Source organism: Devosia sp. ZB163 (assembly GCF_028613635.1).
Classification (GTDB): Bacteria; Pseudomonadota; Alphaproteobacteria; order Rhizobiales; family Devosiaceae; genus Devosia_A.
In genome coordinates, this window is sequence record NZ_JAQRMY010000001.1 from 831034 (window position 1) to 943723 (window position 112690).

Genomic DNA, 112690 nt, shown 5'->3' on the forward strand with positions numbered 1-112690 from the left:
TTCCCCGGTGGCATCGACCGCTTTGCAGCTGGAATTTCTCTGTCGCACCAATGCTCATCGCTGGGGTCGAAACCGCCAACGCTTCCAAGTCTCCGCTGCAATTCTGGGGTTAGCGCACCCGCGGACCATGCCGTCTTCAACGTGTCATACGAGACACTCGCAAGCTTCGCCAACGCCGGTCGGGTGGGCTTCTCTATTCGACCAGCCTCGAACAGGAGCTCGGCCAAGACTGAGAGCTTGCGCTCCAGCGCGTGGATGTACTCGGCGAGTTCGTTCTTTGACGCTAGCATCTGTCGCTCCGAGCCTCGGACTAGCAAAGGCTGCGGCGATCCTCACCACCTGAACGCCACCTTTTCGCAGCCGTACAATCCTCCGTGGGAGTAAAAGGGGGTGAGCGTTGGGTGGTGCGATCGTCCCGACGTCGTGAGATCACTTCGCTGTACCCCAGCTTTGGAGTGACCAGATGAACTGGCTCGAATTTGTGTGTCTTGCGACGATAGCGATCATTGCCCTGCTAAAGGCCCTCGGCTACTAGCCAAAATCCCCTAATGCGCCCCGTCCCAATCCTTCGCCGCGTGCGCATCCACCTTGATCGGCACCGTCAGCCTCACGGCCGGCTCTGACGCCGTTTCCATCGTCTTCACGATCACCGGCATCACCTCGTCTTCCTTGCCCTCGTCCACCTCGAAGATCAGTTCGTCGTGGACCTGCAATAGCATCTGCGCGTCCGCGCCGGCGGCCTGCAGCGCCGGCTCCATGCGGATCATGGCGCGGCGGATGATGTCGGCGGCGCTGCCCTGGATGGGGGCGTTGATCGAGGCGCGTTCGACGAAGCTGCGCTCGGCCGGGTGGGACGAGTTGGCGTTGGGGAAGTTCACCTTGCGCCCGAAGATGGTCTCGACATAGCCGTCGGCCTTCACCTTGCGGCGCTGCTCGGCCATGTAGTCCTGGATGCCGGGGAAGCGGGCGAAATAGGTCTTGATGTACTCGCCGGCTTCGCTGCGCTCGATGCCGAGCTGGTTGGCGAGCCCGAAGGCCGAGATGCCGTAGATGATGCCGAAATTGATCGCCTTGGCGCGGCGGCGGATTTCGCTCGGCATGCCCTCGACCGGCACGCCGAACATTTCGGACGCCGTCATGGCGTGAATGTCGAGGCCCTCCTCGAACGCATCCTTCAGCGCCTGGATATCGGCGATATGGGCGAGGACGCGCAGCTCGATCTGCGAATAGTCGGCACTGATCAGGATCTTGCCCGGCGAGGCGACGAAGGCGGTGCGGATCTTGCGCCCATCCTCGGTGCGGACCGGGATGTTCTGCAGGTTCGGATCGTTCGAGCTCAGCCGCCCGGTCAGCACCGAGTGCTGCGAATAGGTGGTGTGGACGCGGCCCGTGCGCGGGTTGATGTACTGGGGCAGGGCATCGGTATAGGTGCCCATGAGCTTGGTCAGCTGGCGCCAGTCGACGATCTTGCGCGCCAGCGGCACGCCCTGCGTCGCGAGGTCCTCGAGGACGTCCGCGCCGGTCGACCACTGACCGGTCTTGGTCTTGGTGCCGCCGGGCAGGCCCATGCGGCCGAAGAGGATTTCGCCCAGCTGCTTGGGGCTGCCGAGGTTGAAGGTCGACCCCGCAAGCTCGTAGCACTCGGCCTCGAGCGCCGCGGCGCGCTGGGCGAAATCGCCTGAGAGGCGCGAGAGGATCTGCCGGTCGACGGTGATGCCGCGGCCTTCCATGCGGGCAAGCACGGGAGCAAGGGGCCGCTCGATGGTCTCGTAGAGCGTCGTCATGTTCTCGGCGACGAGGCGCGGCTTCAAGACGTGCCAGAGCCGCATCGTGAGGTCGCTGTCCTCGGCGGCGTAGCGGGCGGCGTCGGCGATCGGCACTTCGGCGAAGGTCTTCTGCGCCTTGCCGGTGCCGAGCAGGTCCTTGATGGCGATGCCCTTGTGGCCGAGCCAGTGATCGCTGAGCTCGCCCATCGTGTTGAACTGCGGGCCGTCGAGCGAATAGCTCAGGAGCAGGTTGTCGTCGAACGAGCGGACCTCGACGCCGTAACGGGCGAGGATGCCGAGGTCGTACTTCACGTTGTGGAAGATCTTGAGGATCGAGCGGTCGGCGAGGACCGGCTTGATCATCTCGAGCGCCTGGCGGATATCCATCTGCCCTTCGGCCGCCCCGCCGCCGAGGAGGTCATGCGCCCCCTCGGTGTGGCCGAGCGGCAGGTAGGCGCCATTTCCCGGCGCGGTCGAGAAGCTGATGCCGACAAGGTCGGCCGTCTGGTTGTCGAGCCCGGTGGTCTCGGTGTCGGTGGCGACGATGCCCGCGGCATAGATCTGCTCGATCCAGCGCGTCAGCGCGTCGGCGTTGCGGATGATCTCGTATTTGGTGTGGTCGAGCGGGATCGCCTTGATCCGCTCATGCTCGAGCCTCGCATGCACCACCGGGGCGGAATCGGCGCGGCCCTTGGCCTCCTGCCGCGCGGCGCGGGCCTCGGCCCGGGCGGAGTTGTCGAAGCCTACCGGCTCCGGGGGCTTGGCCGCCAGCTCCGGGTCAGCCGGCCAGGCCGCCGGATCGGCGTCGAGGAGCGTCCCGAGGCGCTTTGCCACCGAGACGAACTCCATGGCGTTGAGGAACGGGAAGAGCTTGCCCGGCTCGATCGGCTGGCGCACGAGATCGTCGAGCGGCAGCTCGACCGGCGCCTCGGTCGAGAGCGTCACCAGCTTTTTCGAGATGCGCGCCAGCTCGGCATTCTCCTCGAGCGCCTGCCGGCGCTTGGGCTGCTTGATCGAGGCGGTGTTGGCGAGGAGCGTCTCGACATCGCCCCAGGTGTTGATCAGCTCGGCCGCCGTCTTCACCCCGATCCCCGGCACGCCCGGCACGTTATCCACGGCGTCGCCACACAGGGCCTGAACTTCGATGACCTTGTCGGGCCCGACGCCGAACTTTTCCTGCACTTCATCCGACCCAATCCAGCGAAGTGCAGGCTGGCCCGGTCGCGCAATCGTATCGAGCAGCCGCACCGAACCATCGGGTTCCACCAGCTGCATCAGGTCCTTGTCCGACGAGACGATCGTCACCCGGCCGCCCCGCGCCCTCGCCTGCGCGGTGTAGGTGGCGATGATGTCGTCGGCCTCGTAGCCCTCCATCTCGATCGAAGGCAGGCCGTAAGCCCTTGTCGCAGCACGCGTCAATGGAAACTGCGGGACAAGCTCCTCCGGCGCCGGCGGCCGGTGCTGCTTGTATTCGGCATAGATCTCGTCGCGGAACGTCTTGCTCGAATAGTCGAAGATCACCGCCATATGCGTCGGCGCATCCTCGCCCTTCAGGTCCTCCCCCAGCTTCCAGATCATGTTGCAGAACCCGATCACGCTCCCCACCGGCAACCGGTCGGTTTTGCGCGTCAGCTGCGGCAGGGCGTGGAACGCCCTGAAAATGAAGCCAGAGCCGTCGACGAGAACGAGATGCATGGGAGGCGATTCCGGATGGTCGGGCCGGGACCTTAGCCGATGTGCGCCGGTGGATGAACCCTGACGAAGCCTGACAGGCCCTTGCACGCGCCCCCGCTCACATGCATTTGTCGCGACCCAGTCTTGGGGGACGAAATGACTAGAGAAGCGCTGGAGCAGCACGGCTTTGCCGGCCCGATTGCAGTATTCGACGAGGAAGAGTGCGCGCGGCTGCTGTCGGGCTTTCGCGCCGAGGGCGGACGGGCGAAGACCTGGGGTAAGGGCTGGGTCGCCGCCAGCCCGGCTTTCCACCGTGTAGCGACCGACCCGCGCATCCTCGACCTCGTGCGCCCCGTACTCGGCGACGACATCGTCGTCTGGGGTGCCTCGCTGATCGTCAAGGCCGAGAGCGCCATCCACCCCTTCCACACCGACGTTGAGTCGATGGATCCCGCAGGGGGCTTTGCGACGGTGTGGATCGGCCTTGAGAATACCGACCGGTCGTCCGGCCTCAAGTTCGTGCCGGGTTCGCACCGCTATGGCGTGACCATTCAGGAACTGAACCATCGAACCGGACTGGGCCGCGGGGAGAGCACGGACGAGACGACGCTCGAAGCGGCGCGTCGGCACGACGGAGCGGCCGAGATCGTCCAGCCCGAAGTCGCCGACGGCGAGGCGCTGGTGTTCGACGGGCGCGTCTGGCACGGCTCGCACAACCTCACCACCAATGTGCGCACGGCGCTGCTGGTGCAGTATGCCCGGGCCGACCGGCCGGTGAGGATTCCGCGCACCTTCGACTGGCCCATCGCCTTCCGCCGCTTCAAGCGGCCGCCGGTGGTGGTCGTGAGCGGCAAGTCCCCGGCGGGCGTCAACCGCGTCGTTCGCGCACCGCGGCGATCCCGGAGGGTTGGCAACGGCATCCACCTGCTGCCGGGCGTGCCCGAGCAGATGGCCAAGGACCATGCGGCCTATCCCCACCTCAGGGGACGGACGCCCTCGATCACCGAGGTCGGGAGCCACAGCTCCATCCTCGCCCCCGGCGCGAGCCCGCATCGGCTGCATCAGCACATCGAGGAGGAAGTGCTCGTCGTCGTCTCCGGGACTGCGAGGGTTCAGGCTGCCGACAATGCCGCGGGAACCGTCAACGCCGAGACGGCCGTGATGGAACCGGGAGACTTCGCCTACTACCCGGCCGGGACCTGGCACACGATCACAAATGTCGGCGATGAACCGCTGCGCTACACGATGCTCAAGTGGGTCAACTACGGTCGCCCGCGCGACAGGCGAGCAGCGCCCCGCGCCTTCGTCCGGGCCGGCGAGGCAATCCGGACGCAGCCGACAGGCATCGGCGGAACGCTCTGGCGCGTGCGGACGCGCTGGCTGAGGCGCCTTGCGGCTCACGTGAGCGTTCTGGAACCGGGCGGAGGCTATGACCCGCATGCCGACCGCTACGATGTCGCGATCCTGCTCCTCGAAGGGACAGTCGAGACACTGGACCGCAAGGTAGCGGCTCCGGCGCTTCTCTATCATCCGGCGGGGGCGCAGCACGGCATCCGCAACGTCGGGACGGGGCCGGTGCGCTATCTCGTGTTCGAACTGAGCGGACGTCCGAGTCCGTTCGCGGGCCTCGCGCGTATGAGTCACCGTAGCGACCGTCGCTACAGGATTGTCGATGACTTGCAATAGTCCCGGGCTATCCCAACCTCTCTGATGAGCAATGGGAGCTTGGGGATGAGAGCAGCTGTGAATCACCGCTTCGGCGGGCCTGAGGTGGTTGCCGTCGAGGATGTGCCCAAGCCCGAGCCGAGGGCGGGCGAGGTGCTGGTGCGCGTTGCCGCGTCGACCGTCTCGGTGGGCGACCATCGCCTCCGGGCGCGCGACCTGCCGAGGGGCATGGGCATCCTCGCCATGGCCGTCGTCGGTATCTTCGCGCCGCGCCGGAAGATTCTCGGCATGGATTTCGCCGGCACCGTCGAGGCCGTGGGCGACGGGGTGACGCGGTTCAAGCCGGGCGACGAGGTCGTCGGGCTCACCGGCAGCGCCTTTGGCGGGCACGCCGAATATGTGTGCCTCAAGCAGACCGATGCGATGGTGCTCAAGCCTGCGGGCATGAGCTTTGAACATGCCGTGGCGCTGGTCTTCGGCGGGCACACGGTGGCGGAGTGCATCCGGCAATGCCCGATCAAGCCGGGCGACGAGGTACTGGTCAACGGTGCCTCCGGCGCGGTCGGCATCGCCGCCGTGCAGGCGGCAAAGCACTTCGGCGCGGTGGTGACGGCGGTGTGCAGTGCCGGCAACGCCGAACTCGTCCGCTCGCTCGGCGCCGATCATGTGGTCGACTACAACAAGGACGATTTCGCCCGCAGCGGCAAGCAGTACGACGTCATCTTCGAATGCGTCGGCAACGCCCCCTTCGCGCGCGTGGAGGGCGCATTGAAGCCGGGCGGCGCGCTTCTCCTCGTCATCGTCGACCTCAAGGGCATGCTCAGCGCCAAAGGGCAAAGCAGGCGCAGCGGCAAGCGCGTCATCCCCATCAGCTTCACGCCCAAGCCGGAGGATGTGAGCTTCGAACTGGCGCTTGCCGAGGCCGGTGCGATGCGTCCGGTGATCGACAAGACGTTAACGCTCGACGAGGTCGTCGAGGCCCATCGTTATGTCGATACGGGGCGCAAGCGTGGCAGTGTGGTGCTGCGGATTGGCACTCAGTAAGGGGCCCGGCAAGGATTCGCGCTGCCCGTGCAAGGCGATGGCCCAAGGGACGCGAAGGGCGGCGCAGATCGTGGCATTGCCGAGTCCGTCAAGTCCTTGCCCCATTTGAGTCCGATTCAGGTCAGACTTTCCACAAGCTTCCTAATCATAGTCCTCCGCCATGAACGGGGCATCCATAAGGAGGCGCGTGATGGGCGGCCCTCCACGCTTGAACATCTCACTGAGTCACTTTGGCGGTATTGCTATACCGGCCATGGCCGTCAGCGGTCTGGTCGGGATCATTGCAGTACTGCTGGGCCTGCAGTGCGGCGGATTGGACCGATGCTTCGCCGGTCCCACGCCGAGCACGGCGGCGGCTGTCCAGCCGGCGCCCGCAGCGCCGAAGCCGGCCGAGCCGCGCCTGACGCCGGATACCGTGGTGGCCGTCAACAAGGCGGTGGCCGATCCGGCAGTCGCCAAGGCGCACAAGACCGACGCGCTGATCGGCGCGACATTTGCAGTCATCAGGGCAGACGACGCAGGCTGGCTCGCCGGTGCGCGCGCCGCTGCTGCGAGGGATGTTGCGGAGGTCGAGGAGGGCGACGGGGCCGGGCCGCCGCGGGTTGCACCTGACGTTCAGGTCGCGGCGACACCGGTGCCGACTCCCACTGAGGCCACCGACGGCGAGACGGCTGCCGACGCGGCTACTGCAGTTGCTGCTGTCGGCGATGCCGTGGTGCCGCTCAACCGGCCCCGGCCGCTCGAGGTTGCTGCCTTCGTCGAAGATCCTCGGACGGCCACTCCCGACGTGCGAGCCGCGGCGGAAAAGAAGCTGGCCGACGTCGAGGCTGCCGCTCCCGAAAAGCAGCCTGAAGTCGTGGCAGAGCCCGAAAATAAGCCAACCAAGGCCAGAAAGGTCGCCAAGGCTCCCGAGCCCAAGGCCGAAGCCGTACCCGAGCCGGTTGTCGTGCTCGCTCCGGGGGCCACCCTGACGGTGGCCGGCGATGGCGTCAACGTACGGTCCGGTCCTGGCAAATCGACCGAGAAGCTCTTTGCCCTCGCTGGCGGCGAGAAGGTCACCGTGAGCGAAGACAACAAGGGCTGGTTCAAGATCACCGACGACGAAGGACGCGTCGGCTGGGTCTACAAGACGTTCCTGACCGAGTAGTAGTGCGTGAATGTAGATGCCGTTCCCGTTTCACCGCGGGGACGGCATTTGCTTTTCAGTGCGCCGTGGTGGTGGCCCGGACGCTGCGGGCAAGGATGCGCGCGAGGTCGGCCTGGGAAAACGGCTTGGGTAGCCGCGGCAGGTGGTTGGCGGCCCCCGGCGGCAGGTCGGCATAGCCCGTGGCGAGCACGATCGGCACATCCGGCCAGCGTTCGGCAATGACCTTGGCGAGCTCCGATCCGCTCATTTGCGGCATGGACTGGTCGGTGATGACCAGGTCCACCGCTTCCTGTTCGAGCTTCTCGATGGCCTCGCGCCCGGAAACGGCGTCGATGACCCGGTGCCCCATGTCCTCCAGCATTGCCTGGGTGTTCATGAGCACGAGCGCGTCATCGTCCACGGCGAGCACGACGAGCGGCCGCTCAGCCGCTTCGTCGTAGGTGGGCTCCGCAGCCGGAGCCGGCACGACGGCGGCGTCTTCCGCCACCGGCAGCCAGATGCTTGCGGTCGTGCCTTCTCCGCACTTGCTCTCCAGCGTCAGCCGGCCTCCCGATTGCTCGGCGAGGCCGTGCACCATGGAGAGGCCGAGGCCGGTCCCCTTGCCCACCCCTTTGGTGGTGAAGAAGGGCTCGGTCGCCTTGGCCAGCGTCTCGGCGTCCATGCCCTCGCCGCTGTCGACGACGAGCAGCCGCACGTAGCGGCCGGGTGGCAGCACGTCGTCCTCGCGCCCGCTGAGCGTCTCCTCCCTGGCCGACATGATGAGCGTGCCGCCATTGGGCATGGCGTCGCGCGCGTTGACGGCGAGATTGACGATGGCCGTCTCGAGCTGCAACGGATCGGTGAGCACCGGCGGCAGCCCCGGCGGGAACTCGCTGCGGATGCTGACTTGCGAGCCGAGCGTACGCTGCAGCAGTTCGGTGAGGTTGATGGCGAGCTTGTCGACCTCGGTCGGGCCCATGTTGAGGTCCTGTCGCCGCGCGTAGGAGAGCAGCCGCGAGGTCAGCGCGGCGCCGCGCTTGGCGCCATCGACGGCGTTGCCGATGAGCTTTTCGAGCTGCCGGTCGGGCGGGAGCCGTTTCTTGGCCAGCTCGAGGCTGCCGAGGATCGCGGTCAGCAGGTTGTTGAAATCATGCGCTATGCCGCCGGTCAGCTGGCCGATGGCCTCGAGCTTCTGGGCCTGGAACAGCTGCTCGCGGGTGCGCTCGAGCTGGTCCTGAGCCTTGGCCCGCTCGGTGACGTCGCGCGTGATCTTGGCGAAGCCGAGCAACTCGCCCCTCTCGTCACGGATGGCGTCGATAACGACATGGGCGAGGAATCTCGTGCCGTCCTTGCGGACGCGCCAGGCCTCTTTCTCGAACCGCCCCTCGCGGCGGGCGATTTCGAGCGCCTGCTGCGGCGCGCCGGCTGCGCGGTCCTCGGGGGTGTAGAACTGCGAGAACGAATGGCCGACGATCTCGTCGTGGGTGTAGCCCTTGATGCGTTCGGCGCCCGGGTTCCAGTTGGTGACGAGGCCCTCGGGCGACAGCATGTAGAGGGCATAGTCGGTGACGCCGTTGACGAGCCGGCGGAACTGCTCCTCGCTGTCGCCGAGCGCCTGCTGGGCCGCCCGCCGCTCGGTCAGGTCGCGCGTGACCTTGGCGAAGCCGACAAGCTGTCCGTCCGACGCGAGGACCGCATCGACGACCGCATTGGCCCAGAACTGCGTGCCGTCCTTGCGGACGCGCCAGCCCTCGCTCTCATAGCGCCCGGTTGCCGCGGCCGCCGCGAGCGCCCGTTCCGGCAGGCCGGCGGCGCGATCCTCGGGCGTGTAGAAGTCGGCAAAGCTCCGCCCCAACGCCTCGGCCTCGGTATAGCCCTTGAGGCGCTGGGCGCCGGCGTTCCAGCTGGTGATCCGTCCATCGGGCGCCAGCATGTAGATGGCGTAGTCGGTGATGGCATCGAGCAACAGCCGCAACCGTCCCTCTTCAGACAGGGACGCTTCCAGACGATCCATGCTTTACCCCCAAGTGCGCGCGATTGTGCGCAACCTGACGCAAACGTCGATTCTGCCGGTTGGTTCCAGCGGTTTCCGCGATTCAGCCGAGCATCTCCAGCACCTGCTCGTCGCCGAGCTGGCCGAAATGCTGGTAGTGGAGGCTGACGGCGATGAAGGGCTCGGGTGTCCGGAGGCAGATGAACTGGTCGGCCTCCTGCGACAGGCTCTCGACGACATCCGCCGGGGCGACGGGAACGGCGAGGATGACCTGACGCGCGCCCCGCTGGCGCGCGGCCCGGATGGCGACGCGCGCCGTGTTGCCGGTCGCGACGCCATCATCGACGATGATGCAGTCGCGCCCCGCAAGGGGGATTGGCTCCCGGCCGCCGCGCCACAGCAGCCGGCGTCGCTCGATCTCCTCGATCTGGCGCGCCTGTTCGGCCTCGAGATAGCCCTCCGGCGGGTGGACGAGACTCAGCACCTCCTCGCTCACCACCATCTGGGGATGCTCGCTGCACTCAGCCACGGCACCGAGGCCATACTCGGCATGGCCCGGCGCGCCGATCTTGCGCACCAGCAGCAGGTCGAGCTCGGCGCCGAGCGCCGTCGCCACTTCCCGCGCCACCGGCACGCCGCCACGCGGCAGCGCGAGGACAAGGGGATTTTCGAGCTTGAGCGAGGCGAGGGGTTCGACGAGCGCGCGGCCGGCCTCGCGCCGGTCGAGAAAGCTCGGTCCATGCTGGGCAAGAGGGGACATCGGAAGGCCTCCCTTGGGCGGCGCGGCTGCGGGCCGCGCGCCTCTCCGATGAACGTTCCCGCCCGCGCAAGGTTTCATCGGGCAGGCTGAAGGATCAGGCGGGGCCGATCGCCGGGATGCGGAGGAGCTGGCCGACGAAGACCTTGTCCGGGTCGTGCAGGACGTCGCGGTTGGCATCGAAGATGTGCGTCCAGTTCGCGGCATCCTGGTAGTACTTGACCGCCAGCGCCCCCAGGGTCTCGTCGCGCTCCACCGTGTGCCAGGCGATGAGGTTGACCGGCGGCGTCACGCCGATACCCAGTTCGGCCGCGTCCAGGCGGTCGAGGACATCCGCGACGAGCGTAAGCGTCTTCGGACGATACGCCGCCTTCTCCGGCAGCTCACTGGCCGGGCGATGCCAGCGGCGCCGGGCGGAGAGGCTGACCTGGTGCAACTGGTCGGGTCCGGGCGAGCGGTCTGCCACCGGCAGGCGGCCGATGATGAAGTTGACCGGGTCGTACCACTTGGCCTTGCTCGTCGAGTTGACCAATGGCTCCTTGTCGTCCGGCTTGAGGCTGTAGAGCATCGAGCCCGGCGCCGTGTCGAAGCGCAGCCCCGCCGCGCGCGCTCCCTCCCAGATCCACTCCAGTGCCTGGTCGGCGAGGCCGCGGACGTCGCCGCCGCCGCCGGTCGAGCCGTGGTTGCCGGGGAACCAGACCTGCTGGTAGGGCGCATCGAGGGCATCGGGCTCGAAGCCTCGCGCCCGGTTGAGCTCGGGCAGGTTCTCCCACAGGGTCGGGCTGAAGTCCTTCTTGCGCTCGTCGATCGAGACGGCGTGGCGCGCGCTCTGGATGAAGGGGCTGAGGTCGCAATCGTGGAACTGGTATTCCCGGTTGGCGAGTGAGGCGCCCAGGACATAGCCCGGCACGCCCAGCGCACCCACCGTGTCCCAGATGCCGACATAGCGTATGCTGAGCAGCGGGCTCTGGCCCTTGCGGTACTTGCCGTCGGGCTGGGCCGCCCGCCATTCGTCCTCCGCCTCCGAGATGCAGACATCGGGGCAGTTTTCCGCCCGGTAGTGCATCATGGCGAGCCGGAACTCGTCGGTGACCGGCTTGGGGCGCGAGCGGTAGCTCTGCATCATCTGGTTGACGAGGCCGACGCGGCTCCGCGCCAGGATCCCGCAATTGGCGATGAGCCCGGCAAACGACCGCGCTGTGAACGCGCCGCGCGAGAAGCCGAAGATGTAGATCTCGTCGCCCGGCGTGTGGTTGAACACGAGGAAGCGATACGCGTCGTTCAGGTTCTTCTCGATGCCCCGCCCGAACATGCCGCCGCGGAACTTCTCGCCCTTCTCGGTGCCGACGCCCTCGTCGTAGTAGATCAGCTGCGCCGTTTCGCCGGCGAGCGGCAGCACGCTCTCGGCCGTGAACAGCACGTTGGTCGGATGTGGCGCATCGATCCGGTTCCAGCTGCCGTCGAAGCAGAAGACCAGCCGCTTCATCATCGCCTCCTCCTTGTGGGAAATGCGAAGGTGAAGCCGCGGAGCTCCGAGCGAAATCCGGGACAGTACGATAGGGAACGACCCGGATGCTCCAAAAGGAAAGGGCCGGTTCCCCGGCCCTTCCTCACGCGACGTCTTGGGCGGATGTGCTTACTCGACCTGCCCGATATTGGCGGGCGTCTCGCTCGGGGAAAGCACGAACTTCCAGATCGCGGCACCGATCGCGGCGCCGACCAGCGGCGCGACGATGAACAGCCAGACCTGCCCGAGCGCCCCGTTCTGCGCAAAGATCGCAGCGGCGATCGAGCGGGCCGGGTTGACCGAGGTATTGGTCACCGGGATCGAGATCAGGTGGATAAGCGTAAGCGCCAGCCCGATGGGGATCGGCGCGAACCCGGCCGGCACCACGCGGGCCGTCGAGCCGAGGATGACGATGACGAAGAACGCGGTCAGCACGATTTCGGCCACGAGGCAGGCAAGCAGGCCATAGCCACCCGGCGACAGCGCGTCATAGCCGTTCGAGGCGAAACCTCCGGCCTGGAAGCCCGCAGTACCCGAGGCGATGACGTACAGCACGGCTGCGCCGGCAATGCCGCCCACCAGCTGCGCAGCCCAGTAGGGCACCAGGTCCTTGTACTCGAACCGTCCGGCCACCGCGAGGCCGAGCGAGACGGCCGGATTGAAGTGACCGCCCGAAATCCCGCCCACGGCGTAGGCCATGGTGAGCACGGTGAGGCCGAAGGCAAGGGAGACGCCCATAAAGCCAATTCCCACCTCGGGGAAGCCGGCGGCGAGGACCGCGCTGCCGCAGCCGCCGAATACAAGCCAGAAAGTGCCGAATGCTTCGGCGGATAAACGTCTGAACATAACGCTAGCCCCTATCAAAGGATGTTCCCACGCTCAGAGCGTTAGGCGCACTCGCGGCCTGCGTGAATCGCACCTTCGGTGTTTTGCACCGTTGTTGTTGGGTTCGGAGCGAATTCGAGAGCACCTCGCGCCATGCCTCGCCGACAGGCAAAAGCGGTCAATATGTGCGTTTGAGGACAGAATGCGGCGTGCCGGAAGTCAAATTCACCATAGGCTCGATCCGAATAGTTCTATTTCGTACACAATAATAGTGCCATTTCGTACGGAAGTAATACCAATGTATCTGTATCGGTACGACAGTTTTAACGGGGAAACATCGTAACCAGCCGCTTACCATGCATTGTCAGTCTGATGTTGGTCGTGGTCTTATACTTATGTAGACGCGATTCGAGGGTAGGGGGATGAGCCCCGCTACCTACTGACGCCGGCGGCAATCGGCCTCAGCTTTGGTTTGCTGTCATCAGGTGGCAAAGTGGATAGGCTTGCGGACTCCATCCCCTATCGTCCCTACCTCAACCGGGACCGATTGATTTACATCACCCATCCCGACCCCAAGGTGGGCAAGGGCCTCTGCGACGAGTTCATCGCCCAGGGCTTCCAGGTCTCGATGGTGCCCGATACGACCGGGCTGACCCGCCTGATGACCCTCAGGCGCCCCGACCTCGTGCTGCTTCCGCTCTGCGACGATGCGGGCGAGCTCACCAGGACGCTCGAGGCTCTCGACGCGATACGCGCCCAGCACCTGGGCATTCACGCCTTCCTCCTCGCGCCGCCGAACGTGCGCGCCGAAATGGTGGTGGCGGCGATGAAGCGCGGCGCCACCTCGGTCTTTTCTCCGCCATACGCTCCGGTGGAACTGGCGGTGGCGGCGCAGGACGTGTTCCGCGGCGACATCCATGTCGAGCAATCCAAGGACGGTCCCTCGACAGTCACGGTCCGCGGCTTCGGCACGCTCACCTACCGGGAGCGGCAGATCCTGCAATATGTCGTCAGCGGCCGCACCAACAAGGAGATCGCCGTCGATCTGGGGCTCTCCTACCGCACGGTGGAGGTCCATCGCCGGCACATCATGGAAAAGATCGGCGCCCGCAACACCGCCGAACTGGTCCGCCTCGCCATCGAAAGCTGATCGCACGGAAACGCCCCGGTGGGTTGCACGACCGGGGACCACGTGGCGCCAGTCCTGGCGCCGCCTGCACCACCGGCTCATCCTGCGTCATGCCGTCCGGCTCCGGACGGCTCGGGATGATGCCGGTGGTTCGCGTTTCGGCCGGCGGGTTGACATCAGACACCGCGCGCCGCGACCCTGCCGCCCGCAGTGGGAGCGGAGGGGCCGGAGTGAGCGAGGAAATCGACCTGCCCGGCGGGCAAATCAACACGGTCGTGCGGGTTGGGGACACGGTGCGCCGCACCCTGCGCTGGGATCGCGCCCAGCAGCATGATCTGCTCCGGCATCTCGAAGGCGTCGGCTTCGAAGGCGCCCCGCGCTTCCTCGGTCTCGATGCCGAGGGGCGCGAAACGCTGACCTTTCTGCCCGGCCACGTCCCCTACGATACCGGCGGCTTCACGGACGCCCAGCTCGCCGCGGCCGCGCGCCTGCTGCGCCGCTACCACGATGCGACGACGGGCTTTGCCCCGGTCAGGGAGGCCGGGGCCGAGGTCATGTGTCACAACGACTGGACGCCGGCCAACACGGTCTTCGCCGATGGCATGCCCTACGGCATGATCGATTTCGACACCGCCGCACCGGGCACGCGGCTCTGGGACCTCGCCTACAGTGTGTGGACCTGGCTGGACCTCGGCGATCCGGACTACACCGGGGCCGAGCAGCGCCGCCGCATCGGTCTCTTCCTTGCGGCCTACGGCCATCCCGACTGCACGCTGCAGCATGTCGCCGGATACCTGCCCACGCGCCAGGCGGGCGTCGTGCGCTGGGCGCGCCAGTGGGGCATGGCGGCAGGGGCCGAATGGGCAATGAACGCGATGGAATGGACGCTCGAGCACGTCACCGAGCAGGTCCACCTCAACGGGCGCCCGCCCATCGACCGGCCCTAGCGCAGGCCGGCTTCCTCGAGCAGACCCATGCGCTTGGCGTCGTAATAATAGCCGCGCGCGTAGAAGCGGACGGCGCTGTCCGAATTGTAGCCGCCCACCACATAGGCGCCGCGCAGGTACCTCACGGCGTACTTGAGGTTGGTGTCGGGATCGAGCAGGCCGGAGGCCTCGCCGCGATAGCCCATCGAACGGGCGGTATCGTGCCGGATCTGCATCAGCCCGTAATAGGGACCGTTGCGGGCACCGGCATTGTAGCCGCTTTCGCGCTTCACCAGACGGTGGATCAGCGAGGCCGGCACGCCGTAGACCATCGCGTACTTGGCGATGAGGCCGTCGACATTGCTCGGGGTGCGCGAGGGCGTCTCGACGAAGGCCAGCGGCACGAAGGGCTCGCCAGCCGCTTCTGCTTCCGGCGCACTCTCGGGCTCCGCCTCGACCGGGGCCACGGCCGCAACCTGCTGAACCGGCGCCGGCTTGAAGGTCGGCAGCCCGGCCATCGAGCAGCCGGAAACCAGCACGGCAAGAGCCGGCACGGCAAGGGTCGCGCGCAACGCGCTGGTGTAAGAGAAGGCCCTCTGCATGGACCTCCTCTTAACAGAGAGTTTTGGCGGGGGGAACCCGGGTGCCTCGCGCCAGTGCCTGGCGCGTGGATGGTGTCTCCCCGGGACTTCGCCCGGGGATCACAGTGTCGTTGGATTGGTCAGCTCGCCGCTGCCCGCGCGATCACCGACTGGCTGAGCGGCGCCGGCCGCTCGACCGGCGTCGTGATCTCGACGGACTGTCCGGTCTTTGCCGCCGTCTCGAAGGCCTCCATGACCTCGAGCACATGCAGCGCCAGGTCGCCCGAGGCGCGATGCGGCCGGTTCTCGAGGATGGCGTGGGCCATGTCGGCCAGCCCGAGCGAGCGGTAGCTGGTATCTGCATAGGGCAGCTTGGACGTCACCACCGTCCAGTCCTTCTCCGTCGCCGGGCGCGTCTTAAGTTCGCCCCCGAAATTGTTCGGGTCGGGCACGAGGACGCTGAGCGTCGAGCCATAGAGTTCGAACGGCAGGTGCGCGTGCGCGGGCACGTCGAAGCTCAGCGTCGCCTGGATGATGGCTCCGGACTTGAACTGCAGCAGCCCCGCAACGTGGGTGAAGACCTTGACCGGCATGGTCTGGCCCTTCCTGGGCTCGGAGTAGATCGGCCGCTCGAGTTGCGGCGTCGCCGCCATGGCCTGGACACGGGCCACCGGCCCGAGCAGGTTCACGAGGTCGGTGATGTAGTAGGGGCCCATGTCGAGCACCGGCCCGCCGCCGACGTCGTAGTAGAAGGCCGGATCGGGGTGCCAGCGTTCGTGCCCCGGGCAGGCGAAGAAGGCGGTGCCGCCCACCACGTCGCCCACCGCGCCGCTGTCGACCAGCGCCCGGGCCTCCTGGTGCGCGCCGCCCAGGAACGTATCGGGCGCCGAGCCGAGCCGCAGCCCGGCTGCCTTGGCCGCATCCGCAAGCTTCTTGCCTTCCGCAAAGGTGATGCCCAGCGGCTTTTCGGCATAGACGTGCTTGCCGGCGGCGATCGTCCTGAGCCCGACTTCGACATGGGCGCGCGGGATGGTGAGGTTGAGGATGATCTCGACCTTGGGGTCGGCGAGCAACGCATCGACCGGCACGGCCTTGAGGCCGAACTCGGCGGCCTTCTTGTCGGCGATCTCGGGTCGCATGTCGGCGACGGCGATGATCTCGAGCACGGGGAAGTTGCGGATCGCCTTCAGATACTGGCTCGAGATGTTCCCGCAGCCGATGATCCCGACGCCGACGCGGCGCTCTACGCTCATGAATCTCTCCATCCCTTGCGGCGGTTCGTTACCCCGATCCGCCAATTGCGGCACAGCATGGCGTGGTTCGGGGCCAAACTCCATAGCATTGAGGTACGTAACGCATCGGTTTCTTCCGTGTCGCGGGGCTGGTAAGAGCGGGGCCTCATGCTCAACCCCATGCCCGCCACATTCGACTACCACCCGCCGACCGACCCGTGGCTGACGGTGGTCCATGCCGACGAAGACCTCGTCGTCCTGGACAAGCCCTCGGGGCTGCTCACGGTTCCCGGCAAGGACCCGGCGCTGGCCGATTGCCTTGAGGCGCGGGTGCGCGGCCGCTGGCCGACCGCCGCCGTCGCGCACCGGCTCGACAAGGATACTTCGGGCATCCTCGTCATGTGCCTCAACAAGAAGGCGCTCGGCCACGTGGGCCAGGAGTTCGAGCAGCGCCGCGCGAAAAAATCATACGTCGCAAGGGTGTGGGGCGAGATCGAAGGCGACGAGGGCCGCATCGACCTGCCGCTCGCCACCGACTGGGAGCACAAGCCGCGCCAGCGCGTCGACTACGAGCGGGGCCGCCCCAGCGTCACCGATTGGGTGGTGGAGGGCCGCGAGAACGGCGTCACGCGCGTCCGGCTCTACCCCCTGACCGGCCGCACCCACCAACTGCGCGTCCACCTGATGGAGCTCGGCCACCCCATCCTCGGCGACCCCTTCTATTCGACCGGCGAGGCACTCGCTGCGGCTGACCGGTTGCAGCTCCACGCCGAGGAACTGGGTTTCAACCATCCGGCCGGGGGGTGGGTCACCTACCGGGTGCCGGCACCGTTCTAGGTGCGGTTTCGCACCGTTATCCCCGTCACGAAAACGTCACGGCTCCGCCGGAATCCCGTCTGAAACGGGCCATCTGTCGTCTCTAGCGTCACGCCTGCGTGATCGGCGCTGCCGCCGCGCCCCGTCGCAATCGACCCGGAGATGACGATGAGCGAGACCAAGGACCGGCCTGACGCCGACCCCGCTATCGAGGCCACCGCCATTGACGCCGCATTCATCGAGGAGGCGGACGGARCTGCCAGCCTCGAGGCTGAAGCGTTCGTAGTCGCAGAGCCTGCTGCCGGGCCCGCCGAGGCGGAGCCCGAGGCTGCGCCGGAACCGGCGCCTGAAGACGTCGTCGCGACCGCGGTGCTGGTCGTCGAGGAAACCATCGAGGTCCCCGCCGAGGTCGCCGAGGAACTTGCGGCCGCCGTGGCGCTCGAAATTGGTGCCGAACTCGCGGCCCTGCCTCACATCATCGACGATCGTGGCGACCCCGACGCTTCCGAGGATCTCGATCCTCCCCTGCTCGACGACGAGATCGAGCATGGCATCGCAGAGGTCTTCGCCGCCCTCCAGGCTGCCGCCGAACGTGGCGAGATCACCGGTGCCGATGAGGACGACGAGTCGCTCGATACTGTCGAGGGCGACCAGGCCATCGACGGCATCACCTTCCGCCTGCTCGGCGAACTCGACCGCCTCTGGCACCGCGCCGCCTGACCTCCGTCGAGCTTCGATTGCCGCGGGAAGCGCCCACCTTGCGCTCCCCGCGCCAATCGCCTATTGCCTTGTCCCACTGCACCCGTAGCTCAGCTGGATAGAGCGCTGCCCTCCGAAGGCAGAGGTCGTGAGTTCGAATCTCGCCGGGTGCGCCATGATTTCCGGGCCTCTACGCTAGTTGGTAGGGCCCCGATTTCTTCCCATTGTACAGTTTCCGTACAACTTCGCAAATTTCAGGCCTCCGCGGCGCGCTTCTGGAAGTGCGGACTCCGATGCCAATAGACGTCCTCAACCATCTGCGTAGTCATGCCTGCAGCGTCGGCTACCTCCTCGAGGGATAGCCCCGCTTCCACCCACCAGGTGACACGCGTGTGCCGCAGGATGTGGGGGGTGTAGCGCAGCGGGAGACCGGCATAGTCGAGCGCTGTGGCAAAGCTCTTGCCGATGTCCCTGATCGGCTCGCCACCCCAGTGGACGACGCACAGGAAGGACGTCACCGTCTCATTGGTGCGCTTGGCGAACTCCTCGCGGGCGCGATCGTCGATTGCCTTCCATCGCCGGAAGTGTGCCAGGGCCACCTGGCCGAGTCGGACTGAGGGCTGGCGCTTCTTCGTCTCCGCGACCTCGCTGCCCTTGCGGTACAGGCGCCCCCGCTTGAAGTCGGGCCAGCCGCCCACGGTGTTCGGCATCCACCGCAGCTTCATCGTGGCGCCGGGACGATTCGCGGTGTACCGGCCGATGACGATGAATCGGGCAGTATGGCGGTTGATGGCGCTATGGTCGCGCTTGATCTGGCGATGCAGCTTGCGGGTGGCGATGTCAGACCATTCGAGGATGTAGAAGCCGAGGGCGCCGCCGAGCAGGCGCGCCGGGTTTCGGATCCGCTTTCGCAGGCAGGCTCACCACTGGCACAGACTCAAGCGGACCGTGTTCCTTGTGCCAATAGCCGATCGCGGCGGACAGGACGCCGAGTTCCTTGCGCGCGGTGGCGACCGCGACGGTCCGGGTGCGTTTCGCCTCAGTGCGGGCGTTGGTGTGGTTGCTTCTGGCCATCGAGGTTCGCCACTCGACGTATCCGCGGCACGTGGTGCCACGCACGTCCATCAGCGTCCTGTCTTGGAAATAGTCCAGCAGCGGGACCAAGGCGTACCCAATGCGCGCCGGATCCGCGGTGGTAGGGGCATACTCGTCGGCGTAGGCCGTCAGGACTTCGGCGACCGCGAGCCGAGCGGGACTACTTTCGCGGACGGCCGGTTTGAATTTGCGGGCAATGTAGGCTTGGAGAGCCGCTTCAGCTTCTCCGCGCTGGTCCTCGCTGCATCCTGTGCGTTCTGTGTGCGCGCCGTCTCGGATGACCCAGACGCGCTCAGCGGGGTTGAGGTAGAGGCGGGCTGGTTTCCTTCGCTGAGGCATTTCTTGCTCATCATCCCCCTGATGCCGGCCGGCGTCACGAAGTCCCTCTTGCCGATCCGCATGATCGGCAGATTGCCCCGTGCCCGCTCGGCCCGCAACGAGTCCGGAGTAAGTGTGTTGCGGAAGAACACCTCGCAGGCCTCCTTGAGGGTGATCGGCGTATCATCTTCGAGGTCGGCCAGGGTCATACCTTCACGACCCCCATCGTCTCGGCGGCGATACCGACGCGGGTCGAGGCGTCAGCCTCGTACGGCCACATAGCAGTCTCGATCGGTGAAGCGGTCTGCATCGGCGGCTACTCGTTGAACACGTCGCTCATGGTGATGCCGGCGCTAGCAAGGATCCAGTGCCAACTACTTTTGGTCGCGTTGGTGCGGATGGCTACGCCGCACCGCCTCCGGGCCGACGTCCGGAGTCGAGCCGCCGAACAATCTCGATGTCGACGGCCTGCCAGAACCGGTGGACTTCGGCGGCGTGCAGCTCTGCCGCCACACGCTTGCTGCGCAGGTGCACGATCAGCCCCTCAGTGACAAGGGCTCGATACGACTCTGCGTGCGGGACGGATTTGGTGGCAATCAGCTTGGTGGCCACGTCCCGGATATTTCCGATGCGGGCCTTCATTGGGAACGGAAGGATCACGAGTGTCGGTGTGGCGGGCGAGCCAACGGGAAGTGACGGTGGGGCGCTGAGGCGCCCCTCTGCTATCCTTGTCGCATTGCAGAACAGGTCGAGCTGGTCGCTCAAAGCGCATCCCCCCGAAATCTAGTAGGATGTTCCAGATGTGGCACCGACAATGTGCAGGATGTGGAACCGGTAAGGCCCTTTAGTGTGTCCGATGTGGAACCGGTGGAGTGCAGGATGTGGAACTGGGAGTGCGTTTTCATGCGATCACTTCCTGCACCACATGAGCCTCGTCTCCAGCGCGACGACTCTTTTTCTCGGTCTTCCGAAACCTCGCCACGAGCGACTTGGCGCGATCACTCGAGATCGCGCGCCAATCGTCGGTGGGAGCCTTCTTCCCTCGCTCGGGGACATAGGTCAGCCGGTAGGCATTCGGTGGCCGAATCCTGCCATTTGATGCTTCGGGGTCCTGCCGGACTTCGACCAAGCCCAATCCTTGCCCAAGCTCGGCCAGGGCTCGGATTTGTCGCTTCGAGATCCCGCACATCTGGAACTGCCTGTACGAGACGAAGAGGCCGCCGTTCTCCTTACCGCCATGGCTGAGATGTTCTATCTCGATGCGGTCCAGCATTCTGTGGAGCTGTGCTGGCGCCTCAGTCCAAGCGGGACTACGCAGCATTTCGAGGCGGTGCGGGACGTAGTTCGTCAGCCAGTTCGATCGGCTCGGGTTCCGGGCCGTCATGCTGTGGGTGTTCCGATATCTGCCGACCAATAGATCGCGGAACACTGCCTGTGCAACTCGTCGGACAGCACCTGCATGGCCTCGCCTACCTCATCCTCGGTGGCATCTGAGACAACTCTTGTGGCGGCCTCCATGACGTCGACCAAGTTCCAGTTGGCCACAAACTGATACGGTTCGATGGCAGGGATGATGAGCGCAACGCGACCATCGGGATGACGGGTCGTCATGAACAAGTCTCCATCAGCCGATGGTCCTTGCGGCAAGATCGCGATCGCTATCTGGCCCCCGGCGGCCGGCGCGAAGGATGTGAGACCTGGCTTCCGCTACAGTAGGCGCGGTGCCGATGGGACGATCGTCGGCGTCGAAGCAGGCGAACACGTCGCCCTTGGCGACCAGCCGGCCTATGTGCCTCTTGCCGTCAGTCACGGTGATCTCGGTGTGCTGGTGAGATGCTCGAACCATGTTGGGCCTCATCCGATCATCCTGGGCAGAGTCCCGAGCATGCACATCGCTTCGGGGCCTACAGGCCCGCAGCGGCGTGTGACGGCCTCGATGAGAGTGTCCCGGCGACGGTGGTAGGCGATAGACATCCATCGCGCTCCGTCACGCTCCTGAGCGGATCGGCGGCGCTGGAGAATCCACTGGATACCGCCTTTGCACTCGATCAGCCGCCAGCCCTCGTTGAGGCGGACGACCTGGCGACGATAGTCGTCGGCCTCTTCAGCGCCGCTGCCGGGTGACGTCGCAATGGCATCCCCCTGTTTCCCCATGGTCATGCAGACTGGCCTCCGCGAGTGGGTCTGTCGGGAGCCGTCGTCTCGGCGGGTAGCGCCTGCTCGAGGAGAACGATGATTTGAGAGTTGATGGATCGACGTTCGGCGGCTGCCGCAGCGCGTATGCGATCGCTCAGTGACGCCGGTAGTCGCAGAGGGTAGTGGCCTGTCTTCTCGTTGACTGCGGGCAAAGTTTCGTTCTCCATGCAGTATGGCCTAAGGCCAATATTGTTGCAAGATCATTTATGGCCTATGGCCATATCTGATATTTGCGAGGTGTGGAGTTGCCGCAGGATTCCGAAAGTAGGTCGCTCGACAAGGTAATCGTCCGCTTGCCCGACGGCATGCGGGATCGGTTGAAGTCTGAGGCGGACCGTAACAAGCGCAGCATGAACGCCGAGATCGTAGCGCGCCTCGAGACATCGTTCGATCTGCCGGGGGTGCCCGGCAAGCTGGACACTCTTGGCGAGATCACGAGGTCGCGGACGAGTGACCTGTACCGCTTCCTCTCGGAGAGCATCGAGCGCAGCCACGCCGACCTTCAGGCGCAACTCGATGAGATTCGGAGACTGCTGGCCCGTAAGTATGACCCGACACTCGACGAGGTCCAGGATGTCGCCGATAAGGTTAGGCAGATGGCGGGAGAGATTGGCACTTCACCCGCGAAGCGACCGACCAAGGTACCGACAAAGTAGCCGGCCCTGCCGCCCTGTCTTGGCGCCGTAGCACAGCGCCTATGGTTCGCATGGAAGTCGCGGGCCCAGGGGCCGACGCAGATGGCCTTTGGCGTGACAGCGTCCGCACCCTGAACCCTGAACACCCCCGTTACTCCCTCTGGATGCTGTCACAGGGTCTCAGCGTCGGGATGAAGTCCGGGGAGAGGTGTCCCGGCCGGCGGCGAAGGGCAGTCTTGAGCGCGGCCAAGCTGGCTTCGCGATCATACCCCTGCCGATCCACCAGGATCGCTTCGACAGTCTTGCCGAACATGACGAGGAACGCATGCACCTCCGCGTGGCGCGTTCCAGTCTCGCGCGATTTCTGGATCGCGAAGCTCATGGCTTCGACGACTGCGCGCTCAATAGCGTGGGTCTGGGGGACATTCTCATTGCGCAGTCGGTCGCGCCGACGCTGCTGACGTGTGCGGTCTCGTTCCTTGCGGCGTGCGGTGGCTGTGGAGTGGTGCATAGCTGGTACCTCCTTCCCTACGATGCAATCCACCCAGGCAAGGCACCAGAACTGTGAGCTTCGACGGTCCGCTCAATCGGAGCGAGCTCCCTTCGTGGTATCAATGCCTACATGGAGGGGGAGCAAGGGGGATTCCATGGTCCTGTTGACGCCTGACGATGTGGCTGACGATATGCGGCATCAAAGGTTCTCGAAGGTTGATCCATCCCACGGTTATGTCGCAAAACGAACCTGATCCGCTTGATCGCCTGAAGCGTGAGGAACGCGCGCTTCGCATACTGGTGGCGCTCGCCTCGAATGTCTGCGGCGGCCGCGGCAACGATCAATGGCTGGCACGCTATTTGGACGAGTTGGCCCTGGGCGGTAGCACCGACCAAGTGAGGGCGTCCATTCGGCATCTTGAGGGGGCCGGCACCCTGCATACTGTGATAGTCGACGGTATCATGGTCATGACGCTTACCGAGCTTGGGCACCGAGTGGCTTGTGGACGAGAGCGTGTGGAGGGCGTCTCGTGGCCAATGCCGAAGTAGTCACGCGGATACGCAACCCAAGGGCACCCTGGCGAATAGCCCGTAGACGAGAGGCCTCGACTCGATGTCCGATCGCCTTGGAGGTGAGCCGATGCCCGACGTCACGACCTACTACATCGTCGACCAGGACCAGCTTGGCTTCTGGTGCGAACATTGCCGGCGAGTTCACTTACACGGTGCGGCCACCGCCGGTAATCGCGGGCCCCACTGTGCAAAGCCTGGCAGCCCCTACCGAGACAGCGGCTACAACCTGAACGTGGTCGGCGAGGTCACGTCGGTGCGTTGGCTGCGGAACGCTGAGACCACAGGGCGGTGGCGCCCTCTACGCGACGAGCTCGCGGTTCGCTTCGGCCTGAGGGAACTCTAGGACTAGAAGGATGGTGGCGCCCGTATCCGCTGGATCACCATCCAGAAGAGGTCGATCTCGGGAACCGGTCGGTCGAGCGCCAGCATTGCCGTGCATCAGGGCGCTTACGCCCTGACATCTCCCTTGAGCTCGTAGCGACCGGCCGTCCCGGCGATTGCGGCGCGATGTCGGTCCTCGAGCTCACCGCCGCCAGCGACCCATTCGGACAAGTAGGCGACCTTGGCGTCGCCGTCGGCGCGACACCAGGGCACGTAGCCGCAAACCTTCATCAACCTCGCTTCCGCCCGACTGATCGCATCCGCCGTCGGTTCACCGCCGAGCGAACTCACTGCGGCCCGATGCCTCCCCGCTACGATCTCGAACCGTGCCCGAGCCAGTCGGCCCATTTCGCCCGAAGGCTTCGTGGGGGGCTCATATGAGTAGACGGTCTGGAACCGTGCCTCGGCTGGCTGTGGGAGCGCTGCCGCGACGGCAAGTGGAGCGGCGCCGGCGATGAAGGTGCGACGCTTGACCATGGGGGACATCCGTTTTCTCCGGGCTGGATAGTTCGCAGTGAGTTGTGGGATCTCGCTTGATAGGACCGTGTGGGAGGCGCGCGGGGCGGTATCCGTCCGGGGGAGGGAAGCGTCTCCCACACGGTCCCTTGGGTCCCTGTGGCGGGACTCATGCCGTGGCCCTCGGGGCAACATCTGCGCCTCCGGCAAGCATCGCCAGCTCGGCGCCGAGGTCATGCCGGCGCCGCGAGGTACGAATTCCGAGCGGGGCGTAGTCGAGAAGCTGAAGCTGGAACCGGATCTCGACGATGCGCGCCGAGCGGGTCATCGAGTCCATTGCAGCAACACGGACAGCTTGAGCGTTGCGCTGGGCCTCGATAAAGGCCGCCGCGGTAGTCTCGATCGCACGCGCCGCCTTCTTCGCGTCCGCCCAGGCATGGCGGAGCATCTTGGCGAAAAGGATGGGAAGGAACGTGCGCTTGAGACCGATGTCGCCGGCGGCGTAGATGGCCGGGCGGGCAGTCCAATACCGGAGCCAGGCATCCTTCAGGATGGCGGCCAGGTCGAAAGACGTGGTATGGGCATGAACAGCCATTCGATGACCCTCCAACGGTCGTCGTCTCGGTTAGGGCCGCCGGGGGAGTACCAGTCCCCTTGCGGCCCGACGTGTTTTAGTCTAGACATAATTCATGGCCAGTCAAGAATTAAATCTAGAAAAAAAGAAGCGGGGACGGCCTGCAATAGGTCGAGGTGAGCAGGTGAATGCGATGCTTCGACCGGAAGTGACCGCAGCCCTCGATCGAGCGTCATCCGACATCGAGGGCAAGCCCTCGCGGTCAGAGCTGATCCGGCGGATCGTCGTCGACTGGCTGACAGGCAAGGGCTATTTGCCGAAATAAGCTGGTCTCACCACCAGCCGAGTCCGGTCCGAGTCATACCAAATCCCCTCGACTCCGCTTCGTGAGCGCGCTCTACTCGTCGCGTACTTGGAGGGGCACATGAGAATTATTGCAGTACTTGCGCTGCTGGCGACAATGAACTCGCCCGCGGCAGCGATGACGTATTTTCTGCGGTCGGACCAAGGCGTGCAGGGGCTGGAGAGGTTCTGCGAGTACTCGAACGGTCAGACGTACACGGTCAACTCGATCGACCTTTGCCCTATGTCGATCGAGGATAACCCAGTCGCATCGGGTACCGGCTTTCTTCAGGGCGAGTATCAGGACGGGATGACGAAGGTATGTGTGTACGATGTGTTGGGGTCTGAAAAGGGTTTGCGAGTGAACGCTGCTGAGCTCTGTCCTCTGACGGCGAAATTCTAGTCCGAGGATCCATGGCGAGGGCATGTGATGCGATCCTTGATCGCCTACCTGATCCTTTCGGTCTCTGCGATGGCAGGGGGCCTCGTGGTGCCGGAGCACCTGCTTGGCCGTTGGGAGACGGATCCTGCAAACTGCAGATCGATCATGCCGGGCCTAGGTCAGCAGGCGTGGTTCAGTTCGGACATGGGCGGGGGCGTAGTCCTCACCCAGGTCAACCACGAGACAGAAGGCGGGAGTTGCTCGATCACGGCAATCTCCAGCGTAGGGGGCGAGTATCTGCTCACAGCAAGCTGTTGGATGGAGGATGCCAAGGAGCACCGGCCCGCACACCTCATCGCGAGTATCCGACCTGGTGGTGCCGAACTGGTGCTGCAGTCGGATTGGGTGAAAACTGAGCCCATCGCCTTCCAGCGGTGCCCGCCTGACGACCGAGTTGACCCCACGCCGGCCGAGGACCCATCCAACAACACTCCGATGGATATCGGGATGGGCAACTAGCCGGGGCGATGTGGCCCAGGTGGGTCACGCCGTCTGTTGGCCCATCAGCGATCCAGCGGGCAAGCGGCCAGTCGGGTTGGGAAGTCGCCTCCCCGACGACCACGTGCCACGAGGAAGATTCAGGCTAGACCGCACGATGTCCTGGACGCCTCATTGCCGATCGCCGCCCCGCGATATCTTCGGTTCGGCGGGTGTGGCCGCGGGCCTCGAGCCGCGCTGGCGATCGAGAGTCGACTCCGTGGACCAATATCGTATCGTGTGCCGCGGCTTGGGCTGAGGGGCGCGCCGATGAACGAACAAATGCTGGTTCTCACTATCGTCGGCGCCGTAGCAGCGTTGATGGTGGTGCTACTGGTGGCGTTAGTACTGCTCGTTCGTAGTCGAGGTCGCTGGAAGAAAGCCCTCGCTGACAGTGAGGATGAGCTTGCCGCTCTGCAAGAGCGTTTCGCGCCGGTTCTGCATGTTGAGGCCGAAGCACTACGCATCCTCGAGAGCGCCCGCGAACCTGTTCGGGCATTGGTTCGGGAGAAGGCCAATCTCGAGGAGCAGGTCACGGCCCTCCGGGCCTCCTATGCCGAGAAGCGGCAGGTCTTCGATCGCATGACGGCCGAACTGGCGGTCTACGACGACCGGATCGCCTGGGCAGAGATGGGCATCTACCAGCCGCACTTCGATTTCGACAGCAGCGAAGACTACAAGGCGGCGATCGAGCGTGTTCGTGAAAAGCAGAAGCGAATGATCAGCGACAAATCCGCCGTGATCTGCCGCACAAATTGGCACGTCGAGGGCAGTCTGACGAAGGGGCGCACCATGACGGATCGCAACATTCGTCTGACCTTGAGAGCGTTCAACGGCGAGTGTGACGCGGCGATCGCCAACACCCGCTGGAACAATGCCAATGCCATGGAAAAGCGCATCGCAAACGCTCGGGCACAAATCGACAAGCACAATGCCTCCAACACCATCGAAATCACGGACGGGTACTTCCGCCTGAAGCTGGAGGAGCTGCAACTGACGCACGAGTTCCGCGAGAAGGTGAAAGCCGAACGAGAAGAGCGCGCGGAGGCCGCGAGAGCGACGAAGGAAGAGCAGAAGTTGCTCCGGGAAATGGAGCGCGCCGAGGAGGAGGAGGCCCGATACCAGCGCCTGCTGCAGAAGGCCAAGGCCGAAGCGGCAAGCGTCGTCGGTCCGAAGCTCGCGGCGTACACCGAGCAGATTGCCATGCTCGAGCGAGATTTGGCTGAGGCGCACGCCAAGGTCGAGCGAGCTCATGCGATGGCCGAGATGACCAAGACGGGGTACGTCTATGTGATCTCGAACGTCGGATCCTTTGGGCCGGACTTCGTAAAGATCGGCCTGACCCGCCGACTGGATCCCGTCGACCGCATCAGGGAGCTTGGCGACGCCAGCGTCCCCTTCCTCTTCGATACCCACGCCATGATCTACAGCGACGATGCCCCCAGGCTCGAGCGCGCACTGCACGTCGAATTCGCCGAGCAGCGGGTGAACGCGACCAACATGCGCAAGGAGTTCTTCAGGGTCTCCATCGAAGACGTTGAAGCCGCGGTGAAGCGCCTTGCCCCCGGCGCCCCGTTCTTCCGCGATGTCGAGGCGCAGGAGTACCAGGAGACGCTGGCGCTTCGAAACGCGCACTTGTCCCGGCAGACGGCTTCCGAAGCGCTGGTCTTCCCCGCAACGCTCTAGAGGCGATGATTGCGACGGGACGCCTAATCCTCCCATTCGGCATACAGCTCGCCGCCGAGGAGTTCGACAGCGGCAACGATGCGGGTGGGTGATGGCGTTTGCCGCCTGCTTGAAGACGGAGTCAGCAGCTTCGGAGAACCCACATGCACACCCAAGGAATGTAGCGACACTGCTACCTGCTGGCAGTGACGGCGGATATCGGCGACCACGGCAGGGACCACAGCGGACGGGTCTTGCGGCAAGGGCTTGTGCAACCCATGCTCGAGCCTGATACGTTGGACGACCCTTCTGCTAGTGCCATATATCCCCGCCAACTCGGCATCAGCGCGGGTCTCAGCGTCCTTCACCAGAGCCGCTCGTACCGCCATGGTCCACGGCTTGCGGCTACGCAACCCCAGATGGATGGCTCGCGTATAAAGAGCGTTCTTGGTGCGATGGGGCAGTACTGTCTCTAGGGCGGAGAAGTCGGGGTGATTCCGAACTACGAGATCATCTTCGGCATCAGACCAACGTGGATACCGCGCTCGGGCAGCAGCAATGCCAAGGGCCTGACGACGTCCCGCGATTGCGCCCACGGTCCGATGAGGCAACTCGATCGCAGCCTCTTTCACCGAGATTCCTGATCGACGAAGAACATTGTCCTCCCAGGGCAACCACCTCTTGGTAACTCTCAACGAGGTTGCTCCTGGGGGAACCGAACTCTCAGTCGCCCACCGAGCACAGAGATAGCGCGGGCGTGAATTGCGTGGTTCCACCCCGCGCCACGCCACTTCTGCCGGCGAAAGTATCCCCCGCCTCGTACCGCCGCATCGAGATCCTTGGCCGACCAGTTCAACTCACGAGCTCGTTGTCGGATTTGGTCTAGCAAGGCATTCCCGGTGCGCTTCAGCGGGGCACGCTGTCGCCTGTAGCCATCCTTCTTTGCGCGAGCGCATATTGCGCCCCAAGTCCTTCCGGGCAACGCCACGAGCAACGCTGTCTTTGTCGTCCGAGGGAACAGACGGTGCAGCCTCAAAATCTCGTTGTCGGTCCACGGCCGGCCCCGCGGTGAGGTAATCCCCATGCGTTGGGCTTTGCCGTGATGCGCACAGCGGATAACCATTGGGCGTGTAGCCCCGCAGCATGATCAAGCGGCGGGCATTTTCGGCGGAGATTGCTCCTCGAGCCAGTCGACCAATCGGCACGTGACGCTCCATGCTCAGTCACCGTCTGCGTGATCGTGGATCGATTCCCATCGGACTACGCGACGGTGTCGTCAGGTTTCCACCGCGATTGGTCGAAGTGGGCCTGAATAGGACCGTGTGGGAGACGCGCGACCGTTTCGACGGTAAAATTCACGTCGGAAGCGCATACCGCCATCCCACACGCCTCAGAATGGCTGAATGGGTTATTCCGCGTCGACAAGTCCCCGCGATGCTCGGAAGGCGGCACTGTGCCGGTCCCCGCCCCAAGCACACTTCGGCGATACAGGACTCTCATCGACCACGGCATCAAACAGGTCGTCGCGAATGGCCGCGGATGCTACCCGCCGAACCCATTCCTCAGGATCGAGACCGCGAGCCTCGGCAGCTTGTCCGAGTGCCTTCAGTTCATAGGAAGATAGTCTTACCCGGATGTCTACGCCGTCACGGCGACGGTCGACGATCCCCTGCCGGCGCCACTGGCCTCGGATACTCTCCGGTGTGGTTCCGTCGGCGAGTTCCTCGGCAATTGCCCTGGCGGTTCTGCCCAGACCGGTCAGGTACCCGATGCGCAATGCCTTCGAGTTCGACCATTTGGGTTTGAACGGAGAGAAGGGCATGCCAAGGCAATAAACGTGTTCGGCGTCAAACGGAAGGAAACCTGGTCCGGCTGCGCGCCACCGCCGCCCGTGGCCCTGGGACGATCCCAGAAAAGACGGATTGCTGCAGCGTCATCGCGCCTGCCTCGACGGCTTTTGCGATCTCCGGCTCGCCCTTGCGCACAATCGCTTTCACGACCTTGACCGACCGTTCCGAGACGTTCAGCAGCTTCACTGCGACGCATTCGACACCCTTCCCGAGGCAACCAACCAGTAGGTCGCACATAGAGGGCGGTGGGAGCCGCGAACTCGCCTCGACCTACTGGCTGACCCTCCGAACGGCAGAACCGCCTCCCACACGCCAGAATTCGACGGATGACCTATTTCAACTTCCCCCCGCCTACCTGACGGGTGGGTCTCTATGGGTTGCCCCAACGGGCGCGGCGCTCCTCGGCGCTCTCCTCCTCGGCGCTCTCCTCCTCGGCGCGGTCGTAGTCCTCGTTGGAGGGCCACGCGGTAGCGTTGAAGTGTCTGAGCGCATCATTGATTGCCGCTTGGGCTTCGCGGAGCTGCTGGGCCAGGCTCGAGGGATCGGCATAGACCCCAGCGCCGTTGAACACACGCCATTGGAAGCGCTCCAGATGCTCATTGGCGCACTCGACCAACGGGTGGATCTTGTCGGTCGCCGCAGCTGCGGCCTGGATATTCTCACATGCAGTCGTCATCGGTAACCTCCCAAGGTGGAACATGGCCGGAGGCTACGAGGGCCGCCAGCAAGGAACAAACGTCTCGGACGTCCCACGGGCAGGTTGTGTGAGAACCTGTATTCGGCCTGAAGCGGCGGCCGGTCTCTAGTCTGCTTGAGGGGGAGGAACACTGTCGTGCTGGATCGCTTGCACTGGAGCCGCAGCGGGGACAGTTTCGTTTCGTACCCAGAAGGCGAACGGTTCCCCCATCGTGTCGCGAGGGTGTCGCCCGAAAGCTCGATCGCCGGAGCATGGAACTGGTCAGTGACGTACGACCAGGCGCGCACTGGCGGCGTGGCAGAGGCCCTGCAGAAGGCGTCGGAGTCGGCCGAGGTGGCGTGGCCATTGGTGAAAGCACAGGCCGCTCGCTTTGGGGAGCGCGTCGAGTGGGAGCGCCGAATGCATGCGCTGCTCGACAAGGCTCAGGCCGGGAAGATCGAGCCTGAGGCCTTTCCCATCAAGGCCGCGAGCCCCGAAGAATTGGACTGGATTCTGGCGAGGGCTTTCAAACGACCAGACTCACCTGGCCTCGAACGCTTGATCGAAGCCATCTCCCAGGTACGGTCGCTGCGCCGCACCAGATAGGCCGAAAGGTGTTCTCGCACGAAGATGACAGAAAAACGCCGTCGGGGCATAGATGTCACCTTCCAAGCGTCAGCACTGTAGTGCGGCGGCAAGACTTGTGGCCAGTTGTCGAGCGTCATATGCTGCCGTACCACTGGAACGGGGCACGCGATGCGAGTTCGCAACGCAATACGTCGGCTCGCACCGCTTGCTTCGACGTTAGTTCTATTCATTTTTCTGATATGCCCTCAAGTCGCCCAGGGAGAAAGCCTTAGGTGCTCGGACGAAACCTTGCCAACCGAGAGCCTAACGTCGGCCGAGCTAACGACCGTTGGCGCGATCTGGCGTCAGCTCGGCCCTGGTAGCTCGAGCTCTGGTCCGCTGGGCTGTCCGGTCGAAGCCAGGGTCTGGACAGACTTCCCGTTTGCCGGCGTCAGGTTTCAGCGTGGATGGATACTGCTGGGAAGGCTGGGCCTTGTAGGCAGCGAAGTGGCGGTCGTCCGCGGCCTTTCCACTGTCACCGTGTGGTCGAATGGCATCGCTGGACCACTATTTGTGAATAGTCCGCTAGCTCAATTCATGGGGCAAACACTCCACACTGGTGGGCCGTCGCCAGCGGAACCGGCCGTCTGGAGCCGAGGCGGAGTGACGATAACAGCTATACCGGGCAACGAGACGACACTCTTCCGTTGCCAATCTACTCAGTGCCAGCAGGTCTTACCGATGCTGCCAACGACAAGGTATGTCTTCGACCTGGCAGGTTCGCTTGAAAAGGAGTTCCTCGCGAAACCCGACTCCGGTCAGTTTGCATCAAGGGTTAGTGCAGCCTTGGCGCCATGGCTGGCCTGTTACGCCGGGCGTCCTTCCACGTCGGTCGAGGTATGGGACGAGAACCCGATCGTTGGCGTTCACTTGCTGATGAGATCGACCGATCCATGTCCTTTGACCGGGAAGCCTCCTCGATCGCTCGCCATCGAATGGCTGCAGACCGCCACGCTGCCACCCGGCCAGCTGCCCGGCACGACGACGAAGGACCAGCCTTGGCTTGAACGGGAAATTGGTGGATGCGAGCGTTTTGGTGATCTGGACGTCGCGGTCCTCCAGATTACCCACCTTCTGCTCGAGTTCAAATCACAGCTTACCCCAGAGATTCTCGACCGCTGGCGTCTGATGCTGAAGCCATATGGCGGGCTGCCGCGGCTCCACCCCTACGTGGATCCGCACGGGGAGTGCTTCGCCTTCAAGGTGATCGAGACCGAAAATCACATCCTCCTGCAGGAAGTCGGGCGGATCCTCGTCAACCAGCTCATGGCTGAAATAGACCCGAGTGACGCGTACTCGAACACCCTGAACGAACCATGGCTGCGTAGCTTTCTTCTCCAGCTCGTGCGGCGGGATTTCTACGAGTTCAATTCGCTTCCCTACAGCCGGTACCAGCTGAAGGCTCTCCTGGCGCTGAATAACTTCGCCCAGAGCCCAGTACTCAAGAAGAGCGCCGAGGGAGTGCTCAACTGGCTGGTTGCAAAGCATGCGCTGTCCGCGAACCTCGATCGAGATCATCGAACATATAGGCGGCAACCAACGCCCCAGCGCTATGGGAAAGCATCCTGGTGGGGTTCTGGGAACGTTGCGACCGTTCCAATGCTATCGCTGCTCGTCGGGCCCTTGCAGCACGCCCATCAGGACGTCGATCTCGAAAGTCGGTTGGCAGGCGGGGAGGAAGGCTTCTCGGCGATCCCGAACGTCAAGGACTTCCCTGACCTCGGAACTATGCACGAGAACAATCTCGTCGCGATCATCGATGTCGCAACCACCAGCTACAGGGTCCCGCCCGCCCTGGTGGGTTGGCTGGAACATCGGTTCACCTCAGATGAGGCCAATCGGGTCACCTACCTTCAGGCGTTCTCGCACACCTCGCCGCTCCAGGACGACCCGAACCTGTTTCGGCAAGCGAATGGCGGGGTTGAGCTGTCGTCGGGCAACCGGAATTGGTCGATCGTCGCCGGCGGCGTTCCGGTGCCACCCGGAGACCCGGGCAAACTGCCTGGCGGCATCAGTTGGGGTGCCCATGGAGTATGGTCAGGGGGCGTGGCTGGGAGCGTTGCAGGGGTGGCTCTGGCCGGGACGCCTGCATTTGCCCCCGTTGCAGCCGTTGTCGCCGCCGTTGGAGTGTTATCCGAGGCATTGTCCGACAATCGGGCCCGGGAAGCGCAATCCGATATCCTGTGGCGCGAGCAGCCCGCAATAATGCGGGAGACAATCCTGATCCCGACACCCAATGGCCTGAGCCGTTCCCAAACCATTAGGTTCGGCAACACTCTGGTCACTCCGTTCTCGTCCCCAGTGTCGCCCAAAGTGATCGGCAACCGGCTTTGTGTGACGCACGGCTTCGCCTGCGGGTTCGACCTTCGAATGCCCACGAGGCCATTTCCGGACGCCCCATTGGAGGGATGCCCATTCCAGACAACCTTGCCTCCTCAACTGGAAGTGGCGTCGCTTGAGGTGGTTGCCGACGGAAGGCAGCTGAAGGACTGGCTCGGATGCCTCGTCTATGGTGCCCAGCCCGACGACGTCGGCGGTTGGCGGATTTGGCAGTACGAAAGCGGGGCGCTTGCCATTTCCGACGGAAAGACCACCGCTGTCTGGGTCGAAAGGGACGCTCTGGGCAAGGCTACGAGAGTTCGGTACCGCTTCAGGGACCCAGGGACGCCGGATGACCTGTTCTTTATGGTGGCGACCTTGAATCGAACGCAGCTGCCGCTGGGCGCCGTCCCAGGTGGGTCCCCCTGGAAGTTCATCGCAGATCCGGGAGAAGCGGAGTTTGGTCGCGGAGATCTCGAGATTGAGGGCGACCACTCGGCGCCGGTCGAGGTCGTGCTCGCGAGATGCGGATTCTACAATTTCCACACCACGGGTAGGTTTTGCGCAGGCGACGTCCCGCCCCTGTATGTCGACGTTTCGGACTGGCCGAAACAGCCGTTCAGCTGTGCGGTGGAAAACTTCCGCGGCCAACTGCTCGTCATGGAGGTCGGAAGCTGCCCTGGTACCAACAGTCCCTACGGCTTCTATGTTGCAGTCAAGCGGTACGACTGCACTCGAGGGCTGTGCCCGCCGTTCGCCCAGAGCTATGGCTTCGTGGTGGTTGCGCCATCGCGGGGCTGGTCGCGTCAGGAGTTCATCGACCTGGTGTTGCCGTCTATCGACGCCCAAGAACTCCTGGGCGGAGGCCAGTTCAGGACAGGACAACTCGTGAGCGTCGCCGTCCCCGTCAGTCCGCCGGTATCTTCAACGCCCGACGGGTGGCGGCCCAGCGGTCCTGCATCGGCCCACGGCGTCACCTTTCAGTGGACAATTAGCGGTGACGCTCAGGTGCTGATGGACGTCCTAGACAGCGAGACCGCCGGCATCCTTGCACAGCCTCATCCAGCGTGGCCAACGGCCCACGGGGCCGTGTTCGCGCCAGATGTCGACTCCACGCGCTCCTTCCCCCTGTTCCAGAGCGGGGGCAACGGCTGCTTCACGGTCGCTGGGCTTCCCACGGTGAGTGAAAGTGATCCGCCCGGGCTATTGGTTGATATGCGAGGGACAGGGGTGCCATTCATCGACAATACCATGCCGTCATCTGCGCTCGGAGGTCGGTGCTCCTGAATGGATCGGGGCGCTCGCCGTTACCTGGCTGTGAGAATGTGGGCTAGATTGCGCTAATCCCGCCAGCGGTTTACTTCACCAAATCAGCGATCTCCCTCGCGGACTCCTCGTCCAGCGAGTGCACGACGTCGTTGGTGATCGGGGATCCAGGTTTGCCGGCAACCTCGGCTCTACCGCCAGGAAGCGCCGGCGATGCATCCGAATCCGGATCCGAACGAGGCGCTCACGACGTTCGAAGACAATAGGGAGGCCGTCTCCTTGTCGGCCGCCGACATTCGCACCTCACCAGTGCCCGCATCGAAGCGCTCCGTCGCCCCGGACCACGACCACGCATCAACCTCCTGGTTGTTCAGGCCGGCGTAGATGCCGCAGCCGCCCCGTTTGATGCTGGATAGCGTGACACTCCGCGAGCCCGAGGCGGATGCATCACCATCAGTCAGGTCGGTACTTGTCGGCGTCGTGGACCGGTAATTCTCGATCAGCCACAGGTCCGCTCCTGCCCGATTGAGGGCGGAGGCGCAGACTGCTGCTACCGCATGCGTCCCCGCTGAGACCTCCCGTGAGAAGATCGCGATGGGGTTGCGTCCGTTCGAAGTGAAGGCATGCCTGGTGGCGCTCCCGCCACCGATCGTGGACGAGGACCAACTATTGCCCACCCCCGTGCCGCGGCCGTAGACGATGTAGGCCAGCAGCCCGGCCCGTGGCACCGAGACATTCCCTAGGGAGTAGTTTGTGGTGTCGCTGTTGTTGGTCAGGTGCGTGAGGTAGGTCAGCGTCACCGGCGCGAAGGAACGGAAGAAGGGCGTCGCGGCCAGCAGCATCAGGCCACCTTCAGGATAGACATCGCCTTGATGTCGGAGTTCAGCCAGGCTGGCTCGGTCATTGGTCGTCTCCATGTTGAAGGGGTTAGGAGGTCACCAGTTGGCCGCCCAGCTCGTGCCGTCGCTGGCGGTCTTGGACTGACCCCACGAGGTGGACTTGCTCTGCGACCTAGTCGGCGCCGTGACTGCCGGCCTCTGGACAGGCTTCGGCGGGGCGACCTGCTTGTAGGTCACCACCTCCACGGTCTTGGGCGGGGCGGGCGGCGCCTTCACGATCGGCTTCTGAACGGCATTGGTGACGTTCTGGATGGCCGCCAGCTGGTCCTTGGTGACCATCCCGCCTGTGGCAGCGGTCTGCACCTGGGACCCGTCCCCGTACTTCTTGACCCACGCGTCGTAGTCCGGGTTCCGGATGGTCGTTTTCACCGGGACGACCGGGGCCGTGCTGGGCATCGCCACGTTCGGGCGGACGCCGGCCGGGAGTTCGCCCGTGCCGGCGAGCCCCTGCCCCGTCGAGTAGATGCTCTTGGGCGGAGCGGCCGCGGTGCCCTTGAGCGAGGACATCGCGAAGCGCTGATCGGCCGTAAGCGCCGGAGCGGTCCGGGCGGCTGGCCCCAGAGGGGCATCAGGCCGCCCAACGACCACCGGCGCGACAGTGCTGGGCGGCGGTGCGGTGGGCGTTCCTGGTTCCGCTGCCACTGGGGCCACAGTCGCAACCTTCGACACATCTCGGATCGCCTGCATCTGGGATGCGCTCGGCGGAGCCGCCAGCGGATGGACGCCGATGAGTTCTGCGAGGCTGGGCGGTCTCGGGTTCGGCGCCGCCGGCGAAAGCCCCGAGCCCAGCAGGCTCCCCAACCCCTCGTCCATTAAGGTCGCACGAGCCTGGACAGCGCTTTGATCCATCGGAATGGCGGCAGAGGCGATCCGCCTCTCCGTTGCCGGCTTCCTGGTCCCTTTGCCCTGCGCAACCTTAGCCCGCAGGTTCTCCGCCTTCTTCGCGAGATTGCCTCCGGCCGCGGCCTTGGCGGCCGATGCGACCACCGGTACCGCAGCATAGGCCGGCCCCAGGTGCGTGGCGAGCAGGCCATGCAGGAGGGTCTTGAACCCGGTGTCAGCGCTCAGCCGGCCGACGTTGCGCAACAGGTTCGCACCGTCGCCAGACTTCACGATCTTCTCCATCTCGGCGATCTCCTCTGCCGAGAACCCCGCCCGCTTTTTCTTGTTCAACAGGATCGAGTTGAAGGCGCGCTTGATCGCCCCGTTCACGTCACCAGTGGCCGCCGCCGCCTTCAGGTCGGCTGCGTACAAGACGTCCTCGATGACCTCCGTCTTGCGCCAGCGGGTGTTCAGTTCCCGAGCGGTCAGGATGGCCTCGTTGGCCAGCTTGCCGTCGCCGGCGAGCATATCTCCGGCTCCCGCCTTGGCGATGAAGTCGTCGATCTCGTCCATGATCACGCCGCCGAAGTGGCGCTCGCTCATGTCGGAGGACTGGAGCAGATCCCGGCGCACCTCCTGCCGGAGTTGGTCGAGCTCGGTGAGCGTCAGCCCCCCCTTATGCTGGTTCGCACCACGAGCCTTGAAGTCCTCGATCAGCGACCACGCCTTCGGATGGCGGGTCTGAGAGATGTTGCCGGCCTTCGCCGCCGCTTCCACCTGGGCGACCATCTTGCCGTATCCCTGAGGGCTGTATTTCACGCCCAGCGTATCGGCGACCTTGTAGGCCTCGGTCTTGAGGGTCTCGAGGTCGTCTCCGGACAGCGTAGCCTTGGGCTTCACACCGGCGGCAGCAAGGCGGTTGGCGGCCACGACGAACGCGCCTGTAGTGGCGCCGCCCGCCAACTGCCCCACAAGCTCGGCCCACGGGTTGTCGGGAGCGAGTTGCTCGGCTGTCGCCGCACCGGCGCCCGACCCCATCGCTGTTGCGATGGTCGCCAGCGGCTTGGTCATGCCGAAGGGTAGCGCTGCGCCAACCTCCTGTGCGATGCGCCGTACCACCTGCTTGTTGGGTTCCTCGCTCTGCGGCTTCACGGCGCCGGACATCTCCATGAGTTCGAGCGCCGGCTTCCCCGGATCGGGGATGTGGTTCGGGCCCTTGAAGTCGGTCCCCGCCACGGCGTTGACCGCTGTCGGGCCGACCGAGAGGACCGAGTTGGCGAGCATGGCGGGAACGCTCATCGCGTTCGCCAGGCCCTCGTTCACACCGGACATCGCTTCGCTGGCGTAGCTCTCGTTCCACGGCTGCTTGGTCTGCTGTGTGATCGCGCCGACCTTTTCCTGGATGGCCCGCGACTCCATCGAGAACTTCTTGCCGGCCGGGGCCTGCTCGACGGGCACACCGCCGAACCGCGGCTTCTTCGCTTCAGGGGTGCTGACCGGGATGCCGCCAAATCGTGCCATCAGGGCTTCCTGTTACCGTTGGCCGTCATCGGGATCGACACCTGCGGCGCGGTTACTCTGCGGCTGGCAGGACGGCCTTGCCCGAGGGTTTGCGAGAGGGGCGACACGCGTGGCCATGGTCTACGCCGCCTGGCTGACGTCGGCGAGGGCCTTCACGATCGCGCGGCGAATGAACTGCGCCTCAGTAATGTCCAGCTCTTCGGATTTCCGAGCTACGAGCGTCTTCTGCTCGGGTGTGACCCGGGTCTTGAGATACTCAGTCTTCAGCGGTTTCGGCGCGGGCATCGACATGTGGATCTCCGGATGGCAGGTTCAAATGAGGATGAAGGTGTTCGCCTCGCAGACAAAATCTGCTGGAGAATCACGACATCTACGGGCGTTTCACTTGCGCCCACGCGCGGTCGTCGATCGTGCACCTAGGTTCCTCGGAACATCGACATCGACATTTCTCAAGTTGTGCTCGCGAGCGCCACGTACATGTACAAAACCGTCCTCGGCGACTGCGTCGGTATCGTGCAGGCTGCTGGCGGGGAGACGTTCTTCGGCGTTGTCCGGCATCGGGACACTCCTTGTACTCCGTGAAACGTTCCTCGGCGCCTTTCGTGCCGCGCATCGAGATGTTCGCCGTGAGACGCCGAGACTCGCGGACCTGAACATCCGGCGCGCGGCTTGACGACCGTCAGTTCACGGCACACCGGCAAAGGCTAGAGCACTGGTGATAGATCATTTCGGCAGGACGCAGACATGGCAGGTCGTCTGGAAGGCAAGAAGATCGCGATCCTCGTCACGGACGGGTTCGAGTACGTGGAACTGGTGTTGCCGCGCGAGGCGCTGGATGACGCCGGCGCCCAAACCTCCATCGTCTCGCCCAAGGATGGGCAGGTCCGTTCCTGGAACTTCACCGACTGGGGCGAGAGGCTCAAGGTCGACGTCCCACTGGTCAAGGCGCGGGAGGCGGATTTCGACGCGCTTCTGCTGCCGGGAGGCGTCATAAACCCGGATTTGCTCCGCATCGATGATACAGCCGTGGCCCTCGTCAGAGCTTTCTTCGACGCGGGCAAGCCCGTGGCAGCTATCTGCCACGGCCCATGGACAATAATAAACGCCGGCGCCGCGAAGGGTCGGCGTATGACCTCATGGCCGTCGCTGATAGCCGACCTCAAGAACGCTGGCGCCGACTGGGTCGATCAAGAAGTGGTCGTCGACGGCAATCTCGTTACGAGTCGCAAGCCAGACGACATTCCGGCTTTCAATGAGGCCATGATCATGCTGTTCGCCGGCCAGCTCGCCACGGCACGCTAGGCCTGCACCCTGCAAAGGTGGGAAATCAGCGATCAATGGCCAGTGTGCAGCACACACCGCGACACTATCCGTGGACGGCGCCCGAGGTGCAGGGGCCGTGGTCATGACCGATTGTCAGCCGGAACACTCCAAACCGGCATTCGCAGCAGGAGCACCCATGGCTGTACTGACCACGCTCCGAACCGTCAGCCTGCCCAACGGTGAAGTCATACCCGCGCTGGGTCAGGGCACCTGGTACATGGCCGAGGATCCACGACGGCGGCCCGACGAGCTCGCAGCGCTGCGCCTTGGCATCGACCTGGGCATGAGCTTGATCGACACGGCGGAAATGTACGCCGACGGCGAGGCCGAAGTGCTCGTCGGAGAAGCGATCGAAGGACGCCGCGACCAAGTCTTTCTGGTCAGCAAGGTCCTCCCCCACCATGCGACCGTACGCGGGACCATCGCGGCTTGCGAGGGCAGTTTGCTGAGGCTTGGAGTCGAAGCGATCGACCTTTACCTGCTGCATTGGCCCGGTCCCATTCCGCTCGAGGAAACACTCGAGGCGTTCGAAAGGCTCGTGGCCGCGGGCAAGATCGGCAACTGGGGGGTCAGCAACTTCGACCTCTCTGACATGCAGGATCTCATCGATATTCCCGGCGGCCGGCAAGTGAGCACCAACCAGGTGCTCTACAATCTGCAATACCGTGGCATCGAATACGACCTGCTGCCTTGGTGCGAACGCAGCGGACTGCCGATCATGGCCTATTCCCCGATCGAGCAGGGGCGAGTTCTCGATCACGGGGTGCTCAGGTCCGTGGCTGCGCGGCATCACGCCACGCCGGCGCAAGTGGCGCTCGCCTGGGTACTTCGGAAAGACAATGTCTGCGCGATCCCGCGAGCGAGCAACGCGGCGCATGTTCGGGAGAACCGCCTGGCGCTCGACATGCATCTGTCGGCGGCCGACTTCGCCGACTTGGATCGCGCGTTTCCGCCTCCCACCCGAAAGCAGCCCCTCGCGGTGCACTAGGCCCCGCGAACCAGGTGCTCGATGGCGTCGACAACCTCGACTACTGGACGGGCAAGAGCGACAAGAGCAATCGGAACGATTTCCTCTACTACTACGAAGCCGACATCAAGGCTGTCCCGCTTGGACCTCGGCAACTCGTCGAGTACCCTTGCGTGTCGTCGGGTGGGGCCTGTCCCCATGGTTCGCCGAACGACGGCAGATCTGCTCTCATCGTTTCTTACATTCCACTGAGGCCTCGCGCTGGACGCTGGTCTGATCAACCAGATCGTCGACCAACTCCGAAGCCTGTTCTTCCACCTTGCGCCGCTCAGCCTCGATCTCGGCCGCGTCCTTGTGCTCGATGCCGACGATCTTGTTCGTCGCTTTGGAGTGTTCGATCAGGTAGTCGAGCTTTACGTGCAGCGCCGCTTCACTTCTCGCGCCAGCCACGAGGATCACCCCCGAGATCACGATGGCCGCGACCGACAGGAAGATGTTGAAGCCGAACATGAAGCCCTCCTCAAAGTGCAGGAGGGCGCCGATGGCGATGCCGATGAGCAGCACCAGGAAGGTACTTAAGAACCCCTGCCAAGTGGACAGGAACTCGGCCAGCAGGTTGATGAATCCGCTGACCCGATGGGAAAGATGAGGGCGTTTCATTTTCTGGTCTTTTTGGCGCTTCTGCTAGGGGAACTCCCGTGATGCGCGGAGGTTCAAACGTGCCCGGTTGTGCAGCCGATCCAAGCTGGAACCTATCGCGCACGCCCCAATTGAGGACCCAGACGCCGATGGACCGCGACTTGGAGTGGCGGCATTCCGAGAACCGCCACCCTGATGAAGTCGATAGCCCTGCTATTTCACCAGGTCCGCGACGATCCTTGCAGACTCGGCATCGAGCACATGCGTGACCTCGATCTTGATCGGGTCGCCCTTCGAGCCCGACACTTCGGTCGAGACCCGCTCCCGGTAATTCTCGGGCCGGTGAGCCTTCAGAAGCAGCTCGAGCATCCGGTCCGAGTATTCGAGATAGTGGCCGGTGACCTTGCCCTTGTAGACGATGGGCTTCTTCGTGCCCTCAGCGGCTCTACGCCAGGCCTCCCGCTCGAGGCGGTCGGCGGCCTCTTGCTCAGCTTCGTCCCAATCCATGGCGAACTGGGCATCGGTCCGATGGTCGTAGACAGAACGCCGAGAGATACCCGCTGCACGTGCCGCCTCGGACACGTTACAAGTTGAGCGTAGCACCTCTAGAAACTTCTCACGTGCGCGATCTGTGAACTTTGTGCGGTTCGCCACTATTACCCCCTTCGGCCCTCGTCACTCATCACAGCCCTCGAGCATGGAAAACGCTTTGCTACGCCGACCGCCGCCATGGTCGCACTTCGGCTTGGGCGATTGCTCGTCTACGACGGCGTCGAAGAGGTCATCTCGTATTGCGGCTGAGGTGACCCGATGTATCCAGTCTTCGGGATCTAGGCCACGTGCCAGGGCGAGCTCTTCGAGGCGCCTGAGCTCATAGGTGCTCAGCGTGATCTGGAAGTCGACCCCGTCGCGCCGGCGATCGCATATCCGATGCCTTCGCCACTGACCTCTTATGGTCTCGGGCGATGTCCCATCAGCAAGGAACTCGGCAATGGCTCTGGCAGTCCTTCCACGGCCGGTCAGGTACCCGATAAGCATAGCCTTGGCGGTGGACCAGCGCGGTTCGAACTGTGGGGCGCCCAAGCTCATGTAGCTACTCCTGGCGGCACGTACAGCTTCCGTACAGATTGCTCCCGATGTTTCCGGGTTGTTCCCGGTGGTTTTCCGGGGGTCATGCCCAGATTCGCGGAGCGCCTGTGTTTCCGAAGGCAGAGGTCACAGGTTCGACTCCTGTCGGGTGCGCCAAAGTTCCTGGGCCGCCGCGAGTGCCGCAGGGGCCCGACTTATTCGACCAGTACAGCTTCACCCACATCAGGCCTCCGCCGCCCGCCCCTAACCGCGGTGGCGAGCTGTACCAAGAGGTCGGCCAGACCGAAGGTCAGGGCACCTCCCAGTGCGCCGGCCAATGCCCGGCGTACCCGTCTGTGGTTTCATGCTCCGGCGGGTGACCGTCCTAGAAGTGCCAGATCAGCGGAACGACGAACACGGCGATGACGAAGAACCAGAGCAGCAGCGGCAGGCCGAGCTTCCAGTAGTCGCCGAAGGCGTAGCCGCCGGGTCCCATCACCATCAGGTTTGTCGGGGTTGCTATGGGCGTCAGGAACGCGGCTGCCGCTGCCACCGCCGTGCTCATCAGCACCGGTCGCGGTGAGATGCCCATGGCCGTCGCTGCGGCAACCCCGATCGGGATGATGATGAGGGCCGTGGCGGTGTTGCTGATCAGCTGGCCCATGATTGCCGTCAGCACGAACAGCCCGGCAAGCAGGGCGTAGGGACCGGCGGGGCCGACATGCTTGACCAGTTCGGTGGCGAGAAACTCAGCCGCCCCGGTCTGCGCCATGGCGGTGGACAGCGGCATGAGTGCCCCCACCAGGATGACAGTGGTCCAACCCACGGAACGGTAGGATTGCTCGACGGTCATGATGCCGGAGAGGACTATCGCGCCCGCTGCCAGCAGGCCGGCCACCACCGGGGGTACCAGTCCGGTCGCCAGCAGCACGACCATTGCAGCGAGAATGACAATGGCCTGCGCAGCACCCGGCCCCATCGGCAATGCCTGCCGCCTCACCAGTTCCGGAGAGCTGACGACCAGCACGTCCGGATCGGTCAGGTTGACGTCGAGAGCCTTCCAGGTGCCCTGCAGCAGGAGCGTGTCGCCTGCCTGCAACGCAATTCGTCCGGGCTTGCCGCCGAGCGATCCGCCGGCGACACTGTCGCCCGCCCGATGTACGGCCAGGATGATCAGGTCGCCACTCTCGGTCACCATGCCCGGGAACACCTCGTAGCCGACGAGCCCGGATCGCGGCGGGATGATCACTTCGGCGAGGCCCGACCTTCGGTTGAAGAGTGTCTCCGCTCCGTCCTGTCCCTCGTCGTCAAGCAGCGTCAGTTGCATGTCCCGGGCGAAGGCGGCGACCGCGTCAGGCTCGCCCTTGACGATGATGTGATCCCCGCTGGCGATCTCGCGGCGACGAAGCGGCTTGGCCGTTTCTCCATCCTGAACCGCTACGAGCGCCAGGAGCGGCCAGCTCTTCATATCGATGTCCGCAGGCGATCGGCCGACAAGCTGCGAGCCTCCGCGCACCCGCATGCTGAAGATGCCGGAGGCGAGGCCGTACTGCTCGACAAGGGTCTTGGCATGGCGGCTGAAATCGGCGGGCATCGTCGCACCGTTCCGCTGGGGCAGGAGGCGCGCGCCGAACAGGATGATGATCAGCATCGTGCCCGCCAGCAGCGGCAGGCCGACCAATGCAAACTCGAAGACGCCAAAAGTGCCGCTGCCCGCGTCGCCGCTTGCTTCGGACACGAGGACATTGACCGGCGAGCCGGTCAGGGCCAGGAGCGAGCCGGCGTGCGCGGCAAAGACCATCGGCAGCAGCAACTGGGAGGCGAGCCGCTTGAGCCTGACGGCAGTCACAACGACGACCGGAAGCAGGGCCGCCACGGCGCCGTTCACGCTGATCAGCGCCGTCAGCAGCGAGACCAGCAGCATCATGAGCAGAAGCAGGCGGGCGCGGCTGTGCTCGCCTGCCCCACGGATGAGCAGTTGACCCGCCCAGGCGGTGACCCCGGTCACCTCGAGGCCGGCGCTGACGACAAAGAGCGTGGCAATGAAGATGACGGCCGGATCGCCGAAGCCGGACAGGGATTGCTCGATGGTGAGCAGGCCGGTCAGCCAGAGCGCCAGCGTGATCATCATGGCAACGACGACCACGGGCAGCTTGTTGGAAACGAACAAGACTACCGCGACCGCGACTATGACGGCCAATCTGGCTCAATCGATCAGCCCCTCTGCGCGGCGGTTGATGTTCAGTCCTCGATGGTGGCGGCCAGGATGGCCAGGCGGCAGCCCTTCTCGAACTCGGGAAGGTTGACGTACTCCTTGATGGTGTGGATCTCGGCCTGCCCTGCGCCGATAGTCACGGTAGGGATGCCGTGCTTGTCGAGCCAGTTGGCATCGAGGCCGCCGTTCGAGAACTGGTAGTTGGGCGTGATGCCCAGCTGCTTCATCGCCCGGGCAACGCGCATGACGACAGGGCTTTCCTGCGTCAGCTCGAACGGCGGATACGATGTCTTGCGGGTGAAGCGAACCTCGGCGGTTCCGCCCTGATCGTCCGGCACCTCGGTCCGCGCCTGTTCGAACGCCCGGCCGAAGCCATCGGCGATCCGGACTGCGAAGCTTGCTTCCGGACTGCGGGCCTCGCCTTTGATGAACGCATAGTCGGTGACCACGTTGGTGGCGTCGCCGGCCGGCCCACCATCCCTGCCGCCGAAAATGCCGACATTGCTTGTGCCGCGTCCATCTGGCTTGACCACCTTGCCGAACCAGCCCTCCTCCCGCGCCCGGGTCAGGCCGATGGCGCCCACCAGCGTCGCGGAGATGCCCTTTTCGGGCGCCACGCCGGCATGGGACGCCTTGCCGGTTATCTCGACTTCCCAGTTCTCCTGACCGACTGCCCCGACGATCAGGTCCGAGGATGCCTGGCCGTCGATGTTCACGCACATGACGGCGCCGCCCAGCTGGGCCGGGTCGAGCTCGCGCGCCCCGTGCAGGCCGCTCTCCTCGCGAACGGTGAACAGCAGCGTGATCGGCGGATGCGGCAGGCCATGCTTGAGGAGCGTCTCGGCGACGACGACAAGGGCGGCAACCCCGGTCCGGGCATCACCTCCGAGGGCCGTGGTCCCGTCGGAGACGATACGATCGCCCTCGCGTCGCGGCTTGGCTCCGGCACATAGCGGCACGGTGTCGAGGTGCGTGGAGAACAGCAGGCGCGGTCCGGGCCGGGTGCCGGGCAAGTCCACTATCAGGTTGCCGGTCTGCGTAGGGAGCGGGATGCGCTTGTTCGCGTCGTCGAAGCGGATCGCATCGGCGGGAACGCCAGCGGCGATCAGGGCCTTGCTGACGGCCGCGGCAATGTTGGCCTCTTCGCCGGTTATCCCCTCGACGGAGAGGAAGTCCATCAGGTGCTTTTCGGCCGCGGCTACATCCAGCGGAATGGACCGGTCGTTCATGGCGTTCATCCCATCAGTCAGGGTGATCTTCGAAGCGACGTCACAGCCCCCAGGGCAGTCCCAGGATCTGCCAAAGGGCGAACAGGGCCGTCCACGCGACAAACATCACGGCGGTATAGGGCAGCATCAGCGAGACAACGGTGCCGACCCCCGCGTGCTTGTCGTATCGCTGGGCAAAGCCGACCATCAGCGCGAAATAGGCGTTGAGCGGCGTGATGGCATTCATCGGCGAGTCGCCGACCCGATAGCCGGCAAGAACCGCCTCGGGCTCGACGCCGAGCTTCATCAGCAGCGGCACGAAGATGGGCGCAAAGATCGCCCATTTGGCGATGGCGCCCGTCAACAGCAGGTCGATGACGGCGACGACGACGATGAAGCCGATCAGCAGCGGCAGGGGCCCGAACTGCGCGCTCTGGAGCACGCCGCCGAGGCTGAGCGCCAGCACCGTGCCGATGTTGGTATAGGTGAAGTAGGCGACGAACTGGCTGAGGACGAAGAACAGGAAGATCGTCGGGCCGAGCCCGGTGACCGCCTTCTCCATGGCCGCGATGACATCGGACAAGGTGCGCAGCGTGCCCGCGCCGATACCGTATGCCCAGCCGGTCACGAGGAACATCAGGATGATGAGGGTGATCAGCCCGTTCATGAACGGCGAACTGCCGATGAGATCGCCGGTGACCGGGTCGCGCAGCGGGGCCCCGGCGGGAACCGTCAGCAGCAGGAAGACGACGATGAGCCCGATCAGCCCGAACAGCGCGAACCGCAGTCCGCGGGACTCCTCGGGGGAGAGCTTGGCGTCGACGGCCTCGTGAGCCGGGACCGTCGCATCGTCGGGAGCATACTTGCCCAGCCGGGGCTCGATCATCTTGTTGTTGATGATGGCGATGACGCCCGTGAGGAGTACCACCGAGGCAATCGAGAACCAGATGTTGGATGCAAGACCGACGCTCGCATTCGCATCGACCAGCCGGGCGGCGTCGTTGGTAAATTCAACGAGGACCGCATCGAGCGGCTTGATGACCACGTTTACGGTGAAGGCGCCAGCGACGGCCGCAAAACCGAGCGCCAGGCCAGCGAGGGGATGCCGCCCGACGGTGAGGAACGCCACGCCGGCCAGCGGCAGCAGCACCAGGTAGCCGGCATCGGCGGCGATACTGGAGAGGATGCCCACGAAGGCAAGGATGTAGGCGAGTGCCCAGCCAGGTGACACCGCGACCAGCTTTCGGATCAGCGCCGAAACGAGGCCGGACTCTTCGGCGACGCCCGCGCCAATCATCGCGCCGATCATCAGCCCGACGGCAGTGAACCCCATGAAGTTGGGTATCAGCGATTCATAGAGAAAGCGGATGCCTTCGATGTCGAGCAGGCTGCGGATTGCCACTTCCTGCTGCTCTATTTCGTTGGTTTCGGGGTTGATGGCCTCGAAGCTTATCGACGTCCCCAAGAAACTCAGGACCACCGACAGCACGATTACGATGGCTATGAGGATGAGGAATATGATGACCGGGTGAGGCACCATGTTGCCGACCCGCTCGACGCCATCGAGAAACCTCTGCATGACGGTCTTGCGCGCTTCAGTTGACGCAGCCATGACCTACACCTTGTTATTCGCGGCCCTTGGCGCGCTGCTGAGCGAGGCGATGCGATCAACGGGTATGTGACGAATATGAGGATCACGATAGCCAGCCGTCAGTTAGGTCGAACAACCTCAGATATTCTCTAATGTCGGCTCGGTAATTATTTTCGACATTTACGACATATCTATACGTCGTCTACGCATCTATTGATAGATTTGGTCCGGAGTCCGGGCTATGGTTTCGTTTACTGCAGTGTAAGTGAGGAGCGTGCGATGACGGTCCCAAGCAAGGCGGAAACGAGCCTGCTGTCCCACGACGAGTTCGAACTCGTTCGTCGATCCCATCACCCTGAGATCTACGAGCTCTCCGGGGAGGAACTCCGGTCGGTCCAGAAGCGTGTTCGTGACCTTCGCGACAAGGAGCGCACTCTCGCCTGGCAAAGGCGGAGGGAAGTGCGAGGCAAGGCCAACGCCGCGAGGGGCGGGAGCTTTCCCGGCACGGCCGAGCAGTCTCTCAGGCGGAAGCAGGTGTTCGCCGCCGCCCTCCAGCGCGTCAACCGGGAGACGAGCCGGCTCGAAAAGCTGACGGCTCGCAGTGTGCATTCCGACAATGCGCGCAGGGCTCTGGAAATGCGCAGGGCGGGGGAGTCGGTGCACCATCCTGACTCGGGCCGCTCGCCGCACACGGGCATGACGAAGATCAGCAACCCGAAGCGGCAAACCAGGGTCAATCCGGCGAAGGTCGGAAGGGTCTCGCAGGCAACCAAGCGATCCCAGGCAGCGCGCGACGCGAGGAGCTGACACCTCCATCGAGGCACCTCTACTGCTTCTAGCGATCGGGCCTCAGCCCGTTGGCGATGGATGCCTCCCAAGGCCAAGGGCCTGGGCCCTCCGCGCTGGAACAGCCTGCCCCTCGTTTCCTCGCTCTTGCGTCCCTCCCCCCGCCTCGGCCGTCGGCAATGCAGTGTTATGTTCGTCACACCGCGCCGGGTCGGCCGATGGCAGTTTGCGGGTCGATGATTTGCCATGCGTCGTGGACGCTTCAAGGGTCGCCGGGGAGACTATGGAAGATATCGAGTTTGACCGTCTGATGGGCGAGGTCGGTCCGCTGGACGACATGATCCTTGCCTGCCTCAAGACGCCGGACGGCGCCTATGCGATCCGCTTCGAACAGGTCGATGTGCTGGTGGAGCGGGACGAGGATCGAGATCGGATCGCGCTGTCAGTCGAAATCGGCGCGCCGCCCCCTTCTCGCGCCCTCGAGGTCTACGAGACGCTCCTGAGCTACAACCTGCTCTGGCGGGAAACGGGCGGCGTGCGCATGGCGCTGACCGGCCGAAAGGGGAGCGTCGTACAGTTCGTCGACCTCACCGGCAACGAGATCAACGCGCGATCCATTGCCACCGTGGCCGCGAACCTCGCGAGCCTTACCGATATCTGGCGGGGTTTCCTGCAATCCACGGCCAGCGAGGCAGCCGCTCCGGCACCCATTGCCGCCGGCGACTTCATCCGCGCCTGAGGGGGCTGTCATGGCGAACGAATTCACCATCCGGCAGGGCACCACGGCCCAGCAGATCGAGAACTTCCTGACCAACGACGTCAACCAGGACCGCAAGGTCCTCGCCCGCCACAACAAGGCAGGCGAGGTCGTCCTGTATGAGAAGCCGCAGCCCAAGGGCCTTCTCGACAAGCTGTCGGCCTTCATCGATCGCCAGCTCGGCCGGACCGAGCGCCGGGAGAGCCGGGCGCTCGACGCCATCCAGAACGCCCTTGGTGAGGCCCTGAACGACTCGCCGCTGAAGCTGCGCAAGGCGCTGACCGATCGCATCAGTTCGGCGATCGGGCATCATTCGCAGCAGCCGCAGGGCAAGACGGCCGGCTTTCTCGGCGGTCTGTTCATGGCCATCCGAAGCCTGCCCAAGGACACCGTCAAGGTCACGTCCGAGTCCGGCAGTCCGAGCCTGCAGTCGCTGGGCATGACCCCGAACGACAAGGCGATCACCGATACCGCTCGGCTGCTGTCCCTCGATCCGGAAGGCACCGGTGACCTGCAAAAGCAGCTGGGCGACGCGATCCTCAAGAAGTTCCTGGCCGGCAACCCGAGCCTTGTGGACCGCGAGGGCTTCGCGCTGTCCGACGGCATCAAGCTGACCCTGGAACTCAGGGAGTCGCTCAGGGCAGCCATCGGGGCAATGGACCCTGCGCCTACCATCGAGGACGGCACGCTCGACAATCTGGTCGCGGGCGCATTCCGGCGCGCCGCCTCCCAGGTCCTGCCGGACAAGATCATCGACCAGACGGAGCAGGTGAAATGGAAGGACCAGAACGGGAAGGCCATCGAGAGGGACATGCCCTACATCGAGTTGGGCGGCAAGCAGTACAAGCCAACCGCCTTCCTCGGTGCCGGCGGATTTGCCGACGTTTTTGAGTACGTCTCGGTCGACGATGCCAACAGCAAGATCGCCCTGAAGGTGACGCGGGAGCTGGAGGGCGCGAACTACCTGAAGGGCAGCCAGGACCGGCAGGTCGACGACTACGCAAAGCTGGTGAAGTCCGCGGGCGATGAGATCACCCTGCACCAGAAGGCCTATGGCGATGGCTGCAAGCAGATCGTCGGCTATTCCGGCCACATGCGCATGCCGGATGGGAACTTCGCCGTCGCGATGGAAATCGCACCCAACGGCGACGTCCACGCCATGGGCGAGAAGCTCCTGAAAGCGGTCGAGGACGGGCAGCTGACGCTGGCCGAGGCGAACGTCCTGCGGCTGACCCTCGTCAAGGACATGCTGCGCGGCCTCGACTTCATGCACCAGAACCAGGGCATGACGCATTTCGACTTCAAGACGCCCAACTGCTTCATCGGCCCCGACGGCACGGCCAAGGTGGGCGACTTTGGGCTGACCATGAAGATGGGTGAGACCAAGGGCCTCGACCAGGTCACCGGACAGGTCGACAACCTGGCTTTCAAGGCCCCCGAACTGGTCCGCTCCGAAGACGTGATGCAGCGGGTGAAGGACCTGGCAGAGGAAACCGGCCAGCGCCTGATGAAGCCATTCATCGAGAAGCTGCAGAATGTGCTGCCGGGTGGTCCCAGGAAGGACAACCTCGTGCTTGCGATGGCACGGAACGTGTTTTCCACCCCGCTCGGGGAGATCGAAGAGCAGGCCAAGTCGGACAAGTCGATGCTGTTCTTCGACCGCACTGTCGACATCTGGGGCCTCGGCTCGTCGCTTCTCCACATGTTCACCGGCAAGCTCGTCGGCGACAACAAGACGAACTACGACACCCGCGACGACCTGATCGCGTTCGGTGGCAACCGCAACAGCCAGCCGCTGTCCGATCCGATCCAGGTAACCCTCACGAGGAAGGGGCCCGGGCCGGGCGGTATCGGCATGGTCGACGTGACGGAGGTGGTCGACATGCCTCAGCCGGGATCGGTCGGCCTCAAGACCGGCAACGACCAGGTCGACGACCTGCTGACCAGGATGCTGATGCCCGATCCGCGCGACCGCTGGAGCGCGGGACAGCTTCTTGACCATCCCACGCTTGGCAAACGCGGCGGCGTGGACAGCGACGAAGCGCGCGGCATGATCGTGGCGTTGAAGAGCGGGGACCCGCAGAAGATCGCCGAGGCGCGCCGGGCGCTGGCCGGCCTGATGCCGCAGTCGTCGGGAACCACGCCGTCGACCTCCTCGACGCCCACTCCGGAGAGCCTCACCCTCACGATGGAGGAGGTGGAGGCGCTGACGGGGGGCGACATCAAGATGCCGCCCCTGCCGCCAACCCCGCGCGGGTAGCGGCTCGAGAAGAGGGAACGCGCCGCAGGCCGGCGCGTGCTCTCACGTCCAGTGTGACGTCCGGCACAATGCGTCGCCGATGGTCGAAGTAGACAGAGTGCACGGCAATCGCTCGTCACGGGGAGAGGCAAGTGCGCGACGTCAACCACGCCATCGACAATCTGCGCCAGCTCACGAAGCTGCCGGGGCTGGATTTCGACGCTGCCGGCAACCTCACCCTGGTCTTCGACGGCGAGACGCCGATCAACCTGGCCAAGGTCGACGACAAGACGCTCGAGGTCTGGTCGGACCTCGGTGGGCTCGGCAGCGCCAACGACGCCGAAACGCTGCGCCGCCTGCTCGAGAGCAATCATCTGGGCGAGGGCACGGGTTCCGCCCGCCTCGCCGTTGCGCCCGGCCGGAACAGTTTCGTGCTGTGCGAGCGCATCGATGTCGAGCAGCTGAGCGACACGCAGTTCGGCGAGCGCATCATCGGCTTTCTCAAATACGTGACCTTCTGGAACTCCGCCGAGGCCGTGCGCTCGGTCGCGTCACGCAGCACGTCTTCTCCGGCCCTCGAGATCGGTGAACTCGTCTTCCGGGGCTGACCACTTCGACATCCATCGACACGTCAATTCAGGGATTGATCATGAGCGATATCGGAAACATCGGTGGCTCGAGGGGCATCCAGCCGACCGTTGTCGACCAGAATGTCGGCGGCACCGGCAAGGTCGGTGACCTCGGCGGCCACGCGGTGACGCAGGCCCAGACTGCGCAGACCCCGGCCAAGGGAAGCGGGATCGGCGACAAGATCGCCAACTTCTTCACCAACACGCTGCCCAAGTTCTTCTCCTCGGTCGGCGAGTCGATCTCGAACTTCTTCAGCCGGCTTACCGCGCCGGCGCAGCAGCCCACCCCGCGGCCGACGACCCAGACGACGGGGACCGCCCAGACGGGCGAGGTCGGAAAAACGCAGTCGAGCGCGCCCAAGAACGTCGGCGAATACTACGATGCGCTGAAGGGCATCATCGATCAGGCGCCCCTCGGGACGCTGGAGGGCACCTTCCTGCGCGGCGCCGAGTCACCGAACAAGTACGGCATCAAGCAGGAGTTCAAGCCGTTCGCCCAGAGCTGGGGGCAAAGCGTCCTCAACTCCCTGCCGCAGGACAGCACCGTTGCCTTCCGCCTGCAGAACTACGAGGGCGGCGAGGACATCTTCAAGGGGATGGAGGGCTCGGAAGGCAGGCTTCTCGGCACGTCCAGCTTCCCCAAGCTTGTTGACCCCGGGAAGGCCGGCGAGAGCATGAAGGTCATCCAGGACTGCTGGGACAAGCTTTTCGGCAGCGACCCGCAGTCCTCCAAGCAGATCGCCACCGGGCTGCCGGATGAGGTGAAGAACTACATCGCGTCCGGTCTCAAGGCCATCGACGACAGCAACATTCCGGACGACGTGAAGGGCAAGCTGAAGGATACCTTCCTCTCCGACGTCGTGCTGCGGTGTATCTCGCCAGCCTTGACGGATCTGTCCGTGCAGCAGCGGGACAATCCCAACGCCAAGGCCAGCCTGATCGAGATCACCAAGTTCATGACCACGATCTGCAACGGGCTCGATCCCACACAAGTGCAGAAGGAACCGGTGTTTCCGGGCTTCGTCGAGGCGTTCGGCGATCGGTACGACTCCATGCGCGGCAGCATGCTCGACATGCTGAGAGAAGCCGGCCGGCAGGGCACGCCCTACACGCCCCCTAACACTGGCTCCGACAACGGCCTCATCCTCACCATGGACGAGGTGAAGCAGCTGACGACACCGACCCCGACGCAACTGAGTTCCACGCTCATTCCGGACGACCTGAAGGTCAGTCCCTTCGACGACAGCAAGGATACGAACGGCTCCAAGCTGTGAGTATGCCCTCGTGTCCTGACCAGGGACGAGGTTGCAGTGATGGCGCGCCGGCCAGTGGTTTTTGCGGGCAGGGGAGAAACGAATGTCGGAGCATCTGAAACGGCTGATCGGCGAGATCGGTCCGGCCCTCGACCTCGAGGCAGTCCTGCAGGTCGCCGAGGGGCGCGAGTGGGAACTGGTCCTTGCCGAGGGGCTCTCGCTTCGCCTCGAATACGAGCCTTCCGACGATCGCCTGACCCTGACCGGCGACATCGCGCCACTGGGCCCTTCGCCGTCGCCGGACCTGCTCATCCAGATGCTGCAGTACAACTCGGCCTCGACCCAGACGGGCGGTGTCCGGCTGGCGCTGGACGCCGATCTCACGGCCCAGCAGATCTACGACACGCCTGCGGCGGGACTTGCGCTCTCCGACCTGAAGACTATCGTCCTCGGCCTCGCGGACAAGATCGTCGCCTGGCAGGGCGCCCTCGCGGGCGACCCGAAACCTGCGCCCGGCGAGGCGCCGGTCGCTTCCATGGATGCATACGTGTTCAAGATCTGACGCTGCGCCGCATTCGGTCAGGCGGACCACCAGACACAGGGAACTCGATAGATGGCACTCACTCCGACTTCGACGTTCTCGGACGTCATGCGCGTCACCCAGTTCAGCGACCAGTCGCACAAGGACAAGGCGCTCAAGAGCAGCGGCACCGACGTGCTCTATCAGAAGTCGTCCTTCAATACGGCGGGCGAGATCAAGAACAAGCAGTCCGGCGCGACCTACATCCAGAAGAGCCTCGATCGCGAGTACGGCGCCGGCTTCGGCGCCAAGGTGTTCACCCGCGCCAACACGTACCAGCCGGGGCTCAACCTCGATAAGGTGGTCAAGGGGCGCGATCTCGTCCTGCTCGACCGCGCGGCCGCGAACCTGCGCGCCGAGGACACAGTCGCGAACCTGCGCGCCCAGCTGGGAAACCCGGCCCGGGGGATTTCCGGCGCCCAGACGCAGAGCCTGCTCCAGCTCCTCGGCGACGGCCGGGTGGGTACCGGCAAGAAGATGGAAGCCGAAGTCCTGCTGCGTGAGGCGATCGGCAGCATCGGCACGCTCAGCGGCATGAAGGCGACCCTGCAGCCGCTCTCGCAGGCCGAGACGACGCAGCTGCTCCAGCTCCGCCAGGGCAACGGCAACGCCACCTTCTCGCTGGTGCAGCAGGAGATGATCAAGCTGGCGCCGGGCTCCGGCGGCAACACCGCGCAGAACCGCGCCACGCTGCTCACGCAACTGCCGCCCGGCGCGACGGTGGGCCAGGACGGCACCATTGGCGGAACGACCACGCTCAACACCCTTGGCGGCATCTTCCCCGGCCAGACAGGACTACCGGCGCCCCGCTTCGTCGATGTCATGAAGTTCATCGGCGACAGTCAGCTCGGCAAGACCGGCGAGACGCTCTCGAATGGGGTCACCATCGGCTCGCAGGCGAACAAAGACCTCTATCGCATGAACATCACGATCACCAACGGGACCAATCCGCCCTACAACTCGGTGACCGAGCGCACCAATATCGAGCGGCAGCACGGCGCCGACCAGGTGCCGACGCGGACGAACCTGTCCGTGGCCAACGCCATGATGTCGGTGAGCGGCAACAATGCGAACGTGGTGCGCGTCCTCAGCAGTGTCATCAACCAGCAGTTCTCGACGCCGCTGTGCCAGGGCTTCCGCTTGCAGAATGGCCAGGACTTCAAGCCGAACATCGCCAACTCGCTCAGCGAACCCAACGGCGTCCAGCTGGGCGGCAACGACACCGTTTCGCTGGTGCATCCCGGCGGAATCGGCAGGTCACAGGTGAACATCAGCAAGCAGCCGAACGGGGACTATCGCGTCGACATCAGCTACCCCTTCACCATGCGCCGGCCGAGCACCAACGATCACAACAGCAGCTTCGCCGGGCTGGGAGGGACGGTCATCCAGGGAACTGCGAATGCGTCCTTCACGATCGACGGGACGCAGGCCGGGCTCGGCAAACTGATGGTAGTCGAAAACGGATCGCCGACTGTCACCTGGAACGGCCACATGATCTGACGCGCCGAGCGACGTCTCGGCCGACGTGCTTTTGACTGGGGGCTCATCACTTCAACGTCTAGCGACACGAGGGATCGAGCATGAGCGACATCGGGAAGGCCGGGGGCCATCAGAACCCCCGCAGACTATCCAATGACGACCAGAGCGTCAGTAGCTCCGGCAACCCCAGTAGTTCCAGCAAGGTCAGTAGCTCCGGCAACAGAAGTGGCCGACTAGAGGCTCACCCGGTCGGGCAGTCGTCGCCCGCGCAGGTGCCGGCCGCAAAGACGGGCATCGGGGAAGAGATCTCCAAGGCCACGAGCCGGCTAAAGGAGACCGTGAGCGGATGGCTCGGCAAGGTGACATCACCAGCTCGGCAGGCTTCGGAGCCGCCCGACGCGCCGCAGATCAGGTCGACCCATCCGACGCAGGCACCGCCCCCGTCTCCACCTCTCCAGACCGACTCCGAAACGCTCTCCAACGCTATCGCGCCGGACACGAGGGCTCGGGGGAAGCCACGCCAGCTTATCGAGGAAATTCTCCCCGACGTGACGGCATCCGCGCCGCAGCAAACCCCTGACCTCAAGACTGTCTATGACACCGTGCTCGAGGAGACGAAGAGCTTCAACATGGGGAACTTCCTGCGCGACAAGAACGCTTCCTCGCCGGTCATCCAGACCACGCTTGGAGCGTTCGGAGCGAACTTCGCCCAATCCACCTACGAGGGCTTGGCGGGAGGCCAGTTTGTCGCCCTCACGAATGCTGCCTATGACCCCAAGCGCACCAAGTTCGATCTCGAAGCGCTCAACCGGGTGGGTCATGACAGGGTCGTCGACCAGAGCATCACCACTCTCCAGGATGCGTGGAGGCGCCTTGTCGGCAGCGACCCGGTTACCATCGCAGCGGCTGCCGCCGCTTTGCCTCAGCAAGCAAAGGACCTGTTGGCGACCGCATTCAAGGCGATCGACGCCAGCCAACTGTCCCAGGCAGACAAAGAAATAGCCAAGAAACGCATCTGTTCGGATGTGCTTCTGCGCCGCGTCATAAACCATGTCCGCGACCTAGATGGCGGGACTACGCGTGACAAGACGAGCATGGGCGAACTGTCGAACCTGATGATGTTTATCGCAGGGGGGTCCAGTGACATGACGGTCATGACCCTCCGCTTCGATTCCGATGTCGTGAAGCGGCTGACGACCAAGAATGCCGTCGATGGGCGGAGCGAGATGGACATCATGCGCAGCAACATGTTCAGCATGTTCAGCTTGGCCGCCCTACAAGGCACGCCCTATGCGCCCAGCAAATAGGCCCTAGCGCGTCCCCTTGTGGTCGCCCGCCGCCATGTCGATGACGCCGTGGTCGAGCCGGCCCTTGTAGAGCAGGTGCCGGTTCTTCTGCACCCATGCGAGCACCTCGGCTACCGCGTCGAACAGCGCGTCGGGGATCGGTTCGTAGAGCTCGGCATCGGCATAGAGCGCGCGCGCCAGCGGCACGTTGTGGAAGATCGGTACGCCCGCTTCCTCGGCCTCTCCGCGCAGGTAATGCGCATGGAGGTTCCTGCCCTTGGCGGTGACGATCGGCAGCGGCATGCGATCGGGTGAATACTCGATCACCACGGCGAAGTGCGTCGGGTTGACGACGACGGCCGTGCCCTTGCGCGCCGCGACCCCGCCGTCGCCCATCGCGAATTCCTGCGCGAGCTGCCGGCGCTTGCCCTTGATGTGCGGGTCGCCTTCGCTCTCCTTGTACTCGCGCTTCACCTCGTCCTTGGTCATCATCAGGCTCTTGGTGTGCGTGTGGCGCTGATAGACGAAGTCGATCAGGCCCACGACAATGAAGGCGAGCCCCGAATAGACCAGCGTGAGGCCGAGCGCCGATACGGTGATGCTCCCCATGCAGACCAACCCGCATTCGAGCGAGTTGGAATAGGGCGCGATCGAATCGCGGATGACGAAATAGAGCAGGGCCGTCAGGACCAGGATCTTGGCGATCGTCTTCAGCAGTTCGACGAGGCTCTTCATCGAGAAGATGCGCTTGAAGCCCGAGGCCGGGCTGATGCGCTCGCCCTTCGGCGTGATCGAATCGAAGCTGAACAGCGCGCCGATCTGGAAGTAGTTCGCGGCGACGCCGGTCAGCACCGCGACGCCCAGTATGGGCAGCATGACCCAGCTGATCTCGATGCCGACCACGGTGACCGCGTTCAGCACATTGGTCTTGAAATCGACCCCGGCGAGGGTCGTCATCTGGTCGAACATGCCCACGAACCGCGCGTTGGTCGCGTCCCAGGTTGCCCAGATATAGGCGATGACCGAGAACAGCGAGATGGTCATCACCGCGTCCTGGCTCTTGGCAACCTGCCCCTTCTCGCGCGCGTCGCGCTCCTTCTTGGGGGTCGGAAGTTCGGTCTTTTCGCCTGAACTCCCCGCCATCTACCTGCGCTCCGGCAAGGTATCGACGATCACGTCGGTCACGACCCCCGAAAGGAACCGCATGATCTCGTAGAAGCGCTGCATGAACGGATCGAACAGCCCGAGCTGATCGGCCGCGTAGGGGAGCAGGCGCGAGAAGAAGAAGACAAGGATCAGGATCGCGAGCACGCTCTTGATCGGCATGGCGAGGATGAACACCTGCACCTGCGGCGCGAAGCGGCTCACCATCGCGAGGGCAAATTCGGCGAGGAACATGATGCCCACGATCGGCGCCGCGATGATGACGACGATGCGCATCGCGGTGTCGGCGACATTGAGGACGAGGGCAGGGAACTGGTCGGTGAAAACCGGCATGCCGAGTGTCGCCGGCCACAGGTTGTACGATTGGTAGATCAGCCCGAGGATCGGCAGCGCTGCGCCCGAGACGAAGACATAGGTCAGGAACGCCTGGCTGAACAGGATGCCCAGCGGCGAGGTTTCGTGGCCCTGGAGCGGATCGATCGAGGCGGCGATGGCCGCGCCGCGCTGGTTGTCGATCAGCGCGCCCGCCGACTGCACCGCCCAGAAGATCCAGCCTACGACATAGCCGAGCACGAACCCGATGGCGTACTCCTTGACGAAGTAGATGGCGAAGCTGGTGATGGTGCGGTCGAACGCATCGACATGAACGAGATTGATCGGAACGGCGATAATCGCGAGGACGAGGATCGCAGCGACGCGCGCCAGACGTGGAACGGCGCTCGAGGCCAGAAGCTGCGACGTGGACAGGAACGCATAGAGCCGCGGCAGCGTGAGCAGCAGGGCGATGATCTCGCGATCGAAGAAGCCGAAATAGAGGCTGATCACCCCCCTCAGGTCGTTCATGTCATGCTCGGGAAGTCCGTGAACAGCTTGTTGGTGAAGTTCACCATCTCGGAGCCGAGCATGCCCGCCATCAGGGCAATCGTGACCGCGACGGCGATGAGCTTGATGGCAAACGAGACCGTCTGTTCCTGAACCTGCGTCAGGGCCTGCAGCAGGCTGATGACGATGCCCACCACCGAGGCGACGATGATCGGCGGCAGCGAGAGCACCAGGACGAGCAGCATGGATTCGGTGAGCTGCTGCAGCGCGACATCGGGCGACATGAGTGCGGCTCCTTAAACGTAGGTCGTGATCAGGCCCAGTATGAGCCGTGACCAGCCATCGATCATGACGAAGAGAAACAGCTTGAACGGAAGCGAGATGGTCAGCGGGCTGACCATCATCATGCCCATGGCGAGCAGGATGTTCGAGACGATGAGGTCGATGGCGATGAAGGGCAGGTAGAGCAGGAAGCCGATCTCGAACGCTTCGCGCAGCTGGGACACCGTGAAGGCCGGGAGCACCACGACGATGTGGTTGGCATCGATGCCCGCCGACATCTCTGCAGGCCACAACGTCTTCGCCGCCTGGAGGAAGAACGCCTTCTCGCGCTCCGCCGCATGGCGGTTGAGGAACTCGCTGAGCGGACCGTGCCCCGCCTGATAGGCGGCGGTCAGTCCGTCCATGGTGTCGTACTGGTAATTGCCGGCGGAAAGGATGTTGTAGGTCTCCACCACCACCGGCGCCATGATGTAGCCGGAGAGGATGATGGCGAGCGCATTGAGCGCCATGTTCGGCGGAATGTTCTGCACGCCGATGGCGTTGCGCACGAGCAGCAGCACCACCGACAGCTTGATGAAGCTGGTCGCGACCACGGCAAGGAACGGAAAGAGCGCGGCCGCAGCCACGATGAAGATGAGATTGAGCGGATCGACCATCGCTGCCCCGGTGACCCAGCTCTACGAGCGTACGAGGAGGCGGGTGATGCGGACCGCCAGGCGGTCGTCAATCCGCACCAGGTCGCCCTGACCGATCACGTCGCCATCGGCTCGGATCGTCACCTCGAGGCCGTCGCCAATGGCGGGCACGTCGATGGGGACGACGGACCCGGCCTGCCATTGCGACAGCGTGCTCACCGGCACCGAAAGGCGCGCGATGTCGAAATCGAGTGCAATCCTGAGGCCCGAAACGGAAACCGCCTCGGGCTTGCTTTCCGGCCCTCCAGCCGGATCGTTCGTGTCGTCCATAAGTGCCCCCTGAGGCCCGGCGATCAGGGCCGGGTGGCCGCCGAGACAGGCCCAGCCGTCGTCTGTTTGCGAGAATTCATACGTCACCGTGTCGACCCGCACGGCCAACTGTCCGGCCGGGCGTTGCGGCAGAACCACCACTGCGCCGGGCTCGAGCTTCCGGAACTCGTCGTAGCCCAACGCCACGCGTCCGAGCGTAGGATAGGCCGACAGGGCAACCCGTTCGGCCAGCGGCCCGTTCGCCGGAGCGTAGCTCGTGAGGCTGCCGCCGAGCAGCCGCAGCAGCGCCGTGCGGTCGCACCCGACATCGATGGCGACGCTGCTGCCGTCGGGACGCTGGAGCGCCACATCGAACCACTGCACATGGCTCGCGGCGTGATCGGGGAACGCCGGGGCCAGCGCTTGCGCGCCGATGCTCACCGCGTCACGGGCCTGCTGCGGAAACGCGCCGAGAATGGAGGCAAACATGCCGTCGAGCATCGCCTGCCGCAGGCCTTCGGGCAGCGCTGCGACGTCGGCGGCCTCGAGGCCGATATTGAACATCTGGCGGAAGGGAAAGTCCCGCACATGCACATAGGCGGTCCCGCCGCCGGTCAGTTGAAGCGTCGCGAGCCAGGCATCGGCGGCAGGCGGCGAGGCCAGCGTGAAGCGCAGTGCAGCACCACCATCGCCCAGCGGCAGGCTCTCGCCGGCAAGGCCGACGAGCCCGTTCCACAGCTCAGTGTTGAACGCGCCACTGGCGATCCGCGGCAGGAGAACGGCTAGCGTCACGAGCGATCACCTGACGGATCGAGCAGTCGGGAAAACGCGGCAAGGCCCTGTGCCGGCGCTTCGCGCTGGGGTTCGGCCTCGAGAATGCGCACGATGCGTTTGGGAAAGCGGGCATGCAGCCGGTCGGCGAGGACCTGCGCGGCCTGCACGTACCCGTCGGCAACTTCGCCGGTCCGCGACAGGACGACGTCGATGCCTTTCGACGACAGCGTGATCGTCACGCCGCCGATACTGCCTCCGAGATCGCCGAAATCGAGCGTGAGGCTGACGTTGCCCGGCGAGGTTTCGATGCCGCGCGACGTCAGGACCTTTTCGATCCGCTCGATCATCGCATCGAGCTGCGGCGTATCCGCCACCGTCTCGGGGCGCGTGCTGGGAACGACGCCGGCTCCCGCGAGCGGAAGTCCGGCCACGGCAAGGAGGGACAATCCCTCTTCGCCCTGCGTGGCGTGCTCGCTCACGTCGCGCTCGCCGAGCGCGTGGTTGAGGCGCTGGGCGAAGGCCTGTTCGCGCTCGCCGAAAAAGTCCTGGCCGAGGCCGAACTCACCCGAGCGCATGCCGTCTCCGAGACCCGTGTCGTTCCGGCCGGCGCGGCGGTCGGCATGATCGGGCAGTCCGCGTCGCGTCTCGGCGGCCTGCGGATCTTCGATCAGCGAGGGGCGGGGCCTGACGTCCATCAACCGGCCCTCCGGCGCGGACGTGCGAAGAGATCCTCGACCTCGACTTCCTCGCGCCCTTCCGCAACGGCATTCGCCGCCTGCTGGAGGTTGTCGGTGATGAGCGTGAACTTGTCGCGCGCGCGTTGCGCCGCGAAGAAGGCGGCCGTAGCGGCCAGCAGTTCCTGCTCGAGCCGTGCTTCCACATGCAGCTCGCGCTCGAGTTCGTCCTTCAGCGCAGCATGGCTCTTTTCGAGTTGCACGACCCGGCCCCGCGTTTCGTCGACGGCGTCCTGTCCGATCTGGCGACCCATGATGTCGTCGTAGATGGCATCTTCGCGGGCGGCGTAGGTCCGCTGGCTTTCCGCAACGATCCGGGCCGCCTCCTCGCGCGCCAGGCGCGCCGCGTCGCGCTGCGCCCGCTTGGTCTGCATGGCCCGCTCTGCCTGCTCGAGCTTGAGGTCCTTGACGCGCAGCAGCGTCCGCATCTGCGCGATCATCTGGTCAGCCCCTGGAGCTTGCCGAGCGTGGCGTCGAACGTGTCGAATTCATCCGTGCGCTGCTGCAGGAACGCGTTGATTTCCTTGTACTTGGCGATGGCGAGATCGGCATCGGGGTCGCTGCCCTTCTTGTACTCGCCGACTTTGACCAGCAGCTCCACATCGGCATAGGTGGCGAGCCAGGAGTTCACCCGGCCGGCCATTGCGAGATGCTCGGGGGTCGTCACCGCGGTCATCACGCGGCTCTTGGAATTGAGGATGTCGATGGCCGGGTAGTGGTTGGCACTCGCGAGCTTGCGCGACAGGATGATGTGACCATCGAGAATGGAGCGGGTCTCGTCGGCGACGGGCTCGTTCATGTCGTCGCCTTCGACCAGCACCGTGTAGAGCGCGGTGATCGAGCCCTTGTCGTTCATGCCCACCCGCTCCATCAGCTTGGGCAGGTTGGCGAAGACCGAGGGCGGGAAACCGCGGCGGGTCGGGGGCTCGCCCGCTGCCAGCCCGATCTCGCGCAGGGCGCGGGCAAAGCGCGTGACCGAATCCATGAGGAACAGCACCCGCTTGCCCTGATCGCGGAAATACTCGGCGATCGCGGTGGCCGCGAAGGCAGCCTTGGCACGCTCCATCGAGCTCTTGTCGGAGGTCGCGCAGACGACGACGGCGCGCGCCATCCCCTCGGGCCCGAGGTCATGCTCGATGAACTCACGCACCTCGCGGCCGCGTTCGCCGATAAGCGCGAGCACGGTCACATCGACCGCCGCCCCCTTTACCAGCATCGAGAGGAGCGTCGACTTGCCGCCGCCCGCAGCAGCGAACACACCCATGCGCTGGCCTTCGCCACAGGTGAGGATGCCATCGATGGCGCGGACCCCGAGCGAGAGCGGCTGGTCGATGATGCGGCGCGTCATCGGCTCGGGCGGATCCTTGTAGATCGGGTAGAACGCCTCGGGCGTGAAAGGCGTGTCCAACCCGTCGATGAAGTTACCCATGCCATCGATGACCCGGCCCATCAGGTTGGAGCCGACGGGGATCTGCTGCACGCGGCCGGTGCGGCGCACTTCGGTCTGCGGGCTCACGCCCTGCGTTTCGCCGATGGGCGAGAGTAGGGCCTCCTCGTTGAGGAAGCCGACGCATTCGGCGAGGAGCTTGCTGCCGCTGGAGCGGTTGTAGAGTTCGACGATCTCGCCCACCTGCACATCGGGCACGGCGGCATGGATGATGGTGCCCACCACCTTGCGGACGCGCCCCGTCAGCACGAAGGGAGCAAAGCCCTCGATGCCCGCCTTGAGGCGTCCCGGCAGTCCCTCGATGCGCCCGCCGATCCGGCGGCGGCGTTCGGCGAGGAGGCCCTCGATGTCCGCCGCCGTCTCGCCCAGGTCCTGCGTGTCGGCTGCGTTCATTCCGGCGCTCCGCCCTGGGCAGAAGCGGCAGCTGAACGGATGGCATCCGCCACGATGTCCTCGAGCTCGTCGAGGTGGCGGCCGATATCGCCCTCGACCCGGCCGATCGAGGTTTCGACGATGACCTGTGGAGCAACCAGCGTCGGGTCTTCCACCACGTCCACCAGCTCGACCTCGGGGAACTCCTTCAGCAATCCACCGATGGACTCGCGCAGCTCGGCGTATTGCGCATGCGAGACACGCAGCTCGGCCTTCTTTTCGCGCCGCATCTGCTTGAGTGCGGCGCGCACGAGTATCTCCGCCTTCTCGCGGTCGCTGAAATCCTGCACCAGCCGGCGGACAGCGGTGACGACCACATCAGCGAGCCCGGCTTCGGCATCCGCGAGCTTGCGATCGAGCAGGTCGGTTTCCGCCAGCAGCATGCGCGCGGCCTCGAGCCTGGCGAGCGTGACGCCCTCCTCATAGCCGCGGCGCTTTTCATCTTCGTAGGCCTGCCGGGCCTCGGCAACGATCTGCCCGGCCGAGCGCTGCGCCTCGTCGACGAGCGCGGTGGCCGCCGCGATCGGTTCCACCGCTTCCTTGGGAAGCACATGCGCGCCGGCGGCGAGCGCGAAGCCGAGATCCTTCAGCCGATAGTAGCCAGCCATGACGGCCTCCTCCTGTCGATGAGCCGGAGGAGCCGGCCGATGTCGCCGGGTTTGGCCGATGGTGCCGCGGCCGGCCGGCGATCCGGCGGCAGCCGGCGGGCAATGAGGTCGCACAGCGCCGGTGCGACCGGCCCGATCAGGGCGAACAGCAATCCAAGGCCGGAGCCGATGAAATGGCGGCGCCCTGCGTCGGAGTCATCTTCGGCGAGTGCCGCGTGAAACTGCTGCGCGTCGCCAAGCGCAGCAAGGGAGGGGTAGAGGCCGCTCGCCTCCTGCGTGGCCAGCAGATAGGCATCGCTTCCAAGTCTGGCTCGGAGCGCGGCGCGCTCGAGCTTGCCGGTGGCGGCGAGGATATCGCGGTGAAACACCGCGCCGGCACAGAGCAATGCGAGGTCGAAGACCTCATCGACCGGGGCGCTCAGCATGGCGATCGCAAGGCGACCCTCGGGGGCACTGGCGATCCGGGTGAAGTCCTCGCGCGAAAGCGTGGCGAGGCCCGCCGACACATGTCCCGCAATGGCCCGGCGCACCGGGCGGCGAAATGCGGGGTCGGCGGCAATCGCTTCCATCTCGGTTGGCGAGAGGTTCCCCAGACTCCAGTTGTCGCGGTCAAAGGTCGCGAACGGGTCGGACAGCGCCGCCGCGAGCCTGCTGAGCGTGCCTAGGACCGGATATGCCGAAGATGAGATAGCCGCGTCCAATTACTGCCCCCAAACGATGCGATCAGGACGGCTCGAGCGCCGTTCCCTCGGCGTTTGCACCCAGCTGACTGCCCGCTGTTCTCGGCCGCCGCCGCCTGAACAGCAGGACCGCCGCCGCGATCACGAGGGCGAGCAGCCCCACGATTGCGCCGCCCGCGACGTAGACGATGGTCCAGAACATCGGCAGGTTGGCCTCCCGCACGCCCAGCCCCTGGATGACGTCGACCACGCGCTCCTCATTGGCGACCGGCGCGATCTCGGTCGGCGATGCCTCGGTGAGCACAACCGTGACCGCATTGTAGAGCAGCCCCTCGATCGAGCTCGAGACGAGCCGCCTGATCTGCGGGACCAGGAACTCGAGATCGACATTGGCCTCGTGCTTGATGAACACCGCCGCAGAGGACGGCACTACCGGCTTGCCGAGCTGCGGCTCCTCGGGCAGCACCACATGCACGCGCGCCGTGACCACGCCGTCGATTTCGGACAGGGTCTGCGCGACTTCCTCGCCAAGCGCATAGATGTAGCGGACGCGCTCCTCGAAGGGCGAGGAGATGATGCCCGATTTCTGGAACACGGTTCCGATGGAGTCGCGCGTGCTCTTGGGAAATCCCTTGGCCGTGAGCACGGCGATGGACCGCACCATGTCGCTCTGCTCGACCCGGACCTGGAACCCTTCGCCGACCTGGGCCTTCTCGGCCACGATGCTGGAGGACATCAGCACCGCCAGCATCTGGTTGGCTTCCACCTCGCTCAGGTTGGAGTAGAGGTCCACCTTGCAGGCGGCGAGCACGAGGCACGCCAACACAGCCCCGAGCTTCAGGGCACGCGTCGCGTGGCCGGCGAAATGATCGAGCAGATGCGCCACTACCCTCACTGGCCTTTCATCAGGGTATCGAGCGCCTGCGTCGTCTTGCCGGTGAGCTTGGAGCTGATGTCGACCAGCAGAGTGAAGTTGGCCACCTCCATCTGCATGGCCATCATCGTTCCCGCATTGACCGTCTCTTTGCTCATCAGTTCTGCGATACGCGCTTCGCGCACGTCGAACACGCCGCGCAGCTGCTGCATGCCATCGAGGATCATGTCGCCGGCGCTTGGCGCCGACTCCGTCGGGACGCCATCGAGACCGAGGCCCTGTCGCGCCCGCTCCGTAGCCCCCGCATCGGTTGCGGTGGCGGGCGGCGTCACGGACGGAACCGGCCCGGCCTGGGCAACATCGATCCGAGCCGCCTCGTTGGTCTGGCGGGCAAGAGCCTGTTCGAACGCATCGATCCGGGCGACCGGAACGGGCGCTTCGACGCTGGTGGTGACTAAGGGCAAACCATTGGCAGGCAATACGACGGGCGCAACCATTCTCTGTATTCCCCCAGAACTGGCGACCTAGCTAACGTCTATTACTATCTTGGCTGTTATGGAAAGGCATTTGACGCGTGGCCGGATGCAATAATCCGGGCCAGTCCGTCAGTCGGGCAATCCCTGGAGTGCTGCAGTTGCTAGCTCGACGAAGGCGCCGTCGGAAGACGTCCGCAGCACGCGCTGCAGGATAGCCTGCGCTTCCGCCTTGTCGCCCCGCCGCGCCAGCGCGAGCCCCAGATAGCTGAGGGTGGCATCGCTGGGCGGCAACGCCCGCAATATCGCAATGGCGCCATCGAGTTCGCCGCGCGCCATGTGAACCAGCGCACGCCCGAGCGGCCCGGCCTCCTGACCGGGACGGGCAGCGGCAATGCCTTTGAAAATGGCGTCGGCCTGTCCGTCGAGGCCGGCCGAGAGGGCAATGAAGCCGATCTCGGTCAACAGCCGCGTATCCTCGGTTTCTAGTAGATCGTCCAAACTACCACCCCGACATCGAACCAAAACAATAGTGTGGCGCCGCCGCTCCGGCAACGCCCGCCGTCAGCCCAGATGCATCAGCAGCAATGCACGCTGGGCAAGCTGCAGTTCCGGCCTGAACTCCGGCCGGCGCCGCGCGATGCGGGATGCGGACGCAAGCCAGGCCTGTGCGGCCGACCGATTGCCCTGGGCAAGTTCGACAATGCCCGCGAGGCTGCAGGCGCGTGGATGCCTTTCCTCGGAATCGATATTGGCGGCAACGAGGGCTGCGGCGAGGTCCATCCGCGCCGCGCGCGTCGCAAGTACCGCAAGCGCGAGGAGCCCGGCGGCAGCGCCTCCCGGCATACCCGCGAGAACGCAGAGCACACCGGTTGCGTCGGCAGTGTCCCCGTCGCCATCGAGACGCAGCGCAAGCCCGTAGAGGCCGTTCTCGTCCGCACTGGCAGCACCGACGATGGCGGAAATTCTGTCGATGGCTTCGGTCTCGTCGCCCAGCATGGCCAGTGCGGCCCTCGCCGCGGCATCATGCTTCGCGTCATGGCGCAGCGCGGCCAGGCTCGATGCCACATCTTCGCGGGTCGCGCGGTCGACACTGACGGACGGCGGGACGGCGGGGAGGGCTGCAGAGACTTCGGCGCGCGGCCCATCTGCCGCGGAAACTGGCTTCATCGTGAACTCTTGGGATGATTCCCATGCGGAGCGAAAGCTGCAACCGCACCTCAATCTAGCGCGGCCTCGATCCGGCCCTGTGCCGTATGACACACCGGGCCGACTTGACCTCTCCTAAGAGTCAGCCTGCGGGCATGGGTGTTCGACCTTGCCTCGCGATGGGCAATTGCATGAGCGACGCAGAAAGAGCAACCGGCATCGGACCTGCGGACATCCCCCGTTCCCCCGGAACGGATGAGGCCGAGGCCGTGTTCGCGGCGATGCAGGCAAGGCTCGACGAGATCATGAAGCTGCCGATTGTCCGCGACGATGCCGTTGCGCGCGGGCTGCTCGACGACATGGCGCGCGCCGGTGCCATGGACGACATCGTGGTCCTGCTGGACCAGCTCGATGCGCGGGTCACGCTGCTGCTCAGGCGGAAGGGCGCACCGGCGCCATCTGCCGCCGATCGCCGCGAACGCGCGTCACGCACTTTGCTGAGACTCTAGGGGGCAGGGAACAGACGATGGCGATCACGAGCTACTGGAGCACGGCCCCCAGCCTCAGCACGACGTCGACGATACGGCCGGGAGAACCCGGCCCGACGCCGCCGGCAACGGAGGATCTTGCCCTCACGAAGTTCATGAACTGGTCGCTGGCCGACCAGATCGCCTACATCAAGGCCAAGGGAACCGGGGGCAGCCCAACCACGGCCTACAGCGTCAACATCGGTCCCACCGCCACCGCGATCTCGGTGACCTATACCCACCCGGCGGGGCCGCTGGTGTTCTCGGATCCCACCCAGCTCCCCGATCCCGCACTTGTCAGCCCCAACGACTTCCTGGTCTGGACGCGGGAAAGCCAGATTGCCTACATCCAGAGCAAGGGCGGGGGGCCCGTCTATCTGGGGGCCGTCGCCCCCAACGGCACCAAGGCCGAGATCGTGCCCAACGGCGCCCTGCAGCTGCGGGTGGGGACGAGCACAGGCGAGGCCTTCTCCGTTTCGGACGCCGGGCGCGCGGCGCTGCAAAGCGAGAAGGACAAGCCGCCCGCGTCCCTCGATCCCAAGATATTCCTCGCCTGGCGGCCGGAGGATCGGCAGGCCTACGTCACCAGTTGGGGCACCGGCGATCCCAAATCAGTTACTGTTGGCCCAGGAACGCCGAAGATCTACGCCGAGGCGATGAGCAATGTCTCGGTAGGCGCCGGCGTCATCCAGCGCACGTCCGGCGACTATGAGCCAAAGCCCTATCACCACCTTTCGGGGAGCGCCGGCGGCACCCCTTCCCCCGTCATTACGACCAGTGCCGAATGGCTGTTCCCCTCGCTCGACGGCGATGAGTTCAAGCTGCCGGTCGCGGAACGGCCGGCCGAATTCTACACCGCCCCTTCGGCGCTTCCCGGGCCGTCCGCGTTCACCGACGATGCCACCATCCCGCCCGGCCTCACCAAGGAGCAGAAGTCCGACGCGGCGAAGAAGGCCTTCATCTCGAGCTTCATGGGTTGGCATTCGGCCTATCAGCTCGAGTACATCAAGACCCATGGCACCGGCGACCCCAAGGTCCTCAGTATCTTCGGCAGTGTCCCCGCAGGTGTGTCGCTGCTCACGGCGGTAGTGTCGCCCAGCGATCCGACCAAGCATTTCATCGTCCAGTCGCTCGACAAGGCCGCCATCGCCCGCATGACAATGGCCGAGCAGGCAGCCGTCGTGGGGACTGCCGCCTTTGCCGCGGTGGCGGCGAGCCTGGGACTGGCTACGGTGGGCGCCGCGAGCCTCAAAGCGTACGGAGCGAACCTTAATGGGGGCGCCCATACCCCCACTTATTCGGCCGGCACGGCTGTTAGCCCGGTTGACTATATCTACGAGCTGAAGAGCGCCATCGCCAACACCAGGGCGCCCAACAAGGGCAACGACTACCTGCCTGTGCCCGCCCAGGATACGTTCATCGACCAGCTCGTGATCCTCGAGCGGCAGATAATGAACTCCGCCATCGTGTCCCCGGCCGATATCAAGAAGAAGGTTGACGAGCTGCGCGAGCGCTTCAACCGGCTGTTCGCCTTCTACAACGTCAAGGAGGAGACCCCGCGGGGCGAGGTGATGGGGAACCCTGCCAACACGACGGTCACAGTCTACACCGACGTCATCAGCCAGAAGGGCGACCTGACCGGGATCAACCGCGGCTATGCGGTCTTCCTCGCGCAGGAAGAGCGCATCGCCGAACTCGCCAAGGCGCGCGAGAAACTCGTTGCGGACAATGGTATCTTCAACGGCAAGAACCTCGACGTTCCCTATCTCGTCTACAAGTTCCAGAGCCTCTACAATCTCTCGCTTGAGGCGGAGGTCGTCGCCGAGACCGAACAGGTCAACCAGCAGAACGACCTGCTCAAGACCTATGCGGCCATCCAGGATATCATCAACCAGACCCTGGCCCGCTTCACCAAGGCGGACGCGACCACGGGCGGGGTGCTCGGCAAGTCGGTAGACGAGACGCCCAGCCTCACCGTAGATGAGATGATGCTTCTGTCCATGTTCGAGAACAATCTGGGGACCGGCCAGAAGCATCCACTGGAAGTGCTGAAGTCGATCAGCAGGCCGCTCGCCAGTTTTTTCAAGCACGTCCCCGGCAACGACCAGAACTACGACGTGGAGCAATACACCCACACCCAGTGGACCGCCTACGGCACGCGCCTTTCCGAGACGGTGACGATCATCAACCAGAACAGCCAGATACAGATGAACGACATCAACTCGCTGGACAAGGAGCGCAACCGCCACTTCGAACTCGCCAACAATGCGCTCTCGAAGATGGCGGACATCATCGCCAACATCTCGCGCGCCGGCGGCTGAGGCTGAGCGATGGTCGACCGGATCAGGAACCTCGATGTCGGGCTCGAGCGCATCACCCAGTGGGATGTCGGCGACGAGTTCCATCTGCCTGTCGAAGGCAAGGCCGCACCGGCCTTCCTGCCGCAGTATCGGCCGCTCGACGAGGTGCTGCGCCGGCCCTCGCTCGACGAGCGCCTGCCCGACCTGCTGCAGCCGGCCGATCTCGATCCCGGCCTGCTCGACGCCGCGGCGCTCACCGCGACGCGGCAGGACCTGGTGACCCTGTTCAGCCGCAGCGCGCGTGACGCGCGCGGCGCGGCGGCCGAAACGTTCGAGCGGGCGGCGCGGCTGCTCGAGGCCGATGTCGGGCTCGATGCTGAAGTGCGCACCGCGCTTGCCGCATTGCTGCGCGGATGAGCACGCAATCCATCCTTCCTGTCGGGCCGAAACCGTCGCGCGCGCTGAATCGCCGGCAGCGCGACTTTCTGCTGCTCAACATCTTCGTGCTCGCGCGCCACGGCTATGTGGATCGCGCCCGCGTACTCGCCGATGCGATGTTCGAGACGGGCGACGAGAGCGTCGAAGTGATCCTCGCGCGCGCCGTGCTCCGCTTTGCCGATGGGCAGTGGGCCGAGACGCTCGACGAGCTGGATCGGCTCGACCGCATCGCCCCGATGGAGCGCTTCGGCAGCTACAGGCTGACCGACCGGCAGCGGATGCGCCGCTACCTCAAGACGCGAAGCCTCTTTGAGCTCGGCGACAAGGCGCGCGCCCGCGATGCGATCGACGCCTATATGCGGCACGGCGAAGCCGGCCTCGAAGAGCCGGAATAGTCGCCAAGTGGTGCGGCCTGTCATCTACGACACAGCGCGCTGATCGGACCGCGCTAGTGTTGCTCCAGTACAGGCGGGAGCAAACGGCATGTCCATCCTCGACGGTCCATTCTCGAACAAAGACACGCTGCGGGACGCGACGGTATTCGCAAACGACGTGATCGCGCGCACGCTTCCACATCTCGACGAGAAAACCCGCGATCTGATGGAAGCGACCAAGGACGGTCGCAGCCTCGGCGACGTGCTCGGCATCACCAAGGAGCAGAAGGTGGCGCTGCTCGATCTCGGCTGCCGCCTCCTCCAGGTCGGGGAAACCGACAAGGCCGTCGATGTGCTGATGCGCCTCAACCAGCTCGATCCGCTCGAGGAACGCGCACTCTATGCGCTGGGCGTCGCCTGCCAGACGCGCGGCGAGCTGGAAAAGGCGGCGCAGATGTACCTGCAGTTCCTCGCGCTCGATGCCACCAATCCGATGGGCTACCTGCGGCTCGGCGAATGCCTGCTGGCCGCAAAGGAATTCTCGGAGGCGCAGGCCGCCCTCCTCACCGCCAAGGAATTTGCCCAGGAGGGTAAGGGCCAGCCGGGCAATCTCGAGGAGGCGGTCAGGTTGCTCGCCATTCCCGAAGTTGCTTCGGCCGCCCCCGCCGTCAACTAAGCCATCTCAGCGAACATTCATCCGGTCACCAAGGGTCTCACCATGAGCTCGATCCCGTCGAATACCCCGGTCGGTCCGAATACCAACCAGTACACCAGCGACGTCAATTTCGACCCCAAGAAGGCTGGCATCGGCTCCGGCGCCATCGGCCAGGCCGGTGACGCGCCGCCACCCGTGCCCCAGGAAACGGTCGCCAACGCCCTGGCGAGCCTCACCGCCTTCATGTCGGGCGGCGCCGGCATCGATGTCGATGTGCTGCTGGTTCAGATCGCCGTCGCCATGCGCGACACCGAGGCGACCAACCAGAAGGCCAAGATCAACACCGACCAGGAAACCAAGAAGCTCCAGCTCAAGGAAAAAACTGAAAAGCTGGAGGAAGCCCAGAAGAAGATGGATGAGGCCGAGGCCAAGCGGAAGAGCGCCAGCATCTGGGACAAGATCAAGCTCGCTTTCGAGTGGATCGGCGCGGCTCTCGCCATCGCGCTTGCGGCCGTGATGATCGCGACCGGCGTCGGCGCAGTCGTCGGCGGCCTGCTGATCGCAGCCGCGGTTACCGCCATCATCATGGCGATAGATTCCACGGTGTCCCACGCGACGGGCATGGGCATGGCCGGACATGCGGCCTATGCCGTGGCCATCAAACAGGGCAAGACCGAGGAAGAGGCCAAGGAGGCCGCCTCGAAGGCGGACATGGGCTTCCGCATCGCGCTGGCGGTGGTCGGCATTGCCCTCGCCATCGCTTCGGGCGGTGCGGGTATCGTCAGCTCGGTCAAGAGCGCGGTCGACGCCGGCCGGACTGTCGCCCAGGGCATCAAGGAGGCGTTCACCCTCGCCAACCAGATGCTGACCCAGGGCGCCAAGCTCGCCCGCCAGGCCATCTCCATCGCCGAGACGGCCAACATGGTCGGCACGGCCGTCAGCAATGCGGGCAGCACCGCGACGCGCTCAGAGGCCACCAAACTGAGCGGCGAGGCCAAGCAGATCGAGGCGCAGACCAAGACCGACGAGGCGGTCATCCAGATGCTGGACGATCTCATCGATCAGGCGCTGTCACGCCTCATGGCGGCGTCCGACCGTTTCAACACCATCCTCGATGACATCGTCGAGGCGATGAACGACCGCGGCAACACGATGAGCAAGGCGCGTTTCGCCGGCTAGGCCGACGCAGCGCTCATCGAACAAGAGGACCAGTGTCATGACGAGCATCCAGAACAACTACAACCTGCTGCCCAGTTCGTTCTTCAACCCGGAAACCAAAGAGCTTCTGGTGGACGAGGCAACGGCCCAGAGCGTCCAGGCGGGCATCCAGGCCAAGCTCAACAGCCTGCCTCCCATCTCGCGCGGCGATTTCCAGCAGATGGTCGCCAACCTCACCCCGGGCGACGTCGATACGCCGGCCAAGCTCGAGGCGACGCTGACCATGTTCGAGGCGGCATTGACCAAGCTCGGTAACGTCGACAGCGATGTCGTCGCCTTTGTCGGCGATCTCGCCAAGCTGCTTGCGCGTCTCATGATCGAGCAGACCGCCGACCAGCGCCAGAACGCGCTCAACGACCGTCTGCTTGCCCGCGACAAGGCCAAGGGCGAGCTGATGAGCCAGGCCGACCAGCTCGGCAAGGCCGCCGACAAGATGATCGAAGGCGCGACGACCGCGCTGATCACGGGTCTCGTCGGCGCCGGGCTGCAGATCCTGGGTGCGGCGGTCAACCTTGCCGGCGCGTTCAAGGCGCTCAGTGGCATGGGCGATGCCCAGAAAGCGACGCAGCAGGCGATCAACGACGCCAACAAGCAGGCGATGAAGGCCGCCGAGCAGGCTTTCGGCAAGGCGGAGAACATGAGCAAGATTTTTGGGGCGATCAGCCAGATGGGCTCCGGCTTTGGCGATGCGACCAAGGCAGGCGGTACTTCCGCGGATGCGCGTCTGCAGGCCGAAGGCAAGAAGCTGGAGGCAGAGGGTTCGCGCGATGCTGCCCAGGCCCAGGAATACCAGCAGATCGCCGACAACAAGAAGCAGATGGAGGAAGCCCTCAACGACATGATGAAGCAGATCATCAACTTCCTCAAGGAAATGCGCGAAGCCGAAGTCGACGCCATGCGCTCGCTGACCAAGGTCTGAGCGCGCTCCGGTGAAGGACTTTCCCTCCACTGTCGGCGCCTTGTGGGCGCGGCTTGGCCTCGGCGAGCCGCGCTTCACCGAACCGGGCCGCATCCAGCTCCGCATCGACGGCATCAGTCTCGATCTCACGGACAACGGCCGCGGTCTGCTGATCGTTGAGGGCTACGCCGGGCCGCTTGCCACCGATCCGGCCGCCCGGGCGCGCCAGACGCGTCGCGTGCTCCAGACCAACCTCGGGTTCGTGCCCATCGGCGAGGCCGGTGTCTATTTGCGGTCGCGCCCCAATGGGGAGAAATCGCTCGCGGGTCGTGCGACCTACGCATACCGTCGCGGCAATCTGGATTACTTGGTCAAAATAATAGAGGATGTGCTGCAGGCGACCGAATACTACAGGGCGGAATTCAAGACAGTCGCGACGGTCAGGGAGCAACGGCCGGCGCAGGCGCCGTCCGATCCGCTCGGGACCGCGATGATTTTCCGGCCCTGAGCATCGCCGAGCGACAACCGGGGGATACGATGAGCGTTGCATCTGCCACGCAGCCGACAGGCGATGACGAAACACTTGCCGCCCTGCTCAGGGGCGAGTTGCGCAATCGCCTCGGGCTCAGTTCCGAACAGCTGCGGATCGGTCTTTCCGTTGCGCGCAACCACATGACACGCGGAGCGCCTCTCGAGGCGCTGCGCGTCTACGTCACGCTCGTGCTGTGCGAGCCGGCCAATGTCGATTTCCAGATCGGCCTCGCAAATTGCGCCGGCGTGCTCGGCGAGCACCACCTGGCGCTGCAGGCCGCATCGGCGGTGATCGCGCTCGCCCCCAAGGATGCACGCGGCTACCTGCTCTCGGGGCGCAGCTGCATGATGATCAGCGCGTTCGCCGAAGCCAAGGAAGATCTCGAGGACGCGCTCGCGCTCGCCGGATCCGATGAGGCAGTCGCGGGTGAAGCCAAGCTGCTGCTCGGTCGCATAGCGGCTGCGTCGACCGCCCCATAGGCGAGCCGTGAGCGCACCCGCAGGACCGGCCGAAACGGCATATGCCGGCACTCTGTTCGGACTCACCGGTACCGACGCAGACCTGCTCGAGCAGACCTGCGGCGAGGCCCTCGGCGCCGCCGGGGTGGATGCCGGTCGCCTCTTCGATCGGTTGCGGCAGGGGCAGAGCCTCGGGGTTGCCCTCGGCCTGCCGCCGGACGTCACCGAACTCATCTATGCGCGCGCCCATCGCTGGTTCGTCGCGGGCCGGCCCGACCGTGCCGAGCCGCTGTTTCGGGCCCTTTGCGCCGCCGAGGGAGGGACAGCCGACTACTGGGTCGGGCTCGGCGTCTGCCTGCGTCTCAGGGGCGATTATGCCGGCGCCTCGCTGGCCTTCTCGATGGCCACCGATCTCAGGCCTGACTGGGCCGTGCCGGCCTTTCATGCGGCCGAGCTTGCCCTCCAGCGCCGTGACCGCATTTCGGCCGAAGCTGAACTCCGGCGCTTCCGGCGACTTTCCGATGCAGCGACGCCCGAGCGCATGAAGGACGAGATTTCGCGCATGGAGCAGGCGCTGAGCGCCCAGAAACAGGCGGAGAGGTGAGATGGAGTCCCGGCTGGGCGTCGCCTTCCAGATGGATCGCATGGCGCTCATCCAGGAGATCGCCCGCAACCTCGTCGGAGAATCGCCGCCGCCGACCGGGACGACGTCCACCGGCCCCCTGAACCGACAAGCCGAACCTGCCGAGGCCAGCCCCGACGATGTCCTCCTCGCCGGTCGCCTCGCGCAGCCCGAGGCAAAGCCGCCTGGTGTCGCAGGCCTGCTAGCGGGCATGAAGCTGCCGCAGGCGATGGTCCTGCAGCCCGAAGCCTATCGGCAGGTGCTCGCTCAGCTCGTCAGATCCGAAACCGCCATGGCGGCACTGCTCGATGACGCGGCTTCGCCCCACCCGCCGCACACGGCGGGCACGGAGCACAAGCCGCAAATGCCAGGCACCACCGGCACCGCCGTGCCGCAGTCGGAAGCTCCGGGCGAAGCAGATATTGCCCTCGCCAGATCGATCAATGCCGACAGAGATAGCGGAGCCGTGTCGTTACCGGGCCTGCGGCGGGAGGCAGTCGCCGCCACACCCGGGACCACCAGCACGACGATCGCCGATACCATCGCCGATGCTGTGGCCGCTTCGTCCGAAGCGCCTGCATCCGATGCGCTCGCCTCGACCGAAGCCGTGGTCGAGCGCGCCCTCCTGAGCCTCGGGCTGGGGGAGGGCGCTGCCAGCCCGGCCGCCATGCGAAGCGAACTGGGTGGCATCATCGCGTCCTTCATCCTCAACGCGCACTTCCAGCCCGGCTGGCCTCCGCTGCGGCCGGTGCAGGACCCCGAGGCCAAGGCGTTCGTCGCGCAGCTAACCAAGGACCCAAAGCTCGGCAAGGACGACATCGCCTTGCTGACCTATCTCGCCAATTTCGGTCTCAACCGCACGCAACTGGCCCGCATCCTGAAGCTCGCCGCCAGCGCGGCGAATCGCTCGAAGCTGCTGGAGTCCATCGCGCATCTGTTCGCCAACATCGGCACATTGCTGGGCGCGGTCCACGCCGAGATCGAGGCCCTTGCCGAAGAGATCAGGGAAGCGCGGGCCGGGCGCACGAAACGCGAGCGCCTTACCCTGCGCTGAGCCGTCATCTTTGGCACACCCGCCGCTCGCGGACCGGGTAGTTTGTCCCCAGCGCGATCCTTCGCCTCCGGAGGCATGAATGTCGGACGTAACCCTCACTCCCAGCGTAACGCCCAGCCTCCCCACAACCACGCCCGAAATCCAGAACGTTCAGGCCCCGGCGCCGGAAGCGACCGGCCAGAGCTACACGCCGCTCTGGATGGTCAACGACAGCATTGGCAGCAATGCCTTCGAGATGCTCGGCATGCGCCTGCCCAGGGCGTCCGGCGACATCGCGGCGATCCTCGCCCAGATATCGCTCACGCTGGAGCTGTCGATCGACGAGAGCGAGAAGAACAAGACGCTCAGCGGGCTCGCCAAGCTGGCCTCCGCACTCGGCGCCTACGGCGTCAACGCGCTGAGGGAGACGATCGCCCGTAACGAAGCGGGGCTCGCAACAGTGACGGAGCGTGTGGCCGATTACGGCGAGGCGTCCGCCGGACTGGTCGACGACAGGAACGACCTCAACGCGACCATCGCCAGCTACAACACCCAGATTTCCAGCCTCGAGGGGCAGCTCTCCACCCTGCGGGACGATTACGCGAAAGCCAAAGACGCGGACAAGCCGGCGATCCTCGCGCAGATCAACAGCGTCACGGCAAGCCTCGACACCGTAAAGGCGTCGCGCAACGAGGCACTGGGCGAGCGCAAGGCGGTCGAGATCTCGATCGCCGAACTGAAGATCGGAACGCTCGAGGCGCAGCTCGCTGACCTTCAGGCGCAGCTTGCCACCACTCCGGCGGAGACTGCGGAAGCCACGGGCCTCGCCATACTCATCGCTGACGTCGGCGACAAGCTGACCAGCATGCGGAGCCAGCTCAGCGCCCTGAGGACGGACCCCTATACCGAAAGCTCCGGCAACAGCCGTTTCGCCAGCATCGATGCGAGCTTCACCGGCGGCTTCACCAACGTCCAGAACACGCTTGGCCAACGCGTGAGCGACGGGCTGACCGAGCTCCAGGACATCATCACGATGGTGCTGGCGATCGCCGCGCAGGCCGCTTCGAGCTTCAACACGTCCAATGCGAACGCTGCCGGCGAGCAGGGGCAGCGCGAAATCGCGGTGGAGCGCAGCTTCGAGGATATCGCCAGCGAGCTAAAAGCCGCCAGCGGCAGGCTGCACACCATGCTGCTCAACCGCGACAAGGCCAGCGATGCCAGCCTCGACCGCATCGAGGACGTTGCGCGGGGCCTCCTCGCCGCCATCTCCGACATCGTCCAGGCGCTCGACGGGCTCGACGCCACCGCCCCCGGTTCTCCGTCGCCCGGCCTGACCGTCGGCAACCGCCTCCGGCTCGGGGTTTGACTGTCCAGTGAGCTGTTTCTGCTGGTGATTGAAGCGGCAGAACAGACATGCGACGGTGCCGGATAACAAGGGCCGGGGTTCGGGCATGCAAAGATTTCTAGTCGCGCTCTCCAAGCGCACCGATCTGCTGCTCGCGGTCCTGCTGATCAGCATCATCTTCATGATGATCCTGCCGCTGCCGACGGAATTGGTGGACGTGCTGATCGCGATCAATCTCGCGCTCACCGTCATCCTGTTGATGGCGGCGGTCTATCTGACCGACGTCACGCAGCTATCCGCCTTCCCGTCGATTCTGCTGCTGACGACCCTGTTCCGGCTCGGCCTTGCCATCACCACGACCCGCCTCATCCTGATCCAGGGTGATGCCGGCCATATCGTGCAGACCTTCGGCGAATTCGTCGTGGGCGGCAATCTGGTGGTCGGGCTCGTGGTGTTCCTGATCCTGACCATCGTCAACTTCATGGTCATCACCAAGGGCTCCGAACGCGTCGCCGAAGTGTCGGCGCGCTTCTCGCTCGACTCCATGCCCGGCAAGCAGATGTCGATCGATTCCGACATGCGCGCCGGCATGATCGAACTCGACGAGGCCAAGCGCCGGCGCAGCAAGCTCGAGCAGGAAAGCCAGCTTTTCGGCGCCATGGACGGCGCCATGAAGTTCGTCAAGGGCGACGCCATCGCCGGCATCATCATCATCGCGGTGAACCTCATCGGCGGCGTCAGCATCGGCATGTTCCAGCGCGGGCTCGAGGCGGGCGAGGCGCTCAACCTCTATGCTCTGCTCACCATCGGCGATGGCCTCATCCAGCAGATCCCGGCGCTGTTCGTCTCGATCACCGCCGGCTTCATCGTGACGCGCGTCGCCAACGAGGACAGTAAGGATCTCGGCAGCGACATCGCCAAGCAGTTGTTGAACCAGCCCAACGCGCTGAAGGTGACGGGCGCGATCCTCCTGATCTTCGCGTTGGTGCCGGGCTTTCCCTGGCCCGTCTTCCTTGTGCTCGCGATCATCGCGGGCGGCGGCGGCTTCCTCATGGCGCGTCGCCAGACCAGGGCGACACAGACGCGGCGCTCCGCCGAAATGCCGGCGCTCACCAGCGCGCTCACGCCCGAGGCCGCGCCGCAGAAATTCCCCGACGACGACGAAGATACCGGTCCGGTCGAGAACGTCACCTTTGCCCTGACCGTGCCGCTGATCGTCGACATCGCGGCGAGCGTGCGCAGCTCCATCCGCCCCGAAAAGCTCGATCGCGAAGTGGCGCGCGTCCGCCGCGCCCTCTATTTCGATCTTGGCGTCCCGTTCCCCGGCATTCACCTGCGGCTGAACGAGAACCTCAAGGACGGCGAGTACCGGATACTCGTCAACGAGATTCCGGTCGCGGCCGGGCAGGCGCGACCCGGCTTCGTGATGGTCCGCGAGACCGAAGCCAATCTCAACATGTTCAACATCCCGTTCGAGCGCGGCGCCGATTTCCTGCCGCACACGCCGAGCCTGTGGGTGAGCGTCAAGCACCTGCCGATGCTGGAGCGGGCCGGCATGCAGGTCATGACGCTGTCGAGCATGCTGACCTTCCATCTCGCCCACATGCTCAAGGCGAATGCCGCCGAGTTCATCGGCGTGCAGGAAACCATGTTCCTGATGAACCAGATGCAGAAGAACTTCGCCGAGCTCGTGCGCGAAGCCACCCGCATCCTGCCCGCGACAGCGATAACCGATGTGCTGCAGCGCCTCGTCAGCGAGGAGATCTCGATCCGCGACATGCGCACCGTGCTCGAGGCGCTGGTGACATGGGGGCAGCGCGAGAAGGATCCCATTGTGCTCGCCGAGCACGTTCGCGGAGCGCTTGGCCGCTACATCACGCACAAGTTCTCGGGCGGCCAGAACATCATCCCGGCCTACCTGCTGTCCAAGGACATCGAGGATGCCGTGCGCGGCGCGGTGCGCCAGACGAGCGGCGCCTCCTACCTCGCCCTCTCGCCCGATGTGCATCGCGAGATGATCGCCAGCATCAAGGATGCGGTCGGCACCACCGAGCGGGCGGGAGTGAGCCCCGTGGTTCTCGCGCCCATGGATATTCGCCGCTTCATGCGAAAGATCATCGAGCGCGATTTCCCGAGCCTCGCCGTGCTCTCCTACCAGGAGCTCACTCCGAGCGCGAACATCCAGCCTCTCGAGCGTATCCGGATGAACCGTCAGGGACAGCTCTCGGCGGCTGAATGAGCGACGTGGCGCTGCACGACACGGCCGACGCCCTCTCGCGACATCGGCGCGCCTATCTCATCTGCCTTGCCACCGCCTTCTCGCTCTATCTTGCGATCAACTCGGGTGCGCTGGGCATCGCTTTCACGGCGGGGGCCGCCCTCGTGCTCGCGGCCGTGGTTCTCGCCTGCTTCGGCATACCGAACGGGAACGAGAGTGTGCTTGCGCGGCTCTCGGCCATCGCTGCGGCAATCGTGGCGCTGGCTTTTCCGCTTGGTCTGATTGTCTGGGCCGGAACCTCGATCCCGGCGGCCGTTCACGCCAGCATGGTCTGGCCGCAGATCCTGGTCCTGCTCTTTGCCGGCCGGGTGCTGGCGGCCGATGCAGAGCAGCGCTTCGTCGCCTTCTGGCGCGAGCCGTCGCGCCATGCCCATGCGCGCACGCAATCGCTGGCGGGCGCGATCGTGACCGGGGCATGCCTCGTTCTCGTGTTCTATCAGTTGATAGGCGACGCCTCCGGCCTGTCGTCCGACGCGCTCGATCCCTGGTCGATCACGCGACGGGCGCTGGCCGGCGAGACCTTCGTTCACGTCGCCATCGTCGCCCTGTTCGCGATTGTCATCGCCGCGATCGTCGATGCCGCTCTCGCCCTTGCCGGTGATCTGCAGGGGCTTGCCGCATTGCGCCGGACGCTCGCCAGTGCACCACCCAGCGAGGTCGCCGTACGGCTTTCCCGCTTCTCGCACACGCGGCCGTTGCAGGAACTGCTCGGGCACCAGTCGGCGCTGGTCGCGCTGCACCTGGCGTCGCGGCGGCTGATCCGCGCGCTCGTTTCCTTCCTGCCGCTGTTCGGCTTTCTCGGCACTGTCATCGGGCTGACGGCGGCCATCGGCGGTCTGCCGGAAAATCTCGGGCCCGAGGCCGCCGGCAATCTCGATATCGGCGCGAGCCTTGTCGGGCTTTCCGTGAAGTTCGAGACGACGCTCATCGGCCTCGTCGGCGCCCTCATTGCCTCGCTGCTGCTGGCGCTGATCGAAAGGCGCGAAGGCGAGATGATCGCCGAAACGCGGCATCTGCTCGCGGCGGGCAGCCATGTCCGATGAGGACGACGACGACGATGGCCTGACGGCGCTGCCGGCGACGATGAGCGACATCCTCTTCAGCCTCGTCGCCGTCGTCATCGTCGTTCTGCTGTCCCTCGCGCCGGCGATCCGCACCCCGGGCGCGCTTGCCTCGCAGAAGTCCGACCTGCTGACGTCCCCGATCCTCGTCGAGAGCGAACCGGCCCTCGTCTTCGTTGCCGAAGCTGCCGGGCTGCGCATCGGTCAGGGCGAAGAGCGCCTCGTGCCGCTCGATGCAATCCTCACCGATGCGGACCTGGCGCAGGCGCTGCGCGAATCCAACGAGGAGGTTCTCCTCCTCGTCGCCGATGATGGGCAGGAGGCAGCGTTCCTGTTCAACAGCCTCGCGGGCGCGCACGGCATCGCCTCGATCCGGCAACTGCGTCTTGATCCCAAATGCCGCCACATCGCCGACCCTGTCCGGGTCGGCTGCACACCCTCGGGGGCGCCCGCATGACTTCGTGGCGGCTCGACCTCACAGTCCTCGCCGATCTTGCCGCGAGCATGTTCGCAGCCTGTTTCATGGTGCTGCTGATCTTTCTCAGCCTCGCGCAGAAGGCGGACACGCTCCCGGCCCGCCCGATCGAAGCGACACGGGACCTGAACACCGTCGCGCGACAAGTTCAGGCGGCCGGAGAACTGGTCGATCTGCTGCACGATCATGCTGCGCTGGACGGCACGAGCATCGATCTCTTCGCAGACCGCATCGATGTTCGCATGGCGACAGGCACGACAAGCCTGCGGGGGGACGCGATTGCCTCGTTGGCAATCCCTGGCGGACCCGTCCGCCTCTACGTCTTCTCCAACGCGCTCTATCACGACGTCACGGCCGTCCTCGGCAACAGGCCCGTCACGGAAATGAGCGTGCCTCGCGCACTGCGGGATGCCACCGGGGAGTGGAGGCCGGAGTTCCTCGCGCTCGATGCGGAGCGGGCAGAGCCGGTCCTGTTTCGCCAGCGACTTGCGCAACTCCTCGATGGCGGAACGGAGGGGGAGGGGAGCGCGGTCGGTGCCGATGGCATGCCGGCACCCGCCGCCGGCGCTTCCCTCGCGGAACGAATTGCCTCCGCACTCGGCGCCGTGGCCGCTATCGGCTTCCCCATTCTCGGGGTCTGCGCCGTCCTCCTGATCGAGCGCCGCCGCTACAGGTCTGGACAAACCAATCCCCTCGGGAAACAATCGACTGTCCCTGATGGAGCCTGACCAATGGTCGACCCGATCCAGCGTACCAGCAGCGTCCCCGTTCCGCAGTTCCAGACGGAGCAGGGGACGCAGGATCCCTTGCCCGTCAACGCGCCCCGCGAGCAGCAGCGCGTCGGGGACGACATCCGCGAGGACGACCGGCAGGACGATGGCGCCGCGTTCGAGGACTATCTCAACGACTCGAGCATCCTGACGCTCGAAAAGGCCAAGCGCGGCCAGACCGTCGATACGGCGGGCGAAATCGAGTCTGCCAGCGTCTACTCGCAGCCGGGGCAGAAGACGCCGCTCTAGCGTACTTTCACGAAAGACTGGCTATCAGGCGATGGCCGACCGGGCCGCGAACAGCTGCTGCATGCAGGTTTCGAGCGTCGGCAGGCTGATCTCGCTGTCGTCGATGCTGACCACGAACATCGCCTCGCCGTCACGGGTCAGCCCCGTCGACAGGAACCGCTCGCTGGTGAAGTCCGGCCCGGCCAGCGCCAGCAGCCGTTGCTCGATTTCCTCGTCCAGCCGATGCGGGCGGGCTGCGAGACTCAGCAATGTGCGCTGCCCGTCATCGGTGGACGTGAGCGTCAGCGTGCCCGACCGCTCGAACACGAAGCTGTAGCTGCCATCCGCCGCCGGGGTCAGCGGCAGTTGCAGGCTCGCCGCGAAGCCTTCGAGCGCCTGAAGGGCCTGATTTGAGAACGCCAATTCATCTCACCTTGCTGGCCGCGGCCTACTGGCGCGCGCCGTCGCGTTGATCCTTGTCCTCGCGGGTGACGCGGCCCTCGTACTCGGCCTCTTCCTCCTCGACGAGCTCATCGAGCATCGAAAGCAGCGCGGTGCGTTGCTGCAGTCGCGCCTGGGGGTGCGGCATGACCTCGTCGGGCAGCTCGCCGTGCATGCCGCGCAACCCGTTGGCAAAGGCGAGCTGGCTCGCCAGCGAGCACTTGAGGTAGCGCTGCAGCAGGGCGCGCGCTTCCATGGGCCCGGCGGCAGCGTTCGAGGCGAACAGCAGCATGCGCTCGGCGACGTCGGCCGGAGTGCCCTCCGGCCGCTCCCCCGACGTAAGCTGGCGGTCGGTCGTCTTGACCAGATCGAAGGCCATGCTGACGGTGCTCTGCATCAGCTTGAGCTTGGAGAGCTCGGTGAGCAGGGTGTGGAGGTAGGTGGAGTCGGTCGAAGGCCCGGTGCTCGCGAGGTCCTGCCCCGCCACCGACATGAACAGGCTCACCACTTCGTCGAAGTTCTTCATCATGTCGAAGCGCTGGAATGCCTGGAACAGCTGGCCCATGTTGCGCGTCTCGCGCAGCAGCGAGCGATAGGCTTCGCGCACCGCCGCCGGATCCGTCTCGAGCGTGACGGTGGCCTGTGCCGCTTCCTTGGCGGAGGCCAGTCCGGCGCGCACTTCGCGCCCGAGATCGCCCTTGCTGAACTCGGCATGCGCCTGCTCGAGCAGCATCATGAAGTCGTCGCTGGCGCCGGTCGTCGCGAAGAACTCGCGGGCGATGTCGAGTCCCGCGAACTGGTGCGTCACGTCGCCGTCGAACTGCTGCAACGCCTTGAGGATATCGTCGGTGGTGACGCCACCGCCACTGCCGCCTTCGTTCATCAGGCGCTCGAAATTCTCCAGCTGCTCGACGAGGCTGCGCAACTGGTCCTCGCGCGGCATGTCGGGCAGCTTGTCGTAATAGTCGGCGATGCGTGCGAGCGCCTCGAGCGTCGCTCCCGCGCCCTGGCGCACCTCGCGCCGGTCGAGGCTGCGCTTGTCGGCGCGATGCGCGACCGACATGCCGAGTTCCTCGGCGGCGTCCTGGAGCTTGGAGGCCTCGGTGCTGGTCGCAACCTGCTCGCCGCGATAGCTGCCGCGCACCTCGCGGGCGATCTCTGCGCCGGTGGGCGAGGTGACGTTGAGCGCGGCAACATTCTGCCGCAGGGTCTCGATCGAACCGGACATGGTTCCGCTCATTGCTGGCGAACGATGGAGAAAGCTATCACGCTGTCCTGCCGCAGCCAGTCATCAACGTGACAGGGAGCGGCCGGGGCAACGAAAAAGGCACACCCGCGATCGGCGGATGTGCCTCGGAACTCGTGCGTCAGCCCGCTATCAGGCGACGTTGCGCGCGATCGACTTGAGCGTATCGGCGACGGTCTTCAGCATGTTGGTGCGCAGGTTGCTGATCGCCGACCAGGTATTCATCGCCATCTGCATCGAGAACATCTTCTCGGTGTCGGAGAGGTTGGCGTTGGACTCGATTTCGCGGATGTCGGCCTCAACTGCCGACATCTGTGCTTGCAGTTCCCTCTGCCGCCAGATCAGGTCGAAACCGTTCGTACTGACATAATTTGCCGTATCGGCGCCGCCCGTTGAAGTAACTAGGTCACTGCCCCAATTTTGAATCGTGCTGCCAGGCATGCTATTCCCCCTTCTTTGCGGGTGCGGCCCCCAAGGTCCCGCCCGGAATTACTGTAATAAGTGACGAAATCCGTACCATGACAGCCTGAGCCGCCGCAAGCGCCTCGGAAAGCGCCGTGTGGCGCTCATATTCGCCGGGCGGAAGGCCGCCTGCGAGCTTGCCCGCAACCCCATCCTTCAGCTGCCCGAGTCGTGCAATGGTGGCGGCGGCAATATCCGCGCCATTCGGCCCGCGCAACTGCTCGCCCAGGTCGGTGAAGTCGAAGGCCTCTGCAATATCGTTCTCGGTCATCAGGCCGGTTCCCTCATTATCAGGCAAGTCCATCGTCGATGGCGATGGCTTCGAGACTGTCGCGATCGAGAATGAGGATGTTGCGATCGCGAATCGCGATCCAGCCCTCTTTCTCCCAGGCCTTGAGGGCCCGGTTGACATTGCCGCGCGCGCCGCGCGCCATCAAGCCGAGATCGGATTGTGTAACGAACGCGCCGACCTGGAGGACCTGGCGGCCCATGGTGTCGACCCTGTCGCCCAGCCCGTCGGCGACCCGGAGCAGGCACTGCGACAGGCGCGCCTGCAGGGTTTTGAGTCCGAGAATCCGGGTGAGCAGGATATAGGAGCGGTAGCGATGGGCGATCGTGCGCGCCAGTGCCTCGCCCAGTGCCGGAAAGCGCGCGCGGAGCGAGCGGAACGTCGCAGCCGGGATACAGTAGACCGAACTGGTGCCGATCGAGGTCGCCATGTCGGCGTGCTGGCCATCCTCGAATATGCCCAGTTCGCCAAAACTCTGGCCGGCCGGCAGCACCCCGAACAGGATCGGCGAGCCGTCCTCGAGCAGGTAGGAAAGCCGCACATGGCCCGAGCGAACGAAGTAGAGATTGGTCGCGTCGTCGTCCTGCAGGTAGATGAACTCGTTCGGCCCGAGGATGCGATGCGTCGTCGCTCCGTCGAGCGCCGCCTCGGCCTCTGCATCGAGGCCGCCGAAGCTGGACGCGCGGAAGTGCGGCAATGTGCTCAGCCGGCTGTAAATCGGATGCCCCCCAAGACGCCGCCGACGGTTCCGGAAGACACCGGGCGATCACGGCGACCGCATTTTCTCCGGAATGCCAAGACTTCGCAACGCTCAGCAGTGTCAAACTGCGACGATTTGCGAACAAGCGCGCGAACGATACACTAACCGACGGGGCCGTGGGGAAAACCGCTATCGATTCTCGCAAGAATCCGGTAGCCGTGAAGTTGACGGGTGCGTGGCGCGCGGCCGCGTGACTGGTGGGGCAGGTTATGGTGGAAGCCATAGATCCGACGGGGGTTGTTCTCAAGATATTGACCGGCGTCCAGGCCGGTATCGACATCGCACTACGCGAGGGTGACTACACACTCGGCTCGGGCGACGAAGACGACATCCAGTTCTTCGATGTCAGCCTGAAGCCTGCTCATGCACGTCTCGCTATCCGCGCCGGCAAGATGCAGATCGCCGGCGGCGCCGGACAGGTGCGCACCCGCAATGGCATTGTGCTCGAAGCCGGCGGCGCGCCGGTCGATCTCGAGCCGCTCGACATCGTGACCGTGGGGACGACGCGCTTTGCGCTCGGACCACGCGTTGCGAACTGGGCGAGCATCACCGATGCCGAGCGCGACGACCCCGATGGGCTCTATTCCGCAAAGCCGCGCAAGGCCCAGCCCGCCAAGACCCGCCGGCATTGGCCGGTGCTGCTTGCCATCGCCATTCCGCTCGGCGTTGCCTCGGTCGGGGTTGGCTTTGCCGCGCTCAATGCGCCCAAGGCCCCCAAGCCCGAAGAAGAGGCGGTACGCACCAGTCTCGCGATCGTCGAGGAGGCGCTGGCCGTATTCGATTTCCGCGCGCGGCTGACGCTGACCGAGGAACTGGACAAGAGCCTCTCTCTCACCGGCTTTGTGGACGACGCCGCTCAGCGTCGCGGTGTTGTCGCGGCCGTGCAGGCCACCGGCATCCCCGTGCGCACCCGCCTCACCGTGCTGGCGACGATCAGGGAGGAAGTCGCGAGCCTGCTCGAAACCGAGAATGTGGGCGTCGAGTTTGCGCTGTCGCCGGTCGGCGTGCTGACCCTCACCGGCGTCATCCTCGATCCGGACCGCGCAACGAGCCTCGTCGAAATGGTTCGCGAGCAGGTTCCGGGCCTTGCATCGATCGATTCGCAGATCCGCACCGCGCCGACTTTGCTTGCCGAGGTCGAAGCCCTGGCGGACCGCGCCCAGATCAAGCCGCTCGTCCTGCTTCGCATCGACGGTCCGTTGATCGAGGCGAGCGGTGCGCTGCCGACCGAAAAGATCGATTCGTGGGCCGGGTTCCTGCAGTCCTACGCCACCCAGTTCGCGTCGATCATCCCGCTGCGATCCTTCGTGCAACTGCAGAGCCCGGGCGTCACGGTCGAGGCCGCCGCCGAGCAGCCCAAGGCCGCGCTCTATCTCGGTGCCGGCACCGGCGTCACCGGCGATGTCGCCATCGACCTGCAGCGCCTCAAGACCGGCAGCTTCGAACTCTCCGACGTCTTCGCCAACGAGATATCGAGCCAGCTCGCCGCGAGTGCGGAAGCTCGCGACGCCAGCCCGCGCGAGGAGCGGCAGGGGATCAACGTCGCGGGCCTGCTCGGGCTTCCCGTGGCAGATGACGAACCGGCGCCCTCTGAGGCGAGCTCCGAAGTGAGCCGCGAAACGCGCCCCGAAGCACCCACCGACGCAGGCTCCGAACCAACCTCCGATTCCCCGGGTGGCGGCCCCGTCATCCCCGCCGCCGATGTGAATCTGCTGGGCCGCGAACTCGTCACGCGCTGGCAGCAGGGCACTCTGGGCGATTCGTCCGCCGCTTCGGCGCTGGGAGAGGATTTGCGGACGCTCGAAAGCTCCAGCCTCACCGGACCGGCCCAGCCGCTGGCAAAGCGCTACGCTCCGTTACTGGCAGGCGCCGTCCCCGAGGCCGATGCCTACGAGCCCTGCTGGTACCAGTCGCGTCTCAACCAATCCAACGTGACCGGCGCGCTGTTCTGGCTCGATCTGCTGAGCGTGTCCCGCGAGCTCTCGCTCGCCGATCTCGACCGCCCGACGCAGGCCCTGATCCTCGAGGCGGCGCTCAGTCCGCAATGGACGGCCAGTTGTGCCGCCAAGGCTGCGGGCGGCGAGGTGCAGTCGCCCTATCTCTACGAGGTCTCGCGCAACCCCAGCTTCGTCAGCTACATCGCTCGCGACATCGGCAGCTTCCCGATCGAGGTCGCCGGCGTCAACACGGCCGGCGATCGCTACATCCAGACCCGGGCCGGCCTGAAGATGGCCGAGGGGTCGGCTCCGGACGCGACGAGCCGGCTGGTGCTGGTGGGCGAGCTCGGCGCCGCCTTCCAGCGCGACGACGGCTATTCGACCTACGTGTTCGATTCCAGCCTCAACTGGCGCACACAATAGGCGCTATCGCTTCGCCGGCACCGCGGGCGGCCGGGAGTCCTGCAGCCGTCGCGTAGGTGCTCGACTTCCGAGCAGTTACTGGACCCGAATATCTCCGAGTCTGGCTCTTGACGTACCAGCGGCCTGGTACCGGTTATGAACTGGGCGCCGCGTTCCAGGGCGACGACGGCAATTGACCAACGCCCTCGCTCCCACGTCCAACTGGCGCTCAGAAGTTCTACTGAATCTGCGAGTTCTGCAGCAGCCTCGTGATGTTCTCGATCTCCGAGGAACTGCGCACGACGCGCGGCGTGATCAGCACCAGCAGTTCGGTCCGCTTCGCCGAACCCTTGTTCTGGCGGAACAGCCCGCCGATCACCGGCACTTCGCTCAACCCGGCCACGCCCTCCTCGGTGAGTTGCTGGCGATCCTGGATCATGCCGCCCAGCAGCAGCGTGCGGCCCGATTGCGCGAGAATCTGCGAGGAGATATCGCGGGTCGCGACGACCGGCGTGAGGTTCGTGCCGTCCGACGCTGACGGCGTCGATACCGACTGCACGATCTTGAGGTCGACCGCATTGTTGGCGTGGATGCGTGGCGTGATCTCGAGCACGACACCGGTATCGAGGATCTCGATATTGCGCGTGATCGTCGTGCCGCCCGTATTGGACGAGGTCTGCTCGCTCGTGGCGAACGGAATCTGGTCGCCGATCACCAGCCGCGCCGCCTGCCCGTCCACCACGGTGAGATAGGGCGACGAGACGACCTTGAGGTCGGTCACCTGCCGCAGCGCCTTGACCACCGCCTCGACATTGATGTCGCCCACCGAGCCGCTGAAGCCGGCCATGCCGCCGCGCGACGCAGTGGCGTTGCCGGCCGGTATGCCGGAGCCGATCGAGAACCCGTTCGACTGCAGGAAGAACTGCACGCCCGTTTCGATCGTCTCGTTGAGCTCCACTTCGAGCACGGTCGCTTCGATGATGACCTGCGCCTGGGCGACGTCGAGCGTCAGCGCCATTTCGCGGACGCGCTTGTAGACCGAGTAGGTCGAATAGACGAGAATCGCGTTCGTCCTCTCATCGGCGACGATGCGCGTCTCGCCGCTCTGCGGCGCAGCGGTGGTCGAGGCGGCGAACGGCCCGTTGCCGCCTTCCTCCTGCAGCGCATCGGCCGGCATCGGGACGGCGAGCCCCGTGCCGTCGGCATTGTCGCTCGGGGGGGTGGCGCCCGGCACGGTGAGGCGCGACGCGACCCCGGTCGTCGGTCCCTTCGCGCCGGTATCTGCCGGCGGGGCCAGCGCCGCCGTCGTCGAGCCGAACAGCTGGACGAGCTGCGGAACAAGGTCCGCTGCCTTGCGGTGCGTCAGCGCGACGACGCGCAATTCGCTGGCATCGGTCACCGACCGGTCGAGTTGCTGCGCCAGTTGCTGCACGCCCTGCATCAGCGCCGGGTCGGAGGCGCCGACGAGAATTGCCTGCTGGTTCTGCAGCGGAATGACCGAAACCCGTGAGTCGCCGCCTTCACTGAGCAGCTCGCCATAGAACTGGCCCAACTGGGCCGCGACCGCCTCGGGCGCACTGCGCCGCAAGGGAATGATCGCGACCTGGTCGCTCCCCACGGCCATCTGCGCAAGCTGGCGCAGCATCTGCTCGATCGAGGCGATGTCGTTCTGGTTGGCGCGCACCACGACCTTGTCCGACGAGCTCGACACCATGACGCTGACATTCTGGGGCAGCAGCTGCGAGGCGATGGACACCACCTGTGCGGCGTTGTTGCTGCCGAGCGCAATAATCTTGGTCGTATCGTCGCCGGGCCGTCCGGCATTCGAATTGGCCTGCAGCGACTCGATCAGCTCGGCCGGCCCGATCTGATAGACGCCATTGATGAGGCGCATCACGAGCCCGTTCCGCGCCAGGAGGTCGCGTACCACCTGGATGACCCGGCTCTTGGGCAGGGGCGTCTCGATGCGGAAGTCGATACCGGTGGGCAGGTCGGCGGGCGCGATGTAGTCGACCTGCAACGCCCCGCGCAGCAACTGCTCGAGAATGAAGTCCAGCGAGGCGTCGGTGAAATCGACCGAAACGGTTTCGTTGGGACTGAAGTCGGCCGACGCAGCGCTCAGGTCGCGCAGGTCGCTCTCGACGGCGCGGCGCTCGCCCTCATAGTTGACGCGCACCTCCCCGACAAAGCCGGAATAGGGTGCAAGCGTTGCCTGCACCGCAGTCTTGTTGAAGGCGGCCTCATTGATGACCGGCCCGCGACGCTCGGCCTCGCCATTCTCGAGCCGCGGCTTGGCAACACCCCCGAACCCCGACGGCGAAAGACTGGAGCAGGCCGAAAGGGCGGGCAGAACAAGCCCGAGCAGTACGCACGCAAGGACTGTCCTCAAGCCCGGTCTGGCGAGATGTCGTTGCCGCGGCGTCCCCAAAACAGCACTGCCCTTCTTTCGAAAACGAGCAGGTTGCCAGCCAGAACGGCGCCACAACTGCCACTCAGAAGTCGGAGAATCTCACCCCCAAGGCGAACCTCCTGTACGCTTTAGTACCCCCAGCACGCCCCGCGCCGTCAATAGCGATTAACCAATAGTTAAGCGGAGTCTTCGGGACCTGCTCTGATTGAGCGAACAGTACCCAACGCTGAACCATCGCCCGTGCTGACGACGTTGCTTTTGGTCACGCACTGCAAAATCTCGCTGCTAATCACGATCGAGAGCCGCCTGGGATCTTTCTTCAATCGAGGCAAGGACCGCGCAACGCGTCTAGCTACCCGATGGCGACCGAACATCCGTATCCCGATCAAAGGCAGCGATCGTCTATGGACAGGTCCCGCGTCCACAGCGCTCGGGTTGAGTCTAGGAAGCGCTCTCGTGTAGTGAGACCGCGCAGGAGGTTGCGGTATGCATGATCAGGGAAGCAACGCCCGAATCTCGGAGTTGGACGGACTCCGAGGGCTGGCTATCGTCTTCGTCCTCCTGTGGCACTTCGTGGGTGCACTTTCCGGCGATGACATCGTTCGCTCGCTGACGATATGGGGCAGAACGGGGGTCGACTTCTTCTTTGTGCTGTCTGGCTTTCTCATCATCGGAATTCTGGTCGACGAAAGAGATAGCAAGCATCTGCTCAAGGTATTTTACTGGCGTCGATTCATGAGGATCTATCCGCCATACGCAATGCTGATTGCATTGTACTGGCTTTGTTATGTGTGGGTTGGTGAGAGTCCAGCGTTCAATACCAATGCAGGCGCAGTAGTGCAGCTGCTCGCACAGGTGACATTTACGTGGAACTGGCTGATGGCGGTCACGGATAGTGCCGTCGCACGGGGATTCTCCGTAACTTGGTCAGTTGCGATCGAAGAGTGGTTCTACCTCATAGCGCCATGGGTCATGATAGCCACACCGCGCCGATACCTCGTCCCGCTGCTGCTCGCGATTGGTGCAACCTCCATTCTGGCGAGGGGGGCGGCACACCTGCTATTTGGCGCGAACCATTCCCTCGCTCCTTATGTCCTGCCGCCTTTTCGGCTGGATGGGTTCTGTGCCGGTGGACTGCTTGCGTTGGCGATGCGGAATAAGCTTGCGAAGCAAGCATTGCTCAAGCACGCGTCGAAGGCCGCGAAATGCGCTCTTGCCTTTGTCATCTCGACGCCACTAACCATCGCGGTGATACAAAACGACCTCGACCGGCAGATGTATCTGTGGGGGCACACGTATCTAACTGTCGGGTACGCGATAGTGCTCCTTTGGGCGATTCAGAGCGCTGGCGAGAAACGCACGAAATGGCTCCGCGTCAAGGCGCTAACGGAAGCTGGTCGGTACTCGTACACACTGTATCTGTTCCATCCCCTATTCATAAGCCTGTGCTTCACCTTGGCTGGAAAGCAAAGAGAAATTGTTGCCAGCTGGCAGGACGTGTTGCTTGCGGTGAGCGCGTTTGTGGTCAGCCTGCTGTTCAGTATTGTTTTCTACTGGGCCGTAGAAAAGCGCGCGTTGGCGCTCGGAAAGCGTATGGCGTACCGCGATGCTGCCTTCTCGGGCGAGCGTCAGGCCACCCAGTCCTAGAAATTGGCGGTTTGCGGGGCTGGCGACGTCTGAGCTTGACGGTTACTGGCCTTGAGGCACGACGCTGCCCGAGTCCACGAGATACCGATACAGCGCCAGGGTATTGCCGAAGGTAACGACGTTACCCAGTTCCATCTCGAAGGGGCCTTGGTCAGGCAGGTTTTCCGGATCCGTCCACACGTGGATGGTCAGCTTTGACAACCGATCTGTCAGAGACTCGTATTTTGGGAAGCCGACCTTCGACAACAGCACTAGGCTGGTTTCGCCCGCTCTCAAGCCCGGATAATAGCGTGTGGCACGCGTCCCATGGTCGTCTTCCACAGTGATCCCAATAGCGATGTCGCGGGAGGGCGATACCTCAATCCCAAACAAACTGGTCGTTGATATCGGGATTTCAGTTTCAAGGGCGATGTTTGCGCGGGTGCTGGTGTAGTGCGCAGGATCAGCCGCTGCAGAAAAGAGGGGGGCGACTGTCACGGTCCTGTCATCAATGGCAACTGCGTCGAACGCGACGCTCACGGTTGGGGTCAATGTAGCGTGCTGATCCCGGCGCTCAGGTAGCGGAGGCATCTCGAACAGGGTTGCTTGCACCCCATTGTCGCTTATCGCTTTGCAGGATGAGGGTGGGGCAGGCGGGGTAGCAACGATGAAGGCGCGTTTGAGGAATTCCTCGCCCTGACGATGCGGGAAGTTCGACTCGGTTCGCCACAGCTCGCCGTTTGGCAGCTTGCATTCCAGGCTGACGGGGTAAGTGTCCAGTAGATATGGATGCGGCGCTCCTACGTGGGAGAAAAGCAGCTTTCCGTCGTCCATCGCGTGTACTGGATACTGTAAAGCCAGATCGCGTTGCCTCACCAGTTGCATTTCAGTAAAGAGCTTCTCGCCTGTTAGTGCAGCGAGTGAGGAGAGTTGGACGCTCTCGAAAATCACGTAGTGGGGAGGAGAAACGGAGGCCTCATTCAGCATGTACAGCGACCAGTCGGGGATCGCATTGAAGGCGTCCGCCTTGGCCCTAGTACCTGCTACGGCGCATTGATATGCCTCCACTAACTCGGGATCCTGCGTAGCAGATGCGAGTAGGTAAAGTGCCTGCATTCCATATAGATGGCCGTTGAGTACGAAGTACTCGTCATTGACACTCATGTTTGGCCAGCTGAACTCCGACAGCCAGCACCCACTTGCATCTCTCCAGATTGAGCCTCCCGCTGTTGGAGACTTTATCGCCTGTCGGAGCGCCGCGAGGGCGAGCGTGCGCAAAGTTACGTCCTCGAGCACCTCGGAGGCCGCATACAGCGCCAGCGGAGTAGCAAAGCCATCCATACCCGACCACCAGCCACTCTTTAGGTCTTCATAGTCAAAGTCATAGTTCCACCGCACGATCTGCCCGCCCTCCCGAAGAACGTTGGGCCACTTGAGTAGAGTGTCGACACCGGCGCGTGCGTCGTCTCCCAGTTCGGGGTCTCCGGTCCTGGCGTAGTCGTAGAGACGGCGATAGAGATGTTCGGCGACGCGGAGTGGATCTCCTTTGGCAGTCATGGCCTCCCAATCTGTCGCAACCTCACGTGTGGTCGGGTAGAACCAAAAGAACGGCGCGACCAAAGGAAGTGCGACGTCGACGACTGAAGATGATTGCTTGACCGGCAATGCATCCCAGCGCGGAGCGGGACTTGAGCTGGTCCACCAAGCCAGCGTCAATGCCGAGATTGCGAGAGCTGCAACAAGAATCGGCATGCGCAAATGTCTCAAGGAAGTGCTCCGATAGTATGAGTTGCCATTTCCGGCATTAGTGCGCCGCCCGGCTACAATGATTGCTAGCGTCGAGCTGTCGCGAGCCTCGGCTGGCGGCGTGCCGGGCGCTGACTGCCGTCCGGCGCTGTCGAGGCTCCGCTCGGGTCTATGAGATTGCGACGATGCTCGGGGTGCCGCCACTGCCTTCGGAGCGTGATTGACCCGGTCCCTTGTTGTCTGGACCGAGGCACAAGTCCAGGTAGTCGCGGCCGAGCCTGGCATAGCTGCGGTTGGCGATCAGCCACTCGCGGCCGGCCATCCCGATTGCTTGGCGCTCCGCTTCCGGCATCGCGGCGTAGCGTTCGATTTCGGCGCGAAGTGCAGCGACGTCCCCTGCCGGCACATAGCTTCCTGAGGCCGCCTCATTGATCATTGAGGGGTAGCCTGAGTAGGAGGCGACAACTGGCCTGCCTGCCAGCATGTAGTCTGTTACCTTGTTCAGGGATTGGCCAAACTTCCAGATCTTGGAGGGGCGCACCGAGAAGTAGAGCAGATCGCATCGTTCAAGGACCGAGTGCACCACGTTTTTGGGTACGCCCGGTGCAAAGGTGACGTTCGCGAGGTCGGCGCATTCACGCTGGAACGTCTCTTTCAGCCCGCCTTCGCCGACAACCAGAAATTGAACGTTGCTGTTGTCCTGCATGCGTCTGGCGCAGGCGAACAGCGTCTCCAGTGCGTTTGCCATGCCAATAGTCCCGGCGTAACAGACGATAAACTTGTTCTCCGGGAGGTACTGCCGTGCGTAGTCTTCGGGCATGGGAGCCGCCTGTGCGGCGGCCCCTTCATCCACGCCCATAGGAATGCAGAACACGGGCGCAGCCGATCCAGCCACCTCGGCAACGTGTTCCGCAAGGTTGGGCATGGTGCCGACGACGGCGTCGCTGCGCCTATACGCTAGTCTCTCTATCCATCCCAAAGTCAGGACGAATGGATTGTACGGACTGAATCCGCCTTCCTCGATGACTGTGAGGGGCCAGATGTCGCGCACCTCGAAGATAAGGCGACAGCCGTAGCGGCGCCGGAGTAGCAGGCCGTTGAAGATCGTCAGCAAGGACAGGCTGGACACGATGATCGCGTCGGGGCGGGGTAGGCCGTCCTTCGGCAGGCGCCAGAGCCGCCACTCGAAATCGAGCCAGCTAATGGCGCGCGAGATCGACTTGGAGCCTCGGTACTTCTTAGTGCGCAACCTGGTGACCTCAACCCCGTCCACAACCTCACGCGCCTGTGCGCCGTCAACTGCCCGAGGACTCGTAAGGTGGTTGGAGTCAGAAGTGAGGATGACACAGCGGTTGCCGTTCTTCCTTATCTCTCGCATTATCGAGAAGGCGCGGGTGCTCCACTTTTGTTCGCGCGGCAGCGCAATATACTTCGAGACGTACCAGATGCAGGCGTTCACGTTGCGAGCTCTTCGCTTGGCTGGGGGGTGTTGTTGATCGTCCTAGCGTATCAGTGAAGTCGAGCCCCACTGCATCGAGATACCATTTGATGTTGAGGTAGTGCGTCCGTTCTCGTCCTCAACAGGGCAAGCGCCTCTTCTCGAGTAGGAAGGTGGGTGGTGAAGTCGCTATCTTATGTGCTGACTTAGGATACTTACTATCTCGGGCGCCGCGTTGCCGTGGCCATAGAGTGAATCGCCCTCGCCTCGGCGCTCTCGCGCGGCCAGGATAGCTTGTGCTACGGCGACGGTATCGGTGGGAGGGGCAAGTGTGTTCCAACCGCAATCCAGCAATTCTACCCACTCGGTTTCATCGCGCAGCGTCACGCAAGGGACACCCTGGAAGTAGGCCTCCTTCTGAACGCCGCCGGAGTCGGTGGCAATGACTGCAGCGGCGCCTTCGAGACGGATCATGTCGAGATACCCGACGGGCTCGACGACTCGAATCCGGTCAGGCCAACGGCCGGCTCGGTCTAGAGCCGCGCGGGCGCGCGGGTGCAGGGGCAGGACCACAGGGAGCGTCCGTGCTACCATCTCAAGAGCGTCGATGATCGTGAGCAGGCGCGCAGGATCGTCGGTGTTCTCGGCCCGGTGAACCGTCGATAGCACGTACTGGCCCTCCGACAGGGCAAGGCGCGCTAGAACGCTGCTCACACTACGCGCACGCTGGCCGAATTGGCGGATAGCGTCGAACATGACATCGCCGACGTCGTGCACGCGCTCTGCCGGCAGACCCTCGCGCGCTAAGTTCCGCGCCGCTGCCGCCGACGGGACGAAAAGCAGGTCCGCCAGATGATCGGTAAGGACGCGGTTCTGTTCTTCGGGCATGCGCCGATTGAAAGAGCGTAGGCCGGCTTCCACATGAACAATCGGAATGTGCATCTTGCTGGCGGCAAGCGCGCCGGCGAGCGTCGAGTTGGTATCGCCATAGACAACGACTGTGTCCGGCTTGAGTTCAAGGAACGCCTGCTCGAGTGCAGCTAGCATGGCGCCGGTCATCGCCCCGTGAGTGCCACCCGATATTCCTAGGAAGCGGGCCGGTTTCGCGATCCCGAGTTCTTCGAAGAACACGTCCGACATGTTGGCGTCAAAGTGCTGACCAGTGTGAACAATGGCCTCTTCGAACGTACCGTTCGCTGCAATCGCACGCGACAGGGGTGCGGCCTTGATAAACTGGGGGCGTGCACCGACCACCGTGACGATGCTCTTCACGGCAGTATGCTCCGGCCGGTCGGGGAGGCTTCAGCAGCTGTAGGTTGATCCCTTAATAGCCGCTCGTACAGGCTTGTCAGTTGCTGTTCCTCGACGGTCCAGTTGTAGCGCTGGTGCACCGCCCGACGGCCATTCTCGCCGAGGCGGCGAGCCAGCAGAGGGTTGGCTGCGAGCGTATCGATTGCCCGCGCGATGGCCCTTGGGTCTTCGGGATCTACGCAGATACCGCAGTCGCTGTGCTCGATTATGTCGCGCCATAGCGGAAAGTTTGATCCGATCACGGGAATACCGGCCGACATATACTCGAACATCTTGTTTGGCTGCGCGTCGATGTGGTTTGGCAACGGCAGGAATGTCACGATTCCTGCCAGCGAGCGGGCCATCACATCACGCACACCGCTGCGCGGGATCTGGCCGAGCTCATCGACCGCGCCCCAGCCGGAGTTCTGCACGAGTCTGTCGCGCAAGCCCCTTTCCCCAAACTCACCCGCAAGCGCGAGGCGCACGCCGGTACTGCATAGATGCAGGGCAGAGACGACTTCGTTGAGGCCGCGGATGGAGGAGACCCCGCCGACGTAGCAGACGACCGGCTCCTTGTTGTCCCACGAGACGGGCGTCTCCAGCTCACCCAGCAGAGGATAGTTGTTGATCACGGTGGTGGGCACGCCCATGTCGCGGAATTTCTGGCCGATCTTGGGAGTGGCGCCGACTACGTGGTCGATCCGCTTGCAGGCGTAGGTTTCAAAAGCGCTGGCGGCCAATGAGATGGCTCGACGCAATGCAGGCTTGATGTATGGCTTCGAGAGAATCTGCCGCGGAAAATCCTCATGCGCGTCGAAGACAACCTTGCGTCCGTCGCGCTTGAGCGCGAGCCCCGCGGGCAGGAGCTCCGGATCGTGCAGGTGATAAATGTCGGCACGTAGCCTACGGGCGCGTGCGAGTACACGTCGTGTCGCGGTCAGTGCCCGACCCATCCTGCCGCCGGGCTTGCCCACGTCATGGACCTCAACGCCGTCGTGAATGGCGTCACCAAGACCGTCTGCGACAATCAGCGACACGTGATGTCCGCTCGCCAGCAGGCTACGGCATTGTTTGACGAAGATCCTGACATCGTTTCGCGGGTGCGCCGACGTCAGGTGTGCAACCCGAAACGTCACGAATAGATCCTTACGTCGCGCCCGCGTACACGACGATAGAGTTGCTGAGCCTGCTTGATGGCCCGTTGCATTCCGTCCCAGTTGGCAAAGTCGGAATACGAGCGCTTTGGGCCGGCCATGTAGCGTGCAAAATCGTCTCTACTTATACCCAGCTTCTTGCAGAAATATGCTAGGTCGGAGTCGAGGTCCTTGGCTGCATAGAGGTGCTCCTCTAGCGACTCGGCAGCCTCGTCGCGGCTTATCTGACCCGAGACGATCAGGCTCGACAAATGCGGGCGGCGCTTGTCGTAGCCGAACCTCTCAGGCAGGTAGTAGTTCTGAAACAGCTTAGTAAAGCGCGACTCTCCGTGCTTGCGGCCATAAGGGCGCCAGCCGATCGACACCAGCGTGTCGACAGCCTGCTGTTTGTCGTACTTCATGAAGTTGAGCGGCCGAACGGTCCGCATGCCGTGCACGAACGGATACGTCAGATAGTATTCCAGGAAGCTGACGGTCGGATAGGCCTTTAGCGCGCGTGTTCCGAAGCGCCTGTGGATTGCCTTGAGGTTAATCGCATCCATGGCGCTGCCGTGCCAGCTGTCGGGGAAAATACCCTCCGTCGCGATGTTGCCGCCGCTCATGACGTAATTCACGTTGTTGCGGACAGCGTAGCGGTAGAGGCTCGCAAAGAAGGCGTGGTCCTGCGGTACGTCTTGGTTGGAGACCCCGGACTTGAGGTAGGACAACTGAAGATCGCGCATCTCCTCCCAGTCGATGACGATTGTGTGCAGGTCGTAGCCGCATGCCTTGACGATGGTCTCGACATTGGAGACCGCGAGTTCGCTGTTCCAGCCAGCATCGACATGCACGACCAGCGGTCGCAATCCCCATTCCTTGGCGCGCAAGGCTAGGTAGGAACTGTCGACCCCGCCGCTCAGGCCAATTATGCAGTCATACTCCTTTGCGCGGCCGGCAGCCTTGATTTCGTCGAGCTTCTCAGCCCATAGGCGCTCGCCTTCTGCGTTGGGAAACCAGCGCCGGCGTGTCTCGACCTCGAACTTGTGACAATGGCTGCAGACACCTTCTTCGTCAAAAGTGATCTGCGGATCCGAGGTATCCATCACGCAGCGAGTGCACACTTGGTAGGGGCGAGTCATCTATTCTGCATCAGCCTCTCGAGCGTCGCATAAGGTGGATATGTGATGAGCACGGCGCGATGCTTGCCGTGGTAGACGAAGAACGCGCCTGCAGCCACCGCGCTGGCACCTGCCTCGATAGCGACTCGGATGTCATCTAGACTCCCTACTCCCCCCAGCGCAACCAGCGGAACCTCGATGTCATTGGACGCAATGCGGATGAGATCGGCATCAACCCCTTGCATAGTCCCATCCCGATCCACAGCATTGAGCACTACCTCGCCTGCCCCTGCACCGACGACGCGACGGAGGTGGCCCTGCCAGTCTCTCTCCGTGCGGCCGCTCGCCGACCAATAGAGCTTGTATCCGGAGCCCCAGCTCTTCTTGACGTCAACTGCGGCCACTACTGCCTGACTGCCGAACTTCGTGGCGATACGTGTAATCAGCTCAAGGTTTCGGGCGGTGGCAGTCTGTAGGCTCACCTTCTCAACCCCAAGGGCAAAAAGCCGCTCTGCATGCTCGATCGTGGAAATGCCTCCGCCGTAGCAAAAGGGCATGAAGCACTCTGCGGCCAACTCCTGGATGGCTTCGAAATTCGGGGCGCGCCGCTCGCGTGACGCGGTGATGTCGAACACCAGCAGCTCGTCGACTTCCTTCTCGTTGAAGATGCGGATGGCGTTGAGGGGATCGCCGACATAGCGTGGACTGGAAAACCTGGTCGTCTTTACCAAGCCGCCGTTACGCAGCAGCAAGGTAGGGATGACGCGATGTCTCAGCATGCGTAGGCCGCGAAGCGGCTCAACAGCTGCATGCCAAACTTGTGACTCTTTTCGGGGTGGAACTGTGTGCCCCAGACATTGCCCCGCCCGTAGATGCAGACAAACTCCTCACCATAGCGGCACGTGGCGATCACGTCTTCGGAATTATTGCAGCGCGCGTAGTAGGAATGCACAAAGTAGAATCGCCTCTCCTGTTCATCCTGCTCAACCAGCGGGTTGGGGCGCTTCACGTCGATAGTATTCCAACCCATATGCGGCACCTTGAGGCGCTCGCTTGTCCGATGGTCGGAGAACTTGACGAAAGAGGCGTCGACAAATCCTAACCCCTCGCAACCGGGCGCCTCCTCACTCTCCTTCGCCAGAAGTTGCATGCCGAGGCAAATGCCGAGTATGGGGGTACGCTCCGCGACGACCTTTTGCTTGAGAGCGTCGACCAGCTTGCACTCATGAAGAGCCCGCATTGCGGTGCCGAACGCGCCGACGCCTGGCAGTACCAGGGCTTTGGAGCGCTCTACCTCATCGGCCGTCGCGACGAGGTCGACCTCGATGCCGACGTGGCGGAGCATGTTCACGACCGAACCAACGTTGCCGATGCCGTAGTTCACTATTGAAATCATACTATTAGCTTCGAACTGACTCGCTGCAGCCTAGGACACACAAATGTTTCGACTAACCCATGATCTAATGTCAAGGTGGCGGTCGTTCCTGGAAGTGAGGCGTTCCTTGGTCGTGTTTGGTTGATATTGACGATGTGGGCGAGACGCGCAATGGGTCCTGCAGTCGGATTCGTACTAGAAAATCCGCTAGTATCGTTCTTTTCTGCGGTATTCATGATTCATGCGGCGTCGGTGATCTATGTTACTGGCGATGATTACATATACTATACAGCATTGTATGGTGTCCTGGTATGGGTGTCGTACCTGTCATCGAGGTCGTTGACTGGGTCATTTGTCTCCGGGGTCACCGGGCGAGTCGCTGACATCTTGAGGCTGCCGGATAGGCCGCTGGCAAGCACGCTCGTGGATATTTTTGTATTTTTGTTCCCCGTTGTTTACTTCGGGGTGGCGGGGCGAGTGCCGGCCTATGACATGCTGCTTAGCGCAGATTATTTTGCTAACGCAGGCCTGAGGCATGAATTCCACGACGGCATTCCAACCCTCCTTAGCTACGCGGGAGAGTACTACATCAAGGCTATAGCGCCGCTGTGGTTGCTTTATTCATTTATCTTTCGCCGCAAGGCATATTGGCTGCTGGCTGTATATCTAGGGCTGTTCGCCCTCGGAATGATCACCAAATCGGTGGTGGTGATCATTTTCGTGCCGACATTGCTCTTCCAGGTCTTCGGAAAGAAGCTGGCTCACGCCGCCATCACTGCGCTGATCATACTTGGCGTGATCTACGGGAACATTCTTCTGCAGGACAAATCGCTCTCGGCTCCTCTTTCTCTTGATATCACTGAGCAGAGCCCACATATCACTGAGCAGAGCCCACGCCCCTCGGACGAACTCTCATCAACCGAGGAACCGGCAGGCGAAGCCTCGCTAGTTGAGCGCGCGTCTGGCGTGGCCCGAGGCGTCTACGTCGCGAGCGAAGCGATCCTTGCTCGGCTATTCTACAAGAACGGGTTGACCGTCAAGTTCTGGATGGAGAGCTACTCGACCGATTTTCCTTCAGAGAAAGGGTGCGGTTACCGCTGGTATGCGTCTCTAGTAGGCTGTGAGTTTGTCTACATTCCCGAGAAGATATGGCTGAAATACTTCCCCGAGCTGCATGCCCGTGGCATTGGAGGTAGCGTCTCAGCGGCGAACTACATCAACGGATACGCCAACTTCGGAACGCCGGGAGTGCTTGCGTCTGGCGTGCTCACGGGCCTGCTGCTCGCCTTGCTGACCGCCGCGTTTCCTAACCCCGTAACAGCACTGGCCGTAAATGCGGCGGCCATTGCCCTGACCTTCGAGAACACACTCAGCATACTGCTTAACTCCGGGGGCTGGGGGTTGTTCGTCGCCTTGGCCGTGCTCTTTCTGCCGCGCCGTGCGACCGAGTACAGGCTGCGGGGATAGTGTCCCGGCTAGACGGCAAGCCTGCGCTATCGGTCAGTTGCGTTCGTTGCTGCCATCTGTAGCGACAGGAAGGTGTACGCGGCGTAGAGCACGCTGCCGACCAGCGAGAGCCCCAACAGTGTATTCTTAGCGTCGAATAGGTAGCCACCGATCGACAAGGTGGCGAGGAAAGTCGCCAGAAGTAACCATTGCCAGGCCATCAGCAGGCGCAAGCGTTCGGCGAGGTAGAACGACCAACTCAGTGGCGATGCGATGAACTGCAGGCAGACGAGAGGCGCCAGTATCTGGCCGTACACGCCGGCCTCTCGCCACTGGGGCCCCATGAACAGCTCAAACAGCAGTGGGCCCAGCGCGAGAAGGGTCGCGAACAGCACCACGGCGAGTGCGGCGAGCGCCCGGAAAGTCATGTTCATTGTGTTCACGAAACTGCCGGTGTCGTGGCGTTCGCTGGCGGCGCGCTGCCGGAAGGTCTCGCCCAGCCCTTGAACCAAAACAGCCGTCCCTGCCCAAATGCGCTGGAACATCGTCAGGTATCCTGCTGCTGCGGCTCCGAAGAAGGTCGAAAAGAACAGCACGGGCAGGTTGGTAGCCAGGGTGTTGGCCAGGTCCGATGGCAAGGAGAACAGTGGGAAATCGCGGTACTTTCGCGCCTGGGCGACGATGTCGGCGCCAGTAGGGATCGCGGTAGCGTTACGTCGGAGATACAGCGACACGCCCAGCGCAAGGCAACTTGCGAGGTAGCCCGCCGCCGCTGCTGCTGCCAGTCCGGCAGCCCCAGCACCCAGGAGGCCGAATACCACCGAGGCCAGTGCGGTCGTAGTCGCGCTGGCGATACGGGCCATGCTCGAAAGTGCAAACCGGCGACCACGGATGGCCCAATTGATTAGGATTTGCGCGCTGCCGGCGAACGAGGTGGAAACGACCACCAGTATCGCCAGTTCCGCATGCTGACGTATCAGAGAGACATTCATCAGCCAGGCTACGCAAACAGCTCCGCCCAACAGGGCAGTCGTCGCAAGCACGAAACAGGCAGCCACCATCGCTACGGCGATGGCATCGGTTTCCCGCTTGGGCAGGAGGATGGCTGCCTCGTAGCGCCCCGTCGATGCAATGGTGCCCAGTCCCGTAGCCGCAGCTGTGACGCCAAGCAGTCCGAAGTCCTCCGGCGAGTACAGGCGCGCAAGGATGGGCAGGATCAGGACAGGCAGGGCAGCAGCTGCAAGCAGGCCTAGCGTGTTCGTGAGTGTGTCGCGCGCGTAGCTGTTCTCGCGCAGGACTGCAGCCAGCCATTTGCGAACCGCGCCAGCCGCTTTGGTGAGATCCTCAGGCAACTGAGTCGCGCAGAGCCGCGGCAATCATGTGTTGAGTGTCCGCGGAGAGGTAAGGGTGGAAAGGCAGGCTGAGCACGGTTTCGGCAGCCAGCTCGGACTGCGGTAGTGGCGATCCCATCCGGCAGAGCGAGGCATAGGCTGGCTGCTTATGGAGTGGTACCGGATAGTGGACCGCTGTGGGAATGCCTTTCGCGCCTAAGGCAGAAACCACCGCCTCGCGATCGGCAACCCGGACGGTGAACTGGGCCCACACGCACGTGTTGCCCCGTCGGACCGTCGGCAGGCCGATGGCGTTGTGACCGGCCAACAGTTCGAGATACTGTTGGCCCAAGGCGATGCGCTGGTCGATCTCCCACTCGAAGCGTTCGAGCTTGGCCAGAACGATGGCGCACTGCAGCGTGTCCATGCGACCGCCGACGCCGATGCGAGTGTGCCAGTAGCGGCGCTCCTGGCCGTGGGTACGGATCTCGCGAGCAATCTGGGCCAGTCGATCGTCGTCCGTCAGCAGAGCCCCACCGTCTCCATAGCAGCCAAGCGGTTTGGAAGGAAAAAAGCTGACGCAGCCAAACTTGGACAGCCCCGAGGAGCGGCGGCCGTGATGGGTAGCGCCAAGGCTCTGAGCAGCATCTTCTATGATTGGAAGGCCGTGGCGATCGGCAATCGCCTGCAAGGCCAGCATATCCGATGTCTGACCATAGAGCGAGACAGGGATTATCGCCCTGGTCTTGTGGGTGATCGCCTGTTCGACCAGCGCAGTATCGATATTGTAGGTGTCGGGTTCGATATCAACGAAAACCGGCGTTGCGCCGACCAGCACAATCACTTCTGCAGTGGCGGCAAAGGTAAAGGGGGAGGTGATCACCTCGTCGCCCGGGCCTACGCCCAGCGCCATGAGGGAGATCAACAACGCTTCGGTGCCGGACGAGACGCTGACGCAGTGGCGCACGCCGACATACTCGGCAAGTTTACGCTCCATTTCGGCGACTTCCGGGCCCATGATGTACTGTGCATGGTTGAGCACGGTCTGAATACGGGCATCGATGCTCTGCTTGAGCAGGGCGTACTGTGTCTTGAGATCGATGAAGGGAAGCGCCTGGGTCATAGTCGCCTGCAAGTATCCTCGGTGATTTGGTAGGTGGTCCCGGCCTCATCCGTGACGACGCCTGTGCCATTGAGGCGTGTGCCGCTTTCCGACATCCAACCGACGCGCCGGGCTGGGACCCCGACCATGAGGGCATAGTCCGGCACGTCCTTGGTGATCACGGCGCCGGCGCCAACAAAGGCAAACTCGCCAATGGTGACACCGCAGACCACGGTACAGTTGGCGCCGAGCGTCGCGCCGCGCCGCACGACTGTCGGCCGATACTCGCTCTTCCGACTGACTGCCGAGCGCGGATTATGGACATTGGTGAAGACCATGCTCGGACCGCAGAACACGTCGTCTTCCAGCCTTACAGCGTCATAGACCGAGACGTTGTTCTGGATCTTCACGTTGTTGCCAATAACAACATCGTTGCCCACAAAGACGTTCTGTCCCAGCGAGCAATCGCTGCCGATCTGGGCGCCGCCGCAGACGTGCACCCAGTGCCAGATGCGTGTGCCATCGCCCACAATCGCGCCGTCGTCCACGATCGCCGTTGGGTGGATCGTGACCATCAATAGTCAAGTGGCAGGTTGATGCGCTGCCCGTCGCGGGCAGATTTGTAGATGGCGATCAGCGTCTCGAGGCTCTTGAGGCCCTCGCGACCATCGGTTTCCGGCTCGCTCTCGCCGCGCAGAACGCGAATGACATTGTCATAGTAGAGCGGGTGGCCAAACCCATAGACCGAAGTGGTTTCGTAGCTTGCACTGGCGACATGGGCGTCGTCCTCGTGCGGTTCTGCGAATTCCCAGTGCTGTATCTCGTTCACGGCCACACCGCCAATTCGGACCGTGCCTGACTCTCCGATAATGGTAATGCTGCCCTCGAGATTCTTCGGGTAGGTCAGCATGGTCACGTTCATGGACCCCATGGCACCGGACCGCCACTTGATGCTTACCACGCCGGTGTCTTCCACCTCGATATTGCGCGCCAGGGTGCCGGTATAGGCATAAAGGCTCTCGATTGGGCCAATCAGCCAGTCTAGCAGATCAACATAGTGGCTAGCCTGGTTCATGAAGGCGCCGCCATCGAACTCCCACGTGCCGCGCCAGCTGGCGGCATCGTAGTAGTCCTGCGGGCGCGTCCAGAAGACATTGATATTGACCATGTAGATGCGGCCAAAGCGCTTCTGATCTACCGCGTGCTTGAGCATTTGCAGAGTCGCGTTGCGACGGTTCTGCTTGACCACGAAGAGCCGGACGTTTGCATCGTCACAGGCCTTGACCATATCGAGGCCGTCTCGCCAACGCGTCGACATCGGCTTTTCCGTTATGACGCTACGACCCGACGCAGCAATCTGCTGCGCCTGCGCGCTGTGCAACCCACTCGGCGTGGTCAGTACGACCACGTCGGCCGCCGTGCTCTTCAACAGTTCGTCCAGGCTGCCGTGGCCCCTGGCGCCAGTCTTCTCGACGGCCTTCGCCAGCGCCGTCGGGTCGATGTCACACACATCCACGAGTTCAGCCCGATTGCCATGCTGAGCTATTGCCGCAAAGTGATTCTGCGCGATCCGCCCGGCGCCGACGAGAGCGATGCGAATGTTGCGGTCGGTGATCGGAGGGGGAAACAGACGCATGGATCAGGACTTCACAACATTGGGGGCGGGCTCCAGGTATCGCCCGCGAGTGTCGACGATGAGCCTGGCATGCTTGAGGATGTGCGCGAAGTCATACTCGTCGTGGTCCGTTGCGAGCAGCACGCAGTCGTAACTCTTCAGGCTCGCTGCGCTCAGATCGACGCTGGACAGATCGAAATGAGTGTGATTCCGAAGCTTGGGGAATGTCGGCACGTAGGGGTCGTTATAAGCGATGGAGGCGCCAAGCGCCTGAAGCTTCTCCATCAGGATGACGGACGGTGACTCGCGCATGTCATCGACATTTTTCTTGTAGGCGACGCCCAGCACGAGAACCGAGGAACCGCTTACGGCCTTGCGTTGACGGTTCAGCGCGTCGGTGACCTTGGCAACGACATAGTCCGGCATGTTGGAGTTGACCTCGCCGGCCAACTCGATGAACCGGGTCGTGACGCCATATTCGCGGGCTTTCCAGGTCAGATAGAATGGGTCGATCGGAATGCAATGACCACCCAGACCTGGACCGGGATAATAGGGAACAAAGCCGAATGGTTTGGTGGCTGCGGCTCGGATGACCTCGTGGATGTCGATCCCCATGCGGTCGGCCACGATCTTCATTTCGTTGACGAGGCCGATGTTGACCGCCCGGTGGATGTTCTCCAGCAGTTTTGTCATCTCGGCTGCGCGCGTCGAGGTTACCGGGACCAGCTTGTCAATCACTTGGCCATAGAGCGCCAATCCGACATCGAGACACGCGGGGGAATAGCCCCCGCATACCTTGGGGATGGTGTTAGTGCTGAACTTGGCGTTGCCCGGATCCTCGCGCTCGGGCGAGTAGACCAGGAAGTAGTTTTCACCGACCTTGAAGCCGCTCGATTCGATACGCGGCAGCAGCTCCTCATCCGTTGTCCCAGGATAGGTGGTGCTTTCAAGCGACATTACCTGGCCTTCCCGCAGGTGGGGCAGCAGAGAGTCCACGGTGTCAAGCACGAAGCTTAAATCAGGTTCGCGGTGTGCGTCGAGCGGGGTGGGAACGCACAGGATCAAAGCGTCTACCTCGGCAGCCCGGCTGAAATCCGTAGTTGCCTCGAAGCCATGGTCGATCGCGTCGAGCAAGCGATCCTTCGAAATGTGCTTGATGTAGCTTTGGCCGCTGGACAGCTTCTCGACTTTCTCCGCGTCGATGTCGAAGCCAACGACCTTGTAGCCGACCTCAGCGTAGCGCAGTACCAGCGGCAGGCCCACATAGCCCAGCCCGACAATGCCGATCATCGCTGTCTTGTCGGCAAGGCCTTGAACCAGCTTGGATTTCGAAGAGTTATCTAGCGCCATTACCCACTCGACCTGATCTTTTGCTGCCGCTCGCGCGGCGTTTCTTCCCCGGCTGGCCATTGTTCGCCGGGGCCTTGACCGTCTCGTTGCCTCTGCACATCCGATTGCCGCGACCTTGCGCGGAATAGCGTGGACATCAGGATTCGGAAATCGATCTGTGGCGCGATGCTCGGATCTAGACGCCGCAACACAGACATATCCAGCTAGTTGGAGAGAGCGAATTCCGAGCCGGATTTATGTATCGCTTCCCTGATGCCCATGCTCTCCGAGAAGGCGAAAGTCGACTGGAATGCGCTGCTGTCGATGTCAAGATCGCCAAACAGGCTCTGGGCAAGGCGACGCCGTCCAAGCAGGATGAGTGGGCCGTTCAGCAGCTGGGTGGGCATGGGGAACAGCGCCTGCTGTTTGCCCATCGCTTTTCTCAGCAACGACAGGACCTCCGCAAGAGACAGGTTCTCGGCGTTGGCAACGCAGTATGCCCCCGACCTCTCGTGGCTCCAAGCATGGTTGGCCAGGTGGTCGAGCATTTCGGCCAGCGTGTCGACGCCGATATACGCACGCCGGTTGCTGGTGCTGCCAAACGGGAGAGGGGCGCCGGTCAGCGCGAGCCGCTGCAGGGAGCGCCAATTCCCCGGCGCATCTGCTCCTACCACCAGTGGAGGGCGAAGGGACACGGCAAAGATGCCGTGCGCTGCCAGTACGGCGACATGTTCCTCGGCCATGCGCTTCGACAGTCCGTACGGTCCAGCGGGGCGGGGCCGCGTTGCCTCGCTGATTCGACCGGGAGCAGCATTTTCAGTCACAGCGGCAATGCTGCTTAGCAGTAGAAACCCCTGCACGCCGGCATCGATGGACGCGACGGCGAGGCGTTTGGTAGCCTCCACGTTGGCTGCCATGTAACGGGCAGGATCCGCCGATTTCACATGTGCGAGGCCGCCAAGGTGTACGACTGTGGCCGCATCTTCGAGCGCTACTGCAAGCTGGGTCGACTGTTCGATCGGGCCGGTCTCGACGATGCGGATTTGGGCATGATCGCGCCACGACGCGGGGCACTTCCGCGCGCTCTGCACCAGCAGCGTCACGTTCCGCCGCATGGCGATCATGCGGGCAACAACATGACGACCCACAAATCCCGTGGAGCCAGTGATCGCCATTCTGCCCACCCGGGGCGGCGGGAGTGAAGTTTGCCTCATGAGTTGAGACCCACGGTGCCGTCCTGAGCGATGCGAACGGTGCGGAGCAGTGGTGCGTAGCCGCGAGTCCACCAAGCACAAAGCCGAAAAGGTCCCGTTTGGATCGTCACGATGTCAAGCGCGACTGGGATCGCTCATCTGGCTGGTCGAGTAAGCAGGGATATCCGTGCGCGATCACGTCAATCATCGGAAATAGAGGGTGTGCAGCATTGTATGAGCCCACCCCTAGCATGACACATACTGGATGTCATGAGGCTAAGCACAATGCCTGACAGCTCATGCGCCGCCCGCGGCGATGCTCGTCGCAACTTGGTGGGGGACGCTAGGTGTCTGACGCGTATAGAAGAACTTCGTAGTCGAGGAAGTTCTGGTAAGTACGATTGTGGTAGCCGGGGCGGGGACCTGGGAGCAGGCCGGTCGCACCACTGGCTGATGCCGCCGACTCACCCCGCGGTCGCCCCTCAGCCCCCCACCACCACCGGCGCAACTCCCGGCAACCTGAACACTGCCGACACATCCTCATCCGGAGCGATTGGCGAGTCGCGGTAGAGGAAGCAGCTGGCGAGGCGTTGGCTGTCCGGCATGTATTTGGGCGGGGCGCTTTGCCAGCATTGGTCCATCACGTGCGGGCAGCGTGGGGCGAAGCGGCAGCCTGCGTTGGGGCGGCTGCTGTTGGCCTCGGAGACGGGGATTTCCTCGTTGCCCCAGGCGCGGTCGAGGTCGGGCAGGGGGATCGAGGAGACGAGGAGCTGCGAGTAGGGGTGCCGCGGCGCCCCGATGACGCGTTCGACCGCGCCGGCCTCCGCGATCGCCCCGCGATACAGCACGAGGATGTTGTCGCAGATCTGGAAGGCCGTGGTCAGGTCGTGCGTGATGTAGATGATGGAGATGCCGAGCTCGCGGTTGAGCGTGCGCAGCTCGTCGAGGATGGTGGCGCGCAGCGAGGCGTCGACCATCGAGACCGGCTCGTCGGCGACGATCATGCGCGGCCGGAGCAGCACCGCCCGGGCGACCATCACGCGCTGGCGCTGGCCGCCGGAAAGTTCGTGCGGGAAGCGGCCGAGCGTGTCCTGCGGCCTGAGGCCGACGCGCTTCAGTGCATCCTCGATGAGGCTGCGCGCCTTGGCCTCGCTGTCGGCCAGCCGGTAGCGCTTCACCGGCGTCGTGAGCACGTGGTCGATGCGATAGAACGGATTGAAGACCTCGAACGGATCCTGGAAGACCGGCTGCACCTCGCGGCGGAACTGGCGCTGCTCGGCCGAGGACATCTTGGCGATGTCCTTGCCGCGGTAGAACACCTCCCCCACGGACGGGTTGATGAAGCCCAGCAGGATGCGCGCGAGCGTGGTCTTGCCGCTGCCGCTCTCGCCGGCAATGGCGGTCATCGACGGGTTCGTGTCCGACAGCGACATGGTGACGTCGCTGAGGGCGGTGAAGCTGCCGTAGGTCTTGGTGACGCCTTTGAGTTCGATCAGCGCGCTCATGGACGGGCCTCGTGGTGCTGGGCTCTGGCCGTGACGGGCAATGGCGGCAGGCTCTGGTGTTCGGGATAGAGGTGGCACGAGGCTCTCTGGCCGGGTGCAACGTCCTGCAGCAGCGGCGTCTCGGTGCGGCAGCGCTCGAAGGCGAAGGGGCAGCGCGGGTTGAAGCTGCATCCCGGCGGCAGGTCGACGAGCGGCGGCGGCAGGCCGGGAATGCCCGTCAGCGCCTGCTTGACCTCGATGCCGGGGAGGCTCTCCACCAGCAGCTTGGTATAGGGGTGCTTGGGGTTCTCGATCATCTGCCGGACCGGCCCGATCTCCACCAGCTTGCCGGCATACATCACGCCGACGACGTCGGCGAACTGGGCGATGAGGCCCATGTCGTGGCCGATCAGGACCACCGCGGCGCCGAGCCCATCCTGCAGGCGCCCGAGCGTCTGCATCACCTGGCGCTGCACCACCACGTCGAGCGCGCTGGTCGGCTCGTCCGCGACGATCACCTTGGGCGCGAGCGAGGTGGCGATGGCCATGGCGGCACGCTGCTTCATGCCGCCCGACAGCTCATGCGGGAAGCGCTTGGCGACGCTCGGGTCGAGGCCGACGCTGCGCAGCAGTTCGGCGACGCGGGCATCGAGCTCGGCCCGCTTCATCCTCGGCTTGTGGGCGAGGATGGCGTCGATCATCTGCTCGTCGAGCTTCATGACCGGGTTGAGCGAACTCATGGCGCCCTGCGGGATCAGCGCGATGTCCCGCAGCCGGGTTTCCCGGAGCTCCCTGGGGCTCATGGCGAGGATGTCGCGGCCGTCGAGCATGACCTTGCCCCCGGCAATCCGGCCGGGTGCGCGGGTCAGCCGCATCAGGGCGGTGGCCATGGTGGTCTTGCCCGAACCGGATTCGCCGATGAGGCCCAGCCGTTCGCCCGGCTTGAGCGAGAACGAGACGTCGTTCACCGCCTTCGCCGGTCCCTTGCCGGTGTCGTAATGGACGTGCAGGCCCTCGACGACGAGGATGGGTTTGTCTTTGTCGGTCATCAGCGGGCCTCCTAGCGCCTTGCCAGTCTGGGGTTGGCGAAGCGGTCGAAGCCGACGGACGTCAGGAACAGACCGATGAAGATGAGGGCGATCATCAGGATGGGCGGGCTCCACCACCACCAGTAGCCGCGCAGCACCGCGGAGGATTGCTGGGCCCAGTAGATCGTGTTGCCGAGCGTCATCTCGTCGAGTGCGCCAAGGCCCAGCGCTTCGAGGCCGATGACGGCGAGGATCGAGCCCGACACGGTGCCGACGAAGCTGGCGACGATGTAGGGCATGATGTTGGGCATGATCTCGGTGAACAGGATCTCCCACGGGCCCTCGCCGTTGACGCGCGCCACCTCGATATAGGCCTTCTCGCGGACCGTCAGGACCTGCGCCCGGACGGTGCGCGCGGTGAACATCCAGCCCAGCGAGGCGACGACGAGCGCCATCACGAAGGTCGACATGCGATCGATGTTGCCGGCGATGATCACGAGGATCGCGATCGCCGGAACGGTCAGCAGCGCGTCGGAGATGACGCGGATGACCGCATCGATCCAGCCGCCGAAATGGCCGGCGATGAGGCCGAGCACGGTGCCCATGCCGACGCCGATGAAGCCGGCGATGAGGCCCATCTTCAGGGTGTTGGGCGTGGCGTAGATCAACAGGGTCCACATGTCGCGGCCCTGCGAGTCCGTGCCGAGGAAGTAGTCGCCGCCCGGCGGCCGCCGCGGGCGGACGGCGCCGACCTGCGCGTTGGCAGCGTCGGTGAAGAACGGGCCGATGATGCCGAACAGGACCACGGCGGTGATGATGACCAGCCCCAGCAGCAGGAGGGCGCTGAGGCGGCCCTGCTGGATGTTGCGCTGGACGGAGGCGAAGAACCGGTTCATCGGCGGATCCGCGGATCGAGAAGGGGATAGAGCAGGTCGACGATGAAGAGCAGCACCGCCAGCGTGACGATGAGCATCAGCACTACGCCCTGGATGACGAAGTAGTCCTGGCCGCGGATGGCGACGTAGAGCAGGTTGCCCAGCCCCGGGTAGTTGAAGATCACCTCGACCAGCACGGCGCCGGAAACGACCGAGCCGAGCGACAGCGCCAGCGCCGTGATCTGCGCCAGCAGCGCGTTGCGCATGCCGTACCAGAAGAAGATCCGGCGGGGGTGGAGGCCCTTTGCCTCGGCGAAGGTGATGTAGTCCTCACCCAGTACGTTCACCATCTGGCTGCGCATGCCGAGCGCCCAGAAGCCGATATTGCCCAGGATGATCGCCATGCTCGGCAGGACCGCGTGGCGCAGCACGTCCTGCGTCGTCGCCCAGTCGAGGCGCATGATGCGGGTGGTGGCGACGCCGCCGGCGGGCGGGAACCACTTCAGCACCACCGCGAAGAAGTAGATGAGGATGATCGCGAGCAGGTAGAACGGGATCGAGGTGAGGATCATCATCATCGGCACGAGCGTCTTGATGCCTCGGCCGGCGCCGGGCCACGCCATGCGGGCGCCGAGCAGCGATCCGGTGACGAAGGCGATCAGCGTCGCCACGGCGAGCAGGCCGACCGACCATGGCAAGGCGTTGCCGATCATGGTCGAGACCTTCTCGGGGAAGTTCGCGAAGGACACGCCGAGGTCGAAGCGGAACAGGTCGACCCAGTAGTTGATGTACTGCTCCCACAGCGGCGCATCGAGGCCATACTTGGCCCGGTAGGCAGCCGAGACCGCCTGGATGTCGACGCTCTGGTTGCCGCCGCCGGCCTGCAGGCGCGCGAGCGCCGTCTGTACGGGGTCACCGGGCAGGAGGCGCGGGATGATGAAGTTGATGCTCACCGCCACGAAGATGATCAGCAGGAACTGGCTGAATCTCGTGAGCAGGTAGCGTTGGAGTTCCTTCGACATTGGGCCTCGCTGCAGGTCCTAAAGGGGGTGGAGCAGGCAGGAGGGCCTGCCTGCTCCGGCGCTCGGGAGGAACGCTTCGGGTTACTGCGCGCCGGTCGGCTGCAGGGTGTGGATCACCACGTTGAAGGCTTCCCACGGGGTGTAGGGCGCCACATAGGCGTTCTCTGCGGACGGCCAGCCGGTCCAGTAGGTGTTGTTGAAGGTCACCACGTGGAATTCCTCGAGCAGGTCGATCTGCGGCAGGTCGCGCAGGGCGATGTCGAGGGCCGCGACGGCGTCCTTCATGTAGGCCGAGTCAGGATTGGTGTCGGCGACGACGCTTTCCATCCGGTCGATGATGGCGTCGTACTCCGGGTTGGAGTAGCGGGTGGCCGCCACCGCGTTCGGGATGTTCGTGCCCTCGGGACGAGCGAACTTGCTGTGGTAGTGCTGCAAGGTCTCGAGCGGCTCGCTGAGGCTGCCGCAGTGCACGAAGATCATGGTGTCGAAGTTGCCCGATTGGATGTCCGGCAGCCAGGTGTCGTCCACCGGGGCCTGTACCGCATCGAAGCCGGCGTTCTTGAGCTGCTGGGTCAGCGGCGCGAGGATGGGCTGGATGAAGGCCGGCGTGCGGACGTTCACGGTGACGGGCTTGCCGTCCTTGGCCCAGACGCCGTTGGCATCCTTGGCATAGCCGCCCTTGGCCATGTACTCGTCCACGAGCTCCTGCGAGGGATTGTGGAGGTTGTACTTGTCCAGCACTGCCTGCAGCGGGCTGCCTTCGCCGAGCCAGGTACCGGCCATGTAGCCGGAGAAGGCGTAGGTCACGACCTTCTGCGAGCCCTCGTAGCCGATGTCGTTCAGCTCGTCGCGATCGATCGCGTGGTTGATCGCGTAGCGCAGGTTGACGTCGTTCCACGGCGCCCGGAGCTGGTTGAACACGAGCGAGTAGTCGCACCCGTCCGGAGCACCCCAGTTCGGCCCTTCGGCGTTCCACGAGCTCAGCTTGTCGTTCTGGGCGCGTGCCGCCTCGAACGTGCCGATGAGCAGCTGGCGCCCGCCGTCGATCTGGTTGGCGATGTGGAGCTGGCCCATGGCGTCGTCGCTCGAAACCGGCACGAGCATGATGCGCTTGGGCGCCGGCAGGTCCTGGAAGCCGGTCTTGGCGCCCCACCAGTCGTCGCGGCGATCGAAGATCTCCTGCTGGTTGCTGGACAGCACCAGCTTGTAGGCGCCGGTGCCGAGCGGCCAGCCCTTCTCCAGGTCGTAGTTGGTGAAGGCGACGATATCCTGGCCTTCCCAGATGTGCTTGGGCAGGGTGGGGTAGTGGTTCTCGTGCCCGAGCGCGAGGAAGTCGCGGACGAAACGCGGAGCCGGCTTGGTGAAGTTGATCGTCAGGTTGTGCGCGTCGGTGACGGTGACGTCCTTGACCCACTCCTTGAAGGCCGACGAAGCGCCGATTTCCGCCGGTGCGTCGCGCAGGGCCTCGAGCGTGAACTTCACGTCATCGGCGCTGAAGGGCTGTCCGTCGGACCATTCGACGCCCTCGCGCAGCTTGATGGTCGCCGACAGGAAGTCAGGCGCCAGCTCGTAGCTCTCGCCCTGCCAGGGGATGATCTCGCCCGTGGT

113 protein-coding genes and 1 tRNA gene (2 of these 114 running past the window's edge) are annotated in these 112690 nt (G+C 64.2%); 46 read left to right on the top strand and 68 right to left on the bottom strand.

Annotated elements, in window-relative coordinates:
• Positions 1–290, bottom strand: partial view of a hypothetical protein gene (locus PRN20_RS04325; protein WP_273955824.1) — the 5' portion only. 661 nt of this gene lie to the left of the window's left edge; the window shows 290 of its 951 coding nt (coding positions 1–290); its start codon is at positions 288–290; its stop codon lies off the left edge, out of view.
• A 255-nt stretch (positions 291–545) separates the two neighbouring features.
• The gene (gene polA, locus PRN20_RS04330) at positions 546–3461 is read right to left on the bottom strand and encodes a DNA polymerase I (protein WP_273955825.1); all 2916 of its coding nucleotides are present in this window, start codon (positions 3459–3461) and stop codon (positions 546–548) included.
• Positions 3462–3596: 135 nt separating this feature from the next.
• Here polA and PRN20_RS04335 point away from each other — a divergent pair, with 135 nt between their 5' ends.
• The 3 genes from PRN20_RS04335 to PRN20_RS04345 all read left to right on the top strand — a co-directional run bounded on the left by PRN20_RS04335 (position 3597) and on the right by PRN20_RS04345 (position 7296).
• The gene (locus PRN20_RS04335; RefSeq protein WP_273955826.1) at positions 3597–5126 is read left to right on the top strand and encodes a cupin domain-containing protein; all 1530 of its coding nucleotides are present in this window, start codon (positions 3597–3599) and stop codon (positions 5124–5126) included.
• Between the two features lie 45 nt (positions 5127–5171).
• Positions 5172–6149 (top strand): NAD(P)-dependent alcohol dehydrogenase, encoded by a 978-nt coding sequence (locus PRN20_RS04340; RefSeq protein ID WP_273955827.1) that lies wholly within the window; start codon positions 5172–5174, stop codon positions 6147–6149.
• Positions 6150–6402: 253 nt separating this feature from the next.
• The gene (locus tag PRN20_RS04345) at positions 6403–7296 is read left to right on the top strand and encodes an SH3 domain-containing protein (RefSeq protein WP_273955828.1); all 894 of its coding nucleotides are present in this window, start codon (positions 6403–6405) and stop codon (positions 7294–7296) included.
• Between the two features lie 55 nt (positions 7297–7351).
• Here PRN20_RS04345 and PRN20_RS04350 read toward each other — a convergent pair whose 3' ends face one another.
• The 4 genes from PRN20_RS04350 to aqpZ all read right to left on the bottom strand — a co-directional run bounded on the left by PRN20_RS04350 (position 7352) and on the right by aqpZ (position 12378).
• Complete coding sequence (locus PRN20_RS04350; RefSeq protein ID WP_273955829.1) at positions 7352–9289, bottom strand: hybrid sensor histidine kinase/response regulator; 1938 nt, start codon at positions 9287–9289, stop codon at positions 7352–7354.
• Positions 9290–9371: 82 nt separating this feature from the next.
• A complete protein-coding gene (locus PRN20_RS04355) occupies positions 9372–10028 on the bottom strand; it encodes a phosphoribosyltransferase (protein ID WP_273955830.1) in 657 nt (218 codons plus the stop codon).
• Between the two features lie 94 nt (positions 10029–10122).
• Positions 10123–11514, bottom strand: coding sequence for a phospholipase effector Tle1 domain-containing protein (locus tag PRN20_RS04360; RefSeq protein WP_273955831.1), 1392 nt, complete (start codon positions 11512–11514; stop codon positions 10123–10125).
• Between the two features lie 147 nt (positions 11515–11661).
• Positions 11662–12378: an aquaporin Z gene (gene aqpZ, locus PRN20_RS04365; protein WP_273955832.1), complete on the bottom strand. Its 717-nt coding sequence runs from the start codon at positions 12376–12378 to the stop codon at positions 11662–11664.
• Positions 12379–12850: 472 nt separating this feature from the next.
• Here aqpZ and PRN20_RS04370 point away from each other — a divergent pair, with 472 nt between their 5' ends.
• On the top strand, positions 12851–13507 hold the full coding sequence (locus PRN20_RS04370; RefSeq protein ID WP_273955833.1) for a response regulator transcription factor: 657 nt from the start codon (positions 12851–12853) through the stop codon (positions 13505–13507).
• Between the two features lie 209 nt (positions 13508–13716).
• The gene (locus PRN20_RS04375; protein ID WP_273955834.1) at positions 13717–14433 is read left to right on the top strand and encodes a phosphotransferase; all 717 of its coding nucleotides are present in this window, start codon (positions 13717–13719) and stop codon (positions 14431–14433) included.
• Here the strand turns inward: PRN20_RS04375 and PRN20_RS04380 are convergent.
• Positions 14430–15014 (bottom strand): lytic transglycosylase domain-containing protein, encoded by a 585-nt coding sequence (locus PRN20_RS04380; protein ID WP_273955835.1) that lies wholly within the window; start codon positions 15012–15014, stop codon positions 14430–14432. The two genes, PRN20_RS04375 and PRN20_RS04380, sit on opposite strands and share 4 nt — an antisense overlap.
• Positions 15015–15133: 119 nt before the next feature.
• Positions 15134–16258: a Gfo/Idh/MocA family protein gene (locus PRN20_RS04385; RefSeq protein WP_273955837.1), complete on the bottom strand. Its 1125-nt coding sequence runs from the start codon at positions 16256–16258 to the stop codon at positions 15134–15136.
• A 135-nt stretch (positions 16259–16393) separates the two neighbouring features.
• Here PRN20_RS04385 and PRN20_RS04390 point away from each other — a divergent pair, with 135 nt between their 5' ends.
• The 3 genes from PRN20_RS04390 (at position 16394) to PRN20_RS04400 (ending at position 17916) form a co-directional block, all read left to right on the top strand.
• Positions 16394–17062 (top strand): pseudouridine synthase, encoded by a 669-nt coding sequence (locus tag PRN20_RS04390; protein WP_273955838.1) that lies wholly within the window; start codon positions 16394–16396, stop codon positions 17060–17062.
• A gap of 147 nt (positions 17063–17209) precedes the next feature.
• A complete protein-coding gene (locus PRN20_RS04395) occupies positions 17210–17761 on the top strand; it encodes a hypothetical protein (protein ID WP_273955839.1) in 552 nt (183 codons plus the stop codon).
• A 78-nt stretch (positions 17762–17839) separates the two neighbouring features.
• Positions 17840–17916, top strand: a tRNA-Arg gene (locus tag PRN20_RS04400).
• A gap of 78 nt (positions 17917–17994) precedes the next feature.
• On the opposite strand, the gene PRN20_RS04405 is transcribed toward PRN20_RS04400, so the two are convergent.
• The 8 genes from PRN20_RS04405 to PRN20_RS22845 all read right to left on the bottom strand — a co-directional run bounded on the left by PRN20_RS04405 (position 17995) and on the right by PRN20_RS22845 (position 21516).
• Positions 17995–18450 carry a hypothetical protein gene (locus tag PRN20_RS04405; RefSeq protein ID WP_273955840.1) on the bottom strand — a complete coding sequence of 152 codons (456 nt, stop codon included), beginning with the start codon at positions 18448–18450 and terminating at the stop codon, positions 17995–17997.
• Positions 18451–18963: 513 nt separating this feature from the next.
• On the bottom strand, positions 18964–19362 hold the full coding sequence (locus tag PRN20_RS04410; RefSeq protein WP_273955841.1) for a hypothetical protein: 399 nt from the start codon (positions 19360–19362) through the stop codon (positions 18964–18966).
• Positions 19363–19555: 193 nt separating this feature from the next.
• The gene (locus PRN20_RS04415; protein WP_273955842.1) at positions 19556–19918 is read right to left on the bottom strand and encodes a DUF6074 family protein; all 363 of its coding nucleotides are present in this window, start codon (positions 19916–19918) and stop codon (positions 19556–19558) included.
• A 136-nt stretch (positions 19919–20054) separates the two neighbouring features.
• A complete protein-coding gene (locus tag PRN20_RS04420) occupies positions 20055–20426 on the bottom strand; it encodes a hypothetical protein (protein WP_273955843.1) in 372 nt (123 codons plus the stop codon).
• Between the two features lie 107 nt (positions 20427–20533).
• Positions 20534–20764 (bottom strand): hypothetical protein, encoded by a 231-nt coding sequence (locus PRN20_RS04425; RefSeq protein WP_273955844.1) that lies wholly within the window; start codon positions 20762–20764, stop codon positions 20534–20536.
• A 13-nt stretch (positions 20765–20777) separates the two neighbouring features.
• Positions 20778–20999 (bottom strand): hypothetical protein, encoded by a 222-nt coding sequence (locus PRN20_RS04430; protein WP_273955846.1) that lies wholly within the window; start codon positions 20997–20999, stop codon positions 20778–20780.
• Between the two features lie 8 nt (positions 21000–21007).
• The gene (locus tag PRN20_RS04435) at positions 21008–21313 is read right to left on the bottom strand and encodes a hypothetical protein (RefSeq protein WP_273955847.1); all 306 of its coding nucleotides are present in this window, start codon (positions 21311–21313) and stop codon (positions 21008–21010) included.
• Complete coding sequence (locus PRN20_RS22845) at positions 21310–21516, bottom strand: Arc family DNA-binding protein (RefSeq protein ID WP_443112526.1); 207 nt, start codon at positions 21514–21516, stop codon at positions 21310–21312. Before PRN20_RS22845 ends, PRN20_RS04435 begins: the two co-directional genes overlap by 4 nt.
• Positions 21517–21588: 72 nt before the next feature.
• On the opposite strand from PRN20_RS22845, the gene PRN20_RS04440 reads away from it, so the two are divergent.
• Positions 21589–22005: an Arc family DNA-binding protein gene (locus PRN20_RS04440; RefSeq protein ID WP_273955848.1), complete on the top strand. Its 417-nt coding sequence runs from the start codon at positions 21589–21591 to the stop codon at positions 22003–22005.
• Positions 22006–22135: 130 nt separating this feature from the next.
• Here the strand turns inward: PRN20_RS04440 and PRN20_RS04445 are convergent, their stop codons facing one another.
• On the bottom strand, positions 22136–22495 hold the full coding sequence (locus tag PRN20_RS04445; protein ID WP_273955849.1) for a hypothetical protein: 360 nt from the start codon (positions 22493–22495) through the stop codon (positions 22136–22138).
• 621 nt (positions 22496–23116) lie between these two features.
• On the opposite strand from PRN20_RS04445, the gene PRN20_RS04450 reads away from it, so the two are divergent.
• On the top strand, positions 23117–23392 hold the full coding sequence (locus PRN20_RS04450; protein ID WP_273955850.1) for a hypothetical protein: 276 nt from the start codon (positions 23117–23119) through the stop codon (positions 23390–23392).
• 104 nt (positions 23393–23496) lie between these two features.
• On the opposite strand, the gene PRN20_RS04455 is transcribed toward PRN20_RS04450, so the two are convergent.
• Positions 23497–23916, bottom strand: a complete 420-nt coding sequence (locus PRN20_RS04455; protein ID WP_273955851.1) for a hypothetical protein — start codon at positions 23914–23916, stop codon at positions 23497–23499.
• A 139-nt stretch (positions 23917–24055) separates the two neighbouring features.
• Entirely contained in the window at positions 24056–24481 is a 426-nt protein-coding gene (locus tag PRN20_RS04460) for a hypothetical protein (RefSeq protein ID WP_273955852.1), read from the bottom strand.
• 172 nt (positions 24482–24653) lie between these two features.
• Between PRN20_RS04460 and PRN20_RS04465 the strand changes: the two genes are divergently transcribed.
• From PRN20_RS04465 to PRN20_RS04480, 4 genes are all read left to right on the top strand, one after another.
• Positions 24654–24785: a hypothetical protein gene (locus PRN20_RS04465; protein ID WP_273955853.1), complete on the top strand. Its 132-nt coding sequence runs from the start codon at positions 24654–24656 to the stop codon at positions 24783–24785.
• A 99-nt stretch (positions 24786–24884) separates the two neighbouring features.
• Positions 24885–25205: a hypothetical protein gene (locus PRN20_RS04470; RefSeq protein ID WP_273955854.1), complete on the top strand. Its 321-nt coding sequence runs from the start codon at positions 24885–24887 to the stop codon at positions 25203–25205.
• A 36-nt stretch (positions 25206–25241) separates the two neighbouring features.
• Entirely contained in the window at positions 25242–25703 is a 462-nt protein-coding gene (locus PRN20_RS04475; RefSeq protein WP_273955855.1) for a hypothetical protein, read from the top strand.
• A gap of 288 nt (positions 25704–25991) precedes the next feature.
• Complete coding sequence (locus tag PRN20_RS04480; RefSeq protein ID WP_273955857.1) at positions 25992–27407, top strand: DUF4041 domain-containing protein; 1416 nt, start codon at positions 25992–25994, stop codon at positions 27405–27407.
• A gap of 1826 nt (positions 27408–29233) precedes the next feature.
• On the opposite strand, the gene PRN20_RS04485 is transcribed toward PRN20_RS04480, so the two are convergent.
• Positions 29234–29422 (bottom strand): hypothetical protein, encoded by a 189-nt coding sequence (locus tag PRN20_RS04485; RefSeq protein WP_273955858.1) that lies wholly within the window; start codon positions 29420–29422, stop codon positions 29234–29236.
• A 184-nt stretch (positions 29423–29606) separates the two neighbouring features.
• On the bottom strand, positions 29607–29912 hold the full coding sequence (locus tag PRN20_RS04490; protein WP_273955859.1) for a hypothetical protein: 306 nt from the start codon (positions 29910–29912) through the stop codon (positions 29607–29609).
• 156 nt (positions 29913–30068) lie between these two features.
• Here PRN20_RS04490 and PRN20_RS04495 point away from each other — a divergent pair, with 156 nt between their 5' ends.
• Entirely contained in the window at positions 30069–30518 is a 450-nt protein-coding gene (locus PRN20_RS04495) for a hypothetical protein (RefSeq protein WP_273955860.1), read from the top strand.
• A gap of 702 nt (positions 30519–31220) precedes the next feature.
• Entirely contained in the window at positions 31221–34145 is a 2925-nt protein-coding gene (locus PRN20_RS04500) for a hypothetical protein (protein ID WP_273955861.1), read from the top strand.
• 170 nt (positions 34146–34315) lie between these two features.
• Here the strand turns inward: PRN20_RS04500 and PRN20_RS04505 are convergent, their stop codons facing one another.
• The 3 genes from PRN20_RS04505 to PRN20_RS04515 all read right to left on the bottom strand — a co-directional run bounded on the left by PRN20_RS04505 (position 34316) and on the right by PRN20_RS04515 (position 37657).
• The gene (locus tag PRN20_RS04505; protein WP_273955862.1) at positions 34316–35041 is read right to left on the bottom strand and encodes a hypothetical protein; all 726 of its coding nucleotides are present in this window, start codon (positions 35039–35041) and stop codon (positions 34316–34318) included.
• A gap of 18 nt (positions 35042–35059) precedes the next feature.
• Complete coding sequence (locus tag PRN20_RS04510) at positions 35060–37366, bottom strand: hypothetical protein (RefSeq protein ID WP_273955863.1); 2307 nt, start codon at positions 37364–37366, stop codon at positions 35060–35062.
• A 120-nt stretch (positions 37367–37486) separates the two neighbouring features.
• Positions 37487–37657 (bottom strand): hypothetical protein, encoded by a 171-nt coding sequence (locus PRN20_RS04515; protein WP_273955864.1) that lies wholly within the window; start codon positions 37655–37657, stop codon positions 37487–37489.
• Positions 37658–38110: 453 nt separating this feature from the next.
• Here PRN20_RS04515 and PRN20_RS04520 point away from each other — a divergent pair, with 453 nt between their 5' ends.
• The gene (locus tag PRN20_RS04520) at positions 38111–38668 is read left to right on the top strand and encodes a type 1 glutamine amidotransferase domain-containing protein (protein ID WP_273955866.1); all 558 of its coding nucleotides are present in this window, start codon (positions 38111–38113) and stop codon (positions 38666–38668) included.
• Between the two features lie 157 nt (positions 38669–38825).
• Positions 38826–39677 (top strand): aldo/keto reductase, encoded by an 852-nt coding sequence (locus PRN20_RS04525; RefSeq protein ID WP_273955867.1) that lies wholly within the window; start codon positions 38826–38828, stop codon positions 39675–39677.
• A 207-nt stretch (positions 39678–39884) separates the two neighbouring features.
• Here the strand turns inward: PRN20_RS04525 and PRN20_RS04530 are convergent, their stop codons facing one another.
• From PRN20_RS04530 to PRN20_RS04555, 6 genes are all read right to left on the bottom strand, one after another.
• Positions 39885–40316, bottom strand: coding sequence for a low affinity iron permease family protein (locus PRN20_RS04530; RefSeq protein ID WP_273955869.1), 432 nt, complete (start codon positions 40314–40316; stop codon positions 39885–39887).
• A 192-nt stretch (positions 40317–40508) separates the two neighbouring features.
• Positions 40509–40802 carry a hypothetical protein gene (locus tag PRN20_RS04535; RefSeq protein WP_273955870.1) on the bottom strand — a complete coding sequence of 98 codons (294 nt, stop codon included), beginning with the start codon at positions 40800–40802 and terminating at the stop codon, positions 40509–40511.
• 168 nt (positions 40803–40970) lie between these two features.
• Positions 40971–41384 (bottom strand): hypothetical protein, encoded by a 414-nt coding sequence (locus PRN20_RS04540; RefSeq protein ID WP_273955872.1) that lies wholly within the window; start codon positions 41382–41384, stop codon positions 40971–40973.
• Between the two features lie 364 nt (positions 41385–41748).
• Positions 41749–43563 carry an SLC13 family permease gene (locus tag PRN20_RS04545; RefSeq protein ID WP_273955873.1) on the bottom strand — a complete coding sequence of 605 codons (1815 nt, stop codon included), beginning with the start codon at positions 43561–43563 and terminating at the stop codon, positions 41749–41751.
• Between the two features lie 41 nt (positions 43564–43604).
• Positions 43605–44807, bottom strand: coding sequence for a M20/M25/M40 family metallo-hydrolase (locus PRN20_RS04550; RefSeq protein ID WP_443112527.1), 1203 nt, complete (start codon positions 44805–44807; stop codon positions 43605–43607).
• Between the two features lie 40 nt (positions 44808–44847).
• Positions 44848–46398: an AbgT family transporter gene (locus tag PRN20_RS04555; RefSeq protein WP_273955875.1), complete on the bottom strand. Its 1551-nt coding sequence runs from the start codon at positions 46396–46398 to the stop codon at positions 44848–44850.
• 258 nt (positions 46399–46656) lie between these two features.
• On the opposite strand from PRN20_RS04555, the gene PRN20_RS04560 reads away from it, so the two are divergent.
• The 8 genes from PRN20_RS04560 (at position 46657) to PRN20_RS04595 (ending at position 55407) form a co-directional block, all read left to right on the top strand.
• A complete protein-coding gene (locus PRN20_RS04560) occupies positions 46657–47184 on the top strand; it encodes a hypothetical protein (protein ID WP_273955876.1) in 528 nt (175 codons plus the stop codon).
• Positions 47185–47446: 262 nt separating this feature from the next.
• Positions 47447–47902 carry a type III secretion system chaperone gene (locus PRN20_RS04565; protein WP_273955877.1) on the top strand — a complete coding sequence of 152 codons (456 nt, stop codon included), beginning with the start codon at positions 47447–47449 and terminating at the stop codon, positions 47900–47902.
• A 10-nt stretch (positions 47903–47912) separates the two neighbouring features.
• On the top strand, positions 47913–50180 hold the full coding sequence (locus tag PRN20_RS04570) for a protein kinase domain-containing protein (protein ID WP_273955878.1): 2268 nt from the start codon (positions 47913–47915) through the stop codon (positions 50178–50180).
• A gap of 131 nt (positions 50181–50311) precedes the next feature.
• Positions 50312–50767, top strand: coding sequence for a type III secretion system chaperone (locus PRN20_RS04575; protein ID WP_273955879.1), 456 nt, complete (start codon positions 50312–50314; stop codon positions 50765–50767).
• A gap of 41 nt (positions 50768–50808) precedes the next feature.
• Entirely contained in the window at positions 50809–52062 is a 1254-nt protein-coding gene (locus tag PRN20_RS04580) for a hypothetical protein (RefSeq protein ID WP_273955880.1), read from the top strand.
• Positions 52063–52144: 82 nt separating this feature from the next.
• The gene (locus PRN20_RS04585) at positions 52145–52603 is read left to right on the top strand and encodes a type III secretion system chaperone (protein ID WP_273955881.1); all 459 of its coding nucleotides are present in this window, start codon (positions 52145–52147) and stop codon (positions 52601–52603) included.
• Between the two features lie 51 nt (positions 52604–52654).
• Entirely contained in the window at positions 52655–54121 is a 1467-nt protein-coding gene (locus PRN20_RS04590; RefSeq protein ID WP_273955882.1) for a hypothetical protein, read from the top strand.
• 80 nt (positions 54122–54201) lie between these two features.
• Complete coding sequence (locus tag PRN20_RS04595) at positions 54202–55407, top strand: hypothetical protein (protein WP_273955883.1); 1206 nt, start codon at positions 54202–54204, stop codon at positions 55405–55407.
• A gap of 3 nt (positions 55408–55410) precedes the next feature.
• Here the strand turns inward: PRN20_RS04595 and sctU are convergent, their stop codons facing one another.
• The 14 genes from sctU to PRN20_RS04665 form a co-directional block, all read right to left on the bottom strand.
• Positions 55411–56529: a type III secretion system export apparatus subunit SctU gene (gene sctU, locus PRN20_RS04600; protein WP_273955884.1), complete on the bottom strand. Its 1119-nt coding sequence runs from the start codon at positions 56527–56529 to the stop codon at positions 55411–55413.
• The gene (gene sctT / locus PRN20_RS04605) at positions 56530–57393 is read right to left on the bottom strand and encodes a type III secretion system export apparatus subunit SctT (RefSeq protein WP_273955885.1); all 864 of its coding nucleotides are present in this window, start codon (positions 57391–57393) and stop codon (positions 56530–56532) included.
• Positions 57390–57656, bottom strand: coding sequence for a type III secretion system export apparatus subunit SctS (gene sctS / locus PRN20_RS04610; RefSeq protein ID WP_273955886.1), 267 nt, complete (start codon positions 57654–57656; stop codon positions 57390–57392). Before sctS ends, sctT begins: the two co-directional genes overlap by 4 nt.
• Before the next feature lie 12 nt (positions 57657–57668).
• A complete protein-coding gene (sctR, locus tag PRN20_RS04615; RefSeq protein WP_273955887.1) occupies positions 57669–58310 on the bottom strand; it encodes a type III secretion system export apparatus subunit SctR in 642 nt (213 codons plus the stop codon).
• Between the two features lie 21 nt (positions 58311–58331).
• Entirely contained in the window at positions 58332–59390 is a 1059-nt protein-coding gene (locus PRN20_RS04620; protein WP_273955888.1) for a FliM/FliN family flagellar motor switch protein, read from the bottom strand.
• Positions 59387–60067, bottom strand: a complete 681-nt coding sequence (locus PRN20_RS04625) for a hypothetical protein (protein ID WP_273955889.1) — start codon at positions 60065–60067, stop codon at positions 59387–59389. Before PRN20_RS04625 ends, PRN20_RS04620 begins: the two co-directional genes overlap by 4 nt.
• On the bottom strand, positions 60067–60546 hold the full coding sequence (gene sctO, locus PRN20_RS04630; protein WP_273955890.1) for a type III secretion system stalk subunit SctO: 480 nt from the start codon (positions 60544–60546) through the stop codon (positions 60067–60069). The genes PRN20_RS04625 and sctO overlap by 1 nt, the downstream gene beginning before the upstream one ends.
• Positions 60543–61946: a type III secretion system ATPase SctN gene (sctN, locus tag PRN20_RS04635; RefSeq protein WP_273955891.1), complete on the bottom strand. Its 1404-nt coding sequence runs from the start codon at positions 61944–61946 to the stop codon at positions 60543–60545. Before sctN ends, sctO begins: the two co-directional genes overlap by 4 nt.
• Entirely contained in the window at positions 61943–62593 is a 651-nt protein-coding gene (locus tag PRN20_RS04640; protein WP_273955892.1) for a FliH/SctL family protein, read from the bottom strand. The genes sctN and PRN20_RS04640 overlap by 4 nt, the downstream gene beginning before the upstream one ends.
• Positions 62572–63294, bottom strand: a complete 723-nt coding sequence (locus PRN20_RS04645; protein ID WP_273955893.1) for a hypothetical protein — start codon at positions 63292–63294, stop codon at positions 62572–62574. Before PRN20_RS04645 ends, PRN20_RS04640 begins: the two co-directional genes overlap by 22 nt.
• A gap of 22 nt (positions 63295–63316) precedes the next feature.
• A complete protein-coding gene (gene sctJ, locus PRN20_RS04650; protein ID WP_273955894.1) occupies positions 63317–64168 on the bottom strand; it encodes a type III secretion system inner membrane ring lipoprotein SctJ in 852 nt (283 codons plus the stop codon).
• Positions 64165–64644: a type III secretion system inner rod subunit SctI gene (gene sctI / locus PRN20_RS04655; RefSeq protein ID WP_273955895.1), complete on the bottom strand. Its 480-nt coding sequence runs from the start codon at positions 64642–64644 to the stop codon at positions 64165–64167. Before sctI ends, sctJ begins: the two co-directional genes overlap by 4 nt.
• Before the next feature lie 108 nt (positions 64645–64752).
• A complete protein-coding gene (locus tag PRN20_RS04660) occupies positions 64753–65121 on the bottom strand; it encodes a tetratricopeptide repeat protein (RefSeq protein WP_273955896.1) in 369 nt (122 codons plus the stop codon).
• A 63-nt stretch (positions 65122–65184) separates the two neighbouring features.
• The gene (locus tag PRN20_RS04665; protein ID WP_273955897.1) at positions 65185–65790 is read right to left on the bottom strand and encodes a hypothetical protein; all 606 of its coding nucleotides are present in this window, start codon (positions 65788–65790) and stop codon (positions 65185–65187) included.
• Positions 65791–65960: 170 nt separating this feature from the next.
• Between PRN20_RS04665 and PRN20_RS04670 the strand changes: the two genes are divergently transcribed.
• The 17 genes from PRN20_RS04670 (at position 65961) to PRN20_RS04750 (ending at position 81002) form a co-directional block, all read left to right on the top strand.
• Positions 65961–66278: a hypothetical protein gene (locus PRN20_RS04670; protein ID WP_273955898.1), complete on the top strand. Its 318-nt coding sequence runs from the start codon at positions 65961–65963 to the stop codon at positions 66276–66278.
• Between the two features lie 17 nt (positions 66279–66295).
• On the top strand, positions 66296–68617 hold the full coding sequence (locus PRN20_RS04675) for a hypothetical protein (RefSeq protein ID WP_273955899.1): 2322 nt from the start codon (positions 66296–66298) through the stop codon (positions 68615–68617).
• 9 nt (positions 68618–68626) lie between these two features.
• Positions 68627–69013: a hypothetical protein gene (locus PRN20_RS04680; RefSeq protein ID WP_273955901.1), complete on the top strand. Its 387-nt coding sequence runs from the start codon at positions 68627–68629 to the stop codon at positions 69011–69013.
• Positions 69010–69429 carry a hypothetical protein gene (locus PRN20_RS04685; RefSeq protein WP_273955902.1) on the top strand — a complete coding sequence of 140 codons (420 nt, stop codon included), beginning with the start codon at positions 69010–69012 and terminating at the stop codon, positions 69427–69429. Before PRN20_RS04680 ends, PRN20_RS04685 begins: the two co-directional genes overlap by 4 nt.
• A gap of 88 nt (positions 69430–69517) precedes the next feature.
• Complete coding sequence (locus tag PRN20_RS04690) at positions 69518–70084, top strand: tetratricopeptide repeat protein (RefSeq protein WP_273955903.1); 567 nt, start codon at positions 69518–69520, stop codon at positions 70082–70084.
• A 42-nt stretch (positions 70085–70126) separates the two neighbouring features.
• Positions 70127–71242 (top strand): type III secretion system translocon subunit SctE, encoded by a 1116-nt coding sequence (gene sctE / locus PRN20_RS04695; protein ID WP_273955904.1) that lies wholly within the window; start codon positions 70127–70129, stop codon positions 71240–71242.
• 37 nt (positions 71243–71279) lie between these two features.
• Positions 71280–72200: a hypothetical protein gene (locus PRN20_RS04700; protein ID WP_273955905.1), complete on the top strand. Its 921-nt coding sequence runs from the start codon at positions 71280–71282 to the stop codon at positions 72198–72200.
• A gap of 10 nt (positions 72201–72210) precedes the next feature.
• Entirely contained in the window at positions 72211–72687 is a 477-nt protein-coding gene (locus PRN20_RS04705) for a hypothetical protein (RefSeq protein ID WP_273955907.1), read from the top strand.
• Between the two features lie 29 nt (positions 72688–72716).
• Positions 72717–73190 (top strand): pathogenicity island protein, encoded by a 474-nt coding sequence (locus tag PRN20_RS04710; protein WP_273955908.1) that lies wholly within the window; start codon positions 72717–72719, stop codon positions 73188–73190.
• Positions 73191–73197: 7 nt separating this feature from the next.
• A complete protein-coding gene (locus PRN20_RS04715; protein WP_273955909.1) occupies positions 73198–73773 on the top strand; it encodes a hypothetical protein in 576 nt (191 codons plus the stop codon).
• Position 73774: 1 nt separating this feature from the next.
• The gene (locus PRN20_RS04720; protein WP_273955910.1) at positions 73775–74845 is read left to right on the top strand and encodes a hypothetical protein; all 1071 of its coding nucleotides are present in this window, start codon (positions 73775–73777) and stop codon (positions 74843–74845) included.
• Positions 74846–74924: 79 nt separating this feature from the next.
• The gene (locus PRN20_RS04725; RefSeq protein ID WP_273955911.1) at positions 74925–76190 is read left to right on the top strand and encodes a hypothetical protein; all 1266 of its coding nucleotides are present in this window, start codon (positions 74925–74927) and stop codon (positions 76188–76190) included.
• 85 nt (positions 76191–76275) lie between these two features.
• Positions 76276–78408 (top strand): type III secretion system export apparatus subunit SctV, encoded by a 2133-nt coding sequence (gene sctV / locus PRN20_RS04730; RefSeq protein ID WP_273955912.1) that lies wholly within the window; start codon positions 76276–76278, stop codon positions 78406–78408.
• Positions 78405–79490, top strand: a complete 1086-nt coding sequence (locus PRN20_RS04735; RefSeq protein WP_273955914.1) for a MotA/TolQ/ExbB proton channel family protein — start codon at positions 78405–78407, stop codon at positions 79488–79490. The genes sctV and PRN20_RS04735 overlap by 4 nt, the downstream gene beginning before the upstream one ends.
• Positions 79480–79965, top strand: coding sequence for a hypothetical protein (locus PRN20_RS04740; protein ID WP_273955915.1), 486 nt, complete (start codon positions 79480–79482; stop codon positions 79963–79965). Before PRN20_RS04735 ends, PRN20_RS04740 begins: the two co-directional genes overlap by 11 nt.
• A complete protein-coding gene (locus PRN20_RS04745; RefSeq protein ID WP_273955916.1) occupies positions 79962–80711 on the top strand; it encodes a hypothetical protein in 750 nt (249 codons plus the stop codon). Before PRN20_RS04740 ends, PRN20_RS04745 begins: the two co-directional genes overlap by 4 nt.
• A 3-nt stretch (positions 80712–80714) precedes the next feature.
• Positions 80715–81002 (top strand): hypothetical protein, encoded by a 288-nt coding sequence (locus PRN20_RS04750; RefSeq protein WP_273955917.1) that lies wholly within the window; start codon positions 80715–80717, stop codon positions 81000–81002.
• A 24-nt stretch (positions 81003–81026) separates the two neighbouring features.
• On the opposite strand, the gene PRN20_RS04755 is transcribed toward PRN20_RS04750, so the two are convergent.
• From PRN20_RS04755 to PRN20_RS04775, 5 genes are all read right to left on the bottom strand, one after another.
• The gene (locus tag PRN20_RS04755) at positions 81027–81404 is read right to left on the bottom strand and encodes a hypothetical protein (RefSeq protein ID WP_273955918.1); all 378 of its coding nucleotides are present in this window, start codon (positions 81402–81404) and stop codon (positions 81027–81029) included.
• 25 nt (positions 81405–81429) lie between these two features.
• Positions 81430–82650 (bottom strand): HrpJ domain-containing protein, encoded by a 1221-nt coding sequence (locus tag PRN20_RS04760; protein ID WP_273955919.1) that lies wholly within the window; start codon positions 82648–82650, stop codon positions 81430–81432.
• Between the two features lie 150 nt (positions 82651–82800).
• Positions 82801–83109 (bottom strand): EscF/YscF/HrpA family type III secretion system needle major subunit, encoded by a 309-nt coding sequence (locus PRN20_RS04765; protein WP_273955920.1) that lies wholly within the window; start codon positions 83107–83109, stop codon positions 82801–82803.
• Between the two features lies 1 nt (position 83110).
• On the bottom strand, positions 83111–83401 hold the full coding sequence (locus PRN20_RS04770; protein ID WP_273955921.1) for a hypothetical protein: 291 nt from the start codon (positions 83399–83401) through the stop codon (positions 83111–83113).
• A 19-nt stretch (positions 83402–83420) separates the two neighbouring features.
• Positions 83421–84116: a Crp/Fnr family transcriptional regulator gene (locus tag PRN20_RS04775; RefSeq protein ID WP_273955922.1), complete on the bottom strand. Its 696-nt coding sequence runs from the start codon at positions 84114–84116 to the stop codon at positions 83421–83423.
• A 272-nt stretch (positions 84117–84388) separates the two neighbouring features.
• Between PRN20_RS04775 and PRN20_RS04780 the strand changes: the two genes are divergently transcribed.
• Positions 84389–86539: an FHA domain-containing protein gene (locus PRN20_RS04780; RefSeq protein ID WP_273955923.1), complete on the top strand. Its 2151-nt coding sequence runs from the start codon at positions 84389–84391 to the stop codon at positions 86537–86539.
• 217 nt (positions 86540–86756) lie between these two features.
• Here the strand turns inward: PRN20_RS04780 and PRN20_RS04785 are convergent, their stop codons facing one another.
• Positions 86757–88907: a secretin N-terminal domain-containing protein gene (locus tag PRN20_RS04785; RefSeq protein WP_273955924.1), complete on the bottom strand. Its 2151-nt coding sequence runs from the start codon at positions 88905–88907 to the stop codon at positions 86757–86759.
• A gap of 507 nt (positions 88908–89414) precedes the next feature.
• Between PRN20_RS04785 and PRN20_RS04790 the strand changes: the two genes are divergently transcribed.
• Complete coding sequence (locus PRN20_RS04790; RefSeq protein ID WP_273955925.1) at positions 89415–90575, top strand: acyltransferase family protein; 1161 nt, start codon at positions 89415–89417, stop codon at positions 90573–90575.
• Positions 90576–90617: 42 nt separating this feature from the next.
• Here the strand turns inward: PRN20_RS04790 and PRN20_RS04795 are convergent, their stop codons facing one another.
• From PRN20_RS04795 to hisH, 7 genes are all read right to left on the bottom strand, one after another.
• Positions 90618–92306 (bottom strand): D-glucuronyl C5-epimerase family protein, encoded by a 1689-nt coding sequence (locus PRN20_RS04795; protein WP_273955926.1) that lies wholly within the window; start codon positions 92304–92306, stop codon positions 90618–90620.
• A 163-nt stretch (positions 92307–92469) separates the two neighbouring features.
• A complete protein-coding gene (locus PRN20_RS04800; protein ID WP_273955927.1) occupies positions 92470–93759 on the bottom strand; it encodes a glycosyltransferase family 4 protein in 1290 nt (429 codons plus the stop codon).
• A gap of 168 nt (positions 93760–93927) precedes the next feature.
• Positions 93928–95010 (bottom strand): non-hydrolyzing UDP-N-acetylglucosamine 2-epimerase, encoded by a 1083-nt coding sequence (wecB, locus tag PRN20_RS04805; protein ID WP_273955928.1) that lies wholly within the window; start codon positions 95008–95010, stop codon positions 93928–93930.
• Positions 95007–96167 (bottom strand): glycosyltransferase family 4 protein, encoded by a 1161-nt coding sequence (locus PRN20_RS04810; RefSeq protein ID WP_273955930.1) that lies wholly within the window; start codon positions 96165–96167, stop codon positions 95007–95009. Before PRN20_RS04810 ends, wecB begins: the two co-directional genes overlap by 4 nt.
• Positions 96164–97303 carry an N-acetyl sugar amidotransferase gene (locus PRN20_RS04815; protein WP_273955931.1) on the bottom strand — a complete coding sequence of 380 codons (1140 nt, stop codon included), beginning with the start codon at positions 97301–97303 and terminating at the stop codon, positions 96164–96166. The genes PRN20_RS04810 and PRN20_RS04815 overlap by 4 nt, the downstream gene beginning before the upstream one ends.
• Positions 97300–98061: an AglZ/HisF2 family acetamidino modification protein gene (locus tag PRN20_RS04820; protein ID WP_273955932.1), complete on the bottom strand. Its 762-nt coding sequence runs from the start codon at positions 98059–98061 to the stop codon at positions 97300–97302. The genes PRN20_RS04815 and PRN20_RS04820 overlap by 4 nt, the downstream gene beginning before the upstream one ends.
• Positions 98055–98666: an imidazole glycerol phosphate synthase subunit HisH gene (hisH, locus tag PRN20_RS04825; protein WP_273955933.1), complete on the bottom strand. Its 612-nt coding sequence runs from the start codon at positions 98664–98666 to the stop codon at positions 98055–98057. Before hisH ends, PRN20_RS04820 begins: the two co-directional genes overlap by 7 nt.
• 162 nt (positions 98667–98828) lie before the next feature.
• On the opposite strand from hisH, the gene PRN20_RS04830 reads away from it, so the two are divergent.
• Positions 98829–100124, top strand: a complete 1296-nt coding sequence (locus tag PRN20_RS04830; RefSeq protein WP_273955934.1) for a hypothetical protein — start codon at positions 98829–98831, stop codon at positions 100122–100124.
• Positions 100125–100150: 26 nt separating this feature from the next.
• Here the strand turns inward: PRN20_RS04830 and PRN20_RS04835 are convergent, their stop codons facing one another.
• The 11 genes from PRN20_RS04835 to PRN20_RS04885 all read right to left on the bottom strand — a co-directional run.
• Entirely contained in the window at positions 100151–101455 is a 1305-nt protein-coding gene (locus PRN20_RS04835; RefSeq protein WP_273955935.1) for a lipopolysaccharide biosynthesis protein, read from the bottom strand.
• The gene (locus PRN20_RS04840) at positions 101448–102557 is read right to left on the bottom strand and encodes a DegT/DnrJ/EryC1/StrS family aminotransferase (protein ID WP_273955936.1); all 1110 of its coding nucleotides are present in this window, start codon (positions 102555–102557) and stop codon (positions 101448–101450) included. Before PRN20_RS04840 ends, PRN20_RS04835 begins: the two co-directional genes overlap by 8 nt.
• Positions 102554–103111: an acyltransferase gene (locus PRN20_RS04845; RefSeq protein ID WP_273955937.1), complete on the bottom strand. Its 558-nt coding sequence runs from the start codon at positions 103109–103111 to the stop codon at positions 102554–102556. Before PRN20_RS04845 ends, PRN20_RS04840 begins: the two co-directional genes overlap by 4 nt.
• Positions 103111–104172 carry a Gfo/Idh/MocA family protein gene (locus PRN20_RS04850; protein WP_273955938.1) on the bottom strand — a complete coding sequence of 354 codons (1062 nt, stop codon included), beginning with the start codon at positions 104170–104172 and terminating at the stop codon, positions 103111–103113. The genes PRN20_RS04845 and PRN20_RS04850 overlap by 1 nt, the downstream gene beginning before the upstream one ends.
• 3 nt (positions 104173–104175) lie before the next feature.
• Positions 104176–105501 carry a nucleotide sugar dehydrogenase gene (locus PRN20_RS04855; RefSeq protein ID WP_273956776.1) on the bottom strand — a complete coding sequence of 442 codons (1326 nt, stop codon included), beginning with the start codon at positions 105499–105501 and terminating at the stop codon, positions 104176–104178.
• Between the two features lie 203 nt (positions 105502–105704).
• Positions 105705–106655, bottom strand: coding sequence for an NAD-dependent epimerase/dehydratase family protein (locus PRN20_RS04860; RefSeq protein ID WP_273955939.1), 951 nt, complete (start codon positions 106653–106655; stop codon positions 105705–105707).
• A 500-nt stretch (positions 106656–107155) separates the two neighbouring features.
• Complete coding sequence (locus PRN20_RS04865; protein WP_273955940.1) at positions 107156–108178, bottom strand: ABC transporter ATP-binding protein; 1023 nt, start codon at positions 108176–108178, stop codon at positions 107156–107158.
• A complete protein-coding gene (locus tag PRN20_RS04870) occupies positions 108175–109206 on the bottom strand; it encodes an ABC transporter ATP-binding protein (protein WP_273955941.1) in 1032 nt (343 codons plus the stop codon). Before PRN20_RS04870 ends, PRN20_RS04865 begins: the two co-directional genes overlap by 4 nt.
• A gap of 11 nt (positions 109207–109217) precedes the next feature.
• Complete coding sequence (locus tag PRN20_RS04875) at positions 109218–110081, bottom strand: ABC transporter permease (RefSeq protein WP_273955942.1); 864 nt, start codon at positions 110079–110081, stop codon at positions 109218–109220.
• Positions 110078–111082 (bottom strand): ABC transporter permease, encoded by a 1005-nt coding sequence (locus PRN20_RS04880; RefSeq protein WP_273955943.1) that lies wholly within the window; start codon positions 111080–111082, stop codon positions 110078–110080. The genes PRN20_RS04875 and PRN20_RS04880 overlap by 4 nt, the downstream gene beginning before the upstream one ends.
• 81 nt (positions 111083–111163) lie before the next feature.
• Positions 111164–112690, bottom strand: the 3' portion of a protein-coding gene (locus PRN20_RS04885; protein WP_273955944.1) for an ABC transporter substrate-binding protein. It continues 231 nt past the right edge of the window; the window shows 1527 of its 1758 coding nt (coding positions 232–1758); its start codon lies beyond the right edge, outside the window; the stop codon is at positions 111164–111166.

Bases quoted from the DNA above. Each gene is read 5' to 3' on its own strand.
- polA (WP_273955825.1), bottom strand. From the start codon at position 3,461: ATGCATCTCGTTCTCGTCGACGGCTCTGGCTTCATTTTCAGGGCGTTC.
- PRN20_RS04335 (WP_273955826.1), top strand. From the start codon at position 3,597: ATGACTAGAGAAGCGCTGGAGCAGCACGGCTTTGCCGGCCCGATTGCA.
- PRN20_RS04340 (WP_273955827.1), top strand. From the start codon at position 5,172: ATGAGAGCAGCTGTGAATCACCGCTTCGGCGGGCCTGAGGTGGTTGCC.
- PRN20_RS04345 (WP_273955828.1), top strand. From the start codon at position 6,403: ATGGCCGTCAGCGGTCTGGTCGGGATCATTGCAGTACTGCTGGGCCTG.
- PRN20_RS04350 (WP_273955829.1), bottom strand. From the start codon at position 9,289: ATGGATCGTCTGGAAGCGTCCCTGTCTGAAGAGGGACGGTTGCGGCTG.
- PRN20_RS04355 (WP_273955830.1), bottom strand. From the start codon at position 10,028: ATGTCCCCTCTTGCCCAGCATGGACCGAGCTTTCTCGACCGGCGCGAG.
- PRN20_RS04360 (WP_273955831.1), bottom strand. From the start codon at position 11,514: ATGATGAAGCGGCTGGTCTTCTGCTTCGACGGCAGCTGGAACCGGATC.
- aqpZ (WP_273955832.1), bottom strand. From the start codon at position 12,378: ATGTTCAGACGTTTATCCGCCGAAGCATTCGGCACTTTCTGGCTTGTA.
- PRN20_RS04380 (WP_273955835.1), bottom strand. From the start codon at position 15,014: ATGCAGAGGGCCTTCTCTTACACCAGCGCGTTGCGCGCGACCCTTGCC.
- PRN20_RS04385 (WP_273955837.1), bottom strand. From the start codon at position 16,258: ATGGAGAGATTCATGAGCGTAGAGCGCCGCGTCGGCGTCGGGATCATC.
- PRN20_RS04390 (WP_273955838.1), top strand. From the start codon at position 16,394: ATGCTCAACCCCATGCCCGCCACATTCGACTACCACCCGCCGACCGAC.
- PRN20_RS04405 (WP_273955840.1), bottom strand. From the start codon at position 18,450: ATGCCGAACACCGTGGGCGGCTGGCCCGACTTCAAGCGGGGGCGCCTG.
- PRN20_RS04410 (WP_273955841.1), bottom strand. From the start codon at position 19,362: ATGACCCTGGCCGACCTCGAAGATGATACGCCGATCACCCTCAAGGAG.
- PRN20_RS04420 (WP_273955843.1), bottom strand. From the start codon at position 20,426: ATGCTGGACCGCATCGAGATAGAACATCTCAGCCATGGCGGTAAGGAG.
- PRN20_RS04425 (WP_273955844.1), bottom strand. From the start codon at position 20,764: ATGACGACCCGTCATCCCGATGGTCGCGTTGCGCTCATCATCCCTGCC.
- PRN20_RS04430 (WP_273955846.1), bottom strand. From the start codon at position 20,999: ATGGTTCGAGCATCTCACCAGCACACCGAGATCACCGTGACTGACGGC.
- PRN20_RS04435 (WP_273955847.1), bottom strand. From the start codon at position 21,313: ATGACCATGGGGAAACAGGGGGATGCCATTGCGACGTCACCCGGCAGC.
- PRN20_RS22845 (WP_443112526.1), bottom strand. From the start codon at position 21,516: ATGGAGAACGAAACTTTGCCCGCAGTCAACGAGAAGACAGGCCACTAC.
- PRN20_RS04445 (WP_273955849.1), bottom strand. From the start codon at position 22,495: ATGCACCACTCCACAGCCACCGCACGCCGCAAGGAACGAGACCGCACA.
- PRN20_RS04450 (WP_273955850.1), top strand. From the start codon at position 23,117: ATGCCCGACGTCACGACCTACTACATCGTCGACCAGGACCAGCTTGGC.
- PRN20_RS04455 (WP_273955851.1), bottom strand. From the start codon at position 23,916: ATGTCCCCCATGGTCAAGCGTCGCACCTTCATCGCCGGCGCCGCTCCA.
- PRN20_RS04460 (WP_273955852.1), bottom strand. From the start codon at position 24,481: ATGGCTGTTCATGCCCATACCACGTCTTTCGACCTGGCCGCCATCCTG.
- PRN20_RS04465 (WP_273955853.1), top strand. From the start codon at position 24,654: ATGCTTCGACCGGAAGTGACCGCAGCCCTCGATCGAGCGTCATCCGAC.
- PRN20_RS04470 (WP_273955854.1), top strand. From the start codon at position 24,885: ATGAGAATTATTGCAGTACTTGCGCTGCTGGCGACAATGAACTCGCCC.
- PRN20_RS04480 (WP_273955857.1), top strand. From the start codon at position 25,992: ATGAACGAACAAATGCTGGTTCTCACTATCGTCGGCGCCGTAGCAGCG.
- PRN20_RS04490 (WP_273955859.1), bottom strand. From the start codon at position 29,912: ATGACGACTGCATGTGAGAATATCCAGGCCGCAGCTGCGGCGACCGAC.
- PRN20_RS04500 (WP_273955861.1), top strand. From the start codon at position 31,221: ATGCTGCCAACGACAAGGTATGTCTTCGACCTGGCAGGTTCGCTTGAA.
- PRN20_RS04505 (WP_273955862.1), bottom strand. From the start codon at position 35,041: ATGGAGACGACCAATGACCGAGCCAGCCTGGCTGAACTCCGACATCAA.
- PRN20_RS04510 (WP_273955863.1), bottom strand. From the start codon at position 37,366: ATGGCACGATTTGGCGGCATCCCGGTCAGCACCCCTGAAGCGAAGAAG.
- PRN20_RS04515 (WP_273955864.1), bottom strand. From the start codon at position 37,657: ATGTCGATGCCCGCGCCGAAACCGCTGAAGACTGAGTATCTCAAGACC.
- PRN20_RS04520 (WP_273955866.1), top strand. From the start codon at position 38,111: ATGGCAGGTCGTCTGGAAGGCAAGAAGATCGCGATCCTCGTCACGGAC.
- PRN20_RS04525 (WP_273955867.1), top strand. From the start codon at position 38,826: ATGGCTGTACTGACCACGCTCCGAACCGTCAGCCTGCCCAACGGTGAA.
- PRN20_RS04530 (WP_273955869.1), bottom strand. From the start codon at position 40,316: ATGAAACGCCCTCATCTTTCCCATCGGGTCAGCGGATTCATCAACCTG.
- PRN20_RS04535 (WP_273955870.1), bottom strand. From the start codon at position 40,802: ATGGATTGGGACGAAGCTGAGCAAGAGGCCGCCGACCGCCTCGAGCGG.
- PRN20_RS04540 (WP_273955872.1), bottom strand. From the start codon at position 41,384: ATGAGCTTGGGCGCCCCACAGTTCGAACCGCGCTGGTCCACCGCCAAG.
- PRN20_RS04550 (WP_443112527.1), bottom strand. From the start codon at position 44,807: ATGAACGACCGGTCCATTCCGCTGGATGTAGCCGCGGCCGAAAAGCAC.
- PRN20_RS04555 (WP_273955875.1), bottom strand. From the start codon at position 46,398: ATGGCTGCGTCAACTGAAGCGCGCAAGACCGTCATGCAGAGGTTTCTC.
- PRN20_RS04560 (WP_273955876.1), top strand. From the start codon at position 46,657: ATGACGGTCCCAAGCAAGGCGGAAACGAGCCTGCTGTCCCACGACGAG.
- PRN20_RS04565 (WP_273955877.1), top strand. From the start codon at position 47,447: ATGGAAGATATCGAGTTTGACCGTCTGATGGGCGAGGTCGGTCCGCTG.
- PRN20_RS04570 (WP_273955878.1), top strand. From the start codon at position 47,913: ATGGCGAACGAATTCACCATCCGGCAGGGCACCACGGCCCAGCAGATC.
- PRN20_RS04580 (WP_273955880.1), top strand. From the start codon at position 50,809: ATGAGCGATATCGGAAACATCGGTGGCTCGAGGGGCATCCAGCCGACC.
- PRN20_RS04585 (WP_273955881.1), top strand. From the start codon at position 52,145: ATGTCGGAGCATCTGAAACGGCTGATCGGCGAGATCGGTCCGGCCCTC.
- PRN20_RS04590 (WP_273955882.1), top strand. From the start codon at position 52,655: ATGGCACTCACTCCGACTTCGACGTTCTCGGACGTCATGCGCGTCACC.
- PRN20_RS04595 (WP_273955883.1), top strand. From the start codon at position 54,202: ATGAGCGACATCGGGAAGGCCGGGGGCCATCAGAACCCCCGCAGACTA.
- sctU (WP_273955884.1), bottom strand. From the start codon at position 56,529: ATGGCGGGGAGTTCAGGCGAAAAGACCGAACTTCCGACCCCCAAGAAG.
- sctT (WP_273955885.1), bottom strand. From the start codon at position 57,393: ATGAACGACCTGAGGGGGGTGATCAGCCTCTATTTCGGCTTCTTCGAT.
- sctS (WP_273955886.1), bottom strand. From the start codon at position 57,656: ATGTCGCCCGATGTCGCGCTGCAGCAGCTCACCGAATCCATGCTGCTC.
- sctR (WP_273955887.1), bottom strand. From the start codon at position 58,310: ATGGTCGATCCGCTCAATCTCATCTTCATCGTGGCTGCGGCCGCGCTC.
- PRN20_RS04625 (WP_273955889.1), bottom strand. From the start codon at position 60,067: ATGGACGTCAGGCCCCGCCCCTCGCTGATCGAAGATCCGCAGGCCGCC.
- sctO (WP_273955890.1), bottom strand. From the start codon at position 60,546: ATGATCGCGCAGATGCGGACGCTGCTGCGCGTCAAGGACCTCAAGCTC.
- sctN (WP_273955891.1), bottom strand. From the start codon at position 61,946: ATGAACGCAGCCGACACGCAGGACCTGGGCGAGACGGCGGCGGACATC.
- PRN20_RS04640 (WP_273955892.1), bottom strand. From the start codon at position 62,593: ATGGCTGGCTACTATCGGCTGAAGGATCTCGGCTTCGCGCTCGCCGCC.
- sctI (WP_273955895.1), bottom strand. From the start codon at position 64,644: ATGGTTGCGCCCGTCGTATTGCCTGCCAATGGTTTGCCCTTAGTCACC.
- PRN20_RS04665 (WP_273955897.1), bottom strand. From the start codon at position 65,790: ATGAAGCCAGTTTCCGCGGCAGATGGGCCGCGCGCCGAAGTCTCTGCA.
- PRN20_RS04670 (WP_273955898.1), top strand. From the start codon at position 65,961: ATGAGCGACGCAGAAAGAGCAACCGGCATCGGACCTGCGGACATCCCC.
- PRN20_RS04675 (WP_273955899.1), top strand. From the start codon at position 66,296: ATGGCGATCACGAGCTACTGGAGCACGGCCCCCAGCCTCAGCACGACG.
- PRN20_RS04680 (WP_273955901.1), top strand. From the start codon at position 68,627: ATGGTCGACCGGATCAGGAACCTCGATGTCGGGCTCGAGCGCATCACC.
- PRN20_RS04685 (WP_273955902.1), top strand. From the start codon at position 69,010: ATGAGCACGCAATCCATCCTTCCTGTCGGGCCGAAACCGTCGCGCGCG.
- PRN20_RS04690 (WP_273955903.1), top strand. From the start codon at position 69,518: ATGTCCATCCTCGACGGTCCATTCTCGAACAAAGACACGCTGCGGGAC.
- sctE (WP_273955904.1), top strand. From the start codon at position 70,127: ATGAGCTCGATCCCGTCGAATACCCCGGTCGGTCCGAATACCAACCAG.
- PRN20_RS04700 (WP_273955905.1), top strand. From the start codon at position 71,280: ATGACGAGCATCCAGAACAACTACAACCTGCTGCCCAGTTCGTTCTTC.
- PRN20_RS04710 (WP_273955908.1), top strand. From the start codon at position 72,717: ATGAGCGTTGCATCTGCCACGCAGCCGACAGGCGATGACGAAACACTT.
- PRN20_RS04720 (WP_273955910.1), top strand. From the start codon at position 73,775: ATGGAGTCCCGGCTGGGCGTCGCCTTCCAGATGGATCGCATGGCGCTC.
- PRN20_RS04725 (WP_273955911.1), top strand. From the start codon at position 74,925: ATGTCGGACGTAACCCTCACTCCCAGCGTAACGCCCAGCCTCCCCACA.
- sctV (WP_273955912.1), top strand. From the start codon at position 76,276: ATGCAAAGATTTCTAGTCGCGCTCTCCAAGCGCACCGATCTGCTGCTC.
- PRN20_RS04735 (WP_273955914.1), top strand. From the start codon at position 78,405: ATGAGCGACGTGGCGCTGCACGACACGGCCGACGCCCTCTCGCGACAT.
- PRN20_RS04740 (WP_273955915.1), top strand. From the start codon at position 79,480: ATGTCCGATGAGGACGACGACGACGATGGCCTGACGGCGCTGCCGGCG.
- PRN20_RS04745 (WP_273955916.1), top strand. From the start codon at position 79,962: ATGACTTCGTGGCGGCTCGACCTCACAGTCCTCGCCGATCTTGCCGCG.
- PRN20_RS04750 (WP_273955917.1), top strand. From the start codon at position 80,715: ATGGTCGACCCGATCCAGCGTACCAGCAGCGTCCCCGTTCCGCAGTTC.
- PRN20_RS04760 (WP_273955919.1), bottom strand. From the start codon at position 82,650: ATGTCCGGTTCGATCGAGACCCTGCGGCAGAATGTTGCCGCGCTCAAC.
- PRN20_RS04765 (WP_273955920.1), bottom strand. From the start codon at position 83,109: ATGCCTGGCAGCACGATTCAAAATTGGGGCAGTGACCTAGTTACTTCA.
- PRN20_RS04770 (WP_273955921.1), bottom strand. From the start codon at position 83,401: ATGACCGAGAACGATATTGCAGAGGCCTTCGACTTCACCGACCTGGGC.
- PRN20_RS04780 (WP_273955923.1), top strand. From the start codon at position 84,389: ATGGTGGAAGCCATAGATCCGACGGGGGTTGTTCTCAAGATATTGACC.
- PRN20_RS04790 (WP_273955925.1), top strand. From the start codon at position 89,415: ATGCATGATCAGGGAAGCAACGCCCGAATCTCGGAGTTGGACGGACTC.
- PRN20_RS04795 (WP_273955926.1), bottom strand. From the start codon at position 92,306: ATGCCGATTCTTGTTGCAGCTCTCGCAATCTCGGCATTGACGCTGGCT.
- PRN20_RS04815 (WP_273955931.1), bottom strand. From the start codon at position 97,303: ATGACTCGCCCCTACCAAGTGTGCACTCGCTGCGTGATGGATACCTCG.
- PRN20_RS04820 (WP_273955932.1), bottom strand. From the start codon at position 98,061: ATGCTGAGACATCGCGTCATCCCTACCTTGCTGCTGCGTAACGGCGGC.
- PRN20_RS04830 (WP_273955934.1), top strand. From the start codon at position 98,829: ATGGGTCCTGCAGTCGGATTCGTACTAGAAAATCCGCTAGTATCGTTC.
- PRN20_RS04840 (WP_273955936.1), bottom strand. From the start codon at position 102,557: ATGACCCAGGCGCTTCCCTTCATCGATCTCAAGACACAGTACGCCCTG.
- PRN20_RS04845 (WP_273955937.1), bottom strand. From the start codon at position 103,111: ATGGTCACGATCCACCCAACGGCGATCGTGGACGACGGCGCGATTGTG.
- PRN20_RS04850 (WP_273955938.1), bottom strand. From the start codon at position 104,172: ATGCGTCTGTTTCCCCCTCCGATCACCGACCGCAACATTCGCATCGCT.
- PRN20_RS04855 (WP_273956776.1), bottom strand. From the start codon at position 105,501: ATGGCGCTAGATAACTCTTCGAAATCCAAGCTGGTTCAAGGCCTTGCC.
- PRN20_RS04860 (WP_273955939.1), bottom strand. From the start codon at position 106,655: ATGGCGATCACTGGCTCCACGGGATTTGTGGGTCGTCATGTTGTTGCC.
- PRN20_RS04865 (WP_273955940.1), bottom strand. From the start codon at position 108,178: ATGAGCGCGCTGATCGAACTCAAAGGCGTCACCAAGACCTACGGCAGC.
- PRN20_RS04870 (WP_273955941.1), bottom strand. From the start codon at position 109,206: ATGACCGACAAAGACAAACCCATCCTCGTCGTCGAGGGCCTGCACGTC.
- PRN20_RS04875 (WP_273955942.1), bottom strand. From the start codon at position 110,081: ATGAACCGGTTCTTCGCCTCCGTCCAGCGCAACATCCAGCAGGGCCGC.
- PRN20_RS04880 (WP_273955943.1), bottom strand. From the start codon at position 111,082: ATGTCGAAGGAACTCCAACGCTACCTGCTCACGAGATTCAGCCAGTTC.